The 112,146-nt window shown below is 65.6% G+C and carries 112 protein-coding genes, 5 tRNA genes and 1 pseudogene (1 of these 118 only partly in view); 94 read left to right on the top strand and 24 right to left on the bottom strand.

What is annotated here, in order from left to right:
• From AB6730_RS09645 to AB6730_RS09625, 5 genes are all read left to right on the top strand, one after another.
• Positions 1-70 carry the 3' portion of a TonB-dependent receptor gene (locus tag AB6730_RS09645; RefSeq protein ID WP_371023505.1) on the top strand. The gene continues 2,513 nt to the left of window position 1, outside the view, so only the last 70 of its 2,583 coding nucleotides appear in the window; the start codon falls outside the window, past its left edge; it ends in the stop codon at positions 68-70.
• The gene (locus AB6730_RS09640; protein ID WP_371023397.1) at positions 70-2,724 is read left to right on the top strand and encodes a glycoside hydrolase family 2 protein; all 2,655 of its coding nucleotides are present in this window, start codon (positions 70-72) and stop codon (positions 2,722-2,724) included. The genes AB6730_RS09645 and AB6730_RS09640 overlap by 1 nt, the downstream gene beginning before the upstream one ends.
• Positions 2,721-4,157: a glycoside hydrolase family 125 protein gene (locus AB6730_RS09635; RefSeq protein WP_371023396.1), complete on the top strand. Its 1,437-nt coding sequence runs from the start codon at positions 2,721-2,723 to the stop codon at positions 4,155-4,157. The genes AB6730_RS09640 and AB6730_RS09635 overlap by 4 nt, the downstream gene beginning before the upstream one ends.
• Positions 4,158-4,182: 25 nt before the next feature.
• A complete protein-coding gene (locus AB6730_RS09630; protein WP_371023395.1) occupies positions 4,183-6,618 on the top strand; it encodes a GH92 family glycosyl hydrolase in 2,436 nt (811 codons plus the stop codon).
• 81 nt (positions 6,619-6,699) lie between these two features.
• A complete protein-coding gene (locus AB6730_RS09625; RefSeq protein ID WP_371023394.1) occupies positions 6,700-7,131 on the top strand; it encodes a hypothetical protein in 432 nt (143 codons plus the stop codon).
• Here AB6730_RS09625 and AB6730_RS09620 read toward each other — a convergent pair.
• The 4 genes from AB6730_RS09620 to crcB form a co-directional block, all read right to left on the bottom strand.
• Positions 7,106-7,315: a hypothetical protein gene (locus tag AB6730_RS09620; protein ID WP_306849763.1), complete on the bottom strand. Its 210-nt coding sequence runs from the start codon at positions 7,313-7,315 to the stop codon at positions 7,106-7,108. The two genes, AB6730_RS09625 and AB6730_RS09620, sit on opposite strands and share 26 nt — an antisense overlap.
• A 132-nt stretch (positions 7,316-7,447) precedes the next feature.
• Entirely contained in the window at positions 7,448-8,887 is a 1,440-nt protein-coding gene (locus AB6730_RS09615) for an MFS transporter (protein ID WP_371023393.1), read from the bottom strand.
• 35 nt (positions 8,888-8,922) lie between these two features.
• Positions 8,923-10,047 carry a cyclopropane fatty acyl phospholipid synthase gene (gene cfa / locus AB6730_RS09610; RefSeq protein ID WP_371023392.1) on the bottom strand — a complete coding sequence of 375 codons (1,125 nt, stop codon included), beginning with the start codon at positions 10,045-10,047 and terminating at the stop codon, positions 8,923-8,925.
• Positions 10,048-10,097: 50 nt separating this feature from the next.
• Positions 10,098-10,487 (bottom strand): fluoride efflux transporter CrcB, encoded by a 390-nt coding sequence (crcB, locus tag AB6730_RS09605; RefSeq protein WP_371023391.1) that lies wholly within the window; start codon positions 10,485-10,487, stop codon positions 10,098-10,100.
• Positions 10,488-10,602: 115 nt separating this feature from the next.
• Here crcB and AB6730_RS09600 point away from each other — a divergent pair, with 115 nt between their 5' ends.
• Positions 10,603-11,835, top strand: a complete 1,233-nt coding sequence (locus AB6730_RS09600) for a multidrug effflux MFS transporter (RefSeq protein WP_371023390.1) — start codon at positions 10,603-10,605, stop codon at positions 11,833-11,835.
• 130 nt (positions 11,836-11,965) lie between these two features.
• Here AB6730_RS09600 and AB6730_RS09595 read toward each other — a convergent pair whose 3' ends face one another.
• Genes AB6730_RS09595 through AB6730_RS09575 form a run of 5 tightly spaced genes read right to left on the bottom strand, consistent with a single transcriptional unit; the run spans position 11,966 to position 14,986 of the window.
• The gene (locus AB6730_RS09595; RefSeq protein WP_371023389.1) at positions 11,966-12,475 is read right to left on the bottom strand and encodes a hypothetical protein; all 510 of its coding nucleotides are present in this window, start codon (positions 12,473-12,475) and stop codon (positions 11,966-11,968) included.
• Between the two features lie 7 nt (positions 12,476-12,482).
• The gene (gene minE, locus AB6730_RS09590; RefSeq protein WP_371023388.1) at positions 12,483-12,767 is read right to left on the bottom strand and encodes a cell division topological specificity factor MinE; all 285 of its coding nucleotides are present in this window, start codon (positions 12,765-12,767) and stop codon (positions 12,483-12,485) included.
• Between the two features lie 2 nt (positions 12,768-12,769).
• Entirely contained in the window at positions 12,770-13,582 is an 813-nt protein-coding gene (gene minD, locus AB6730_RS09585; RefSeq protein ID WP_371023387.1) for a septum site-determining protein MinD, read from the bottom strand.
• A 37-nt stretch (positions 13,583-13,619) separates the two neighbouring features.
• Entirely contained in the window at positions 13,620-14,393 is a 774-nt protein-coding gene (gene minC, locus AB6730_RS09580) for a septum site-determining protein MinC (RefSeq protein WP_371023386.1), read from the bottom strand.
• The gene (locus tag AB6730_RS09575; protein WP_371023385.1) at positions 14,390-14,986 is read right to left on the bottom strand and encodes a GNAT family N-acetyltransferase; all 597 of its coding nucleotides are present in this window, start codon (positions 14,984-14,986) and stop codon (positions 14,390-14,392) included. Before AB6730_RS09575 ends, minC begins: the two co-directional genes overlap by 4 nt.
• Before the next feature lie 191 nt (positions 14,987-15,177).
• Between AB6730_RS09575 and AB6730_RS09570 the strand changes: the two genes are divergently transcribed.
• The 7 genes from AB6730_RS09570 to AB6730_RS09540 all read left to right on the top strand — a co-directional run bounded on the left by AB6730_RS09570 (position 15,178) and on the right by AB6730_RS09540 (position 23,285).
• Positions 15,178-16,443 (top strand): sensor histidine kinase, encoded by a 1,266-nt coding sequence (locus AB6730_RS09570; protein ID WP_371023384.1) that lies wholly within the window; start codon positions 15,178-15,180, stop codon positions 16,441-16,443.
• Entirely contained in the window at positions 16,440-17,081 is a 642-nt protein-coding gene (locus AB6730_RS09565) for a response regulator transcription factor (protein ID WP_306849782.1), read from the top strand. Before AB6730_RS09570 ends, AB6730_RS09565 begins: the two co-directional genes overlap by 4 nt.
• Before the next feature lie 229 nt (positions 17,082-17,310).
• Entirely contained in the window at positions 17,311-18,693 is a 1,383-nt protein-coding gene (locus AB6730_RS09560) for a polyketide cyclase (protein ID WP_371023383.1), read from the top strand.
• 210 nt (positions 18,694-18,903) lie between these two features.
• Complete coding sequence (locus AB6730_RS09555) at positions 18,904-19,839, top strand: ABC transporter ATP-binding protein (RefSeq protein ID WP_371023382.1); 936 nt, start codon at positions 18,904-18,906, stop codon at positions 19,837-19,839.
• Complete coding sequence (locus tag AB6730_RS09550) at positions 19,836-20,570, top strand: ABC transporter permease subunit (RefSeq protein WP_371023381.1); 735 nt, start codon at positions 19,836-19,838, stop codon at positions 20,568-20,570. The genes AB6730_RS09555 and AB6730_RS09550 overlap by 4 nt, the downstream gene beginning before the upstream one ends.
• A 2-nt stretch (positions 20,571-20,572) precedes the next feature.
• Positions 20,573-22,426: a GldG family protein gene (locus AB6730_RS09545; RefSeq protein WP_371023380.1), complete on the top strand. Its 1,854-nt coding sequence runs from the start codon at positions 20,573-20,575 to the stop codon at positions 22,424-22,426.
• A gap of 4 nt (positions 22,427-22,430) precedes the next feature.
• Positions 22,431-23,285 (top strand): cytochrome c oxidase assembly protein, encoded by an 855-nt coding sequence (locus AB6730_RS09540; RefSeq protein ID WP_371023379.1) that lies wholly within the window; start codon positions 22,431-22,433, stop codon positions 23,283-23,285.
• Here AB6730_RS09540 and ppk2 read toward each other — a convergent pair.
• From ppk2 to hemA, 3 genes are read right to left on the bottom strand one after another with little or no spacing between them, the layout of a single operon-like run.
• Positions 23,279-24,052 (bottom strand): polyphosphate kinase 2, encoded by a 774-nt coding sequence (gene ppk2, locus AB6730_RS09535; RefSeq protein ID WP_371023378.1) that lies wholly within the window; start codon positions 24,050-24,052, stop codon positions 23,279-23,281. The two genes, AB6730_RS09540 and ppk2, sit on opposite strands and share 7 nt — an antisense overlap.
• A gap of 48 nt (positions 24,053-24,100) precedes the next feature.
• On the bottom strand, positions 24,101-25,183 hold the full coding sequence (prfA, locus tag AB6730_RS09530) for a peptide chain release factor 1 (RefSeq protein ID WP_371023377.1): 1,083 nt from the start codon (positions 25,181-25,183) through the stop codon (positions 24,101-24,103).
• Positions 25,184-25,214: 31 nt separating this feature from the next.
• Complete coding sequence (hemA, locus tag AB6730_RS09525; RefSeq protein ID WP_371023376.1) at positions 25,215-26,486, bottom strand: glutamyl-tRNA reductase; 1,272 nt, start codon at positions 26,484-26,486, stop codon at positions 25,215-25,217.
• A gap of 92 nt (positions 26,487-26,578) precedes the next feature.
• Here hemA and AB6730_RS09520 point away from each other — a divergent pair, with 92 nt between their 5' ends.
• The 3 genes from AB6730_RS09520 to AB6730_RS09510 all read left to right on the top strand — a co-directional run bounded on the left by AB6730_RS09520 (position 26,579) and on the right by AB6730_RS09510 (position 30,607).
• A complete protein-coding gene (locus AB6730_RS09520) occupies positions 26,579-28,333 on the top strand; it encodes a tetratricopeptide repeat protein (RefSeq protein ID WP_371023375.1) in 1,755 nt (584 codons plus the stop codon).
• 191 nt (positions 28,334-28,524) lie between these two features.
• Positions 28,525-29,133 (top strand): lipoprotein insertase outer membrane protein LolB, encoded by a 609-nt coding sequence (gene lolB / locus AB6730_RS09515; protein WP_371023374.1) that lies wholly within the window; start codon positions 28,525-28,527, stop codon positions 29,131-29,133.
• A 208-nt stretch (positions 29,134-29,341) separates the two neighbouring features.
• Positions 29,342-30,607 carry a retroviral-like aspartic protease family protein gene (locus AB6730_RS09510; RefSeq protein ID WP_371023373.1) on the top strand — a complete coding sequence of 422 codons (1,266 nt, stop codon included), beginning with the start codon at positions 29,342-29,344 and terminating at the stop codon, positions 30,605-30,607.
• A gap of 158 nt (positions 30,608-30,765) precedes the next feature.
• Here the strand turns inward: AB6730_RS09510 and AB6730_RS09505 are convergent, their stop codons facing one another.
• Complete coding sequence (locus AB6730_RS09505) at positions 30,766-31,101, bottom strand: hypothetical protein (protein WP_371023372.1); 336 nt, start codon at positions 31,099-31,101, stop codon at positions 30,766-30,768.
• A 131-nt stretch (positions 31,102-31,232) separates the two neighbouring features.
• Here AB6730_RS09505 and ispE point away from each other — a divergent pair, with 131 nt between their 5' ends.
• The 7 genes from ispE (at position 31,233) to AB6730_RS09470 (ending at position 36,982) form a co-directional block, all read left to right on the top strand.
• The gene (gene ispE, locus AB6730_RS09500; protein ID WP_371023371.1) at positions 31,233-32,621 is read left to right on the top strand and encodes a 4-(cytidine 5'-diphospho)-2-C-methyl-D-erythritol kinase; all 1,389 of its coding nucleotides are present in this window, start codon (positions 31,233-31,235) and stop codon (positions 32,619-32,621) included.
• Positions 32,622-32,687: 66 nt separating this feature from the next.
• Positions 32,688-32,764 (top strand) — tRNA-Gln (locus AB6730_RS09495).
• Positions 32,765-32,835: 71 nt separating this feature from the next.
• The gene (locus AB6730_RS09490; protein ID WP_306850676.1) at positions 32,836-33,774 is read left to right on the top strand and encodes a ribose-phosphate diphosphokinase; all 939 of its coding nucleotides are present in this window, start codon (positions 32,836-32,838) and stop codon (positions 33,772-33,774) included.
• Between the two features lie 79 nt (positions 33,775-33,853).
• The gene (locus AB6730_RS09485) at positions 33,854-34,495 is read left to right on the top strand and encodes a 50S ribosomal protein L25/general stress protein Ctc (protein ID WP_371023370.1); all 642 of its coding nucleotides are present in this window, start codon (positions 33,854-33,856) and stop codon (positions 34,493-34,495) included.
• A gap of 129 nt (positions 34,496-34,624) precedes the next feature.
• Entirely contained in the window at positions 34,625-35,203 is a 579-nt protein-coding gene (gene pth / locus AB6730_RS09480) for an aminoacyl-tRNA hydrolase (protein WP_371023369.1), read from the top strand.
• Between the two features lie 34 nt (positions 35,204-35,237).
• Positions 35,238-36,329 carry a redox-regulated ATPase YchF gene (gene ychF, locus AB6730_RS09475; RefSeq protein WP_371023368.1) on the top strand — a complete coding sequence of 364 codons (1,092 nt, stop codon included), beginning with the start codon at positions 35,238-35,240 and terminating at the stop codon, positions 36,327-36,329.
• Positions 36,330-36,514: 185 nt separating this feature from the next.
• Entirely contained in the window at positions 36,515-36,982 is a 468-nt protein-coding gene (locus AB6730_RS09470) for a MarR family winged helix-turn-helix transcriptional regulator (protein WP_371023367.1), read from the top strand.
• Between the two features lie 10 nt (positions 36,983-36,992).
• Here AB6730_RS09470 and AB6730_RS09465 read toward each other — a convergent pair whose 3' ends face one another.
• Genes AB6730_RS09465 through AB6730_RS09455 form a run of 3 tightly spaced genes read right to left on the bottom strand, consistent with a single transcriptional unit; the run spans position 36,993 to position 39,686 of the window.
• Positions 36,993-37,376, bottom strand: a complete 384-nt coding sequence (locus tag AB6730_RS09465) for an STAS domain-containing protein (protein ID WP_371023366.1) — start codon at positions 37,374-37,376, stop codon at positions 36,993-36,995.
• A complete protein-coding gene (locus tag AB6730_RS09460) occupies positions 37,373-37,792 on the bottom strand; it encodes an ATP-binding protein (RefSeq protein WP_371023365.1) in 420 nt (139 codons plus the stop codon). Before AB6730_RS09460 ends, AB6730_RS09465 begins: the two co-directional genes overlap by 4 nt.
• Complete coding sequence (locus AB6730_RS09455; RefSeq protein ID WP_371023364.1) at positions 37,773-39,686, bottom strand: SpoIIE family protein phosphatase; 1,914 nt, start codon at positions 39,684-39,686, stop codon at positions 37,773-37,775. The genes AB6730_RS09460 and AB6730_RS09455 overlap by 20 nt, the downstream gene beginning before the upstream one ends.
• 102 nt (positions 39,687-39,788) lie before the next feature.
• On the opposite strand from AB6730_RS09455, the gene AB6730_RS09450 reads away from it, so the two are divergent.
• The 50 genes from AB6730_RS09450 (at position 39,789) to AB6730_RS09205 (ending at position 77,944) form a co-directional block, all read left to right on the top strand.
• Complete coding sequence (locus AB6730_RS09450; RefSeq protein ID WP_371023363.1) at positions 39,789-40,274, top strand: acyl-CoA thioesterase; 486 nt, start codon at positions 39,789-39,791, stop codon at positions 40,272-40,274.
• A 261-nt stretch (positions 40,275-40,535) separates the two neighbouring features.
• A tRNA-Tyr gene (locus tag AB6730_RS09445) sits at positions 40,536-40,621 on the top strand.
• Positions 40,622-40,638: 17 nt separating this feature from the next.
• A tRNA-Gly gene (locus AB6730_RS09440) sits at positions 40,639-40,712 on the top strand.
• A gap of 26 nt (positions 40,713-40,738) precedes the next feature.
• Positions 40,739-40,814 (top strand) — tRNA-Thr (locus AB6730_RS09435).
• 63 nt (positions 40,815-40,877) lie between these two features.
• Positions 40,878-42,068, top strand: a complete 1,191-nt coding sequence (gene tuf / locus AB6730_RS09430; RefSeq protein WP_371023362.1) for an elongation factor Tu — start codon at positions 40,878-40,880, stop codon at positions 42,066-42,068.
• A gap of 96 nt (positions 42,069-42,164) precedes the next feature.
• Positions 42,165-42,240 (top strand) — tRNA-Trp (locus AB6730_RS09425).
• A 13-nt stretch (positions 42,241-42,253) separates the two neighbouring features.
• On the top strand, positions 42,254-42,649 hold the full coding sequence (gene secE / locus AB6730_RS09420; protein ID WP_371023361.1) for a preprotein translocase subunit SecE: 396 nt from the start codon (positions 42,254-42,256) through the stop codon (positions 42,647-42,649).
• Between the two features lie 8 nt (positions 42,650-42,657).
• Positions 42,658-43,218: a transcription termination/antitermination protein NusG gene (gene nusG, locus AB6730_RS09415; RefSeq protein ID WP_306849827.1), complete on the top strand. Its 561-nt coding sequence runs from the start codon at positions 42,658-42,660 to the stop codon at positions 43,216-43,218.
• 202 nt (positions 43,219-43,420) lie between these two features.
• On the top strand, positions 43,421-43,849 hold the full coding sequence (rplK, locus tag AB6730_RS09410) for a 50S ribosomal protein L11 (RefSeq protein ID WP_306849829.1): 429 nt from the start codon (positions 43,421-43,423) through the stop codon (positions 43,847-43,849).
• 3 nt (positions 43,850-43,852) lie between these two features.
• Complete coding sequence (gene rplA / locus AB6730_RS09405; protein WP_306849831.1) at positions 43,853-44,560, top strand: 50S ribosomal protein L1; 708 nt, start codon at positions 43,853-43,855, stop codon at positions 44,558-44,560.
• Between the two features lie 342 nt (positions 44,561-44,902).
• Positions 44,903-45,427 (top strand): 50S ribosomal protein L10, encoded by a 525-nt coding sequence (rplJ, locus tag AB6730_RS09400; RefSeq protein ID WP_306849834.1) that lies wholly within the window; start codon positions 44,903-44,905, stop codon positions 45,425-45,427.
• Between the two features lie 47 nt (positions 45,428-45,474).
• A complete protein-coding gene (gene rplL / locus AB6730_RS09395; protein ID WP_306849836.1) occupies positions 45,475-45,846 on the top strand; it encodes a 50S ribosomal protein L7/L12 in 372 nt (123 codons plus the stop codon).
• 245 nt (positions 45,847-46,091) lie between these two features.
• Positions 46,092-50,261 carry a DNA-directed RNA polymerase subunit beta gene (gene rpoB, locus AB6730_RS09390; protein WP_371023360.1) on the top strand — a complete coding sequence of 1,390 codons (4,170 nt, stop codon included), beginning with the start codon at positions 46,092-46,094 and terminating at the stop codon, positions 50,259-50,261.
• Positions 50,262-50,286: 25 nt separating this feature from the next.
• Entirely contained in the window at positions 50,287-54,501 is a 4,215-nt protein-coding gene (gene rpoC / locus AB6730_RS09385; protein WP_371023359.1) for a DNA-directed RNA polymerase subunit beta', read from the top strand.
• 173 nt (positions 54,502-54,674) lie between these two features.
• Positions 54,675-55,049, top strand: coding sequence for a 30S ribosomal protein S12 (gene rpsL, locus AB6730_RS09380; RefSeq protein ID WP_036115505.1), 375 nt, complete (start codon positions 54,675-54,677; stop codon positions 55,047-55,049).
• Positions 55,050-55,065: 16 nt separating this feature from the next.
• On the top strand, positions 55,066-55,533 hold the full coding sequence (rpsG, locus tag AB6730_RS09375; protein ID WP_090059100.1) for a 30S ribosomal protein S7: 468 nt from the start codon (positions 55,066-55,068) through the stop codon (positions 55,531-55,533).
• A 26-nt stretch (positions 55,534-55,559) separates the two neighbouring features.
• Positions 55,560-57,689, top strand: a complete 2,130-nt coding sequence (fusA, locus tag AB6730_RS09370) for an elongation factor G (RefSeq protein ID WP_371023358.1) — start codon at positions 55,560-55,562, stop codon at positions 57,687-57,689.
• 49 nt (positions 57,690-57,738) lie between these two features.
• Positions 57,739-58,929 carry an elongation factor Tu gene (gene tuf / locus AB6730_RS09365; RefSeq protein ID WP_371023357.1) on the top strand — a complete coding sequence of 397 codons (1,191 nt, stop codon included), beginning with the start codon at positions 57,739-57,741 and terminating at the stop codon, positions 58,927-58,929.
• A 327-nt stretch (positions 58,930-59,256) separates the two neighbouring features.
• Entirely contained in the window at positions 59,257-59,934 is a 678-nt protein-coding gene (locus AB6730_RS09360) for a hypothetical protein (RefSeq protein WP_371023356.1), read from the top strand.
• Positions 59,935-59,961: 27 nt separating this feature from the next.
• The gene (locus AB6730_RS09355) at positions 59,962-61,032 is read left to right on the top strand and encodes a hypothetical protein (RefSeq protein WP_371023355.1); all 1,071 of its coding nucleotides are present in this window, start codon (positions 59,962-59,964) and stop codon (positions 61,030-61,032) included.
• 9 nt (positions 61,033-61,041) lie between these two features.
• A complete protein-coding gene (locus AB6730_RS09350; RefSeq protein ID WP_371023354.1) occupies positions 61,042-61,599 on the top strand; it encodes a hypothetical protein in 558 nt (185 codons plus the stop codon).
• 443 nt (positions 61,600-62,042) lie between these two features.
• Positions 62,043-62,354 (top strand): 30S ribosomal protein S10, encoded by a 312-nt coding sequence (gene rpsJ, locus AB6730_RS09345; protein WP_014402136.1) that lies wholly within the window; start codon positions 62,043-62,045, stop codon positions 62,352-62,354.
• Positions 62,355-62,374: 20 nt separating this feature from the next.
• Complete coding sequence (gene rplC / locus AB6730_RS09340; protein ID WP_371023353.1) at positions 62,375-63,016, top strand: 50S ribosomal protein L3; 642 nt, start codon at positions 62,375-62,377, stop codon at positions 63,014-63,016.
• A gap of 11 nt (positions 63,017-63,027) precedes the next feature.
• A complete protein-coding gene (gene rplD, locus AB6730_RS09335; RefSeq protein WP_306849867.1) occupies positions 63,028-63,630 on the top strand; it encodes a 50S ribosomal protein L4 in 603 nt (200 codons plus the stop codon).
• Positions 63,627-63,920, top strand: a complete 294-nt coding sequence (rplW, locus tag AB6730_RS09330; RefSeq protein ID WP_046967254.1) for a 50S ribosomal protein L23 — start codon at positions 63,627-63,629, stop codon at positions 63,918-63,920. Before rplD ends, rplW begins: the two co-directional genes overlap by 4 nt.
• A gap of 18 nt (positions 63,921-63,938) precedes the next feature.
• The gene (gene rplB / locus AB6730_RS09325) at positions 63,939-64,760 is read left to right on the top strand and encodes a 50S ribosomal protein L2 (protein ID WP_306849874.1); all 822 of its coding nucleotides are present in this window, start codon (positions 63,939-63,941) and stop codon (positions 64,758-64,760) included.
• Positions 64,761-64,772: 12 nt separating this feature from the next.
• Complete coding sequence (gene rpsS / locus AB6730_RS09320; protein WP_029213892.1) at positions 64,773-65,045, top strand: 30S ribosomal protein S19; 273 nt, start codon at positions 64,773-64,775, stop codon at positions 65,043-65,045.
• Positions 65,045-65,380 carry a 50S ribosomal protein L22 gene (rplV, locus tag AB6730_RS09315; RefSeq protein WP_029213891.1) on the top strand — a complete coding sequence of 112 codons (336 nt, stop codon included), beginning with the start codon at positions 65,045-65,047 and terminating at the stop codon, positions 65,378-65,380. The genes rpsS and rplV overlap by 1 nt, the downstream gene beginning before the upstream one ends.
• A 15-nt stretch (positions 65,381-65,395) precedes the next feature.
• Positions 65,396-66,127, top strand: coding sequence for a 30S ribosomal protein S3 (gene rpsC, locus AB6730_RS09310; RefSeq protein WP_306849877.1), 732 nt, complete (start codon positions 65,396-65,398; stop codon positions 66,125-66,127).
• Between the two features lie 11 nt (positions 66,128-66,138).
• On the top strand, positions 66,139-66,552 hold the full coding sequence (rplP, locus tag AB6730_RS09305) for a 50S ribosomal protein L16 (protein ID WP_072322774.1): 414 nt from the start codon (positions 66,139-66,141) through the stop codon (positions 66,550-66,552).
• Entirely contained in the window at positions 66,552-66,737 is a 186-nt protein-coding gene (rpmC, locus tag AB6730_RS09300) for a 50S ribosomal protein L29 (protein WP_029213888.1), read from the top strand. The genes rplP and rpmC overlap by 1 nt, the downstream gene beginning before the upstream one ends.
• 11 nt (positions 66,738-66,748) lie before the next feature.
• A complete protein-coding gene (rpsQ, locus tag AB6730_RS09295) occupies positions 66,749-67,009 on the top strand; it encodes a 30S ribosomal protein S17 (protein ID WP_029213887.1) in 261 nt (86 codons plus the stop codon).
• Between the two features lie 11 nt (positions 67,010-67,020).
• Complete coding sequence (rplN, locus tag AB6730_RS09290) at positions 67,021-67,389, top strand: 50S ribosomal protein L14 (protein WP_306849882.1); 369 nt, start codon at positions 67,021-67,023, stop codon at positions 67,387-67,389.
• Between the two features lie 14 nt (positions 67,390-67,403).
• Positions 67,404-67,715, top strand: coding sequence for a 50S ribosomal protein L24 (gene rplX / locus AB6730_RS09285; RefSeq protein WP_090054986.1), 312 nt, complete (start codon positions 67,404-67,406; stop codon positions 67,713-67,715).
• A gap of 12 nt (positions 67,716-67,727) precedes the next feature.
• Positions 67,728-68,267, top strand: coding sequence for a 50S ribosomal protein L5 (gene rplE / locus AB6730_RS09280; RefSeq protein ID WP_306849886.1), 540 nt, complete (start codon positions 67,728-67,730; stop codon positions 68,265-68,267).
• A gap of 13 nt (positions 68,268-68,280) precedes the next feature.
• Positions 68,281-68,586 (top strand): 30S ribosomal protein S14, encoded by a 306-nt coding sequence (gene rpsN / locus AB6730_RS09275; RefSeq protein WP_306849888.1) that lies wholly within the window; start codon positions 68,281-68,283, stop codon positions 68,584-68,586.
• A gap of 127 nt (positions 68,587-68,713) precedes the next feature.
• A complete protein-coding gene (gene rpsH / locus AB6730_RS09270) occupies positions 68,714-69,109 on the top strand; it encodes a 30S ribosomal protein S8 (RefSeq protein WP_072322781.1) in 396 nt (131 codons plus the stop codon).
• 11 nt (positions 69,110-69,120) lie between these two features.
• Positions 69,121-69,648, top strand: a complete 528-nt coding sequence (gene rplF, locus AB6730_RS09265) for a 50S ribosomal protein L6 (protein ID WP_371023352.1) — start codon at positions 69,121-69,123, stop codon at positions 69,646-69,648.
• Between the two features lie 30 nt (positions 69,649-69,678).
• Complete coding sequence (gene rplR, locus AB6730_RS09260; protein ID WP_371023351.1) at positions 69,679-70,029, top strand: 50S ribosomal protein L18; 351 nt, start codon at positions 69,679-69,681, stop codon at positions 70,027-70,029.
• Between the two features lie 123 nt (positions 70,030-70,152).
• Positions 70,153-70,662: a 30S ribosomal protein S5 gene (gene rpsE / locus AB6730_RS09255; protein WP_029213879.1), complete on the top strand. Its 510-nt coding sequence runs from the start codon at positions 70,153-70,155 to the stop codon at positions 70,660-70,662.
• Complete coding sequence (gene rpmD / locus AB6730_RS09250; protein ID WP_371023350.1) at positions 70,655-70,852, top strand: 50S ribosomal protein L30; 198 nt, start codon at positions 70,655-70,657, stop codon at positions 70,850-70,852. The genes rpsE and rpmD overlap by 8 nt, the downstream gene beginning before the upstream one ends.
• A gap of 5 nt (positions 70,853-70,857) precedes the next feature.
• Positions 70,858-71,289, top strand: coding sequence for a 50S ribosomal protein L15 (gene rplO, locus AB6730_RS09245; RefSeq protein ID WP_306849898.1), 432 nt, complete (start codon positions 70,858-70,860; stop codon positions 71,287-71,289).
• Between the two features lie 4 nt (positions 71,290-71,293).
• Positions 71,294-72,616, top strand: coding sequence for a preprotein translocase subunit SecY (gene secY / locus AB6730_RS09240; RefSeq protein ID WP_306849899.1), 1,323 nt, complete (start codon positions 71,294-71,296; stop codon positions 72,614-72,616).
• Positions 72,617-72,740: 124 nt separating this feature from the next.
• On the top strand, positions 72,741-73,097 hold the full coding sequence (gene rpsM, locus AB6730_RS09235; protein ID WP_029213875.1) for a 30S ribosomal protein S13: 357 nt from the start codon (positions 72,741-72,743) through the stop codon (positions 73,095-73,097).
• Positions 73,098-73,109: 12 nt separating this feature from the next.
• On the top strand, positions 73,110-73,496 hold the full coding sequence (gene rpsK, locus AB6730_RS09230; protein WP_007513384.1) for a 30S ribosomal protein S11: 387 nt from the start codon (positions 73,110-73,112) through the stop codon (positions 73,494-73,496).
• An 11-nt stretch (positions 73,497-73,507) separates the two neighbouring features.
• The gene (rpsD, locus tag AB6730_RS09225; RefSeq protein ID WP_029213873.1) at positions 73,508-74,134 is read left to right on the top strand and encodes a 30S ribosomal protein S4; all 627 of its coding nucleotides are present in this window, start codon (positions 73,508-73,510) and stop codon (positions 74,132-74,134) included.
• A 16-nt stretch (positions 74,135-74,150) separates the two neighbouring features.
• Entirely contained in the window at positions 74,151-75,149 is a 999-nt protein-coding gene (gene rpoA / locus AB6730_RS09220) for a DNA-directed RNA polymerase subunit alpha (RefSeq protein ID WP_371023349.1), read from the top strand.
• Between the two features lie 210 nt (positions 75,150-75,359).
• On the top strand, positions 75,360-75,746 hold the full coding sequence (rplQ, locus tag AB6730_RS09215; protein WP_306849943.1) for a 50S ribosomal protein L17: 387 nt from the start codon (positions 75,360-75,362) through the stop codon (positions 75,744-75,746).
• 282 nt (positions 75,747-76,028) lie between these two features.
• Positions 76,029-76,529, top strand: a complete 501-nt coding sequence (locus AB6730_RS09210; RefSeq protein WP_371023348.1) for a disulfide bond formation protein B — start codon at positions 76,029-76,031, stop codon at positions 76,527-76,529.
• Positions 76,530-76,570: 41 nt separating this feature from the next.
• A complete protein-coding gene (locus tag AB6730_RS09205; protein ID WP_371023347.1) occupies positions 76,571-77,944 on the top strand; it encodes a class II 3-deoxy-7-phosphoheptulonate synthase in 1,374 nt (457 codons plus the stop codon).
• A gap of 4 nt (positions 77,945-77,948) precedes the next feature.
• Here AB6730_RS09205 and queG read toward each other — a convergent pair whose 3' ends face one another.
• Positions 77,949-79,013: a tRNA epoxyqueuosine(34) reductase QueG gene (gene queG, locus AB6730_RS09200; RefSeq protein ID WP_371023346.1), complete on the bottom strand. Its 1,065-nt coding sequence runs from the start codon at positions 79,011-79,013 to the stop codon at positions 77,949-77,951.
• 35 nt (positions 79,014-79,048) lie between these two features.
• Here queG and AB6730_RS09195 point away from each other — a divergent pair, with 35 nt between their 5' ends.
• From AB6730_RS09195 to AB6730_RS09175, 5 genes are all read left to right on the top strand, one after another.
• On the top strand, positions 79,049-80,521 hold the full coding sequence (locus AB6730_RS09195) for an NAD(P)H-hydrate dehydratase (RefSeq protein WP_371023345.1): 1,473 nt from the start codon (positions 79,049-79,051) through the stop codon (positions 80,519-80,521).
• Complete coding sequence (tsaE, locus tag AB6730_RS09190; protein WP_371023344.1) at positions 80,518-80,979, top strand: tRNA (adenosine(37)-N6)-threonylcarbamoyltransferase complex ATPase subunit type 1 TsaE; 462 nt, start codon at positions 80,518-80,520, stop codon at positions 80,977-80,979. Before AB6730_RS09195 ends, tsaE begins: the two co-directional genes overlap by 4 nt.
• Positions 80,980-81,164: 185 nt before the next feature.
• Positions 81,165-82,790 carry an N-acetylmuramoyl-L-alanine amidase gene (locus tag AB6730_RS09185; protein ID WP_371023343.1) on the top strand — a complete coding sequence of 542 codons (1,626 nt, stop codon included), beginning with the start codon at positions 81,165-81,167 and terminating at the stop codon, positions 82,788-82,790.
• Between the two features lie 60 nt (positions 82,791-82,850).
• A complete protein-coding gene (gene mutL / locus AB6730_RS09180) occupies positions 82,851-84,689 on the top strand; it encodes a DNA mismatch repair endonuclease MutL (RefSeq protein WP_371023342.1) in 1,839 nt (612 codons plus the stop codon).
• A gap of 45 nt (positions 84,690-84,734) precedes the next feature.
• Complete coding sequence (locus tag AB6730_RS09175; RefSeq protein WP_371023341.1) at positions 84,735-85,571, top strand: DUF1684 domain-containing protein; 837 nt, start codon at positions 84,735-84,737, stop codon at positions 85,569-85,571.
• Between the two features lie 9 nt (positions 85,572-85,580).
• On the opposite strand, the gene AB6730_RS09170 is transcribed toward AB6730_RS09175, so the two are convergent.
• Positions 85,581-86,363, bottom strand: coding sequence for an enoyl-CoA hydratase/isomerase family protein (locus AB6730_RS09170; protein WP_371023340.1), 783 nt, complete (start codon positions 86,361-86,363; stop codon positions 85,581-85,583).
• A 124-nt stretch (positions 86,364-86,487) separates the two neighbouring features.
• Between AB6730_RS09170 and AB6730_RS09165 the strand changes: the two genes are divergently transcribed.
• From AB6730_RS09165 to AB6730_RS09155, 3 genes and pseudogenes are all read left to right on the top strand, one after another.
• Positions 86,488-87,207 (top strand): FKBP-type peptidyl-prolyl cis-trans isomerase, encoded by a 720-nt coding sequence (locus AB6730_RS09165; RefSeq protein ID WP_371023339.1) that lies wholly within the window; start codon positions 86,488-86,490, stop codon positions 87,205-87,207.
• Positions 87,208-87,249: 42 nt separating this feature from the next.
• Positions 87,250-88,052: pseudogene (locus tag AB6730_RS09160) on the top strand (CoA pyrophosphatase).
• Positions 88,046-88,921, top strand: a complete 876-nt coding sequence (locus AB6730_RS09155; protein WP_371023338.1) for a sulfurtransferase — start codon at positions 88,046-88,048, stop codon at positions 88,919-88,921. The pseudogene AB6730_RS09160 and the gene AB6730_RS09155 overlap by 7 nt, the downstream one beginning before the upstream one ends.
• Before the next feature lie 7 nt (positions 88,922-88,928).
• On the opposite strand, the gene AB6730_RS09150 is transcribed toward AB6730_RS09155, so the two are convergent.
• Entirely contained in the window at positions 88,929-89,981 is a 1,053-nt protein-coding gene (locus tag AB6730_RS09150; RefSeq protein ID WP_371023337.1) for an oxidoreductase, read from the bottom strand.
• 75 nt (positions 89,982-90,056) lie between these two features.
• On the opposite strand from AB6730_RS09150, the gene AB6730_RS09145 reads away from it, so the two are divergent.
• A complete protein-coding gene (locus tag AB6730_RS09145; RefSeq protein ID WP_371023336.1) occupies positions 90,057-91,616 on the top strand; it encodes an oligopeptide:H+ symporter in 1,560 nt (519 codons plus the stop codon).
• A gap of 78 nt (positions 91,617-91,694) precedes the next feature.
• On the opposite strand, the gene AB6730_RS09140 is transcribed toward AB6730_RS09145, so the two are convergent.
• From AB6730_RS09140 to AB6730_RS09130, 3 genes are read right to left on the bottom strand one after another with little or no spacing between them, the layout of a single operon-like run.
• Positions 91,695-92,540 carry a metallophosphoesterase gene (locus AB6730_RS09140; RefSeq protein ID WP_371023335.1) on the bottom strand — a complete coding sequence of 282 codons (846 nt, stop codon included), beginning with the start codon at positions 92,538-92,540 and terminating at the stop codon, positions 91,695-91,697.
• On the bottom strand, positions 92,537-93,484 hold the full coding sequence (locus AB6730_RS09135; RefSeq protein WP_371023334.1) for a diacylglycerol kinase family protein: 948 nt from the start codon (positions 93,482-93,484) through the stop codon (positions 92,537-92,539). Before AB6730_RS09135 ends, AB6730_RS09140 begins: the two co-directional genes overlap by 4 nt.
• Positions 93,485-93,524: 40 nt before the next feature.
• Positions 93,525-94,304, bottom strand: coding sequence for a phosphatase PAP2 family protein (locus AB6730_RS09130; protein WP_371023333.1), 780 nt, complete (start codon positions 94,302-94,304; stop codon positions 93,525-93,527).
• Positions 94,305-94,382: 78 nt separating this feature from the next.
• On the opposite strand from AB6730_RS09130, the gene AB6730_RS09125 reads away from it, so the two are divergent.
• The 4 genes from AB6730_RS09125 to prpC all read left to right on the top strand — a co-directional run bounded on the left by AB6730_RS09125 (position 94,383) and on the right by prpC (position 100,368).
• On the top strand, positions 94,383-95,978 hold the full coding sequence (locus AB6730_RS09125; RefSeq protein ID WP_371023332.1) for an alpha/beta hydrolase: 1,596 nt from the start codon (positions 94,383-94,385) through the stop codon (positions 95,976-95,978).
• Between the two features lie 202 nt (positions 95,979-96,180).
• Positions 96,181-98,085: a propionate--CoA ligase gene (gene prpE, locus AB6730_RS09120; protein ID WP_371023331.1), complete on the top strand. Its 1,905-nt coding sequence runs from the start codon at positions 96,181-96,183 to the stop codon at positions 98,083-98,085.
• A gap of 235 nt (positions 98,086-98,320) precedes the next feature.
• On the top strand, positions 98,321-99,208 hold the full coding sequence (gene prpB, locus AB6730_RS09115) for a methylisocitrate lyase (RefSeq protein WP_306849969.1): 888 nt from the start codon (positions 98,321-98,323) through the stop codon (positions 99,206-99,208).
• 11 nt (positions 99,209-99,219) lie between these two features.
• Complete coding sequence (gene prpC / locus AB6730_RS09110) at positions 99,220-100,368, top strand: 2-methylcitrate synthase (protein WP_371023330.1); 1,149 nt, start codon at positions 99,220-99,222, stop codon at positions 100,366-100,368.
• 294 nt (positions 100,369-100,662) lie between these two features.
• On the opposite strand, the gene AB6730_RS09105 is transcribed toward prpC, so the two are convergent.
• Positions 100,663-102,681, bottom strand: coding sequence for an FAD-dependent oxidoreductase (locus AB6730_RS09105; RefSeq protein WP_371023329.1), 2,019 nt, complete (start codon positions 102,679-102,681; stop codon positions 100,663-100,665).
• Positions 102,682-102,978: 297 nt separating this feature from the next.
• Here AB6730_RS09105 and AB6730_RS09100 point away from each other — a divergent pair, with 297 nt between their 5' ends.
• The 6 genes from AB6730_RS09100 (at position 102,979) to AB6730_RS09075 (ending at position 108,025) form a co-directional block, all read left to right on the top strand.
• The gene (locus AB6730_RS09100) at positions 102,979-103,905 is read left to right on the top strand and encodes a hypothetical protein (RefSeq protein WP_371023328.1); all 927 of its coding nucleotides are present in this window, start codon (positions 102,979-102,981) and stop codon (positions 103,903-103,905) included.
• 90 nt (positions 103,906-103,995) lie between these two features.
• Complete coding sequence (locus AB6730_RS09095; RefSeq protein WP_371023327.1) at positions 103,996-104,361, top strand: hypothetical protein; 366 nt, start codon at positions 103,996-103,998, stop codon at positions 104,359-104,361.
• Positions 104,358-105,041, top strand: a complete 684-nt coding sequence (locus AB6730_RS09090) for a C39 family peptidase (RefSeq protein WP_371023326.1) — start codon at positions 104,358-104,360, stop codon at positions 105,039-105,041. The genes AB6730_RS09095 and AB6730_RS09090 overlap by 4 nt, the downstream gene beginning before the upstream one ends.
• Positions 105,038-105,640 carry a hypothetical protein gene (locus tag AB6730_RS09085; protein ID WP_371023325.1) on the top strand — a complete coding sequence of 201 codons (603 nt, stop codon included), beginning with the start codon at positions 105,038-105,040 and terminating at the stop codon, positions 105,638-105,640. The genes AB6730_RS09090 and AB6730_RS09085 overlap by 4 nt, the downstream gene beginning before the upstream one ends.
• A 3-nt stretch (positions 105,641-105,643) precedes the next feature.
• Positions 105,644-107,035, top strand: coding sequence for an acetate kinase (locus AB6730_RS09080; RefSeq protein ID WP_371023324.1), 1,392 nt, complete (start codon positions 105,644-105,646; stop codon positions 107,033-107,035).
• A 135-nt stretch (positions 107,036-107,170) separates the two neighbouring features.
• The gene (locus AB6730_RS09075) at positions 107,171-108,025 is read left to right on the top strand and encodes a hypothetical protein (RefSeq protein ID WP_371023323.1); all 855 of its coding nucleotides are present in this window, start codon (positions 107,171-107,173) and stop codon (positions 108,023-108,025) included.
• 151 nt (positions 108,026-108,176) lie between these two features.
• Here AB6730_RS09075 and AB6730_RS09070 read toward each other — a convergent pair whose 3' ends face one another.
• The gene (locus AB6730_RS09070) at positions 108,177-108,857 is read right to left on the bottom strand and encodes a TerC family protein (RefSeq protein ID WP_371023322.1); all 681 of its coding nucleotides are present in this window, start codon (positions 108,855-108,857) and stop codon (positions 108,177-108,179) included.
• 291 nt (positions 108,858-109,148) lie between these two features.
• On the opposite strand from AB6730_RS09070, the gene AB6730_RS09065 reads away from it, so the two are divergent.
• A complete protein-coding gene (locus AB6730_RS09065; RefSeq protein ID WP_371023321.1) occupies positions 109,149-110,600 on the top strand; it encodes a bifunctional 2-methylcitrate dehydratase/aconitate hydratase in 1,452 nt (483 codons plus the stop codon).
• Between the two features lie 196 nt (positions 110,601-110,796).
• A complete protein-coding gene (locus AB6730_RS09060; protein ID WP_306849990.1) occupies positions 110,797-111,894 on the top strand; it encodes an OmpA family protein in 1,098 nt (365 codons plus the stop codon).
• Positions 111,895-112,146: the final 252 nt, after the last annotated feature.

Here is a 112,146-nt window from a genome sequence, read left to right as displayed (position 1 = left end):
GCCCAGCCAGCCGCTCAATGCGTACAAGAACGGCCGTACGTACATGATGACGCTGGGCTTCAAGCTGTGATGCGCCGCGCGTCGCTGGCGCTGGCGGCCTGGCTCATCGCCGGCACCGCCGGCGCGGCCACGCCGGTGGAGAAAGACCTCTCCGCCGGCTGGCGGTTCCGCCTCGCACCCGGGGCGGAGGACCAGCACGCGCGAAGCATGTCCTGCAACGGATCATGCGAACGTTTCAGGGACTGGCAGCCGGCCGTCGTGCCGGGTGCCGTCCAGACGGACCTGCTCGCGCAAGGGCGGATCGGCGATCCGTTCTGGCGCGACAACGAGGCCGGCCTGCAATGGATCGGCCTCATCGACTGGGATTACCAGCTGGATTTCCAACTCGACGCGGCCGCGCTGAAGCGCGACCACGTCGATCTCGTTTTCGACGGCCTCGACACGTTCGCCGAGGTCAGCCTCAACGGCAAGAAGCTGCTCGCGGCGGACAACATGTTCCGCCGCTGGCGCCTGCCGGTGAAGGGCAGCCTGCACGCCGGCACCAACACGCTGCAGGTGCATTTTCAATCCCCGATCGCGCGGCTCCAGCCCTGGCTGATGAAGCAGCCATACTCGTTGCCGGGCGAATTCGACTCGGCGTTCGGTGACGAACCCAAGGGCAAGCAGACCTCCAACTACGTTCGCAAGGCGAACTACCAGTACGGCTGGGACTGGGGTCCGCGCTACGTCACCATGGGTATCTGGCGCCCGGTCCGGCTGGAAAGCTGGGACGGCTGGCGCGTGGCCGACCTGCATATCGCGCAGGCGAAGGTCGACGAAGCCTCGGCCGACCTGCAGGCACAGCTTGATGTCCGGGCGGACAAAGCCGGACGAGCCACGGTGAAGGTCGAGTGGACCGCGCCCGATGGCCGCCATGGTGAACAGACGCAGGACGTCGCGCTGAAGGCGGGCGAGAACCACGTCGCCGTGCCGGTGGTCATCGACCATCCGCAGCGCTGGTGGCCGGTGGGTTACGGCGCGCCGAACCTCTATCGTTTCCATGCCGCGGTCGCCGTCGACGGCGCGACCGTGGCCGAGGCGGAGCGGGAAACCGGACTGCGCAGCGTGGAACTGCGCCGCGAGAAAGACCAATGGGGCAGGGGTTTCGCCTTCGTGGTCAATGGCGTGCCGATCTTCGCCAAGGGCGCCAACCTCATCCCGTTCGACAGCTTTCCCTCCCGCGTGAAGCCCGAACGCATGCAGGCGATCCTGCAGTCGGCGCACGACGCCAACATGAACATGCTGCGCATGTGGGGCGGCGGCACGTACCAGGACGACGCCTTCTATGCGATGGCGGACCGGCTTGGCCTGATGATCTGGCAGGACTTCATGTTCGGCGGTGCGATCACGCCGTACGACGACGCCTTCCGCGAAAACACGCGCATCGAGGCCGTGGAGCAGGTCACGCGACTGCGCGACCATCCGTCGATCGTGCTGTGGGCGGGCAACAACGAAGTGCAGACCGGCTGGGACGACTGGCCGGATCGCCAGGACTTCCGCAAGTTCGTCAACGCCGACGAGGTCAAGCGGATCGACGACGGCATGCGCGAGCTCTTCGGCGGCACCTTGCGCAAGGTGGTGAACGAACTGTCGCCGGGCACGCCCTACTGGGCCAGCTCGCCGAGCACCGATTTCGAAGGCCCCGCCAACGTCGAGAACGATGGCGACGTACATTACTGGAAGGTCTGGTCCGGGTCCGAACCGATCTCCCACTATCTCGATATCACCCCTCGCTTCCAGTCCGAATACGGCCTGCAATCGTTCCCGGTGATGGCGACGATCAAGGCGTTCGCGGAACCGGACGACATGCAGCCCGAGTCGAAGGTGATGCGGGCGCACCAGAAGTTCGCGAACGGTGACGGCAACCAGCGCCTGCTGCTCTACATCCGCCAGGAATACGGTGAACCGAAGGATTTCCCCTCCTTCGTCTACCTGAGCCAGGTGATGCAGGCCGAAGGCATCGAGCTGGCCGCCGAGCACCTGCGCAGCGCGCGCCCGCGCAACATGGGCACGCTGTACTGGCAGCTCAACGACGTGTGGCCCGGCGCGTCCTGGGCCAGCGTCGACTACTTCAATCGCTGGAAGGCCTTGCAGTTCCACGCCAAGCGCTTCTACGCGCCGGTGGATGTCGTGCCGCTGCGCCGGGACGGCAAGACGGAGGTCTTCGCCGTGTCCGACCGCACCGAAGCGTTCGACGCCACGCTGCGCACCCGTGTCTACGACATGGGTGGCAAGCTGCTGCGTGAAGAGAGCAAACCCGTGAAGGCCGTCGCGCTGTCCAGCACGCCGGTCGCCAGCCTCGACGACGCCGCCCTGCTCAAGGGAGCCGATCCGCGGCACACCGTGGTGTCGTTCGACCTTCTGGAGCAGGGCAAGGTCGCCGCGCATCACCTGCTTTATTTCGGCGCCGCGCGCACGCTGGCCTTGCCGGCGCAACCGGGGCTCGAGATCGCGGTCCGCGCCGGAGGCAACGGCCCGTTGCTGAGCGTGAGCGCGAAGCGCCTCGCTCGTGCGGTATGGATCGATACCGGCGACCTCGACGTGCGCCTGTCGAACAACGCCTTCGACCTGCTGCCGGGCGAGAGCGTCGAGATCGCCGTCGACGGCAAGGTCGACATCGACGCGCTTCGCCGCGCGGTCACGATACGTTCGCTCGTGGATGCCCTGAAGGAGACCAAGCCGTGAATCCAAGCCGCCGTAACCTCATCAAGTGGCTGTCGCTCGTGCCTGGCGCGGCGGCGGTCGGTGGAGTAGGCACGGTCGCCTTCGCCGCCTCGCGCTTCCCGAGCAAGCGTCCGCCCGTGGGCAAGCGCAAGTTCACCAGCGAGGCGGTGGAAAGCCTGATCGCCTCGACGAAAAAGAAGATCGCCGATCCCGAACTGGCCTGGCTGTTCGAGAACTGCTTCCCGAACACGCTCGATACGACGGTGGAAGTCGGCCGCCTCGACGGTTACGAGGACACCTTCGTCGTCACCGGTGACATCGACGCGATGTGGTTGCGCGATTCCTCCGCCCAGGTCTGGCCTTATCTTCCGTTGGCGGCGAAGGATGAAGCCCTGCGGAAATTGTTCCGCGGACTGATCCGCCGCCAGTCGCGTTGCATCTCGATCGATCCCTATGCGAACGCCTTCCTGCCCGACCCCAAGGGCAAGAGCAAGCTGGAGTGGGCGCAGTCCGACCAGACCGACATGCGGCCGGGCGTGGCCGAGCGTAAGTGGGAGATCGACTCGCTGTGCTACCCCGTACGCCTGGCGCACGGTTACTGGCAGGCCACGGGCGAACGCGAGCCCTTCGACGAATCCTGGCGCGACGCGACGCGACTCATCGTCGCCACCTTCCGCGCACAGCAGCGCAAGGACGGCACGGGTCCTTACCAGTTCCAGCGGCCGTCGCCGAATCCGACCGAAAGCCAGTTCCTCCACGGCTACGGCCAGCCGACGCGGCCCGTGGGCATGATCCACGCGATGTTCCGTCCTTCGGACGACGCCACGCTGTATCCGTTCAACATCCCCGGCAACCTTTTCGCCGTGGTGACCTTGCGCCGCCTCGCGCAGATGCACGGTACCTTCTTCGGCGACCAGGCCTTCGCCGGCGAATGCCAGGCGCTGGCCGACGAGATCGCCGGCGCCGTGGAAAAGTACGGCACGATCCAGGGCGAGCATGGCGATTACTGGGCCTACGAAGTGGACGGCTATGGCAACCAGCTGTTCATGGACGACGCCAACGTGCCGAGCCTGCTCGCGCTGCCGTACCTCGAATGCACGAGCCGCGACGCACGCTACGAGCGCACGCGCGCGCAGGTCTGGAGCACGGCGAATCCGTACTTCTTCAAGGGCACGGCCGGTGAGGGCGTCGGTGGCCCGCACGAGGGCCTGCGCATGATCTGGCCGATGTCGATCATGATGAAAGCCTTCACCACCGACGACACGGCCGAGATCCGCCAGTGCCTGCACTGGCTGAAGACGACCCATGCCGGCACCGGCTTCATGCACGAAGCCTTCGACCAGGACGATCCGAAGCAATTCACCCGCTCGTGGTTCGCCTGGGCCAATACCTTGTTCGGCGAGCTGGTCGTCCACCTCGCCGATAAGCAACCCGATTCCCTGCGCCGCGTCTGACGCGACGCCCGAACTGGAGCGATTCATGGTTACCCGTCGACGTTTTCTGCAAGGAATGGCCGCCTTCACGGCACTGGGTCAGGTCGGTTCCCTCACCGCGCTGGCCAGCGGCGTGCAAGAAGGCCTGGACGCGTCCTCCGCCAGCGGCGGCACCGCTGCGGAGGGTGTCTTGCGTTACGTCGACGTCTTCGTCGGCACTGGCGGCCACGGTCACACCTTCCCCGGTGCGACGCGGCCGTTCGGCATGGTCCAGCTGAGCCCGGACACGTACAACGCGCAGTGGGACGCCTCGTCCGGCTACCACCAGGGCGATGGCTCGATCATGGGCTTCTCGCATACGCACCTGTCCGGCACCGGCGCCGCCGACATGCTCGACTTCCTGGTGATGCCCTCGATGGGCCCCGTGCGCCTGCAACCGGGCGACCGCGACTTCGACGGCGTGAACTACACGTCCCGTTTCGACGCGAAGCGCCAGGGCGATGGCAAATCGCAGAAGGGCTACAAGACGGGCGTGAAGGGCTACCGTTCGCATTACACGAACGAGGCCGCGCACCCGGGCTATTACCGGGTAAAGCTCACCCAGCACGACATCCTGGCCGAACTCACCGCCACGCTACGCACGGGCATGCACCGCTACACCTTCGGCAAGGAGGGCGACGCCCACCTGCTGCTGGACATGACGCACGGCTACCAGGACGACATGGACAAGCCGACCCGTCTGAGCGACGTGGAACTGAAGCTGGTCGGCAACGATACGATCGTCGGTGGCCGGCGGGTGTACCAGTGGGCGAGCGGCCGTGTCATCTATTTCGCGATGAAGGTCTCGCGCCCGATCGCCGGCGCCACGCTTTACGAGAACGACAAGCCGCTGCCGAAGGGCACGGCCTCCGCCAAGGGCGATCATCTCAAGGCGGCCCTGCATTTCGACAAGGCGTCGAGCGAGCCCCTGCTGGTGAAGGTCGGCATCTCCGGCGTGGACATCGACGGCGCCATGCGCAACCTCGAAGGCGAGATCCCGGGCTGGGATTTCGACGGCGTGCGCGCCTCGGCCGAGGCCGAATGGGAACACGAGCTGTCGAAGATCCGCATCGCCTCCACCTCGGACAAGGTGAAGCGCACGTTCTACAGCTCGCTGTACCACACGATGCTCGCGCCCACCGTGTTCAGCGACATCGACGGCCGTTACCGCGGCATGGACCGCGCGGTGCACACGTTGCCCGAGGGCCGGCACAACTACAGCACCTACTCGCTGTGGGACACCTATCGCGCCGAGCATCCGCTGTTCACCCTGTACCAGTCCGAGCGCGTGCCCGACCTGGTCGACGGACTCGTCCGGCTCGCCGTGGAAAGCCCCAGTGGCGCGCCGGTATGGCCGCTGCAAGGCGTGGAGACGGTCTGCATGATCGGTTACCACTCCGCCGTGGTGCTGGCCGAGGCGCAGGCCAAGGGCTTCACCGGCATCGACTACATGAAGGCGTGGCCGGTGTTCCGCCGCCGCGCCATGCAGGACGATTACTTCGGCCTGCCGTATTACCGCAAGCTCGGCTACATCCCCAGCGAGAAGGAAGGCGAGGCGGTCAGCAAGACGCTCGAATACGCCTATGACGACTGGGCGGTGGCGCACATGGCCGAGGCGCTCGGCCATGCCGACGACGCGTCGCTGCTGCGCAAGCGCTCGCAGAACTATCGCAACGTGTTCGACAAGGACACGCAGTTCATGCGTCCGCGCGCCGAGGACGGCACCTGGCTGCAGCCCTTCGACCCGATCGCCATCGGCCATTCGGACCGCTGGCGCGACTTCACCGAATCGAACGCGTGGCAGGCGACCTTCCTCAACCAGCACGACGTGTACAACTACATGGGCCTGTTCGGTGGCGAGGAAGGCTTCGAGAAGAAGCTCGACGCCTTGTTCAACGCCGACCCGACCCTGCCGGACAACGCGCCACCGGACATCGCCGGCATGGTCGGCCAGTACGCCTTCGGCAACGAGCCCGGGCATCACATGCCTTATCTCTACGCGTACACGGGCGCCCACCACAAGACGCAGGCGCGCGTGCGCATGCTGCTGGAGACCATGTACCTGCCCGAGCCCGATGGCCTGCCCGGCAACGAGGATTGCGGCCAGATGAGCGCCTGGTACGTGATGAGCGCCATGGGCCTGTACGCCGTCGATCCGGTCAGCACGAACTACGTTTTCGGCAGCCCGCTGCTCGACCGCGCGGAAGTGCAGGTCGGCGGTGGCCGTACCCTGGTGATCGAGACGAAGGACAACGGCCCCGGCCGTCCGTACATCCAGTCGGTGAGCTGGAACGGCAAGCCGTGGACGAAGAGCTGGATTCCACACGGGGAATTGGCCGCCGGCGGCACATTGAGCTTCGTCATGGGCGACACGCCGAACGAATCCTTCGGCAAGGCCATGGCCGACCGCCCGCCCTCGTTCGGCGAATCGGCGAAGGCCTGATGCCCGCCGTTCACGATCGGTAGACCCTCGTACCGACACTCTGACCCGGCCGGGAGGATCCGGCTGGGGAAGGGGAGTGCCATGTCGTACGCGGGACGCATGTATTTTCGGGCCTACCTGCCGGGCGTGTTCGCCCTGGCCGGTGGTGCGATCGCCGCCGCCGGCCTGAAGGCGGCGCAACAGTTACCGGGCGAATTCGGCACCCTTTCCCTCTATTCGAACCTGCCGGGCTGGACCTTCGCCGGGGGACTCGCCATCGCGCTGAGTGTCGCCACGGTGCAGACCGTGCGTCTTCGCCTGTGGGAGCGCGGCGCCATCGCCGGGTGCTATGTGTGCGGCTGCCTGCTCGGCGTGCCACGAGCGGCGCGACACGGGCTGGGCATGACCCGGCATTGCCTCGGTTGCGGCAAGGTGCACGGGGTGAACCATCGGCTATCGCCGAAGGCGGTTCCCCTGGCGGTGGCCGTGAAGGACACCGCCACGCCGGTCAGGAGCGTACGTTCGTCACCGTGATGCGGTGACCGATCCGCTCGAGCAGCGCGCGCAGCGCCTCGGCGTCTTCCAGGCTCGTATCGTCCTCGAGCGACAGCCACACGGTGTCGCCGGACAGGCCGTGCACCTTTTCGTTGAACTCGATCTCGATGGCGACCTTTCCGCCCGGCTGGACCACCGATACCTCGAAGTTACGCTGCTGCACGCCCTGTATTCCCCTGGTGGACCGACTGGATGGGTTAGGTGGGTATTTTACCGGTACGGCGGGGAAAGTGCTGTCCGCGTCGGGTGATGCGTGAACCGTGGCACGTTCAGGTCGCACCGGGTGGCCGCCGGATCAGTCCTCGGCACGTCCCAATGGCGCGGCCACATCCTCCAGCGAACGGCGTTCGGCCGCGATCCCGAGCAGGACCGCCGCGGCCGCGCCGACCAGCATGAGAAAGGCGCCGAGGGCATAGCCCCAGCCGATGGCGGTGCGTTCTCCCGTGCCGATCAGGCTGCCGAACAGCCATGGGCCGACGACGCCGCCCAGGGCCGTGCCGAAGGCGTAGAACAGGGCGATGGCCAAGGCCCGCAGTTCCAGCGGGAAACTCTCGCTTACCGTCAGGTAGGCGGAGCTGGCCGCCGCCGAGGCGAAGAAGAACACCACGCTCCAGGCGATCGTCTGGCTGCGCGCGTCGAGCATGCCGTGCACGAAAAGCCAGGCGGTGGCGAACAGCAACAGGCCGGAAAGCGCGTAGGTGATGGCGATCATCGGGCGGCGGCCCACGCTGTCGAACAACCTCCCGAGCAGCAGCGGCCCGAGGAAGTTGCCCGCCGCGAAGGGCAACAGGTAGAGCCCGACGTCCGCATCGGCGACACCATAGAAGCGGCCGAGCACCAACGCGTAGGTGAAGAAGATCGCGTTGTAGAAGAAGGCCTGGGTCGCCATCAGCACCAGGCCCAGCACGGTGCGTTTCGGGTACAGGCGGAACAGCGTGGACGCGACGTCGGCCATGGTCAGCCCGTGCGGCCGCAGCCGCAGCCTTGCCAGGGGGCGATCCGGCGGCGCGACGCCCATGCGCCGCTCGATGTCCGCGACGATCGCTTCCGCCTCGCCGATGCGGCCCCTCAGCATCAGCCAGCGTGGGCTCTCCGGTATCCAGTGGCGGAGCAGGAGGATGCCAAGCCCGAGCACGGCGCCCAGGCCGAAGGTCAGCCGCCAGCCGATCTCCGCGGATACCCAGCCCGAATCGAGCAGGACGACCGCGCCCAGGGCACCGGCGGCCGCGCCGAGCCAGAAGCTGCCGTTGATCACCAGGTCGGTATGACCGCGGTAACGCGCGGGAATCAGTTCCTGGATCGCCGAGTTGATCGCGGCGTACTCGCCGCCGATGCCGGCACCGGTGAGCAGGCGGAAGACAGCGAAGGTCAGGAAGTCCGGAGAGAGCGCGGTGGCCGCGGTGGCGGCGAGGTAAAGGCCCAGCGTCACGGTGAACAGCCTCTTCCGGCCCAGCCGGTCGGTAAGCCATCCGAAGAAAAGGGCACCGGCGACCGCTCCCACCAGGTACAGGCTGGCCGCGAGGCCCACCTGCATGTCGGTGAGACGGAGCACCGGGCTCGATTTCAGGGCGCCGGCGATCGAACCGGTGATGGTGACCTCGAGCCCGTCCAGCACCCAGGTGATCCCCAGCGCCACGACGACGAGGGTATGGAATCGCCCCCAGCGCAGCCGGTCGAGCCGCGCGGGGACATCGGTTTCCACGACCTCGTCGCGGGCGACGCTTTGTGGCTTCATGCCCCGACCCTAAGGGGCGGGAAGTCATGGAGACGTCAGCGCGGGACCCGGTACCCGCCCCGCACGCCCTGTGGCGACAGGGTGAGTTGCCATAGCTGGTCGCGGCGGCTGCGGAAGACCCCGGCCGAGCAGCCCAGGTAGAAACGCCACATGCGCCGGAAACGTTCGTCGTAACGGGCCGAAAGCCGCGGCCACGCCGCCTCGAAGTTCGCTGTCCAGGCCATGAGGGTGCGGTCGTAGTCGGCGCCGAAGTTATGCCAGTCCTCGACCACGAACAGGCCTTCCAGCGCGTTGGCGACCTGGCTCATCGCCGGGATCACCGAGTTGGGGAAGATGTATTTCTCGATCCACGGGTCGGGCCGCCCCGGGGCGCCGTTGCTGCCGATGCTGTGCAGCAGCGCGAGCCCATCCGGGTGCAGGCAGCGCCGGGCCACCTCGAACCAGGTCCTGTAGTTCTTGCCGCCGACGTGCTCGAACATGCCGACGGAAAGGATGGCGTCGAAGCGCTCGTCCAGCTCGCGGTAGTCCTGCAGGCGTATTTCCACGGGCAGCCCTTCGCACAGCGCGCGTGCGTATTCCGCTTGCTCCTTCGATATGGTGACGCCGACGCCGCTCACGCCGTAGCGCTCCGCCGCGAACTTCAGCGCCTCGCCCCAGCCGCAGCCGATGTCGAGGATGCGCTGGCCGGGTTTCAGCTGGAGCTTGCGGCAGATCAGGTCGAGCTTGGCTTCCTGCGCATCGTCGAGGTTGTCCGCCTGGGCCCAGTAGCCGCAGGAGTACACCAGCCGTTTGCCGAGCATGGCCTCGAACAGGTCGTTGCCCAGGTCGTAGTGCTGGCGACCGACCTCCCAGGCGTGCTCGCCGCGCTGGAGGTTGAGGAAGCGCGCCTTGAGGTGGGCGATTAGCGTGTCGAGCGTGCGCAACGAGTCGTCGAGGTGCGATGACAACACGCGCGTGAAGAAGCCGGACATGTCGGCGACGTCCCACCAGCCGTCCATGTACGACTCGCCGAGTCCGAGCGAGCCGTGGGCGAAGACGCGGGCGTAGGTGCGCTCGTCGTGGATCGCGATGTCGGTGGGGCGGTCGCCGCCGATGGTGACCCCCGCGTGTTCGAGGAGATCCTGTGCACGTGCCTTGAGAGAAGAAGAATCGTGGTTCATCGATTGATTCCCTGGTGACCCTCTCGCCGCCCCGCGCGGCGTGGCGCTGGTTAGAAGTGTTTCAATACTCCGCGTGCGATACCCAGGCCGGCGATCGTCATGAGGATCGAGCCGGCCAGGTTGAGTCCGACGTGCGCGGCGAACCAGCCGTACTGCTGGCGCAGCAGCAGGGCGGTAGTTTCGGCCGAGAACGTCGAAAAAGTCGTGAGGCCGCCGAGAAATCCGGTGGCGACCAGCAGGCGCGCCTCGACGGGCAGCGTCTGGAAATGATCGAACACGCCGAGGGTCAGGCCCATGAGGAAGCCGCCGAGCAGGTTGGCGGCCAGGGTCCCCAACGGAAGCGTGGGGAACAGGGGGTTGAATACGACGGCCAGCCACCAGCGCAGCCAGCAGCCCAGCATGCCGCCTATCCCGACGGCGAGGAAACCGGTGTAACCCACGTTACCCCCGATGGAGATCGATGGATCGATTATGGGCCTTCGCCCGCCCTACGGCGAGCGCCTTGCTTCTTGCCGCTATACTCGCAAGCCTTCCCCCGCACGGCCTTGCAGGACCATGTCCTCCGCGACCCGCGATCCGCGTCGCCACCTGCCGTTATTGCTCGCGGCCCTGTCGATGATCGGGCCGTTCTCGATCGACGCCATCTTTCCGGGCTTTCCGGACATCGGCCGCGACTTCGGCGTGGGCGACGTCGCCTTGCAGCAGTTGCTCAGCGTGTACCTGCTCGCCTATGCGGTGATGAGCCTGTTCCACGGCGCGTTGTCCGACGCCTATGGACGCAAGCCCGTGATCGTCACGGCCATGGCCATCTATACCGTCGCCTCGGTGGGTGCCGCGTTGGCCCCGAGCTTCACCTTCCTCCTGGGCTGCCGCGTGTTGCAGGGCATGTGCGGCGGCGCCGGCATCGTGGTGGGCCGCGCCGTGGTCCGCGACACGATGCATGGCGAGGAAGCGCAACGGATGATGTCGAAGGTGATGATGATCTTCGGCGTCGCGCCGGCCATCGCTCCGATCGTGGGTGCCTGGTTGCTCGGGATCGACGGCTGGCGCGGCATCTTCTGGGCCTTGTCGGCGTTTACCACGGCGCTGACCCTCGGCGTCGCGTATTTCCTGGTGGAATCGCACCCGGCCGGGCACCGCACGGTGTTTCGTCCGCGCCCGTTGCTTGCCGGCTACCTGCGGATCGCCCGCGACCTGCCGTTCTGGCCGCTGGCGTTGGCGAGTTCGGTCAATTTCGCCGGGCTGTTCCTCTATATCGCCTCCGCGCCGCACGTAATCCGCGACCTGCTCCACCTGGGCGCGGACGGATTTCCCTGGCTGTTCGTGCCCGTGGTGACGGGCATGGTCACGGGTGCCTTCATCTCGGGGCGGGTGGCGGGGCGGGTGAGCGCGGCCCGGACCGTCGCCTGGGGCTACACGGCGATGCTGTCTTCGTGCGCGATCAACCTGATCCTCGCGTTGACACTGGAAAGCCCGCGCGTGCCATGGTCGACGGTGCCGCTGGCGCTCTATGGCTGTGGCGTGCAACTGGCCTTCCCCACGCTGACCCTGCTGTTGCTCGACCGTTTCCCCGAGCAACGCGGTGGCGTGTCGTCGGTGCAGGCCTTCGGCAGCCTGATCCTCACGGCCCTGGTCGCGGGCGTGCTTTCGCCGGCGCTCTCGGGCGCCATGCTGACCCTGGCCATCGGCACCACGTCGCTCTGCCTGCTCGGGCTGGCCGCCTGGCTCGCCTATCTCCACCTCGAACGCCGCGGCCTCGCCCGCGCCGCCAGGATGGAAACCGCCTAGGTGGAAGTGGATCAGGTGGGAGTCGACCCTGTCGGCGATGGGTGCTTGCCGCACCCTGGCCCGCTGCCGCGGGATCGCCGCTGAAGCGGCTCCCACAGTCGGATCAGCCGACGGGCAGCCACCGTCGGGTTCAGCCGGCGGGCAGGCCGCGTGCGCGGAGGAAGGCCTGCGCTTCGGTGGCGTCGTGTTCGAACCAGGCGCGGGTGGAACCGAGGCGGTAGGTGTAGCCCCAGCGGTCCATGTCTTCCATGAGGCGTGCGGAACCTACCGACGGCAGCTGCCCGGCGAGGACGATCTGCAGGTAGCAGGTGGCGTCTTCTTCCTCGATGGAATCGGTGGCGTCCGTATGCACCAGCGCGCGTTTCTCCTCGGGAAGCACGAGGAGGTGGCAGGCTTCATGGAGCAACGAGTGCACCGGCGTATCGGCGCGGGCATAGACCGTCGTACCGATGATGCCGGCTTCGGTGTCGCCCCAGAAACTGCCGGGAATGGCTTCGCCCCCGGCGATGGCCACGAGTTCGAGGCCATACCGAGCCAGCAGGGCGCGTGGTTCGTCGAAACCGATCTCGCCGACGCGCAGGACGGCGTCGGCGGGATCGGTGCCGGGTGGCGTGGCGGCCCCGGCCGGATACTCGACCATCGGTGGATCAGCTGGCCGAGGCGGCCGGCTTGCCCATGACCTTGCCATCGGGCAGGGCGACGGAAAGTTCCAGCACCTCGTGGCCACTGTCGCGTTCGAGGCTGACGTTGACCGCCTCGACATCGACGTTCACGTACTTGCGGATGACTTCGAGCAGCTCGTTGCGCAGCAGCGGCAGGTAGTCGGGACCGCCGCGCGTCGAGCGCTCCTGGGCGACGATGATGCGCAGGCGTTCCTTGGCCACACCCGCGCTTGGCTCGGGCTTGCGCTTCAGGAAATCGAGGATACCCATGCTCAACCTCCGAATACGCGCTTGAGGAAGCCCTTCTTGACCGGCTCGAGGAAGCGAAGCGGACGCTCTTCGCCGAGAATGCGGGCGACGGTGTCCTTGTAGGCGGCGCCGGCGTTCGAGTTGTCGTCGAGGATCACCGGCACGCCGGCGTTGGACGCGGCGAGCACGTTCTCCGACTCCGGGATGACCCCGACCACGGAGATGCCGAGGATTTCCTCGACGTCCTTGACGCTGAGCATCTCGCCGGCTTCGACGCGATTGGGGTTGTAGCGGGTGAGCAGCAGGTGCTGCTTGATCGGCGCTTCACCCTTTTCGGCACGTCGGGTCTTGCTCGAGAGCAGGCCGAGGATACGGTCGGAGTCGCGCACGGAGGAGACTTCCGGATTGACCACGACCACGGCGTGATCGGCGAAGTACATCGCCAGGTGCGCGCCCTTCTCGATGCCTGCCGGGGAATCGCAGACGACGAAGTCGAAGTTTTCCTTGGTCAGTTCGTCGAGGACCTTCTCGACGCCTTCCTGGGTCAGGGCGTCCTTGTCGCGCGTCTGCGAAGCGGCGAGCACGAAGAGGTTCTCGTGGCGCTTGTCCTTGATCAGCGACTGCTTGAGGGTGGCTTCGCCGTGCACGACATTGACGAAGTCGTACACCACGCGGCGCTCGCAGCCCATGATGAGGTCGAGGTTGCGCAAGCCGACGTCGAAGTCGATGACGGCCACCTTCTTGCCCTGCATGGCGAGGCCGGTGGCGAGGGAGGCGCTGGTGGTGGTCTTGCCGACTCCGCCCTTGCCCGAGGTGACGACGATGATTTCAGTCAAGAGATGTCTCCGAGTGTTGCCAGCGACGGCGGCCGTGTCACAGCCGCGCGATCATGAGTTTTCCATTGTCGAGCCAGCATTGCACGGGCTGGCCTTCGAATTCCTTGGGCATGTCTTCGAACACGCGGTAGTGCCCGGCGATCGCCACCAGTTCGGCGCGGAAGTCGGAGCAATAGATACGTGCGGATTCGTCACCCTGTGCGCCGGCCATGGCGCGGCCACGCAGGCTGCCGTAGATGTGGATGGAGCCGTCGGCGATGACTTCGGCGCCGTTGGCGACGGTGGCGGTCACCACGAGGTCGCGGTCGCGGGCGTAGACCTGCTGGCCGGAGCGCACGGTGCTGCCACCGTGATGCTGCGCGGTGACCGTGCCGCCGCTTTCGACGGCGGGCTCGGCTTCCACCGCGCCGCGCTTGGCTTCCGCCCGGGCCTTGGCCGGTTCGGCCGGCGGCGTTTCGCCCTGGCCGGGCTCGTACTGCGCGCGGAACTTGGCGATCAGGGGCAGGCCCATGCGCTCGGCGAGGGCTTCGGTCTCGCTGGTGCCGTAGGCGATGCCGACGGGCAGCATGCCGGCGCTGCGGATGGCTTCGAGCAGGGCGTCGACCATGCCGTCGTCCGGCAGTTTCGAAAGATGCGAGAGATCGAGCACCACCGCGGCGCGGGAGAACATCTGCGGGGCGGCGCGCACGCGGCGCTCCAGTTCCTCCACCAGGGCGGCGGCGTCGACGCGGCGCAACCGTACGCAGGCGATGCCGACCTGGCCGAAACGCAGGTCGCAGGCCGCCTCGAGGGATTCGGCGCGGGCGTTCACGCGGCCACCCCCGCGCCGTCGATCGGACGGCGGCGTTCGGCCAGCCATTCCACGGCGGGCAGGCCGTCCTGCTCGAGGTAGCGCTCGCGCACGAAGGGGAAGCTGGGCAGCTCGCGGGCGAGCAGGCTCACCTTGGGCCCGGTGCGGCCCATTTTCTGCTGGCCGACTTCCTGGAAGCCCATGGTGCCGTGGAAAAGCACGGTCTGGTCGTTGCGTGGTTCGAGGAAGACCTCGCAGGTCAAAAGTGGCACACGTACCTCGGCATAGCTCTGCACATCGCAATAAAAGATCCGGCCCAGCCCATGACCGCGCGATTCGGACGCGATCACGATGCGATCGATGTACACGAAGCTTTCGTAATGGGCCTGGAACCAGCGGAAGTTCGGGCTGGCGTATTCGGCGTCGGGACGCATGGCGATCAGGAAACCGAGGATGCGGCCATTCTGTTCGGCGACACGGAAGTAGTGGGCGATTTCGTAAAGGTGGCGCAGGCGGGCGAGGTCCGTGGCGAGGATGCCGGTGCCTGCCTCGTTGTTGAGTGCCAGCACGGCATCCAGGTCGTGCTCGCACACGTCGCGGATGGCAAGGGCCATTCGTTGCTCCGCTTGAGTGTTCTGGAAAAAGACGACCCCCGGGCCGTCGAATGCGCGGCATTATGGCACGCTCCGGCCTCGCCGGGGAGCGTCGCGTGGATGTAAAACCGTTGTAAAGCCGGTGTTTGCCGTGGGCGCGCACGTGACTTCAGTCAGGTGGTGCGGACCGCGTGAAGCCCTATGATGCGGGCATGTCCAAGGTTCAGTTCAATCACGTCCGCCTGCTCAGGTACGCCACGTACTTCGTCTTCCTGTGCGTCGGGCTGCCGCTGTCGATGCAGCGCGCCGGCCGCGAGCCCGGGCAGATCGGCGACGTGGCGTTGTTGTCGTGGACGGCCTGCTACCTCGTCTTCGGGCTCGTGTACTGGCTGCTCACCCGCAACCTCGGTTCGCGCGTGGACGGCGCGACCCGGGTGGCCGTGCTGGTGATCCTCACCGGCACGGCGCTGGCGATCGGCGTGCTGAGCAAGAGCGGCGTGGCGGCCCTGCTGCTGATCATCGTGGCGACGGTGGTGCCGTGGCTGGTGAGCCTGCCGATGGGCATCGCCTGGATGGTCGTGGCCCACCTGGCCCTCGTTCCGGTGTTCCTGGAGGTGCCGGGCTTCTCGTTCATCCAGTCGTTGATGCAGGCCTGCCTGTATTTCGGTTTCTCGGCCCTGGTCTTCATCACCTCGATGGTGGCCAGCCAGCAGGCCGACGAGCGCGAGGAACTGCGCCGGTTGAACTCGGAACTGCGCGCCACCCGCGCCTTGCTGGCGGAATCCACGCGCATCGCGGAGCGGATGCGCATCGCCCGGGACCTGCACGACCTGGTCGGCCACCATCTCACGGCCCTCAGCCTGAACCTGGAAGTGGCCAGCCACCTGACCAACGACACCGCCCGCGAGCACGTGTTGAAGGCGCAGAGCACGGCCAAGCAATTGTTGGCGGACGTGCGCGAGGTGGTGAGCGAACTGCGCCAGGACGATGCCATCGATCTCACCCAGGCCTTGCGCAGCCTCACGGAAGGGGTGCCCGGCCTCGACGTGCGGCTGAGCGTGCCGCCGCGCTTCGGCGTCGAGGACCCGCGCCGGGCGCAGATGCTGCTGCGCTGCGTGCAGGAAATCCTCACCAATACCGTGCGCCACGCCAATGCGCGCCATTTGTGGCTCACCTTCCGCCATACCGGCCCGGATGAACTCTGTCTCGACGCCCGCGACGATGGTCGTGGCAGCGGCGAGTTCCGCCCGGGCAACGGCCTCACCGGCATGCGCGAACGCCTGGCCGAGTTCGGCGGCAGCGTCACCTTTCGTACCGACCCCGCCGGCGGCTTCGCGTTGACCGCGCGCCTGCCGCTGGGCGAGGAATCCACCCTGGCGCACGCGCCACCGAGGCCCGCCCTCGATCCCTTGCTCGACGACGAGCCCACTGACGCGTCGCGTGCCAAACTCTCCGTTCCTTCCGAGGATCTCCCATGATCTCCGTCTGCCTAGTCGACGATCAGAACCTGGTTCGCCAGGGCATTCGTTCCCTGCTCGACCTCGCTGGCGACATCCGTGTCGTCGCGGAATGCGCCGATGGCGCGCAGGCGGTGCAGACTATTCCCCAGGTGCGCCCGGACGTGGTCCTGCTCGACCTGCGCATGCCGAACATGAGCGGCCTGGAGGTGCTCCAGGCCCTGGGCGGGCGTAACGAACTGCCGCCGACCATCATCCTCACCACGTTCGACGACGACCAGCTGGTGCTGGCCGGCCTGAAGGCGGGTGCGCGCGGCTATCTCCTCAAGGACGTGTCGCTCGACCAGCTGGTGGAGGCGGTGCGCACGGTCGCGGCGGGTGGCTCGCTGGTGGCGCCGATGGTGACCCAGCGGCTCCTGGCTGGCGTGGGCCGGATACAGAACCAGTTCTCCAGCCTGGAGCAGCCCGACCCGCTCACCGAACGTGAGACCGAGATCCTGCGGCTGCTCTCGGGCGGCTACAGCAACAAGGAGATCGCCAATTCCCTGCGGGTGGCCGAGGGCACGGTGAAGAACCACGTCTCCAATATCCTTTCGAAGCTGGGCGTCCGCGACCGTACCCGCGCCGTCCTGAAGGCCCTGGAACTGGGGATCGTCTGAGTCCTCGCTGACTGTTGGGTACGAAAGCCCGCCACTCCGGCCGAAAATCCGCTTGTGCGCGCTTGCGAAAAAGGGCAGGGGACCCAATGGCGTTCGCCGCCGCGAGCAAGTACCATCGGCTCTTTCGGCGCGGGCGAACCCCTGCCACGGGCCGATTCTTCAGGGGTGAGCGCACGGCGTCCATGGCCGCGCGTGGAGCCTGTTCGTAAGACGTTCGGAGAACCGTGGAATGACGCGTCTGTTAGAATTTATTGTCGCCCTCGTCATCGTCGCCGTACTCGGTGTCGTGGTCGGCGTAGCTATGCCCTCGACCGGACATGTCGAGCGCGAAATGCTGATCAGCAAGGACTTGCGTCAGGTTTACGACGTTTTCAGCAACTTCCGCCGCTTCCCTGACTACACCGTACTGCGGTCGTTCGACCCCAAGGTGCAGTTCGAGTTGTCCGGCAAGGCCTATGGCCCGGGTGCCAAGATCGCCTGGAAGGCCGGCGACCCGAAGGTCGGTGACGGCTCGCTGGAAATCGCCTCGATCGATCCGGGCTTCGCCCAGATCTCCGACGCGGGCAAGGGCACCATCGTCTGGAACCTCGACAACGCCTGGCGTGGCGAGGACAAGAAGTTCACCATCAAGCTCGAGCGCTCCGGCCGCAGCCAGAAGCTCGTGAAGGTGAACTGGTCGTACGACGTCTCGTACGGCTTCAACCTGATCAGCCGCTTCTCCAACCTCTATATCCACGGCGATCCGGACGCGCTGATCCAGTTCAGCCTGTCGAACCTGCAGAACCTGATGGCGGCGATCCCGAACATCGACTACAGCAAGATGGTGCCGTCGATCGCGGACCAGCCGGCCAAGCCGATCCTGTTCGTCTCCACCACCGCCCCGCGCACGCTCGACGACGTCGACACGGCGTCGGACAAGGCGATGGCCGAGATCCAGGCCGCGGCGAAGAAGCTGGGCGTGAACATCGTCAGCCCGCGCATCACCTTCACCACGAACTGGGGTGACCAGAACTACACGTTCGACGTCGCCGCCGAGATCGATTCGACCACGCTGAAGCTCAACGGCCAGGACGTCGAGATCACCGCCGCCCAGCGTCCGTCGCTCGACGCCGCCGCCCCGGCCGAGGCTTCGACCGCCGCCGCGCCGGCCGCCGCCGACACGACCGCGCCGGGTAGCAAGGACAAGTACGGCCGCGTCGTCGTCGACGGCAACGTCAAGGCCGTGCTCGCCTTCGGTGGCAAGGCCCTCAAGGCCGAGTGGAACGGTACCGGTGCCGGCCTGCCGCAGACCCGCCAGATGCTCGCGGCCTATTCGCAGACCCACGGCTACAAGTACGACGACGTGACCTACCGCGCCTACGACATCCAGGTGAAGGCGCCGGTGAACAACAAGGGCACGATCGAGGGTTACGACGAGCAGAAGTTCGAGATCTACCTGCCGCTGCAGGGCGATGTGCCGGATCAGACCCCGGAACAGGAAGCCGGCATGAAGCAGCCGGGCCTGGAAGAAGCGGCCCCGGCCGGTTCGTCCACGGCTCCCGCCCCGGCAGGCAGCGCGCCCGCTCCGGCGGGTACCGCACCGGCCCCGGCCAGCACGGCCGCGGCGCAGTAAATCGCGCTGGTCCGATGTCCGAAAGCCCCGCCGGAAACGGCGGGGCTTTTTTGTGGTCTGTCGCCTATGAGCCCGCCATGTGGGAGCCGCTTCAGCGGCGATGGGTGCTTGCCACGACCTGGCCCGCTGCCGCGGGATCGCCGGCAAAGCCGGCTCCCACCATCGCCGACCCTGTCGGCGATTCCTTGGCTACAGCTACACTGCCAGCCGATGATCGAAACCGAACGACTTACCCGCTGCTATGGCCCGCTGACAGCGGTCGATTCCCTGACCCTGCGCGCCGAGCCGGGTCAGGTGCTCGGCTTGCTCGGACCGAACGGCGCGGGCAAGTCCACCGCGATGCGCATGATCGCGGGATTCCTCACGCCCACCTCGGGCACCGCGCGCGTGTGCGGCCACGACGTGCGCAAGGAACCCCTCGCCGCCAAGCGCGCCCTGGGCTACCTGCCCGAGGGCGCGCCCAGCTACGGTGAGATGACGATCCGCGAGTTCCTCGTCTTCATGATCCGTGTCCGCGGCCTGGAACGCGACGTCGCCTTTCGCCGCTTCGACGAAGTGGTGATGCGGCTGGAGTTGGAGGAAGTGCTCGACCAGACCATCGGCACGCTGTCGAAGGGTCTGCGCCGCCGTGTCGGCCTGGCGCAGGCGATCCTGCACGATCCGCCGGTGCTGATGCTCGACGAGCCGACCGACGGCCTCGATCCCAACCAGAAGCACTCGGTACGCATGTTGATCGACGCGATGGCGCGTGAGCGCACGATCCTCATTTCCACCCATCTGCTCGAGGAAGTGCACGCCCTGTGCAACCGCGTGGCGATCATCGCCAATGGCCGCTTGCTCGCCGATGCCACGCCGGCGGAACTGGAGGCACGCTCGCGCTATCACGGCGCGGTTTCCTTCAGCGCCGCGGGCAGCGCGGTGTCGCGCGAGATGCTGGCGCGCATTCCCAGCGTGGCGAACGTGGAAGTCGATCCGCTCGACGGCCGTGTCACGGTGTTCCCGCGCGCGGGGCAACCGATCCTCGACGAGGTACAGGCCTTGTTGCGCACGCAGAACCTGGAAATCTCCGAGATCCAGCTCGAACGGGGCCGCCTCGACGAGGTCTTCCGGCAGATCACCACGCAGCCACGCGGGGCGCAGGCATGAGCGCGGTGCTGGCGATCGCGCGACGCGAACTCTGGGGCTACTTCGTCACGCCGGTGGCCTATGTCTTCATGGTGATCTTCCTCGTGCTGGCCGGGCTTCTCACCTTCTACACCGGCGATTTCTACGACCGCGGCCTGGCCGACCTGCAGCCGTTCTTCGACATGCATCCCTGGTTGTACCTGGTGCTGGTCCCGGCGGTGACGATGTCCATGTGGGCGGAGGAGCGTGCGTCCGGAACACTCGAGTTGCTGTTCTCGCTGCCCGTGACGATCTCCCAGGCCGTGCTGGGCAAGTTCCTTGCCGCGTGGGCGTTCATCGGCATCTGCCTCGTGCTGACCTTTCCGATCTGGATCACGGTGAACTACCTCGGCGACCCGGACAACGGCGTCGTCATGGCCGGTTACGTGGGTAGCTGGCTCATGGCCGGCGCGTTCATCGCGATCGGTACCTGCATGTCCACCGCGACGCGCAGCCAGATCATCGCTTTCATCCTTACCGCCGCCGTCTGCTTCGTGCTGTTGCTCGTCGGCCAGCCACAGGTGCTGGATTTCTTCCAGGACTCGGTGCCACCGAAGCTGATCGGCGCGATGGGGCAGCTGAGCATCGCACGGCATGCCAACGCCATCGCGCGTGGCGTGCTCGACCTGCGCGACCTCGTCTACTTCTTCGCCACGATCACCGCGTGGCTGGCGGCCAGCGTGGTCGTGCTCGACCTGAAGCGGACGCGTTGACGATGCGCCATTTCCATCTCTCGCGTTCCTTCCTCCTGCGCCTGTCGCTCTTCGGCATCGCCGGTCTCTTCCTGGTGGCCATCGCGGTCAGTTCCATGTCGTTGCGCACGGCGCGCGTGGACCTCACGGCCGACCGCATCTATACGCTGACCCCGGGCACGCAGGACATCGTCGACAGCCTGCGCAAGCCGCTCACCCTCACCCTGTATTTTTCCGAGCACGCGACCCGCGACCTGCCGCAGTTGCGCAGCTACGAACAGCGCGTGCACGAGATGCTGCGCGAGATCGCGGTTCGCGCGCATGGCCGCATCCGGCTCAAGGTGATCGACCCGGTGCCTTATTCCGACGACGAGGACGCCGCCGAGAGCTATGGGCTCACGCCCGCCACCGGCGGGAGCAACGGCGAGCGCGTGTTCTTCGGCCTGGTCGGCACGGCCGGCACGGGTGACGTGCCGCCGCAGGCGATCCCGTTCTTCGATCCCGCACGCGAACCCTTCGTCGAGTACGACATCGCCAAGCTGCTGTACGAGCTGGGCATGCCGCAAAAGCCGCGGCTGGGCGTCATCAGTTCGCTTCCCGTCGAGGGCAACCTGGTGATCGGCGAACCCGCATGGGCGGTGGTGAGGCAACTCGACCAGCTGGCCGAGGTGACCAACATCGATCCGGACGGGCTGAAGCACATCGACCCAGCGCTGAAGGTGCTGCTGCTCATCCATCCCAAGCGCCTGTCCGACGACGCGCAGTACGCCATCGACCAGTACGTGCTGCACGGCGGCCACCTGGTCGTGTTCGTCGATCCCGATTCGGAAATGGACAACGCGCCGCTGGTGGATGCGCATGGTGTCGTCGACGATCACGATTCCGACCTGCGCCGGCTGTTCGAGGCCTGGGGCGTGGTCTACGACCCGGCCAAGGTCGTGCTCGACCGCTCGCAGGCGTTGACCATCGAACTCAACGGCAACAGCATCGGCCATCCGGCGATGCTGGGCCTGGGTACGCAGGACCTCAACCACGACGACGTGGTGACGGCCAGCCTGCAACGGGTGAATTTCTCCACCGCCGGTTTCTTCGAGCTCGCGACCGACACCAAGGCGCGGCTGATCCCGCTCGTCCAGACCTCGGACGAGGCCGCCGTGATGTCCGCGCAGCGCGTGCGCGACGCGGCGGGCGATCCCACCAGCCTGCTGGAGAACTACGAGCCGACGCACGAACGCTACGTGCTCGCCGCGCGGCTGCGGGATACCTTCCGCACCGCCTTCCCGGAGCGCCGCGACCGCGGCCACCTGGACCGTGCCGTGGCGCCGGGCGAGGTGGTACTGGTGGCCGATACCGACCTGTTGTCGGACCGCCTGTGGATCGACGTGCAACCACTGCTGGGCCAGCAGCAACTCACGCCGTTCGCGAACAATGGCGATTTCGTGGCCAACCTCGTCGACAACCTGGGTGGCTCGACGGCACTCCTTTCCATTCGTGGCAGGGTGAATTCGCAGCGGCCCTTCACCCGCGTACGCGCGCTGCAGGCAGCCGCCGATCGCAAGTTCCTGGTCAAGAAGCGCGAACTGGAGAACGAGCTCTACGAGACCCAGCGCCGCCTCGCGGAATTGCAGCCGGCCAAGAACGGCGCGACGGCCACGACCGCCACCGCCGAGCAGCGCCGCGAGGTGGAGCAATACCTGCAACGCAAGCTGGCCATCGGCAAGGAACTGCGCGATGTGCAGCACCAGCTCAACGCCGAGATCGATGCCCTGGGCTTGCGCCTGAAGTTCATCAATATCGTGCTGGTGCCGGGACTGGTCGCCCTGATCGGCCTCATCTACGGTTGGCGGCGCACGCGGCGCAGCCGGCGAGTGGTCTGAGCACGTGCTCGACGGCGTGCTGAAATGGATCGTTCCCTGGGAATTCTCCTGGGTCTTCCTTGCCGTCTTCGTCTCGGTGGCATGGCTGTACGTGCGAGGGTCGCGCCGCCTGCGGGTACCGATGGAGCGGCGCGCCGCGTTCTGGGCGGGGATGGCGATGGTCTACATCGCCCTGCATACGTATTTCGATTATTTCGCGGAGCATGAGTTCTTCATGCATCGCATCCAGCAGGTGCTGCTGCACCACCTGGCGCCGCTGCTGCTCATCGCCGCTTATCCGGGTACCGCGTTGCGCGCGGGGCTGCCGCTCGCATGGCGCGTACGGTTGCGCCGGGCGCAGCGGTCCTCGCCGTGGCGCGTATTCGCCGCGTTGGCGTTCAACCCCGCCTTCGTCACGGTCTTCTTCGTCGCCCTGATCCTCGTCTGGCTGATTCCGGACATGCAGACCCTGGCGATGCTGGACTGGCGCATCTATCGCGCGATGAACTGGTCGATGGTGCTGTCGGGCCTGTCCTATTGGTGGCTCGTGCTCGATCACCGGCCCAAGCCACCCGGCCGGATGGCGCCGGGCTGGCGGGTGTTGTCGCCGGGGATCACGATGACGCCACAGATCGTGGCCGGCGCGATCGTCACCTTCTCGAAGACCGACCTCTATCCCATCTTCGAGATCTGCGGCCGGGCGTTCACGCTCAACGTGCTCACCGGCCAGCTGATCGGCGGCGTGATCATGTGGGTACCGGCGGCGATGATCGAATCGGCCGGTGGCCTGTTGGCCTTGCGTCAGTGGTTGCGGTTGTCGCGCAACGGGCGCCTGCCACGCAGGGCGCCCGTGCGGCGGCGAGCCACGGCGGGTCAGTAGGCTTTCGGTACGCGTGTGGCCTTGCGGGTGACCTTGTCCTTCTTCGGCTTCCCCTTCAGCGGAGGAAGGACGAACTCCTTGTCGGGGCACATCTTGTCGGGCACCTGGTCGAGCAGGTGGCGGATGAGGTCGAGGCGCCCGGTCTTCTGGTCGTTGAAGTCGGCCACGAACCAGGGGGCGTCCCGCGTGTCCGTGCGTTGGATCATCGCGTCGCGCAGGTCGCCCATCTCGGCGTACTTTTCCCTCGCCTTCAGGTCCACCGGCGACAGCTTCCAGCGCTTCAGCGGATCGGCCGCGCGCTCGGCGAAGCGTTCCTCCTGCTGGTCCTGGTCCACGGAAAGCCAGTACTTGAAGAGCAGGATGCCGTCATCGGTGAGTTGCTTCTCGAAGGTGGGGCAGGCCTTCATGAAGGCATCGTATTGCTCGTCGGTGCAGAAGCCCATGGCGGGTTCCACCACGGCGCGGTTGTACCAGCTGCGGTCGAACAGCACGAGTTCACCCGCCTGGGGCAGATGGGCGACGTAGCGCTGGAAATACCACTGCGTGTCTTCGCCGGGGGAAGGCTTGCCGAGCGCCACGACCCGCGCGGCGCGTGTGTCGAGCTTGTCGGTGATCGCCTTGATCGTTCCGCCCTTGCCCGCGGCGTCACGGCCTTCGAAGATCACGACCATGCGCTTGCCGGTGGCGCGCAGCCAGCGGGTGAGGCCGACCAGCTCGACTTGCAGGTCTTCGAGCGCTTTTTCGTAAGCCTTGTTTTTCTTGCCCATCGATGCGTTCCGCGGGGGAGGTGAGGGGCATTGTGCGGCAAGACGCCCTCAGCCGCCCGCCGTCAGCGTCTGCAACTCGTCCGCCTGGTGTTCGCGGGTGAGGGTGTCGATCAACTCGTCGAGATCGCCCTGCATCACTTCCGTCAGCCGGTACAGCGTGAGGTTGATGCGGTGGTCGGTGATCCGGCCCTGCGGATAGTTATAGGTGCGGATACGCTGGCTGCGATCGCCGGAGCCCACCTGCAAGCGGCGTGATTCCGCCTGTGCCGCGCTCTGCTTGCTGCGCTCGGCGTCCAGCAGGCGGGCCTTCAACAGGCTCATCGCGCGGGCGCGGTTCTTGTGCTGGCTGCGCTCGTCCTGGCACTCGACCACGGTGCCGGTGGGCAGGTGGGTGATGCGGATGGCCGAATCGGTCTTGTTGACGTGCTGTCCACCGGCCCCGGACGCGCGGAAGGTATCCACCTTGAGGTCGGCGTCGCGCAATTCGATGTCGTCCACCTCGTCCTGCTCGGGCAGGATCGCGACGGTGGCCGCGGAAGTATGGATACGGCCTTGCGATTCCGTTTCCGGCACGCGTTGCACGCGATGCGTGCCCGATTCGAACTTCAGCTTCGAATAGGCGCCACGGCCTTCGATGCGGGCGACGATCTCCTTGTATCCGCCGTGTTCGCCTTCGTTGGCGTTGAGGATTTCCACGTGCCAGCGCTGGCGTTCGGCGTAGCGCGCGTACATGCGGAAGAGGTCGCCGGCGAAGATCGCCGCCTCGTCGCCGCCGGTGCCGGCGCGGACTTCGAGGAACAGGTTGCCTTCGTCGCGCGGGTCCTTGGGCAGCAACAGGATCTGCAACTCGCTGTCGAGCCGGGCCAGGTGCGATTCGATGCGTTCGATATCGTCGGACGCCATGTCGCGCATCTCGGGATCGTCGAGCATGGCCCGGGATTCCGCGAGTTCGCGCTCGGCCCGGTCGTGGTCCTTCAGGGACAAGGCGACGGGTTCGAGCTGGGCGTATTCACGCGAGAGGTCGCGGAAGCGCTGGCCGTCGGCGAGGACGTCCGGCTGCGCGAGCAGCAGGCCAATCTCCTCGTGGCGTTCGGCGAGGGCTTCGAGTTTGCGGCGGATCGAGGGAGTCATTCGGGGCACGAGGTCCGGCTGTAGCCGTACATCATGCGGAAACGTCGTCGTCCGGGTCCAGTCCGTAGAGCCGCCCGGCGGCATGAAGCAGGTCGAGGTCGCCGGACATGGCCGCATCGCGCAGGCGTGCGCTGGGCGTATGCAGGAGCTTGTTGGTCAGGGTGTTGGCGAGGAAGGCGAGGGCTTCGTCGGCGGGACGGCCCCGGGCCAGCATCGCCTGCGCCTTGGCCAGGACCTCGTCGCGCTGGGCCTCGGCGGCGACGCGCATGTCCACGGCGGGATTGCGCAGGCTCAGGGCGCGGCGCCAGGCCATGTAGCGCTCGACCTGGAGGTCGATGATGGCGTCGGCCTCGCGGGCCGCGAGTTCGCGCGAGCGGCGGTTCTCGTCGATCACCTGCTTGAGGTCGTCGATGCCGTAGAGGTAGACGTCGTCGAGCTGGGCGACCTCGGCCTCGATGTCGCGCGGCACTGCGATGTCGACCATGAACATCGGCCGGCGCCGGCGCGCGGCGATCGCGTCGGCGACCATGCGGCGGGTCACCACCGGCTGTCGCGCGGCGGTGGAGGTGATGACGATATCGGCCTCGGCGAGGTGGCGGGGCAGGTCGGCCAGCGAGATGGCGTAGGCACCATACCGGCCGGCCAGTTCCTGTGCGTTCTCCAGGGTGCGATTGGCGACGATCAGCCGGCGTACGTTCTTGTCGGCGAGGTGGCGCGCGGCCAGCTCGATCGTCTCGCCAGCGCCGATCAGCAGCACGCAAGCCTGGCGGAGGTCGGTGAACACCTGCTCGGCCAGCCGCACGGCGGTATAGGCGACGGACACCGTGTGCGCGCCGATCCGGGTATCCGTGCGCACGCGCTTGGCCACGGCGAAGGTGTGCTGGAGCAACCGTTCCATGGGCGCGCGCAGGCTCTGCGCCGACCGCGCCTGCTGGTAGGCGTCCTTCACCTGGCCGAGGATCTGCGGTTCGCCCAGCACCATGGAATCGAGCCCGGTGGCCACGCGGAACATGTGGCGCACGGCGTCGTGTTCGTCGTGCCGGTAGAGGAACTCGTCGAGGCGTTGCGGGGTCAATCGGTGTTGCCGGGACAGCCACTGGCTGGGTACCGACTCGAAACCCTCCGCCACGCTGCAATAGAGCTCGGTCCGGTTGCAGGTGGAGAGGATCATCGCCTCCTCGATCCCGGGTTGCCGGGTGAGGTCGCCCAGCGCCTCCGGTGCCACCGTGGCGTCGAATGCCACCTGCTCGCGCAGGCTGACCGGCGCGGTGAGGTGATTGAGCCCGAGGGCGATGAGTGGCATGACGGGCTTGGGTCGGCTTGGGTGGCGTCGGCTAAGCTAAGGGCGCATTGTGCGCTCACAAGGCGTCGGGCGCTTGCAGACGCCTATCGGGAATGACGGAGAGTAGTGTGCTGAGCGGTCGGTCCAAGTTCAAGCAAGTGCGGCATTTTGTGGTCCTGGCCGCGCTGGCGGCGGCGCTGGGCGGTTGCGTCACGGCTCCCGTGGAGGCGCCGAAGGCCGTCCGCACGGGCGTGCAGCCGCTGGACCGCCTGCAGGTGGCCATCGTCCCGCCCGAGCGCGATCTCCAGGCCCAGCTGATGGCCGGCGACTTCGCCCTCGCCGCCAGCGATCTCAACGGCGCCTCGGAAGCCTACGGACGGGCCGCCGCGCTCAGCGACGACCCCAAGGTGGCCGCGCGGGCCACCGAACTGGCCCTGGCCGTGCACGACCAGGCGGCCGCGGGCAAGGCGCTCGACCGCTGGGCGGCGCTGGGCGCCAAGCCCGCCGAACTGGCCGCCGGGCGCGCGCGCATGGCCTTGGACCGGGGCGACACCGCCGACGCCCAGCGCCAGCTGGAGGCCCTGGTCGCCACGGGCGATCCGGATGCCTGGCGCGAATTCGGGCGGATATTGGTGAACGCGCGCGATGCCGCCCAGGCCGGTATCCTGCTCGAGCGCATCGCCACGCCGCAGCGCCTGCCGAACGATTCCACCGCCTGGCTGGCGATGAGCGAACTGGGCGAGAACCTGGGTCGCCACGACTACGCCAAGACCGTCGGCGACGCGGCGCTGACCCGTTTTCACGATGGCACCACCTATGCCTGGGCGGGGCAGCAGAAGTTCCGTGCCGGCGACAAGGAAGGCGCGAAGAAGCTGTTCGCCAAGGCCGTGGCGAAGGACCCGAAGAATCCCCGGTTGCGCCTCGCCTACGCCACCTTGCTGATCCAGGGCGGGGACGAGAAATCCGCGACGAAACTCCTCGCCGGTGGTCCGCAGAACGGCGATACCTACGCCATGCGCATGACGCTGGCCGCGCGTGCCAGCGACAAGGCGGCGATCCGCCGCCTCTACGACGAGATCCGCAAGCAGCCGGACGACGTGCAGGCCGATAACGCCTTCACGCTCGGCCAACTGGCGGAACTGCTCGGCAAGCAGGAGGACGCGCTCGACTGGTACGCCGCCGTGGGCGACGACGATCCGCGCATCTTCGATGCCTCCGTGCGCAGCGCCGTGATCCTGCACCTGCAAGGCAAGGACGACGACGCCCATGAGATCGTGGCCGAACTGCAGACCACCTACGCCGATCGCCCCGAGCAACTGCGCAAGGCGTTCGCGGTGGACGGCGAGTTGTACATGGACGCGCGCCGCTTCGATGCCGCCGTCGACGCTTACGACAAGGCGCTTCGCGTGAAGCCCGACGACACGGAGATGCTCTACGGCCGAGGCCTGGCCTACGCCGAGGCCGGGCGGATCGATCAGGCCGTGGCCGATTTCCGCAAGGTGCTCGAACTGAAGCCCGGCGATGTCGAGGCCAGCAATGCGCTGGGCTATACGCTGGCCGACAACGACCGTGATCTCGGTGAAGCGCAGAGCCTCATCCAGGCCGCCCGCGCGGCGCGGCCGGACGATCCGTCCGTGGCCGACTCGTGGGGTTGGCTGAAGTTTCGCCAGGGCCAGCTGGACCAGGCCGAAAGCACCCTGCGCGGCGCCTGGGCCCAGCGCAAGGATGCCGATATCGGCGTGCATCTGGCCGAGGTGCTATGGAGCCGTGGCCAGCATGACGAAGCGCGCAAGCTGCTGAACGAGGTGCGCCGCATCGATCCGAAGAACGCCACGTTGCAGAAGACCGAGCGGAAGCTCAATCCTTGATGCTCGTTCGCAAGCACCCATCGCCGCTGAAGCGGCTCCCACACGACATCACGAGGCGCGCGCGAATCCCTGTGGGAGCCGCTTCAGCGGCGATCCCCCCGCGAAGCGCGATCGAGGCCCTTGTGGGAGCCGCTTCAGCGGCGATTCCTACGCAGCGCGTCCTCCGCCCCACCCCCGAGCTTCCCCCACCGATGACCCGGCACCTACTCCTCGCGGCGATCGTCCTCCTGCTCGCCGCCTGCGCCACGACTCGTCCGCCCGTCCACCAGGCCGGCGACGCCGTCACCCTCGGCATGCAGGAACAACGCGAACGCAGCCTCGCCGACAGCGATCACTGGACCCTGCAAGGCCGGCTCTCCGTCTCCGACGGCAAGGACTCCGGTTCCGGCGGACTCACCTGGCGCCAGGACGGCGAACGCTATGAATTCACCGTGCGCGCACCCGTCACCGGCCGCAGCTTCCGCCTCACCGGCGGCCCCGAAGGTGCCGAGCTGGAAGGCCTGGACGGCGGCACGCGCCGCGGTCCCGACGCGGAATCGCTCATGGCCAGCGCCGTGGGCTGGCAGATCCCGATGACCGAACTCAAGCGCTGGGTGCTCGGCCTGCGCGCCGACACCGGCCCCGCGGACATCGTCTTCGGGGCGGACCGCCTGCCGTCGCGCCTGGTGCAGGACGGCTGGACGGTCGACTACCGGCAGTGGGACGCCGGGAAGCAACCGCCGATGCCCGTGCGCGTGTTCGCCGAGAAGGCGCCGTACAAGGTGCGGCTGTCGATCGAGGACTGGTCCTTCGGGAAATAGGCGCTAGCAGCCGTTGGATGCCCTGTGAACGGGGTCACTTTTTTTGCGCGTAAGAACATGCGAATGTTTTGCACTCGGGGGAGTAAAGCAGAGCAGGGAGGCCATGGAGCTTTTCCGGCAAGAAGCACTGAAGGCACGGGCCGTGCCGACATGTGGGACCATTCAGGTTGCCAGTCCACCGAGGCATGCCGTCGCGGTGCGTCCAGCCATGGTCATCGCCCTGCTGCTTATGAGCGGATGGGTGCACGCCGACAAGGTCGTCTACATCAAGCTGGGTAGCGAGTCACCCTTGATGCAGATGGCTGTTCAAGGCAACTCCGAGGCCTTGGACGCTTACGCCCTTCGGTCCCCAGGCCCGATACCGCGCCTATTCGCCGAAGCCGCAGCGGCACGGGCACGGTTCGATATTGCCGGCTCCGACAAGAACGCAGCCGAATGTTATGCGAAAGCCCAGGCGCTGCATCCGCCTGCTGTCGACTTCATGATTGCTTGCGGCGAGTTGCGCGTGGGCAATGCCGTGCTCGCTGGGCGCTTTGCCGATTGGTCGGCCGAGGCGGCCCGCGTACGCCGGGAGGCGTACCCGCAATTGCCAAAGAACCCCGGTATTGAACTTCGTGTCGCGTCATTGGAAGCGCCCGACGTCTCGGTGTTCGCCGGCATGCCAGCGCCGACCTCGTCCCGTAGCGTTGACACCGGGATCATCCCATCGGGCAATGGAGATCCGGGGGCGCTGCATGGAGTGCTCTCGGTGAAGACCAAGGCGAACGGGATGCCTCTGGCGATGGCGGTGGATACCGGAACGCAGATCACTGTCCTTTCCCGCGTGGATGCCGAGCAAGTGAAGGCGAAGCAAGTGCCCGCGACGGTGATGCAGGTTGCATCCACGCAGGCTGCCAAAGGGGTCGAGGTCAAGGCTGCCCAGCTTGAGAGTCTGGAGTTGGGTGGGTTCAGATTGAATCACGCCAACGTTGGGGTATGGGATCTACCGTTTTCAGTGCTCGGGTTAGACGTGCTCGCACAACTCCCGGATCCCATCCGCATCAGCGATCGGGGCGTGGCGTTCGGAGGAGGCAAGCTGCCTGGGGCGTGTTCGGGCCGCCTGTTCTTGCGGTCGGAATTGGGAGCGCGTCCCGCGTACCTGTTGATCACAGGCACTGTGGATGGCGCGCCGAAGGAGTTCATGGTCGATACCGGTAGCAATTCGGCCGTGTCGCGTCGCGCACAGGCAGGCGATGCGCCGGGCAAGCTGATCGATGTCATGACGATTTCAGGTCCTTCCAAACTACATTCGTCTTTCGCGTCCCAGTCCGTTGGCATAGGCGCGGCGCCTACCAGGGTCGACGTGCGGGTCGTGTCCGGCGAAGCCGCCCAGGACCTGACAGTTGGAAATGGATTTTTCAGCTTCGGTAGAACGCTATGGCTGTCTTTCGCGCAGCAAAAGGGCTGCGTGCTGCCAAATGGAGAAGGGCAGTGATCCTGCGGTCGCAGCGAGTGCACCAGTTTCGAAAAAGCCCCAGCCAGGTCTAGACCGTGCGTCTTTCACCATGGACGTGCAGTGTGCATGGTGACGCGGCGACGCTGGACACACCTGAAATTCGGCCACGAATCCCCGGTCGAGGAAACGCCCTGATCTTATTGCGAAAGGTTCAGGTAAACACCAGCCACAAACAGCACGAGTGCGGCGATGGTCACGAGTTTTGCCGCCATGGATGTGCGATATGTCCCAGCCAGAGCCTGCCCATAGACTTCTCGAATCGTGTTGCGCAAAGGCGGTCCGGGCGTAAACGCCATATTGCATGCGAGCAGCAGCATCGATGCCATGATCACAAAATTGGCTGGCGTCGGTCGCCATAAGGCATAGGCGACACCGCCCACGATGTAAACGACGGCCAGGGCATTGGCGCTTCTTGATCCGGTAGTATTCATTGCGTCCTCCCCATCACCAACCGCAACCGCCGTCAGCGTCATGGTACTCCCGCATGGACGTACCGTTCGTGTCCGGCGTTACCGTCTCGTTGGCAGGGCCGTTGGGTCGTGATTAAAAGTGCACTGTCGCGGCACGGGTATACTCCGCGCCTTCGACCGGGCTCCTCCCTTCCATGCATTTCACCATCACCCGCGCCCACGACGACGATGCCGAGCACTTGTGCGCGATCGAGCGCGCGGCGGTCGAGCTGTTCCGCGGGCACGAAGCATGGCCGTCGTATTCGCAGATGGCCTTGCCGCCGGACATCGTCCGCCAGCTGACCGCGCGTGGCCTGGTCTGGGTCGCTTCGGTGGAAGACGAGGTCATCGGTTTCGTCTGCCTCGACACCGACGGTGCGGCCGATGCCATCGGCGTCGCCGAGATCGACGTGCTGCCCGCCTTCGGTGGCAAGGGCGTCGGTGCCGCGCTGCTCGAACACGCCTGCGCCTGGGCTCGCGAGGCCGGTTATTCGCGCGTGGACCTCGGCACCCTCGCCGACGTGCCCTGGAACGCGCCGTTCTACGCGAAGCACGGGTTCCGGGTGGTCGACAAGCATGCCCCGGTGTTCGCGCGGGCCCTGGCGCGCGACCGCGAGAACGGCTTCCCCGACCACCTGCGCGTGTTCATGAGCCGCGAACTGGAGCCGCTGGCCGAGGGCGACTGGACGGTTTGGCCGGCGCCCGCGAAGCTCAACCTGTTCTTGCGCATCGTCGGGCGCCGTGAGGACGGCTACCACGAGTTGCAGACCGTCTTCCGCCTGCTGGACTGGGGCGACGAGGTACGCCTGCGCGTCCGCGCCGATGGGGCGATCACCCGCCCCACGCCCGTGGCGGGCGTCCCCGAGGATGCCGACCTCACGATCCGCGCCGCCCGCCTTCTGGCGGCGGAGACCGGTACGGCGCTGGGCGCCGAGATCGCGGTGTCCAAGCGCATCCCGATGGGCGGTGGCCTGGGCGGCGGAAGTTCGGATGCGGCAAGCGTCCTGGTGGGGCTGAACACGCTCTGGGGCACCGGCCTGGACGAGGACACCCTGGCGGCGTTGGGGCTGAGGCTGGGTGCCGACGTGCCGGTCTTCGTCCGCGGCCGCTCGGCCTGGGCCGAGGGCGTGGGCGAACGGCTCGTTCCCACGCCGCTGCCGCGGCGCTGGTACGTGGTGGTCGATCCGCACGAACACGTGCCCACGGCGGCCTTGTTCGCCGCTTCCGAATTGACACGTAACGCCCCGCGGGCGACAATTTCATCCTTTGTTTCCGGGGATTCGGCGGAAAACGCCTTCGAACCGGTGGTCCGTGCGCGCCATCCGCGGGTGGCCGCGGCGCTCGACTGGCTGGCAGGCTTCGGCCATGCACGCCTGTCCGGCAGCGGCGGCTGCGTTTTCCTGGAAACGAGAACCCACGAGGCGGCGCTTGGCGTCGCCTCGCGCTGTCCCGGGGGCTTCACCGCCCATGTGGCGGCGGGCGTCGATCCTTCACCGCTGCTCATGGCGCGGAGCCGGGTCGAGGCGAGGGGAATCGTGTCGTAAGGACGGGTAGGGCCGCGGGCTGCGGCAAAACCATGGCGAGCGGATCGGCTCGCTGGAACGAATTGTTGGGGCGTCGCCAAGCTGGTTAAGGCACGGGATTTTGATTCCCGCATGCGCAGGTTCGAATCCTGCCGCCCCAGCCACCGTTCGCGGTGGCAAAGACGAGCCAACCCACTCTCACGCCAGGAGTTCCTCCGTGGATACGTCCACCCCGATGCTGTTCAGCGGCAATGCGCACCGCGCGCTTGCCGACGATGTCGCCGCCCGTCTCGGCATTCCGCTGGGCAAGGCCCTCGTCGGCCGGTTCAGCGATGGCGAGGCGCAGGTCGAGATCGAAGAGAACGTGCGCAAGCAGGAAGTCTTCGTCATCCAGCCGACGGGTGCGCCCAGCGCGGAGAACCTGTTCGACCTGCTGGTCCTGGTGGACGCGCTCAAGCGCGCCTCGGCCGGCAGTGTCACCGCGGTGATGCCGTATTTCGGCTATGCCCGCCAGGATCGCCGCCCGCGTTCGGCGCGCGTGCCGATCACGGCGAAGCTGGCCGCCAAGATGATCGCCACGGCCGGGGCGGATCGCGTGCTCACGATCGACCTGCACGCGGACCAGATCCAGGGATTCTTCGATATCCCGGTCGACAACGTGTACGCCTCGCCGGTGCTCCTGGCCGACATCTGGCGTCACCACAGCATGGACGACCTGATCGTGGTCAGCCCCGACGTCGGTGGCGTGGTGCGCGCGCGTGCGCTCGCCAAGCGCCTCGACGACGCCGACCTCGCGATCATCGACAAGCGCCGCCCGAAGGCGAACGTGGCCACGGTCATGAACATCATCGGCGACGTGGAAGGCAAGACCTGCGTGCTGGTGGACGACATCGTCGATACCGCCGGCACGCTCTGCGCCGCCGCGGCGGCGTTGAAGGAAAAGGGCGCCCGAAAGGTCGTCGCCTACTGCGTGCACCCGGTGCTCTCGGGTGCCGCCATCGACAACCTGGAGCACTCCCAGCTCGACCAGCTGGTGGTGACCAATACGTTGCCGTTGCGCGACAACGCCCGTAACTGTGCGAAAATCCGCCAGTTGTCGGTCGCGGAACTGCTCGCGGAGACGATCCGCCGCATCGCCTTCGGCGAATCGGTGAGCTCGCTCTACATCGACTGATCCACCGTTTTTCGGGCTCCCCTGGTCGCGGGGGAGCCCTTTACCCACCGCCGCGAGGCGGTTTACTTGAGGCAACACCATGGCTACCAATCATCAGCTCACGGCCACGAGCCGCAGTGTGGAAGGGAAGGGTGCGAGCCGCCGCCTTCGCATCGCGGGCTACGTGCCGGCGATCGTGTACGGCGCGGGCGAAGCCCCGCAGGCGATCCAGGTCCTTCACAACGACGTGCTGCTCGGCTCGCGTTTCGAGTCGTTCTACTCGTCGGTGATCGAACTGACCGTCGACGGCAAGAAGCAGAAGGTCCTGATCAAGGACTGGCAGAAGCATCCGTTCAAGCAGCTCATGCTGCACATGGACTTCCAGCGCGTGAACGAGAACGAGGCCATCAAGGTCGCCGTTCCGGTGCACTTCCTGAACCAGGAGAAGTCCCCGGCCGGCAAGACCGCCGGTCTGGTGATCTCGCACAACCTGACGGAAGTGACCGTCTCGTGCCTGCCGAAGAACCTGCCGGAGTTCATCGAACTCGACCTGGGCAACCTGAAGGCCGGCGACATCATCCACCTGTCCGACCTCAAGCTGCCGGCCGGCGTGGAAATCCCGGAACTGGGCCTCGGCAAGGAGCACGACGTCGCCGTCGTCACCGTGGCTTCGATCCAGGAAGAAGTCGACCCGGCAGCCGCCGAGGGTGGCGAAACCCCGCCGGCCGACGAAAAGAAGTAATCAGCACCCTGTGGGAGCCGCTTCAGCGGCGATGGGCGTCACGGCATCACGGCGTCATCGCTCCACGGCGTCACCGCTTCGTTGGCTTTTCGCCGATGAATCGGCTCCCACATGTTTCTGATGAAAGCAATGGCGACACTTCGTCTTATCGTCGGCCTCGGTAACCCCGGGGCCGAATACGTCAGGACCCGGCACAACGCCGGGTTCTGGTGTGTCGACGCCCTGGCCATGGACCAGGGGGAGCGTTGGGCCTTCGACGGCAAGTTGCATGGCGAGACCTGCAAGCTGCGCATCGGGGGCGACACCGTCTGGCTGCTCAAGCCCGCGACGTTCATGAACAAGAGTGGCATCGCCGTCGCCTCGGCGCTGCGCTACTACAAGATCGCGCCGGAGGAGTGCCTCGTCGCTCACGACGAACTGGACCTCCCGCCCGGCACCGTCCGCATGAAGTTCGATGGCGGCCACGGCGGCCAGAACGGATTGCGCGACATCGTGGCCCACCTGGGCCACGGCAAGTTCCATCGCCTGCGGATCGGCATCGGCCATCCGGGGCACAAGGACAAGGTCACCCCGTGGGTGCTCGGCCGCCCCAACGCGGCCGACGAGGACGCCATCATGCACGGCATCGGGCGCGCGTTCGACGTGCTGCCGCTGGCGCTCGACGGCAAGTTCGACGAGGCGATGAAACGCCTGCACACGGTCGCCTGACCGCCCCCAACACCAACCGGACACAAGATTCGCCATGGGCATCAAATGCGGCATCGTCGGCCTTCCCAACGTCGGCAAGTCCACCCTGTTCAACGCGCTGACCAAGGCCGGCATCGCCGCGGCCAACTTCCCGTTCTGCACGATCGAGCCGAATACCGGCATCGTCCCCGTGCCCGATCCGCGCCTGGACGAGCTGGCCACCATCGTGAAGCCGCAGCGCGTGATCCCGACCACGATGGAGTTCGTCGACATCGCGGGCCTTGTCGCCGGCGCGTCGAAGGGTGAGGGCCTGGGCAACAAGTTCCTCGCGCATATCCGCGAGACCGATGCCATCGCGCACGTGGTGCGCTGCTTCGAAGACGGCAACGTGATCCACGTGGCGAACAAGGTCGACCCGATCGCCGACATCGAGACCATCGACACGGAACTGGCGCTGGCCGATCTCGAGGCCGTGCTGAAGGCCCTCGACCGCGCCACCCGCTCGGCCAAGGCGAACGACAAGGACGCCCTGGCGAGGAAGCCGGTGCTCGAGAAGCTCGCCAAGGTGCTCGACCAGGGCAGGTCGGCGCGTTCGGCCGGCCTCGATGCCGAAGAGAAGGCCCTCGTCCGCGACATGTTCCTGATCACGATGAAGCCGCTGATGTACATCGCGAACGTGGCGGAGGACGGGTTCGAGAACAATCCGCATCTTGATGCCGTGCGCGCGCACGCCGTCGCGGAGGGCGCCGAGGTGGTCCCCGTCTGCGCCGCCATCGAAGAAGAGTTGGCGCAGCTCGAGGACGCGGACCGCGACGAGTTCCTGAAGGACCTCGGCCTCGACGAACCAGGTCTCAACCGCGTGATCCGCGCAGGCTACAAGCTGCTCGGCCTGCAGACCTATTTCACCGCCGGCGAAAAGGAAGTCCGCGCCTGGCAGGTCCGCGCCGGCTCCACCGCGCCGCAGGCCGCCGCGGTCATCCATACCGACTTCGAACGCGGTTTCATCCGTGCCGAAACGGTCGCCTACGACGACTTCATCAAGTTCAAGGGCGAGCAGGGCGCGAAGGAAGCCGGCCGCCTGCGCCTGGAAGGCAAGGAATACCTCGTCAAGGAAGGCGACATCCTGCACTTCCGCTTCAACGTCTGACCGAAATTCCCCCGGGCCCCCTGTGGAAGAAAGGCCCTAAAAAGCTCCGTGGGCTCATTGGCCCAGGGAGCCCCGAGGAGCCCTGTGGGAGCCGCTTCAGCGGCGATCCCGCGGCAGCGGGCCCGGGCTCATCAGGCACAATTGAATCGCTTGCAATCCAATCTCGGCGACCCTACCTTGGCCTCATGAGCAAGAAGTCCCTGCCAGTCGGCCTCGAGCCCCCGCGCACCCTCGACGGGCAACTGTGCTTCGCCCTGTATTCGGCGAACCTGGCCATGGGCAAGCTCTACCGCCAGTTGCTGGCGAAGCTGGATCTCACCTACCCGCAGTACCTGGTCATGCTGGTGCTGTGGGAGGGCGACGGGATCACCGTCTCCGAACTGGGTGAGCGCCTGTACCTCGACTCCGCCACGCTCACTCCCTTGCTCAAGCGCCTGCAATCGGCGGGGCTTGTGCAGCGTACGCGCGGCACGCAGGACGAGCGGCAGGTCATCGTCACCCTGACGGACGAAGGCAAGGCGCTTCGCGCAAAGGCGGGCCACGTGCCGGAAGAGGTTTTCTGCGCGACCGGCTGCGAAGTCGATGAGTTGATCGGACTCAAGCGCCAACTGGAGACGTTGCGGTCGAGCCTGATCGACGGCAACAGGAACTGAAGCGGCGCCTTCAACCTTCCGGCGCGGTCATCTGCCGCTGCATGTGGTCGAGGTACTGATCGAGTTCCGCCACGTTGGCGAACACCTCGGCGACGGGCACCGCCTTCACGATGTCGAAAACCTTCTTGACCTGCGGTTGCGGGTTGAGCAGCAGCGTGCGGCCCTCGCGATCGTGCATCTGCTTGCGCAGTTGCGCGAGGCTGCGCAGCCCGGCGCTGCTGATGTATTCCAGCGCCGACAGGTCGATGACCAGGGTGCCGCCGTTGTCGACCAGTGGCGTGATGTCGTGCATCGCCTCGTCGAACGCGGCGAACGTCGCGGCGTCGAGGCGGCCTTCCAGCCACACCGTGCTGCGGTCGGTGGTCGGGCTTTCGCTGCGGACGATGAGGGTCATGTGGCGGGCTCGTCGAAAGGGTCGAAGCGGATGACGACACGATTGCCGTGTGCGTCGCGTGCATAGTGGAAGTCGCTGGCGATGCTGCGAGCCAGGTGCAGCCCGAGGCCGCCGATATCTCGGCGCGCGATGTCCCCGGGGAGGTGTGGGGGCTCGTGCTGGAGCGGGTCGAACGCCATGGCATCGTCGCGCAATTCCAGGTGGACCGCATCGGGCTCGATCCGGAGCGTGATCTCGATGCTGCCGTCGCGCCCGTCCGGGTAGCCGTGGCGCACCGTGTTCACCAGCAGTTCCTCGAGCACGAGGCGTACGTCCGCGCGGCAGGCGGGATCGACCTCGGCACGGTCCAGCGTGCCTTCGGCCCGGTCCAGCGCGAGGAAGACGTCCTCGAGCCGGTTAGGAATGCGCAGCCGCATCGAGGCGGACTCCCTCGGCGCCGCTGTCGTGCCAGGTGAGCGCGAGCAGTGCGATGTCGTCGTAGGCGGGGGCCCCGTCCACATAGGCGTCGACGTCGCCGAGGATACGTTCCACGTAGGCGTCCGGCGCGGCGCCATCCTCGATGCGCGCGACGCTGTCCAGGATCGCGTGGGTGCCGTAAAGGCGCTGGTTTCCCGCATGCGCCTCGCTGACGCCATCGGTGTACATGAGCAAGGTATCGCCCCCAAGCAGCGTAAGTACGCGTACAGGGTAGCGCGCTTCGCGGTCCAGGCCGAGCGCCGGCCCGGTTTCGACGTCCACCAGGATGGCGCTGCCCCCCGCATGCAGCACCGGTTGCTCGTGCCCGGCGCTGGCCAGCGTGAGTAGTCCGGTCTCGGTTTCGACGACACCGCAAAGCAGGGTGACGAACATGCAGGTGTCGTTGCCCTTGCAAAGCTCCCGGTTCAGCGCACCCAGGATGTCGCTGGGTGAGCGGGCGTGGGTGGCGAGGGTGCGCGCGAGGGTGATCGTGCGCGCCATGAATAGCGCGGCGGGGATGCCCTTGTCCGAGACATCGCCCACCATGACGCAGACATGCCGCGCGCCCAGGGTGAAATAGGTGTACAGGTCGCCACCCACCGCGCTCGCCGGGCGTAGCGCGGCATGCAGTTCGATGCGGCCGTCCGCCGCCAGCCAGTGCGGCTCGGGGATCAGGGCCAGCTGGATCTGCCGGGCGATCTCCAGTTCGCTGGTCATGCGCTCCTGCTCGCGGGCGATGCGCTTGGCGGAGTCGATATGGCCGGCCAGCTGATGGCGCATCTGGTCGAAGGCCCGCGTGAGGCGACCCACCTCGTCGTTGCGCTTCAGCTGGGGCAGGGCGAAGTCGAGTTCGCCGCGCGCGACGTCCTCGACGCGATCGGAAAGCACCACGAGCGGGGCCATCAGGCGCCGTGTGATGACCAGCGCGATCAGGGACACGCCGGCCAGTGCGAGGACGCCGAGGAGAAGGTCGACTGAGTACGTCTGGCGAAGGTCCGCCAGGACTTGCCGCTCGGGCATGGTCAGGCCGAAGGTCCAGCTCGTGCCGGGGATCGGCACGAAATAGACCCATACCGGCTCGCTCACGCGGCCGCCCATCTCGGGCGTGATCCTGGCGGGATTGCGCCGCTCGGCGATGGCCGCGAGCAGTGGCTTGCTGCCGCGCGTGCCGATGTACGAGGTCCAGTCATGGGCGAGGAATTCGCCGCTGGCGTCGATCACGAAGGCCGAGGCGTGGTCCGGCTTGTTCAGCTCCCCCAGCAACTGCTGCAACCAGCCGAGGCTGATGGTGGCGTCGGCCACGCCGATGACGGACCCGGCCTTGCCGGGAATGGCGACGGAATAACCCACCAGCGGGTCGCTGCGGTCCACGGAGTGGAACGGCGCCTGCCAGCAACCACGCTCGCAGTTCAATCCGCGGACGAACCAGGGCGCTCGCCAGTACAACTCCGGATCGCCGAGGCGGCTGCCCATGCTCAGCTTGCCGTTCGCCGCGCGGCGGGCCACCGGGGCGTCCTCGTCGCGTGGCGCGTCGCTGTTGTGCGGAATGAAGGCGGCGGTGATGTCGACCAGTTCCGGATTGACCACGAGGGTGTCCCGGATCAGGGCGGGTGCTTCATCCCGGCGCGTGCCCAGGATGCCGGCGAGAACCTGGGACACCTTGGCGACGCCGTCGATGCGGCCTTTTATCCGCGTCGCAGCCCAGCCTGAGACGGCTGCGGCCTCGCGTTCCGTCTGCTTGAGGATCTGTTCCCGGGTATGCGACAGCATCAGCCCGCCCGTGACGATCAGCACGATCGCCGACCCCAGGAGAACGCCCAGGGCGAGCCGCGAGGCGACGCTGCGAAGGACCATAGAGGGCTCCAGTGGGCTATGCCTCGGAATCTATGCTGCCCCGGGCGGCCCCACAAGCTGCCGGAGCGTCATAATGTGATCTTTTCCCAAACAGGTAAGGGCATGTCCGGCACCCAGCGCGAGGTCGAGTTCCGCTTCCTGGCCCAACCGACCGATGTGAACTTCGGCGGCAAGGTCCATGGCGGTATGGCGATGAAGTGGCTCGACCAGGCAGGCTACGCCTGTGCGGTGGGCTGGAGCGGCGCCTATTGCGTCACCGCGTCGGTCAGCGGCATCCAGTTCCTCGCCCCCATCCTGATCGGCGACCTGGTCACGGTGCGGGCACGGCTGATCCACACCGGCACCTCGAGCATGCACCTCTCGGTGGATGTGCTCGCGCGCGACCTGCGCAGCGGTGAAGAGCGCCTGGCCACCAGTTGCGTGATGGTCTTCGTGGCGCTGGACAAACCGGATGGCGGCAAGCCCACGCCGGTACCACCGTGGACGCCCGTCGAAGAGAGGGACCGGCGTCTGCAGGAATACGCGCTCAAGCTGATGGAAATGTCGCGCGCGATGGAGCCCCTGGTCCGCGCCACCCGCGAGGCCTGAATCGCCGATAGGGTCGGCTCCCACCGGGGCTCCGTGAACCGCCGGGCTGCTGTGATCTGGTGGAAGCCGACCCTGTCGGCGATTCATTCCGCACAAACACTTCACTTCCCCCGACCCCGCCGCTACACTGCGCGGCCCCCTCGCCAGGCACCCGTCCCGGCGGGGTGTCACGGCGTTCGGAAGCCGCTGCCGCATGTGATTTCAGCGTGCGGAAGTTGTTGACAGTTTCCGGGACGCTCGCGACAATAGGCGTTCTTTGTTGGAGGAATACCCAAGCGGCCAACGGGGGCAGACTGTAAATCTGCTGGCTTACGCCTTCGGTGGTTCGAATCCACCTTCCTCCACCAGACGAGTTCCGCGTAGTGCGGGAGTAGTTCAATGGTAGAACTTCAGTCTTCCAAGCTGATTGTGCGGGTTCGATTCCCGTCTCCCGCTCCATTGTTCTCACGCGCGCTGCGTCACGTGCTCATGTAGCTCAGTCGGTAGAGCACTTCCTTGGTAAGGAAGAGGTCGCTGGTTCGATTCCAGTCATGAGCACCATCTTCGTCGTCCGCGGCGGTTCCTTTTTTACTATCTCATTGGCTCCAGCGGAGTTTAGCGCTCATGGCAAAGGGTAAGTTCGAACGTAAGAAGCCGCACGTCAACGTCGGCACCATCGGTCACGTCGATCACGGCAAGACCACGCTGACGGCTGCGCTGACGAAGATTGGCGCCGAGCGTTTTGGCGGCGAATTCAAGGACTACGGTTCGATCGACGCGGCGCCGGAAGAGAAGGCGCGCGGTATCACGATCTCGACCGCGCACGTGGAATACGAATCGCCGAAGCGCCACTACGGCCACGTCGATTGCCCGGGCCACGCGGATTATGTGAAGAACATGATCACGGGTGCGGCGCAGATGGACGGCGCGATCCTGGTGTGCTCGGCCGCGGACGGCCCGATGCCGCAGACGCGCGAGCACATCCTGCTGTCGCGCCAGGTGGGCGTGCCGTACATCGTCGTGTTCCTGAACAAGGCCGACATGGTGGACGACGCCGAGCTGCTCGAGCTGGTCGAGATGGAAGTGCGCGAGCTGCTGTCGAAGTACGAGTTCCCGGGCGACGACACGCCGATCATCCACGGTTCGGCGCGTCTGGCGCTGGACGGTGACCAGTCGGAGATCGGCGTGCCGTCGATCATCAAGCTGGTGGATGCGCTGGACAGCTGGATTCCGGAGCCGGAGCGCGACATCGACAAGCCGTTCCTGCTGCCGGTGGAAGACGTGTTCTCGATCTCGGGTCGTGGCACGGTGCTGACCGGTCGCGTCGAGCGCGGCATCGTCAAGGTGGGTGACCCGGCCGAAGTGGTCGGTCTGAAGGACACCCAGACCACGACGGTGACGGGCGTGGAAATGTTCCGCAAGCTGCTGGACCAGGGTCAGGCCGGTGACAACGTCGGCGTGCTGGTTCGCGGCCTGAAGCGTGAAGACGTCGAGCGTGGCCAGGTGCTGGCCAAGCCGGGTTCGGTGACGCCGCACACGGAGTTCGAAGGTGAGGTGTACATCCTGTCGAAGGACGAGGGTGGCCGTCACACGCCGTTCTTCAGCAACTATCGTCCGCAGTTCTACTTCCGTACCACGGACGTGACCGGTTCGATCAAGCTGCCGGAAGGCGTGGAGATGGTGATGCCGGGCGACAACGTGAAGATCAGCGTCACGCTGGGCTTCCCGATCGCGATGGACGAAGGCCTGCGCTTCGCGATCCGCGAAGGCGGTCGTACCGTCGGCGCCGGTGTCGTCTCCAAGATCAACAAGTAAGAAGACAAGCGATGCCGGTCCTTCGGGGCCGGCACCCGGTCGCGGGGCGGGTGGGTCGTTGACCGCCCGCTTTCGCGGTTCCACTGTTTTACCTGTACGCCAGTAGCTCAATTGGCAGAGCAGCGGTCTCCAAAACCGCAGGTTGGGGGTTCGAGTCCCTCCTGGCGTGCCACTCTTGAGTGCGCATGAATACGAAGGCACAAGAAGCCAAGGGTTTGGGCCCGGCCGACATCGGCAAGCTGGCGCTTGCGCTGGTCGTGCTCGCCGCAGGCATCGTCGGTTTCTACTATTTTAGCGATAACCCGAACGTGCCGTCGTTTGCGCGCGTCGTCGGTGTGCTCGTCGCTGTCGCGGCCGCCCTGGCGATCGGTGCCTTCACGGCCCCGGGTCGCAAGCTGCGCGGCTTTGTCGCCGAATCGCAGTTCGAGTTGCGCAAGGTCGTCTGGCCGTCGCGCGACGAAACGCTGAAGACCACCGGTATCATCATGGTGGTCGTCGTCATTCTTTCGCTGTTGATGGGGCTGATCGACTGGTTGCTGAAGTCGCTCGTGCTCGATTGGCTGTTGAAACTCGGACATTGAGGTAAGGCATGAGCAAGCGCTGGTACGTGGTTCACGCCTATTCGGGGTTCGAGCAGCAGGTTCGCAAGGCCCTCGATGAGCGCGTCAAGCGCGAGGGCATGGAAGAGAAGTTCGGTGAGATCCTGGTTCCGACCGAGGAAGTCATCGAGATGCGCGGCGGCCAGAAGCGTCGCAGCGAGCGCAAGTTCTTCCCTGGTTACGTCCTGGTCCAGATCGAGACCGATACCAGCGGCAAGACGCCGCGTATCGACGACGAATGCTGGCACCTGGTCAAGGAAACCCCGAAGGTCATGGGTTTCATCGGCGGCACCGCCGACCGTCCGCACCCGATCCGCGACAGCGAGGCCGAGGCCATCCTGAGCCGCGTCCGCGAAGGTGTCGAAAAGCCCCGCCCGAAGGTCCTCTTCGAGCCAGGCGAGATGGTTCGCGTCACCGACGGTCCGTTCAACGACTTCAACGGCGTGGTCGAGGAAGTCAATTACGAAAAGAGCCGCCTGCGCGTCGCGGTGCTCATTTTCGGTCGTTCTACCCCGGTCGAGCTCGAGTTCGGCCAGGTGGAGAAGGCCTGACGGTCTTCTGGCTGGCCCTGGCCAGCCCATTCGGCATGGGGTTTGCTTAACCCGAGCCGGACGCCTATAATGCCCGGTTCACGCTGGAGCCTTGTGCTCCGGCGTGTCCGTGTTTCAGGGGTTCGCAGGCGCGGCCCTACCACCTCCACGGACGGTCTACAGCGAGGAGCCGCAAGGCGCCAGCACTCGCGAGGAAAGATAAATGGCAAAGAAAGTCATTGGTTACATCAAGTTGCAGGTGAAGGCCGGCCAGGCGAACCCGTCGCCGCCGGTCGGTCCGGCGCTCGGTCAGCGCGGCCTGAACATCATGGAGTTCTGCAAGGCGTTCAATGCCGCCACGCAGAAGCTCGAGCCGGGTCTCCCGATCCCGGTCGTGATCACGGCTTATTCGGATCGTACCTTCACCTTCATCACGAAGACCCCGCCGGCCTCGATCCTCCTCAAGAAGATCACGGGCGTGGCGAAGGGTTCTCCGAAGCCGAACACCGACAAGGTGGGCAAGGTCACCCGTGCCCAGCTCGAGGACATCGCGAAGCAGAAGGAGCCGGATCTCACGGCTGCCGATCTGGATGCCGCCGTGCGTACGATCGCCGGCAGCGCGCGTTCCATGGGTCTGGTGGTGGAGGGTTAAGACATGGCAAAGCTCACTAAGCGTATGAAGGCCGCCACGGCCGCCGTTCAGCCCGGCAAGACCTACGGTCTCGACGAGGCGCTGAAGATCGTCAAGGACAACGCCAAGGCGAAGTTCGCCGAGTCGGTCGACGTCTCGGTCCGCCTGGGCATCGATGCGAAGAAGTCGGACCAGGGCGTGCGCGGTTCGTCGCTGCTGCCGCACGGCACCGGCAAGACCGTTCGCGTCGCCGTGTTCGTCCCGGCCGGTGAGAAGGCCGACGCCGCCCTCGCGGCTGGCGCCGATGCCGTCGGCATGGACGACCTCGCCGAGAAGATGCAGGCGGGCGACCTCAACTACGGTCGCGTCATCGCCACGCCGGACGCGATGCGCGTCGTCGGTAAGCTCGGCCAGGTGCTCGGTCCCCGGGGCCTGATGCCGAACCCGAAGGACGGCTCGGTCACCGCCGACGTCGCCACGGCCGTCAAGAACGCCAAGGCCGGCCAGGTCAAGTTCCGCAACGACAAGGGCGGCATCATCCACGCCACCATCGGCAAGGCGAGCTTCGAAGCCGCCCAGCTGGCGGACAACCTGAATGCGCTGATCGCCGATCTGCTGAAGGCCAAGCCGGCCGCGGCGAAGGGCCAGTACATCCAGAAGGTGTCGCTGTCGAGCACCATGGGCGTGGGCGTGCCGGTCGATACCTCGACCGTGAACACCTCGACCAAGTAAGCAAGAGTTACGACCCTCGCCGGCCCGGCCGGCGGGGGCACGTTTTTGAGGGCGACCCCGGTTTCGTGCCGGGGCAGCCGTCAAAGACCGTAGGCGCGAGCAGCGCGCGACGGCGACGAGCAGGGAGCTCGTGTTGGCAAGGAAACGCCGTCGTCGGCAGCGGGTTCGCTTAATCGGATGCCTCTTCGGGTCCGGCCTGCGTAGATGGTGCAGCCCCTTCTGGCATTCGTTTCGAATCTGGAAAGGCCACCACCCGGGACCCCGCGTCCCCGACGTCAGGACGATGTCGCCCAGGACCGCAAGCGGCAGGAGTCGTGAGCGGAGTTCAATTGGAGGAGTGCAATGGCTCTCAATCTGTCTCAGAAGCAAGAAGTAGTCGCCGAGCTGGCAGAAGTCGCCGCGAAGGCTCACTCCTTGGTCGCCGCCGAATACGCGGGCACCACGGTCTCCCAGATGACCGAGATGCGCAAGAAGGCTCGTGAAACGGGCGTGTTCCTGAAAGTTGTCAAGAACACCCTCGCTGCACGCGCCGTGGCTGGTACCGAATTCGAGGTCGTCAAGGACGCTCTCGTCGGTCCGCTGCTCTATGCGTTCTCCACTGAGGAACCGGGCGCCGCAGGCCGCCTGATCAAGGAATTCGCGAAGACCAACGACAAGCTCAAGACGAAGGTCGTGTCCGTGGAAGGCAAGCTCCTTCCCGCCGCCCACGTCGACGTGCTTGCCTCGTTGCCGACCCGTCAGGAAGCGCTGGCCATGCTGGCTCGCGTCCTCAACGAGCCGGTCACGATGTTCGCGCGCGCCGTCAAGGCCGTTGGCGAGAAGCAGGGTGGTGGCGAAGTCGCCGCCGAAGCCCCGGCCGAAGCCTGATTCGTCGACTTATTTCCATAAGACCCCATTTCAGAAGGTAAGAAACAATGTCCACCCTGACCACCGAACAGATCGTCGAAGCCATCAAGGCCAAGTCCCTGATGGAAATCATGGAGCTGGTGAAGTCGATCGAAGACACCTTCGGCGTCTCGGCTGCCGCCCCGGTTGCCGTTGCTGGCCCGGCCGCTGCCGGCCCGGCTGCCGAAGCGCAGACCGAGTTCGACGTGATCCTGAAGTCCGCCGGCGAGAAGAAGGTTGACGTGATCAAGGCCGTCCGCGCCATCACCGGCCTCGGCCTGAAGGAAGCCAAGGACCTCACCGAGGCCGGCGGCGTCGTGAAGGAAGCGGCTTCGAAGGAAGATGCCGAGAAGTTCAAGAAGGACCTCGAAGCTGCCGGCGCCACGGTCGAACTCAAGTAATCGGCGCCTTGCGCGCCAGCTGTTCGACATAGCGTCAAGTGAGCCTGGGGGCGTAAGCCCCCGGGCTTTGGCCGTTCCAGGCCATGTTCCACGTTCCATGTCCGTTGTTGATCCGTCGGAAATGGGACATCGGGAGTCGAGGGCAGCGATGCCCTGCGGTACGAATCTCGATCTCCGATTTTCGATTCACTAACTGTTAGCTGGCGCTCTCTGGCCGGCATCATGAAACCGAGGCGGTACCCACCATGACCTACTCGTTTACCGAGAAGAAGCGCATCCGTAAGGATTTCGGCAAGCGTCCGCCCGTGCTGGGCGTGCCCAACCTGCTGACGATCCAGACCGACTCGTACAAGGAATTCCTGCAGGAGCAGGTCAGCCCCAAGCAGCGTGAAGACAAGGGCCTGCACGCCGCGCTGAAGTCGGTGTTCCCGATTTCCAGCTATTCCGGCAACGCCGCCCTCGAATACGTGGACTACCGGCTCGGCGAGCCGGCGTTCGACGAGCGCGAGTGCCGCAACCGCGGCATGACGTTCGGCGCGCCGCTGCGCACGACCGTCCGCCTGGTCATCTACGACAAGGACAGCCCGGCCTCGAAGAAGGCCGTGAAGTACGTGAAGGAGCAGGAGGTCTACATGGGCGAGATTCCGCTCATGACCGAGACCGGCACCTTCATCATCAACGGCACCGAGCGCGTCATCGTCTCGCAGCTGCACCGTTCGCCGGGCGTGTTCTTCGACCACGACCGCGGCAAGACGCACAGCTCGGGCAAGTTGCTGTTCTCCGCCCGCGTGATTCCTTACCGTGGCTCGTGGCTCGACTTCGAGTTCGACCCGAAGGACGCGCTGTTCACCCGTATCGATCGTCGCCGCAAGCTGCCGGTGACCGTGCTGCTGCGCGCGCTCGGCTACACGAACGAAGAGATGCTGCAGATCTTCTTCGAGCACAACGTGTTCCACCTGGGCAAGAAGGGTGGCGTCACCCTCGACCTCGTCGCCGAGCGCCTGCGTGGTGAAACGCTTTCCTTCGACCTCGTGATCGACGGCAAGGTGCTGGTCGAAGCCGGCAAGCGCATCACCGCGCGCCACGTTCGCCAGCTCGCCAGCGAGAAGATCACCACGCTCGAAGTGCCGGACGACTACCCGGTCGGCCGTATCGTCGCGATCGACATGGTCGACAAGGACACCGGCGAGATCATCGCCGCGGCCAACGACGAACTGACCGCCGAGCACCTGGAGCGCTTCCGCAAGGCTGGCATCGAGACGGTGCCGACGTTGTACGTGAACGATCTCGATCGTGGCGCGTACATCTCGAACACGCTGCGCATCGACAACACGCGCACGCAGCTCGAGGCCCTGGTCGAAATCTACCGGATGATGCGTCCGGGCGAGCCGCCGACCAAGGACGCCGCGCAGAACCTGTTCTTCAACCTGTTCTTCACCTTCGACCGCTACGACCTGTCGGCCGTGGGCCGCATGAAGTTCAACCGTCGTGTCGGCCGCAAGGACGTCATCGGCCCGGGCGTGCTGTACGACCACAAGTACTTCGCCGAGCGCAAGGAAGACGAATGCCAGCGCCTGGTCGCGGAGCAGGGCGAGACGTCCGACATCCTCGACGTGCTGCGCGTGCTGATCGACATCCGCAACGGTACGGGCACGGTCGACGATATCGATCACCTGGGTAACCGCCGCGTGCGTTCGGTCGGCGAAATGGCGGAGAACACCTTCCGCATCGGTCTCGTCCGCGTCGAGCGCGCGGTTCGCGAGCGCCTGTCGCTGGCCGAGTCCGAGGGCCTGACCCCGCAGGAACTGATCAACGCCAAGCCGGTCGCGGCGGCGGTGAAGGAGTTCTTCGGCTCGTCGCAGCTCTCGCAGTTCATGGACCAGAACAACCCGCTGTCCGAAGTGACCCACAAGCGCCGCGTGTCGGCGCTCGGACCGGGCGGCCTGACCCGTGAGCGCGCCGGCTTCGAAGTGCGCGACGTGCATCCGACCCATTACGGCCGCGTCTGCACCATCGAAACGCCGGAAGGCCCGAACATCGGCCTGATCAACTCGCTGGCCGTGTATGCCCGCACCAATGCCTACGGCTTCCTCGAGACGCCGTACCGCAAGGTCGAGAACGGCAAGGTCACCGACAAGGTCGACTACCTTTCCGCGATCGAGGAGGGCGACCACGTGATCGCGCAGGCGAACTCGCCGCTGACCAAGGAAGGCAAGTTCATCGAGGACTTCGTCTCCTGCCGTTTCCGTGGTGAGTCCGAGCTGCGTCCGTCGGCCGAGATCAACTACATGGACGTCTCGCCGATGCAGACCGTGTCGGTCGCCGCGGCGCTCGTCCCGTTCCTCGAGCACGACGACGCCAACCGCGCACTGATGGGCGCGAACATGCAGCGCCAGGCCGTTCCGACCCTGCGCAGCCAGAAGCCGCTCGTCGGCACGGGCATCGAGCGCGCCGTGGCGCGTGACTCGGGCGTGACCGTGTCGGCCCGTCGTGGCGGCGTGATCGACCAGGTCGACGCGGCCCGTATCGTCGTGCGCGTCAACGAAGCCGAAGTCGGCGACGACGATGCCGGCGTCGATATCTACACGCTGACCAAGTACACCCGCTCCAACCAGAACACCAACCTCAACCAGCGTCCGCTGGTGAACGTGGGTGACGTGGTGGCGGTGGGCGACACGCTGGCGGACGGTTCCTCGACCGACCTGGGCGAGCTCGCGCTTGGCCAGAACATGCTCGTCGCGTTCATGCCGTGGAACGGCTACAACTTCGAAGACTCGATCCTCATCTCCGAGCGCGTGGTGCAGGAAGACCGTTACACCTCGATCCACATCGAGGAACTGACGTGTATCGCCCGCGACACCAAGCTCGGCGCCGAGGAAATCACCGCGGACATCCCGAACGTCGGTGAGCAGGCGCTCGCGCGCCTCGACGAATCCGGCATCGTGTACATCGGTGCGGAAGTGAAGGCGGGCGACATCCTCGTCGGCAAGGTCACGCCGAAGGGCGAAAGCCAGCTCACGCCGGAAGAGAAGCTGCTTCGCGCGATCTTCGGCGAGAAGGCCTCGGACGTGAAGGACAGCTCGCTGCGCGTGCCCCCGGGCATGGACGGCAACGTCATCGACGTGCAGGTCTTCACCCGCGACGGTATCGAGAAGGACAAGCGCGCCAAGCAGATCGAAGAGACCGAACTGAAGCGGATCCGCAAGGATCTCGACGACCAGTTCCGCATCCTCGAGGGCGCGATCTATGCCCGCATGCGCTCGCAGCTGGTCGGCAAGACCGCGATGAGCGGCCCGGGTGGCCTCAAGCGTGGCACCACGATCGACGACGCCTACCTGGACGGCCTGAAGAAGGACGACTGGTTCAAGATCAACGTCAAGGAAGAGGAAGTGTCCGAGTTCCTCGAGCGCGCGGCCGAACAGGTCAAGCGCCACAAGGAGAACTTCGACAAGCGCTTCAAGGAGAAGCAGGGCAAGATCACCCAGGGCGACGACCTCGCGCCGGGCGTGCTCAAGATGGTCAAGGTCTACCTGGCCGTCAAGCGCCGCATCCAGCCGGGCGACAAGATGGCCGGCCGTCACGGTAACAAGGGTGTCGTGTCGATGATCGTTCCGGTCGAGGACATGCCGTTCTCCGCCGACGGCCGTCCGGTCGACATCGTGCTGAACCCGCTGGGCGTGCCTTCGCGTATGAACATCGGCCAGATCCTCGAGGTTCACCTCGGCTGGGCGGCGAAGGGTCTCGGCCACAAGATCGAGGCGATGATCCAGGCCAACGAGAAGCCCGCCAAGCTGCGCGAGTTCCTCGACGAGGTCTACAACCACGGCAACGCCGGTGCGGAAGGCGCGGTGCGTCACGTCGACCTAAAGTCGATGTCCGACCACGAGATCGTCTCCCTGGCGAACAACCTCTGCGACGGCGTGCCGATGGCGACGCCGGTGTTCGACGGTGCCGAGGAGTCCGAGATCAAGCACATGCTCAAGCTCGCCGACCTGCCGGAATCCGGACAGACGGTGCTCTTCGACGGCCGTACCGGCGAGGCGTTCGATCGCCCGGTCACCGTCGGCTACATGCACATGCTGAAGCTGAACCACCTCGTCGACGACAAGATGCACGCGCGTTCGACGGGACCGTACTCGCTCGTCACCCAGCAGCCGCTGGGCGGCAAGGCGCAGTTCGGTGGCCAGCGCTTCGGCGAAATGGAAGTCTGGGCGCTGGAAGCGTATGGCGCCGCGTACACCCTGCAGGAAATGCTGACCGTCAAGTCGGACGACGTCCAGGGCCGCAACCAGATGTACAAGAACATTGTGGACGGCAACCACGAAATGGCCGCGGGCATGCCGGAATCCTTCAACGTACTCGTGAAGGAAATCCGCTCGCTCGGCATCGACATCGAACTCGAAGAGATCAAGTGATCGTCGCGGCTACCGGAGATTACGCATGAAAGACCTGCTCAATCTGTTCAACCAGCAGCGACAGACGCTGGATTTCGACGCGATCAAGATCGCTCTGGCTTCGCCGGAGCTGATCCGCTCGTGGTCGTACGGCGAAGTGAAGAAGCCGGAAACCATCAACTACCGCACGTTCAAGCCTGAGCGTGACGGTCTGTTCTGCGCGGCCATTTTCGGTCCCATCAAGGACTACGAATGCCTGTGCGGCAAATACAAGCGCATGAAGCATCGCGGCGTGGTCTGCGAGAAGTGCGGCACCGAGGTCACCCTGGCCAAGGTCCGTCGCGAGCGCATGGGCCACATCGAACTGGCCAGCCCGACCGCGCACATCTGGTTCCTGAAGTCGCTGCCTTCGCGCATCGGCCTCATGCTGGACATGACCCTGCGTGACATCGAGCGCATCCTGTACTTCGAAGCCTTCGTGGTGATCGATCCGGGCTTGACCGCGCTCGAGCGCGGTCAGCTGCTCAGCGAAGACCAGTACCTGGAAGCCACCGAAGAGCACGGTGACGAATTCGACGCCCGCATGGGTGCCGAGGCCGTCTACGAGCTGCTGAAGAGCCTCGACCTGCCGGGCGAAGTCATCCGCCTCAAGGAAGAGATCTCGTCGACGAATTCCGAGACCAAGCTGAAGCGCCTCACCAAGCGCGTGAAGCTGATCGAGGCGTTCCTCGAGTCGGGCAACAAGCCGGAATGGATGGTCATGACCGTCCTGCCGGTGCTGCCGCCCGACCTGCGTCCGCTCGTTCCGCTGGATGGCGGCCGCTTCGCGACCTCCGACCTCAACGACCTGTACCGCCGCGTCATCAACCGCAACAACCGCCTGAAGCGTCTGCTCGAGCTCGCCGCGCCCGACATCATCGTGCGCAACGAGAAGCGCATGCTGCAGGAATCGGTCGATGCGCTGCTCGACAACGGCCGCCGTGGCCGTGCCATCACCGGCACGAACAAGCGCGCGCTGAAGTCGCTCGCGGACATGATCAAGGGCAAGCAGGGCCGCTTCCGCCAGAACCTGCTCGGCAAGCGCGTCGACTACTCGGGCCGTTCGGTCATCGTGGTCGGCCCGACGCTGCGCCTGCACCAGTGCGGCCTGCCGAAGAAGATGGCGCTCGAGCTGTTCAAGCCCTTCATCTTCGCCAAGCTGCAGGCCCGTGGCGAAGCCACCACGATCAAGGCCGCGAAGAAGCTCGTCGAGCGCGAGGAAGCGCAGGTCTGGGACATCCTCGAGGACGTGATCCGCGAGCACCCGGTCATGCTCAACCGTGCGCCGACCCTGCATCGCCTGGGTATCCAGGCGTTCGAGCCGGTCCTCATCGAAGGCAAGGCGATCCAGCTGCATCCGCTCGTGTGTACGGCGTTCAACGCCGACTTCGACGGTGACCAGATGGCCGTGCACGTGCCGCTGTCGATCGAGGCGCAGCTCGAAGCCCGCGCCCTGATGATGTCGTCGAACAACATCCTGTCGCCGGCGAACGGCGAGCCGATCATCGTACCGTCGCAGGACGTCGTGCTCGGCCTGTACTACATGACCCGCGAGCTGATCAACGCGAAGGGCACCGGCATGGTGTTCGCGAACGTCGGCGAAGTGCGTCGTGCGTACGACAACCGCGCCGTCGAGCTGCACGCCAAGGTGAAGGTGCGCGTGCGCAGCGTGGAAACCGTCGATGGCGAGCGCGTCGAGCGCCTCGTCCTGGTCGACACCACGGTGGGTCGCGCCCTGCTCGCCGAGATCATCCCGGAGGGCTTGCCCTTCGCGCTGGTCAACACCGAGCTGACCAAGAAGAACATCTCGCGCCTGATCAACCAGAGCTACCGTCTGCTCGGCCTGAAGGAATCGGTCGTGTTCGCCGACAAGCTGATGTACACCGGCTTCCGTTTCGCGACGCGCGCCGGTATCTCCATCGGCATCGACGACATGAAGATCCCGGCCGAGAAGAAGGGCATCCTCGAGGAAGCCGAGAAGGAAGTCGTCGAGATCCAGGAGCAGTACCAGTCGGGCCTGGTGACCGCCGGCGAGCGCTACAACAAGGTGGTCGACATCTGGTCGCGTACCAACGAACTCGTCGCCAAGGCGATGATCGACGGTATCGGCACCGAGAAGGTGCAGGACGCCGACGGCAACACGGTCAACCAGAAGTCGATGAACTCGCTGTACATCATGGCGGACTCCGGCGCGCGTGGTAGCGCGGCGCAGATTCGTCAGCTGGCAGGCATGCGCGGCCTGATGGCCCGCCCGGACGGCTCGATCATCGAGACGCCCATCAAGGCGAACTTCCGCGAAGGCCTGAACGTCCTGCAGTACTTCAACTCGACCCACGGTGCCCGTAAGGGTCTCGCGGATACCGCGCTGAAGACCGCGAACTCCGGTTACCTGACCCGTCGCCTCGTCGACGTGGCCCAGGACGTCGTCATCACCGAGCACGATTGCGGCACGGAAGATGGCGTGCTGATGTCGCCGATCGTCGAAGGCGGTGACGTGGTCGAGCCGTTGCGCGAGCGCGTGCTCGGTCGCGTCGTGGTCGAGGACGTCTACGCCCCGGGCGATGACGACCAGCCGATCGTGACCCGCGACACGTTGCTCGACGAGTACCTGGTCGACCAGCTCGACAAGGCCGGCGTGCAGCTGATCAAGGTCCGTTCGCCGATCACCTGCCGTGCCAGCCACGGCGTGTGTGCCCTGTGCTACGGCCGCGACCTCGCTCGCGGTCACCTGGTCAACATGGGCGAGGCCGTGGGTGTGGTCGCCGCGCAGTCGATCGGTGAGCCGGGTACCCAGCTGACGATGCGTACGTTCCACATCGGTGGTGCGGCGTCCCGTGCGGCTGCGGTGGACAACGTGACGGTCCGCACGACCGGCGCGCTGAAGTTCAACAACCTGAAGTCGGTCGAGCATTCGCAGGGTCACCTGGTCGCCGTCTCGCGTTCGGGCGAAGTGAGCGTCATCGACGCCAACGGTCGCGAACGTGAGCGTTACAAGGTGCCTTACGGCGCGACCATCGCGGTGAAGGACGGCGACCCGGTCAAGGCCGGCCAGACCGTCGCGAACTGGGATCCGCATACCCACCCGATCGTCACGGAAGTGGCCGGCGTGGTCCGCTTCATCGACTTCATCGATGGCGTGACCGTGCAGTCGCAGACCGACGAACTGACCGGCCTCGAGTCGGCGGTGGTGACGGATCCGAAGCGTCGCGGCACGCAGGCGAAGGACCTGCGCCCGATCGTCCGCCTGGAAGACAGCAAGGGCCGTGAGCTCAAGCTGCCGGGTACGGACATCGCGGCCCAGTACTTCCTGCCGGCGGGTGCGATCGTCTCGATCCAGAACGGTGCCGAAGTGGGCGTGGGTGACGTCGTCGCCCGTATCCCGCAGGAAACCTCGAAGACCCGCGACATCACGGGTGGTCTGCCGCGCGTCGCCGACCTGTTCGAAGCCCGCAAGCCGAAGGAGCCGGCGATCCTCGCGGAGCGTTCGGGTATCGTCAGCTTCGGCAAGGACACCAAGGGCAAGCAGCGCCTCATCATCAAGGACGTGGACGGCAACGAGCACGAAGAGCTGATTCCCAAGTGGCGCCAGGTCATCGTGTTCGAGGGCGAGCACGTGGAGAAGGGCGAAACCGTCGTCGACGGCGAGCCGAATCCGCACGACATCCTGCGCCTGCTGGGTGTCGAGCCGCTGGCCTCGTACCTGGTCAAGGAGATCCAGGACGTCTACCGCTTGCAGGGCGTGAAGATCAACGACAAGCACATCGAAGCGATCATTCGCCAGATGCTGCGCAAGGTCGAGATCACCGAGCCGGGTGACAGCACTTACCTGCGCGGTGAGCAGGTCGAGCGCGTCCGGATCAACGAGGAAAACGAGCGCGCCGAGAAGCGGGGCGAGCGTCGGGCCGAGTTCGAGTCGGTCCTGTTGGGCATCACCAAGGCCTCGCTGGCCACCGAGTCGTTCATCTCGGCGGCTTCGTTCCAGGAAACCACCCGCGTCCTCACCGAGGCGGCGGTCCGTGGCACCCGGGATACGTTGCGTGGCCTGAAGGAAAATGTTATTGTTGGGCGGCTAATCCCTGCGGGTACGGGTCTGGCATACCACGCTTCGCGTCGTAGCCAGGGCGGACTGACGGCCTCGGAGCTGGAAACCCTCTCGGGTTCTTCGGCACCGGCTGTCACGTTCGAAGAGGCTCCCGCCGGGTCCAACGATAGCGCCGAGTAAGGCCCGTACCCGGGTTTTGCTCGTACATACGAAATGAGGCGCAAGGATGCGCCTCGTGTTCGGAATCAGGGACGATGGGCGCTGGCCCGCTTCGCGGGCGGCGCACGTCAACAACGCTTCTCTGGCGGGCCGATCTATCGGTCTGCCTTTATGTTTCTCAGGAATAGCTTCGCATGACGACAGTCAACCAGTTGGTGCGCAAATCCCGCAGCCCGAAGGCGTACAAGAGCGCCTCGCCGGCCCTGCAGAGCAGCCCGCAGCGCCGCGGGGTGTGCACGCGCGTTTATACGACCACTCCGAAGAAGCCGAACTCGGCGCTGCGTAAGGTTGCCAAGGTGCGCCTGACCAACGGTTTCGAAGTCATCAGCTACATCGGTGGCGAAGGTCACAATCTGCAGGAGCACTCGGTGGTCCTGATCCGCGGCGGTCGCGTCAAGGATCTCCCCGGTGTGCGTTACCACACGGTTCGCGGCAGTCTCGACTGCGCCGGCGTGACCAAGCGTCGCAAGTCGCGCTCGAAGTACGGCGCCAAGCGCCCGAAGAGCTGAGTAGAGGACAAGAATTATGTCGCGTAAAGGTTCCCATCCCGCCCGTGTGGTCCTCCCGGACCCGAAGCACGGAAGCCAGCTGATTGCCCGTTTCATCAATATGGTGATGAAGTCCGGCAAGAAGTCCGTCGCTGAAGCCATCGTCTACGGCGCCCTGCAGCACATCGGCGAAAAGAACGCCGAGCCGGTGCAGCTCGTCGAGAAGGCCCTGGGCAATATCGCCCCGGCCGTCGAGGTGAAGTCCCGCCGAGTCGGTGGTGCCACGTACCAGGTGCCGGTCGAGGTCCGTCCGGGCCGTCGTATGGCTCTCGCCATGCGTTGGGTGATCGACGCGGCGCGCAAGCGCGGCGAAACGTCCATGCCGCGCAAGCTGGCCGCCGAACTGCTCGAAGCCTCGGAATCCCGTGGCGGCGCCGTCAAGAAGCGCGAAGAGACGCATCGCATGGCGGAGGCCAACAAGGCCTTCTCGCATTACCGCTGGTAATTACAGCTCCAGATTGAGGAAAGACCGTGGCACGCACTACGCCCATCGAGCGCTACCGCAACTTCGGCATCATGGCTCACATCGATGCCGGCAAGACCACGACCACGGAGCGCATCCTGTTCTACACCGGTGTCAGTCATAAGATTGGCGAGGTGCACGACGGTGCCGCTACGATGGACTGGATGGAGCAGGAGCAGGAGCGCGGCATCACCATCACTTCCGCCGCCACCACGGCGTTCTGGAAGGGCATGGATCGTTCGCTGCCCGAGCACCGCTTCAACATCATCGACACCCCGGGACACGTCGACTTCACCATCGAAGTGGAGCGCTCGCTCCGCGTTCTCGACGGTGCGGTGTTCGTTCTCTGTGCCGTGGGTGGCGTGCAGCCGCAGTCGGAAACCGTGTGGCGCCAGGCCAACCGGTACAAGGTGCCGCGCCTCGCGTTCGTCAACAAGATGGACCGCACCGGCGCGAACTTCTACAAGGTCGTCGACCAGCTGAAGAGCCGCCTTGCCGCCAACCCGGTGCCGATGCAGGTGCCGATCGGTGCCGAGGACAACTTCGAGGGCGTCGTCGACCTCCTCAAGATGAAGGCCATCAAGTGGGACATGGAGTCCCAGGGCATGAAGTTCGAATACGTCGAGATTCCTGCCGAGCTCCAGGCCAAGGCCGAGGCCGATCGTACGGCCATGATCGAAGCCGCGGCGGAAGCCACGGAAGAGATGATGGACAAGTACCTCGGTGGCGAAGAGCTGACCGAAGCCGAGATCATCGAAGGCCTGCGCCTGCGCACGCTGAAGAGCGAGATCATCCCGGTCTTCTGCGGCACGGCGTTCAAGAACAAGGGCGTCCAGGCGATGCTCGACGCGGTCGTCAATCTGCTGCCGTCGCCGCTCGACCGTCCGCCGGTCGAAGGCATCGACGAAGACGAGAAGCCGGACACCCGCGAAGCCAAGGACGATGCACCGTTCTCCGCGCTCGCGTTCAAGATCATGACCGATCCGTTCGTCGGCGCGCTGACGTTCTTCCGTGTCTATTCGGGCACGCTGAACGCCGGCGACCAGGTGTACAACCCGGTCAAGTCGAAGAAGGAGCGCATCGGCCGCATCCTGCAGATGCACGCCAACGAGCGTCACGAACTGAAGGAAGTCCGCGCCGGCGATATCGCCGCGGCGGTCGGCCTGAAGGACGTCACGACCGGTGACACGCTGTGCGCGCAGGATCACATCATCACGCTCGAGCGCATGTCGTTCCCCGAGCCGGTGATCTCGATGGCGGTCGAGCCGAAGACCAAGTCGGACCAGGAAAAGATGGGCATCGCCCTCGGCCGCCTGGCCGCGGAAGATCCGTCGTTCCGCGTCCGTACGGACGAAGAGTCGGGCCAGACGATCATCTCGGGCATGGGCGAGCTTCACCTGGACATCCTGGTGGACCGCATGCGTCGCGAGTTCAACGTCGAAGCCAACGTCGGCAAGCCCCAGGTGGCTTACCGCGAAACGATCCAGGCATCGGACGTCAAGTCGGACTACAAGCACGCCAAGCAGTCGGGTGGTAAGGGTCAGTACGGTCACGTCGTGATCGAACTGTCGCCGATCACCGCCGCCGACCGCGCGGATGAGAAGCTGGCCGCCCAGATCAAGGACGACTTCCTCTTCATCAACGACATCACGGGTGGTGTGATTCCGAAGGAATTCATCCCGTCGGTCGAGAAGGGCCTGCGCGAGACGATCACCTCGGGTCCGCTGGCCGGCTTCCCGGTCGTGAACACGAAGGTCAAGCTCGTCTTCGGTTCCTACCATGACGTCGACTCGTCCGAAATGGCGTTCAAGCTCGCCGCGTCCATGGCGTTCAAGCAGGGCTTCGCCAAGGCGCAGCCGGTTCTGCTCGAGCCGATCATGAAGGTCGAGGTCGTGACGCCGGAAGATTACGTCGGTGACATCATGGGCGATCTGAGCCGCCGTCGCGGCATGCTGACCGGCCAGGACGATACGCCGTCGGGCAAGACCATCAACGCGATGGTTCCGCTCGGTGAGATGTTCGGCTACGCCACCACGATCCGCTCGTTGAGCCAGGGCCGTGCGATGTTCACGATGGAGTTCGATCATTACGATCCGGCGCCGAAGAATGTCGCCGACGAGGTCATGAAGAAGTCCTGATAAGGGCTTCTTCTTTAAACATATAACGTTCTTTTAGAGGTTTAGAGTCATGGCAAAGGGTAAGTTCGAGCGCAAGAAGCCGCACGTCAACGTCGGCACCATCGGTCACGTCGATCACGGCAAGACCACGCTGACGGCTGCGCTGACGAAGATTGGCGCCGAGCGTTTTGGCGGCGAATTCAAGGACTACGGTTCGATCGACGCGGCGCCGGAAGAGAAGGCGCGCGGTATCACGATCTCGACCGCGCACGTGGAATACGAATCGCCGAAGCGCCACTACGGCCACGTCGATTGCCCGGGCCACGCGGATTATGTGAAGAACATGATCACGGGTGCGGCGCAGATGGACGGCGCGATCCTGGTGTGCTCGGCCGCGGACGGCCCGATGCCGCAGACGCGCGAACACATCCTGCTGTCGCGCCAGGTGGGCGTGCCGTACATCGTCGTGTTCCTGAACAAGGCCGACATGGTGGACGACGCCGAGCTGCTCGAGCTGGTCGAGATGGAAGTGCGCGAGCTGCTGTCGAAGTACGAGTTCCCGGGCGACGACACGCCGATCATCCACGGTTCGGCGCGTCTGGCGCTGGACGGTGACCAGTCGGACATCGGCGTGCCGTCGATCATCAAGCTGGTGGATGCGCTGGACAGCTGGATTCCGGAGCCGGAGCGCGACATCGACAAGCCGTTCCTGCTGCCGGTGGAAGACGTGTTCTCGATCTCGGGTCGTGGCACGGTGCTGACCGGTCGCGTCGAGCGCGGCATCGTCAAGGTGGGTGACCCGGCCGAAGTGGTCGGTCTGAAGGACACCCAGACCACGACGGTGACGGGCGTGGAAATGTTCCGCAAGCTGCTGGACCAGGGTCAGGCCGGTGACAACGTCGGCGTGCTGGTTCGCGGTCTGAAGCGTGAAGACGTCGAGCGTGGCCAGGTGCTGGCCAAGCCGGGTTCGGTGACGCCGCACACGGAGTTCGAGGGTGAGGTGTACATCCTGTCGAAGGACGAGGGTGGCCGTCACACGCCGTTCTTCAGCAACTATCGTCCGCAGTTCTACTTCCGTACCACGGACGTGACCGGTTCGATCAAGCTGCCGGAAGGCGTGGAGATGGTGATGCCGGGCGACAACGTGAAGATCAGCGTCACGCTGGGCTTCCCGATCGCGATGGACGAAGGCCTGCGCTTCGCGATCCGCGAAGGCGGTCGTACCGTCGGCGCCGGTGTCGTCTCCAAGATCAACAAGTAAGAAGGATCACTGCGGCGGGGTGACCCGTCCGGTTATCGAAAAGCGGAGGCGAAAGCCTCCGCTTTTTTTTGTTCTTGTAGCGGTAAGGCGAACTCGCCTTCGGCATCGCGGGGACGCACGGTTGCGGCAAGAGCCGGCGAGTGCCGCCCTCGGGGCCACGCCTCCGGCGACCCCTCAAGGAAGGGCCGCTGGCGCGGCCGTTTATCAATGGCCTGCGGCCGGGTCTTAAACCAGCCGGGGTTGTCTCGATTGGCGTGCATGAAAAAAGCATGGGTTTTTGAGGATTCTTCTAAAGATGTCCTCATGCGGTATCGCTAAGCTGTCCTCATGAATCTTCGTGCATGGACACTGCTTCCGCTGCTGTTGTTTCCCACCTTGGCTACGTGCGCCGGGAAAAAAGACCTCAGTCCGCCGCCTCTGAATCCGCACCCGAAGGAGGCACTGCACGTCACCGTGACGTTCGATCATCCCGAGGATGCGAAGCGCTACGTCGTCATCATGAGAGCGCTCTATCAGAACCAGCAGCGCGAATGCGGCTACTTCGATCCGCAGCGGGGCGGCGGCAGCTTTGTCTATCCCGAAGGGACGTTCGACATTCCGAATGAAAGTCGCGATCCAAAGCATGCTCATTACAACGTCTACTTGGATCGGTACAACGAAGCCGCCTGCAACTGGGAGCTTGCCGCTCCTTACTTCCTGGTTCGTGACACTCTCACGGGAAGGGACGCGCTAGGGCACTGGGGTCTTCGCGGGGACTTGGCTCCGGGCACCGAATACAAAGCCATTTGCCAGTTCCAGGCTGATGATGATCCGCAAAGCTGCTACGGCAGATGGCCGATGCCGGAAGTGTCCCATTACAGTCGCGTCCCCATCACGGTTCATGTGTCCGAGGACTCGGCGTTGCTGCGTCCGCGCGTGCGGGGCGTCTTCAGCCAGAGCAATTTCGTCAAGCCCGTGCCGACAGATACCGCACCAAGCCCGCCTGCTGCTTCTAGCGGCGACTAGCATTAACTTCTATCCAGGGAAATGGATATGTCTCTTCCTTCCGAACAATATGCATTTCTCTCTTATGCGATTTATACGCCGCTGACGGCAAAGACCGATATTGAGAGTGATAGCCGTCTCTACACTGTGCTCTACGTTTCCCCACCATCACCGACCAACTACCGCGGCGCCGTGTTGCAAGACGAGGCGACCGGCCAGCTTATCGTCACGAACAAGGGCACCGACCCTTCCAGTATTCATGACGTCACCGCCGATCTGGGCATGGGTATGATGGGTGCACCCACTCAATGGCCTGAAGCGGCCGCGACGATGCGCTGGGCTTTGCAGCACGCAGAGAAGAGCCATATCCCCGTAAGCGACATCAGCATCACCGGTCACTCCCTCGGCGGTGCCCTCGCACAACTGCAAGCCGCCATGCCCGAATCGGTGGGCATACACGCGGAAACCTTCAACACCTACGGCGCCCGGTCCATGGCCGAGGGGTTGGGCCTGGATGCCCTGGCTGCGGAGGATCGCGTCGTCAACCACCGCATGTATCACGATCCGGTGTCGACTCTCGCCGACTCGATCGGTCGCAGTGTGGACTACATGGATCACGCCGATTACCAGCGCCACCAGCAGGGTGGCCTGTCGCCGGTCGGCGAGGTCGGCGCCGTGGGCCGTGCACATGGCATCGGCAACTTCTGGGTCAACGAAAGCAATCAACCGGCGGCGGTGTTCGCGCACAACTACATGCGCGACCTGCATCATCGCCCGTTGGACGACTTGCCCCGAGGTGTGCCCATGGATCTGTCGGCACCGTGGCACATGTTGGGTGAGGAGCAGGAACGCTCCCGCGTGCCACCACTGGCGGCGACCGCCGGCACGGACGAGATGTTCGAGTATCTGTGCAAGGCCATGGAGCAGGACGACGAGGGTTTCATGGAGGCGCTTCGCCAGGTCGGCCAGACCGATGCCGCCCAGGAATTCCATATGGAAGCGGCGCGGCAGGTGGACATGGAGGACCGCATCGCGTCCCTGGAAGCGCAGGTGCAGCAGGCACAGGAGCAGCAGGTTTCGCAGGTCCGGGAGATCAGCGGCCCGGTGATGCGCCTGTAAGGAGTGGCGATGCGCGAGGAAGGTACGAGGAGCGCCACCGTGCAGGTGGCGATGATGGTGGAGCGGCTGTCGCGCATGAGCGAGTCGATGGACACGCGCCACCGTCAGGCCACCGAGCAACAAGAGCGGACCGTGCAGGCTCTACCCGGCATCATGCGCCAGGCCGCGGACGTGAGCCTGGGTGCGATTTCGGCGGATGCTACGCGAACCATGCGAACGGGCTTGAACGGCCCGCTCTCGGAAGTGGCCCGGGAAGCGGCCGAGCATCAGCGCCTCATGCAGGCGAGCACGGATGCGATGGTTCGGATACAGCGCAAGCTGGCAGGTTTCGTGAACAAGGCGACCTGGTTGGTGGTGGGGGTGCTGGCGACTCTTCTGATCGTGCTCGTGGTGGGAAGTTACCTCGGATGGCACTACAAGCAGGTCATCGCGCAGCAGCAGATCGAGGCCGATCTGCTCCGGGCCTACAACCAGGCCGATGTTCGATTGTGCGGCAGGCAGCTCTGCGCTCGCGTGGGGCGCGCGGACAAGCGCTATGGAGACTACGTTCCCCTCAGGCAACGATAGAGCGCAGGAGCAGGTCGTGAATGATCCAGCTGGGGAAGGGGCGCGGCCCATCCGACGTCGTTCCTCCCGAGGGCTTCCCATCGGCTCGGCGATAGGTTATAGTCGCTGGGCTATACCTCCCGGCCACCATCATTAGGCGACCGGACACCGCGAAATGAGGCGCACGGAATGTGCTTCGAGTTCGCAGGCAAGGATGCCGAGTAGGGTGCCAACGGGCCACGGGGCGCAAGCTCTGTTGACCTATCTCGTTGCGTATTCTATACTTTTCTGTCTAGGCAGGCCGATAACTCGGCCTGCCTGACTTTTTCGGGTCGTTCCGGACGGTTCTTAGCCGTTCCAGGGCGGCCCGTTGCGGTACCCGTAAGCAGTACCAGGGTTGTGCGGGGTGGCGAGAAGCCCCTCCGAATCACAAGAACGTTCTTTCGATAACAGGACACGGTTTTATGGCGAACCAAAAGATTCGCATTCGGCTCAAGGCGTTCGATCATCGTCTGATCGACCGTTCGGCCAGCGAAATCGTCGAGACGGCCAAGCGCACCGGCGCTACGGTCCTCGGCCCGATCCCGCTGCCGACCAAGATTGAGCGCTACACCATTCTGGTGTCGCCGCACGTCGACAAAGATGCCCGCGACCAGTACGAGACCCGTACTCACAAGCGCGTTCTGGACATCGTCGACCCCAACGACAAGACCGTGGACGCGCTCATGAAGCTCGATCTCGCGGCTGGCGTTGACGTGCAGATCAAGCTCGGCTGAGCGGATAAAAGGATACGAAGATGAGTATCGGACTGGTTGGCCGCAAGTGCGGCATGAGCCGGCTCTTCACCGAAGACGGCCGCTCGATTCCGGTGACGCTGATTGAAGCGACCCCGAATCGTGTGACGCAGGTGAAGACCGAAGAAAACGACGGCTACAGCGCCGTGCAGGTCACGACGGGTGCCAAGCGCGCCTCGCTCCTGACGGCTCCGCTGAAGGGCCATTACGCCAATGCCAAGGTCGAGCCGGGCCGCGGTCTGTGGGAATTCCGCGTGAGCGCGGAAGACGCAGGCAAGTACGCGATCGGCACCGAGATCTCGGCGGGCGACGTCTTCACCGTCGGTCAGACGGTCGACGTCTCCGGCGTGTCGAAGGGTAAGGGTTTCCAGGGCACGATCAAGCGTCACCACTTCAAGATGGGCGACGCCACGCACGGTAACTCGCTGTCGCATCGCGCCCCGGGCTCGATCGGCCAGCGCCAGACGCCGGGCCGCGTGTTCCCTGGCAAGAAGATGTCGGGCCACATGGGCGCGGTCAACCGCACCCAGCAGGGTCTCGAAGTTGTCACGGTCGATTCCGAGCGTCACCTGATCGCGGTCAAGGGCGCAGTCCCCGGCGCGCCGGGCGGTGACGTCGTGATCCGTCCGACGACCAAGGGCTGAGGAGAGACGCCATGGAACTCAACGTTATTGGCGCCAAGGCGCTCACCGTGTCGGACGACGTGTTCGGCGGCGAGTACAAGAAGGCCCTCGTCCACCAGGTCGTCACCGCCTATCAGGCGGCTGGCCGTGCCGGTACGAAGGCCCAGCTGTCTCGCGGCCAGATGTCCGGTACGACCAAGAAGTTCAAGAAGCAGAAGGGTGGCGGCGCTCGCCACGGCGACTACCGCGCTCCGATCTTCGTCGGTGGTGGTGTGACGTTCGCGGCCAAGCCGCGCAGCTTCGAGCAGAAGGTCAACCGCAAGGCTTACCGTGTCGCGATCCGTTCGATCGTCGCCGAGCTGAACCGTCAGGGTCGCCTGAAGGTCGTCTCCGAGCTGTCGATGGAAGCCCCGAGCACCAAGGGCATGATCGCGAAGCTGGCCGAGCTCGAAGTCAAGGGTCGCGTGCTGCTGGTGTCGGAAGACGCCACCGAGGCGCTGTACCTGTCCGCCCGCAACATTCCGTACATCCACGTCGTCGACGTGTTGGCCCTTAATCCGGTCAGCCTGGTCGGCAGCGACTTCGTCGTCATGACGGTGGACGCGGTCAAGAAGGTCGAGGAGTGGCTCGCATGAGCACCGAACGCACGCTCAACACGCTTCGCGCGCCGCACATCTCCGAGAAGTCGGCTCGCCTTGCTGAGAACAACCAGTACGTTTTCGTCGTGGCGCCCGAGGCGACCAAGGCCGATGTCCGTGCAGCCGTGGAACATCTCTTCGACGTCAAGGTCGTGGACGTGAACCTCGTGAACACCAAGGGCAAGGTCAAGTCGTTCCGCTTCCGCACTGGCAACCGCCAGGGCAAGCGTAAGGCCTACGTGCGCCTCGCCGACGGTCACACGATCGACGTGTCGGCCAAGGCCTGAGCCAGGAGTTGAATTGAGATGGCACTGATCACTCACAAGCCGACCTCCCCGGGCCGCCGCGACGCAGTCAGCGTGCGGACCGAAGGTCTGCACAAGGGCGCACCCTACGCGCCCCTGACCGAATCGCAGTCGAAGACGGGTGGACGCAACCACTACGGTCGCATCACCACGCGTCATCGCGGCGGCGGTCACAAGCAGGCTTACCGCATCATCGATTTCAAGCGTGACAAGGAAGGCATCGCCGCCGTTGTCGAACGTCTGGAATACGATCCGAACCGCACCGCGCACATCGCGCTGCTGTGCTACGCCGATGGCGAGCGCCGCTACATCATCGCGCCGAAGGGCGTGGCGGTGGGCGACCGTCTCGTGTCGGGTTCCGACTCGCCGATCAAGCCGGGCAACTGCCTGCCGCTTCGTTCGATCCCGGTCGGTTCCACCGTCCATTGCATCGAGATGAAGCCGGGCAAGGGTGCGCAGATCGCGCGTTCCGCCGGCGCCTCGGTCCAGCTGGTCGCTCGCGAGCAGGGTTACGCCACGCTGCGTCTTCGCTCCGGCGAAATGCGCCGCGTGCCGGTCGAATGCCGCGCCACCATCGGTGAAGTCGGCAACTCCGAGCACAGCCTGCGCAAGCTTGGCAAGGCCGGTAAGAAGCGCTGGGCGGGTATCCGTCCGACCGTTCGCGGTGTCGTGATGAACCCGGTCGACCATCCGCACGGCGGTGGTGAAGGCAAGACCTCCGGCGGCCGTCATCCGGTCAGCCCATGGGGTACGCCGACCAAGGGTTACAAGACGCGCAACAACAAGCGCACCCAGCAGTTCATCGTGCGTCGTCGCAAGTAATAGGAAACGATCATGCCGCGCTCTCTAAAGAAAGGTCCGTTCGTTGACCTGCACCTCGTAAAGAAGGTGGAAGCCGCCGTTTCCGCCAACAACAAGCGTCCGATCAAGACCTGGTCGCGTCGTTCGATGATTCTGCCGGAGATGGTCGGTCTGACCATCGCCATCCACAACGGCCGCCAGCACGTGCCCGTCCTGATCAACGAGAACATGGTCGGGCACAAGCTCGGCGAGTTCGCGGTGACCCGTACGTACAAGGGCCACGCAGGCGATAAGAAGGGCAAGTGATGAGCACCGAAGCCAAAGCGATCCTGCGCAGCGCCCGCATCTCGGCGCAGAAGGCACGCCTGGTGGCTGACCTGGTCCGCGGCATGCCCGTGGGCCGAGCCAGCGACGTGCTCGCCTTCACCAACAAGAAAGCCGCCCACCTTGTTCGCAAGGTGCTGCTGTCCGCCGTCGCCAACGCCGAAAACAACCTCGGCGCCGACGTGGACGAGCTCAAGGTGGCCCGCATCTTCGTCGACGAAGGTCCGGCGATGAAGCGTATGTACGCCCGCGCCAAAGGTCGCGGTTCGCGCATCCTGAAGCGCACCAGCCACATCACTGTGGTTGTCGGCAACTGACTGGGGTAAGACACGATGGGTCATAAAGTTCATCCCACCGGTATCCGCCTCGGCATTGCCAAGGACTGGAACTCGAAGTGGTACGCAAACAAGGGTGAATACGCCCAGTACCTCGCGGCCGACCTCAAGGTCCGCGAGATGCTGCGCAAGAAGCTCGCCGCCGCCGGTATCTCGAAGATCCAGATCGAGCGCCCGGCCAAGACCGCCCGCGTGACGATCTTCACCGCCCGTCCGGGCGTGGTGATCGGCAAGAAGGGCGAGGACATCGAGAAGCTGCGCAAGGAAGTCACGGACATGATGGGCGTTCCGACGCACATCAACGTCAGTGAAGTCCGCAAGCCGGAACTCGATGCCCAGCTCGTCGCTGAATCGATCGCCCAGCAGCTCGAGCGTCGCATCATGTTCCGCCGGGCGATGAAGCGCTCGGTCGGCAACGCGATGCGCCTCGGTGCCCTCGGCATCAAGATCAACGTCTCCGGCCGTTTGAACGGTGCCGAGATCGCGCGCTCCGAGTGGGCCCGCGAAGGTCGCGTTCCGCTGCATACCCTGCGCGCGGACATCGACTACGGCACCGCCGAGGCCAAGACCCAGTACGGCATCATCGGTGTCAAGGTTTGGGTCTACAAGGGCGAGATCTTCGATCTGGCGGCCGCTACGGCCGAGTCGAAGGAAGAACAGCAGCCTCAGCAGTCGTCGCGCCGCGAGGGTGGTGAAAACCGCCGCGAGCGTGAGCGCGCTGCCAAGTAAGGAGCGTTGCCATGTTGCAACCGAAGCGTACCAAGTACCGCAAGATGCATAAGGGCCGTAATGACGGCCTGGCATTCAATTCCAACCTCGTGAGCTTTGGCGAGTACGGCCTCAAGGCGACGACGCACGGTCAGCTGACCGCGCGTCAGATCGAAGCGGCCCGTCGTTGCATCACGCGCTACGTGAAGCGTGGCGGCAAGCTCTGGATCCGCGTGTTCCCGGACAAGCCGATCACCCGTAAGCCCATCGAAGTCCGAATGGGTGCAGGTAAGGGTGGCGTCGAGTTCTGGGTCGCTCTGATCCAGCCGGGTCGCATGCTTTATGAAATCGAAGGTGTCGACGAGGCGACGGCACGCGAAGCGTTCCGTCTGGCGGCAGCCAAGCTCTCCGTCCAGACCCAGTTCGTCTCCAGGGCGGTGATGTAATGGCCAGCAAAGAAATCAAAGAGAAGTCGGCGGAAGAGCTGAAGCAGCACCTGCTGGACCTTCGCAAGGAGCAGTTCAACCTGCGCATGCAGAAGGGCTCCGGACAGCTCACCCAGCCGCACCAGCTGCGCCGCGTTCGGCGTGACATCGCCCGCACGAAGTTCGTGCTCGGCGTGAAGAAGTAAGGACGGCGGACATGAGCGATAACACGAAGACGGCGCGCACCCTCACGGGTCGTGTCATCAGCAACAAGATGGCCAACACGGTGACGGTGCTGATCGAGCGCCAGGTGCAGCACCCGCTGCTCGGCAAGATCATCCGCCGTTCCACGAAGCTACATGCGCACGACGAAACCGGCGCGAACGAGGGTGACCTCGTCCGCATCGCGGAATGCCGTCCGCTGTCGAAGACCAAACATCACCGCGTGGTCGAAATCGTCACGCGCGCTGAAGTCTAAGGAGAGCTGCCATGATTCAGGTACAGAGCATGCTTTCCGCGGCCGATAACAGCGGCGCGAAGGAACTGATGTGCATCAAGGTGCTGGGCGGCTCGAAGCGCCGTTATGCCAGCGTCGGTGATGTCATCAAGGTGACCGTCAAGGACGCCATTCCCCGCGGCAAGGTCAAGAAGGGTGAGGTGTACAACGCCGTGGTGGTTCGTACCGCCAAGGGTGTGCGCCGCGCTGATGGTTCCGTGATCCGTTTCGACGGCAACGCGGCCGTCATCCTCAACAACAAGCTCGAGCCGATCGGAACCCGTATCTTCGGGCCGGTTACCCGCGAGCTGCGCAGCGAGAAGTTCATGAAGATCGTCTCGCTCGCGCCCGAAGTGCTCTGAGCGGAGGCCAGACCATGAACCGTATCCGCAAGGGTGATAACGTCGTCGTCATCACCGGCAAGAACAAGGGACAGCGCGGCGACGTGCTGCGCGTCGATGGCGACCGCGTGGTCGTCTCGAACGTGAACCTGGTCAAGCGCCACACCAAGCCGAACCCGCAGGCCAACCAGCCGGGTGGAATCGTCGAACGTGAGGCCTCGATCCATATCTCCAACGTACAGCTCTTCAACTCCGCCACGAACAAGGGCGAGCGCGTGGGCACCAAGACGCTCGAGGACGGGCGCAAGGTGCGCGTGTTCCGTTCGGGCGAAGTGGTCGACGCGTAAGGAATCGAAGTCATGACCCGCCTTGAATCGTTTTACAAAGAGTCGGTAATGCAGAAGCTCACTGAGCGCTTCGGTTACCAGAACGTCATGGAAGTGCCCCGCATCACGAAGATCACGCTCAACATGGGCGTCGGCGAAGCCGCCGGTAACAAGAAGATCCTCGAGAACGCCGTGGCCGATATGACCAAGATCGCCGGCCAGAAGCCGATCACGACGAAGGCCCGCGTGTCGGTCGCTTCGTTCAAGATCCGCGATGGTTGGCCGATCGGCTGCAAGGTCACGCTTCGTCGTGCCCAGATGTGGGAATTCCTGGACCGCCTGATCAACATCTCGCTGCCGCGTACGCGCGACTTCCGTGGTGTCTCGGGCCGTGCCTTCGATGGCCGTGGTAACTACAACTTCGGCATCAAGGAACAGATCATTTTCCCGGAAATCGACTTCGATCAGGTCGACGCGCTGCGTGGCATGGATATCTCCATCACCACCACCGCCAAGACCGACGAAGAAGCCAAGGCGCTGCTGGAAGCCTTCAGCTTCCCGTTCCGCAACTGATCACAGGTAGAACATGGCCAAGACCTCGATGGTCGAGCGCGACCTCAAGCGCACCAAGATCGTGAAGAAGTTCGCCGCCAAGCGCGCCGAGCTGAAGGCGATCGTCCTGAGCGCCACTGCGTCGTACGACGAAAAGATGGAAGCCCAGACCAAGCTGCAGAAGCTTCCGCGCGATGCCAGCCCGGTGCGCCAGCGTAATCGCTGCGCCCTGACCGGCCGCCCGCGTGGCGTCTACAGCAAGTTCGGCCTGGGCCGCAACAAGCTCCGCGAAGCCACCATGCGTGGCGACGTGCCGGGCTTGCGCAAGGCTAGCTGGTAAAAAACTCGCCAACGGCGGGGCAAGCTGTTATAGTCGTCGGTCTGCGCAACGCAGACCGACGATTGTCGGCTTTACAATTTAAGATTTCCGGTAATTCGGATATCGGTGCACTCTCAAGGGTTTTCTTATGAGCATGACTGATCCCATCGCCGATCTGTTTACGCGCATCCGTAATGGCCAGGCCTCTGGCAAGTCGGTTGTCCGTATGCCGTCGTCGAAGATGAAGCTGGCCCTGGCCAAGCTTCTGCAGAACGAAGGCTATATTCTCGACGCCCGTGCCGCTGACGAAGCTGGCAAGCCGGTCCTCGAGATCAAGCTGAAGTACTTTGAAGGCCGTCCGGCCATCGAAACCATCTCCCGTGTCAGCCGTTCCGGTCTCCGCGTCTACCGCGGCAAGGACGAGCTGCCGAAGGTCCTCGGTGGCCTGGGTATCTCGATCATCTCGACTTCCGCCGGTCTCCTGACCGACGCGCAGGCCCGTGCGAAGGGTCTGGGCGGCGAAGTCATCGGCCAGGTGGCGTAAGGAGTCCCGACATGTCACGTGTAGCCAAGCAGCCCATCACCCTGCCGAAGGGCGTCGAACTCTCGATCGCCAACGGCACCGTCACCGTCAAGGGCCCGAAGGGCACCCTGACCACCCACGAACTGCCGGGTGTTTCGTTCCAGCAGGAGAATGGCGTCGCGAACGTCGTTCTCGCCGAGGGTGCCGACGACAAGTTCGGCGGTACCGCCCGCGCGATCGTCGCCAACATGATCCACGGCGTGGCCAACGGCTTCGAGAAGAAGCTCGAGCTCGTCGGCGTGGGTTACCGCGCCCAGCTCACCGGTAAGTCGGTCAACCTCTCGCTGGGTTATTCGCACCCGGTGGTCTTCGAGGCACCGGAAGGCATCACCATCGAAGTTCCGTCGCAGACGGAAGTCCTGGTCAAGGGTGCCGACAAGCAGCTCGTGGGCCAGGTGGCCGCGAAGATCCGCGCGTTCCGTTCGCCGGAGCCCTACAAGGGCAAGGGTGTCCGCTACGCCGGCGAGACGATCATCCTGAAGGAAGCCAAGAAGGCCTAATCGGCCTATCCGCTTTCTGGAGTCAAAACGATGAACAAGAACGTATCCCGCCTGCGCCGCGCCAAGTCGACCCGCGCCCACATCCGTGAGCTCGCCGTCGCCCGCCTGAGCGTGCACCGCACCGGTCAGCACATTTACGCCCAGGTCTTCGCGCCGAACGGCACCGTCGTGGCAGCCGCCTCGACCGTGCAGAAGTCGGTCGCCGAGGGTCTCAAGAGCAAGAAGAACATCGAGGCCGCCGTCACGGTGGGCCGCGTCGTTGCCGAGCGCGCCAAGGCCGCCGGTATCGAAGCCGTTGCCTTCGATCGCTCGGGTTTCCGTTATCACGGTCGCATCAAGGCTCTTGCCGACGCGGCGCGTGAGGCCGGCCTCAAGTTCTAAGAGGCGTCAGGCCACGGCATCGGTCCCCCGGGACCGGTGCCGCCCGCTGTAACTACAACTCCAAGCGGCGACCAAGCCGTAAACAGAAGTCCCGGTAAACATCCGGGCAGACAGGAAAGAGAGATGTCCTCGACAGATCGCGAAAATTCGGACGGCATGCTTGAAAAGCTGATCGCCGTCAACCGCGTGGCCAAGACCGTCAAGGGTGGCCGCCAGATGAGCTTCACCGCGCTGACCGTGGTCGGCGATGGCGAGGGTCGCGTCGGCTTTGGTTATGGCAAGGCGCGTGAAGTGCCGGTCGCCATTTCCAAGGCTATGGAGCGCGCCCGCCGCAACATGGTGTCGATCGAACTGAACAACGGCACGCTCTGGTACGCCATCAAGGCGAACCACGGTGCGGCCCGCGTCTACATGCAGCCCGCCTCGCAGGGTACCGGCGTCATCGCCGGCGGTGCCATGCGCGCCGTCCTCGAAGTGGTCGGCGTGAAGGACGTGCTTGCGAAGGCCGTCGGCTCGCGCAACCCGATCAACCTCGTCCGCGCCACGATCAAGGGCCTCCAGGCCGTTGCATCGCCGAAGCGCATTGCCGCCAAGCGTGGCAAGACGATCGAAGAGGTCCTCGGCAATGGCTAAGAACAACGAAAACACCGGCACCGTCCGCGTCCGCCTCGTCAAGGGCCTTCGCGGTGTACAGGGTCGTCATCGTCTGAGCGTGAAGGCCCTCGGCCTGAACAAGCTCAACGATGTGCGCGAACTGAAGGATAGCCCCCAGGTCCGTGGCCTTATCAACACGGTCTACTACCTGGTCCGGGTCGAGGAGTAAACGTCATGCGTCTTAATGAACTCAGGCCCGGCAAGGGCGCCCGCAAGACCCGTACCCGCGTCGCGCGCGGTATCGGCTCCGGCCTCGGCAAGACCGCCGGCCGTGGTCACAAGGGTCAGCACGCCCGTGCCGGTAATACGCACCGCGTCGGTTTCGAAGGCGGCCAGATGCCGCTGCAGCGTCGTTTGCCGAAGGTCGGCTTCCGTTCGCTGAAGAAGGCCGATACGGAACAGGTCATGCTGTACCAGCTGGCGTCGGTCAAGTCCGACACCATCGATCTGATCGCCCTGCACGCCGCCGGTCTCGTGACCAGCCGCGCGAAGAAGGTCAAGATCGTCCTGAAGGGCGAAATCACCCGTGCGGTGAAGCTCTCCGGTGTGCTTGCGACGGCCGGCGCCAAGGCGGCCATCGAAGCCGCCGGCGGCAGCGTGGAGTAATCAGGTGGCTGCAGCGCAGGGCACAACGCTCGGCTCGCTGGGCAAACTGACGGAACTGCGTCAGCGCATCTTTTTCCTTATCGGTGCGCTGATCGTCTTCCGCCTCGGCTCGTTCATTCCCGTTCCGGGCGTGAACCCCGAGGCGATGACGAGCCTGGTCGAGGGTGGTGGCGGCCTGTTGAACATGGTCAACATGTTCTCGGGTGGTTCGCTGTCCCGCTTCTCGGTGTTCGCTCTCGGTGTGGTGCCGTATATCTCGGCGTCGATCGTGGTGCAGATGATGGGCTCGGTCGTTCCGTCGCTCATGGCACTGCGCAAGGAAGGCGAGGCGGGTCGTCGCAAGATGACCACCTATACGCGCTTTGGCACGGTGGGCCTCGCGGCCTTCCAGGCGTTCGGCATCGCGGTGGCCCTGCAGAAGCAGGTCGCCACGGGCGGCGCACCGGTGGTCTACATGCCGGGTGCCGGCTTCGTCATGGCGTCGGTCGTCGGCCTCACCGCCGGCACGATGTTCCTGATGTGGCTGGGCGAGCAGATCACGGAGCGCGGTATCGGCAACGGTATCTCGATGCTGATCTTCGCCGGTATCGTCGCGGGCTTGCCGGGTGCCATCGTGCACACGCTGTCCATGGCGAACAACGGCGAGCTGTCGGTCCTGAAGCTGCTGATGGTCACCGTGGTGATCCTGGCGGTCACGGCCTTCGTGGTGTTCATGGAGCGCGCCCAGCGGCGTATCACCGTGAACTACGCGAAGCAGGGCAGCCAGCGTCAGTTCCAGCGCCAGACCTCGCACTTGCCGCTGAAGATCAACATGGCGGGCGTCATTCCGCCGATCTTCGCGACCAGCCTGCTGCTTTTCCCCGCGACCGCGGCGACCTGGTTCGGCTCTGCCCACCAGTCCCGTTGGCTGCAATGGCTGACCACGGCGCTGAGCCCGGGTGAGCCGGTCCACGACATCGTGTTCGCGGTGCTGGTGATCGGTTTCGCCTTCTTCTATACGGCGATCGTGTTCAATTCGCAGGAAACGGCCGATAACCTCAAGCGTTCGGGCGCGTTGATTCCGGGCATCCGCCCGGGTCGTGCCACGGCGGACTACATCGATGGCGTCATGACCCGGCTTACCGGCGTTGGCGCGCTCTACATCGTACTGGTCTGCCTGGTGCCCACGTTCATGCAGAACGCCTGGCACGTCCCGTTCTATTTCGGCGGCACTTCGCTGCTGATCGTGGTGGTGGTGGTGATGGACTTCACGGCTCAGGTCCAGGCCCATCTCGTCAGCCACCAGTACGAGAGTCTGCTTAAGAAGTCCAATCTCCGTCGCAGCTGAGACGCGACGGAGGCCCCAAGTAGGGGAGGCCTTGGCGCCCAGCGCCGCAGGACTTCCCGTTTAGGTTAATTACGGTTAGAATTGCGCGTTTACCGCGCACGAAACGCATCGGAGACAGTACATCATGGCGCGCATCGCGGGTGTCAATTTGCCGGTCCAGAAGCATGTCTGGGTTGGTTTGCAGAGCATTTACGGAATCGGCCGTTCGCGGGCGAAGCAGGTTTGCGTCGACGCGGGCGTGGTTGCGACCACTCCCATCAAGTCGCTCAGCGAAGGCGAGGTCGAGAAGATCCGCGCTGAGATCGCCAAGTACACGGTCGAGGGCGACCTTCGTCGCGAAATCGGCATGGCGGTCAAGCGCCTCATGGATCTTGGTTGCTACCGTGGCCTGCGCCACCGTCGCGGCCTGCCGGTGCGCGGCCAGCGCACGCGTACCAACGCCCGTACCCGCAAGGGTCCGCGTCGTCCGATCAAGAAGTAACGGATACCGATCATGGCTAAGCCGGTTAAAACCAAGAAGAAGATCAAGCGCGTCGTCACGGATGCCGTGGCCCACGTGCAGGCTTCTTTCAACAACACCATCGTCACGATCACCGATCGCCAGGGCAACGCCCTGTCGTGGGCGACGGCGGGCGGCGCGGGTTTCCGCGGCTCCCGTAAGTCGACCCCGTTCGCAGCGCAGGTCGCCGCCGAAAAGGCTGGCCGCGCCGCGGGCGACTACGGTGTGAAGACCGTGGAAGTGCGCATCAAGGGCCCCGGCCCGGGCCGCGAGTCGGCCGTGCGCTCTCTGAACGCGTTGGGCTACAAGGTGCTCAACATCATCGACGTCACGCCGATTCCGCATAACGGCTGCCGTCCCCCCAAGAAGCGTCGCGTCTAAGGAGCATACCCATGGCCCGTTATCGTGGAGCTACCTGCAAACTTGCGCGTCGTGAGGGTGCCGACCTCGGTCTGAAGAGCCCCGCCCGCGCGCTCGATTCCAAGTGCAAGCTCGAAAACAAGCCCGGCCAGCATGGCGCAAACAAGCGCGCCCGCCTGTCCGATTACGCTGTTCAGTTGCGTGAGAAGCAGAAGGTCAAGCGCATCTACGGCGTGCTTGAGCGTCAGTTCAGCAACTACTACACCAAGGCTTCGACCCAGAAGGGCAATACGGGTGAAAACCTGCTTCGCCTCCTGGAAAGCCGTCTCGACAATGTCGTCTACCGCATGGGTTTCGCGGTCACCCGCGCCCAGGCTCGCCAGCTCGTGGCCCACAAGTCCGTCACGGTCAACGGTAAGAAGGTCAACGTGCCTTCCTATCATGTCCGCCCGGGCGATGAGGTCTCGCTGACGGAGAAGGCCCGCACGCAGTTGCGCGTGCAGGAAGCGGCGACGATCTACGACACGATGGATCTTCGTCCGTCGTGGGTCGAGGTCGACAGCAAGAAGTTCGCAGGCACGTTCAAGGCCGTTCCGGATCGCGGTGATCTGCCGGCCGATATCAACGAAGCCCTGATCGTCGAGCTTTACTCGAAGTAATCCACCGGAGCCTTGCATGGCAGTTTCGTCAACTAGTGTGCTGCGGCCTCGTGGCCTCAGCGTCGAGCAGCTTGGAGCGAACCGCGCTAAGGTGGTGGTCGAGCCGCTCGAGCGTGGCTTTGGTCACACCCTGGGCAACGCGCTGCGTCGCGTGCTGCTCTCTTCGATTCCGGGCAGCGCGATCGTCGAGGTCGAAATCGACGGCGTGCTGCACGAGTACACCACCCTGGAAGGCCTGCAGGAGGACGTGATCGAAGTCCTGCTGAACCTCAAGGATGTCGCCATCCGTCAGCACAGCGGTGATGAAGTCACCCTGACGCTGTCGAAGAAGGGCAAGGGCGTGGTCACCGCAGGCGATATCGCGGTCGATCATTCCGTTGAAATCGTCAACCCGGAGCACGTGATCTGCCACCTCACCAAGGATGTGGCACTGAACATGCGTCTGAAGGTGCGTCGTGGCGTCGGCTACCAGCCGGCCAGCTCGCGCCAGCACCCGGATGACGAGACGCGGCCGATCGGCCGTCTGCAGCTTGACGCGTCGTTCGCGCCGGTCCTGCGCGTGGCTTACGAAGTGGACGCGGCTCGTGTCGAGCAGCGCACCAACCTCGACAAGCTCGTGCTCGACATCGAGACGAACGGCACGATCGGTGCTGAAGACGCGGTCCGCAAGGCTGCTGAAATCATCAACGATCAGCTGTCGGTTTTCGGCGATTTCTCGCGCCGCGAGAGCGATTCGACCAAGGCGGAGAAGGGCGGGTTCGATCCGCTCCTGCTGCGTCCGATCGACGATCTCGAACTGACGGTCCGTTCGGCGAACTGCCTCAAGGCCGAGAGCATCTACTACATCGGCGACCTGGTCCAGAAGACCGAAGTCGAGCTGTTGAAGACGCCGAACCTGGGCAAGAAGTCGCTGACGGAAATCAAGGATGTGCTGGGCGGGCGTGGTCTCGCTCTCGGCATGAAGCTCGAAAACTGGCCGCCGCCGGGTCTTTCCCACGGCATGCAGTTGGGCTGATGTTTCACGGGGCGATCGGTATTCGATCGCCCCGATCCTTTGCACCACCCGGCGGATGCCTCGCGCACTTCCACCGGGATTCCAAAGCGGTCCAAAGAGGCCGTGCTCTTATAGCGGGGCGTTCTTATAGCCTTGCATCAGCGGGTAACCGCGGGAAGTCGGCTCATCCTGACCGGCTTTTCATAACAATAGACTCAGAGAGTAAACGCCATGCGCCACCAGAAATCCGGTCGCAAGCTCAACCGCACGAGCAGCCACCGCGAAGCGATGTTCAAGAACATGGCTTCGTCGCTGATCAAGCACGAGCTTATCCGCACCACCCTTCCCAAGGCGAAGGAACTCCGTCGCGTCGCCGAGCCGCTCATCACGCTCGCCAAGACCGATGGCGTCGCCAACCGCCGCCTCGCTTTCTCGCGCCTGCGCGACAAGCAGGCTGTCGGTAAGCTCTTCGTCGAGCTGGGTCCTCGCTACCGCGAGCGTCCCGGCGGCTACCTGCGCATCCTCAAGTGCGGCTTCCGCCCGGGCGACAACGCCCCGATGGCGTATGTCGAGCTGGTGGACCGCCCGACCGCGGGCGAAGCAGTCGACGCCGACTAAGCTTCCAGGCTTGATCGAAGAAACCCCGGCCGGGAAACCTGCCGGGGTTTTTTTTGCTTTTGTTGGGCGGCTAGCACTAGCTTCTTGCCGGTTGCCACACCCGGGTGAGGGAGGCTCGCAGGAGGCGGCTTGCACGTGCGGTGTCCATCACGGTGGTGCCTACGGCTCCGCCGTGCACCTCGCACAAGTGATTGACATGGTTACCAATGAAACTGCGTACGCCTACTGACAAGTACCTACACAAAGGGTTAACGTGGGTGTCCCGCATCGCACCATCCCCACATGAACCCTCGTAACTGGTCGTTCCGCACACGTTATCTCGCTGCTTTCGTCGTCTGCGCGGCCCTCATGGGCTTCGCGTTGTACTCGCAGTACGTGATGCATCTGGACCCGTGTCCGCTGTGCATCTTCCAGCGTATCGCCGTGTGCTTCATGGGCCTGTTCTTCCTCATCGGCGGCTTGCACGCGCCGGTGAAACGCGGCGGTCGCGCCACCTACGCGGTCCTCATTACGCTCGGCGGACTGTGGGGCATCGCCACGGCGGGGCGCCACCTGTGGCTGCAGTCCCTTCCTGCCAGCGAGGTTCCCGCTTGCGGCCCTGGACTGGGCTATCTGTTCGATGCTTTCCCGTTCATGAAGATGCTGAAGCTGGCATTCACTGGCTCGGGCGAGTGCGCGAAGATCGAGCCCATCCTCGGCGTGCCGATGCCGGGATGGACCCTGTTCTGGTTCGTCGTTCTCGTCGTCTGGGCTCTCCTGTCCCTGCGCCGCGGCGTTCGTTGACTTTCCGCGCCTCCCGGGGCGCTTCCACGTAGGCATTACCCATGCAGCACTCCCTCAAAGCCGTAGTTCCCCCGTCCATCGACTGGACGCCGGGCTCGTGGCGGTCGAGGACCGCCCTTCAGCAGCCGACTTACGAAGACCTCGACGAGCTCAACCGCGCGTTGGCCCAGCTCGGTGAATTGCCGCCGCTGGTTACCTCGTGGGAAATCCTGGCGCTGAAGGAACGTATCGCCGAAGCGCAGGACGGTGAGCGCTTCCTGCTCCAGGGCGGCGATTGCGCGGAGAGCTTCGCGGACTGCAACAGCCCGATCATTTCCAATCGGCTCAAGGTGCTGCTGCAGATGAGCCTCGTGCTCGTGCACGGCTTGAAGAAGCCCGTGTTGCGCGTCGGCCGTTTCGCCGGCCAGTACGCCAAGCCGCGGTCGGCCGATACGGAGACCCGTGACGGCGTGACGCTGCCCGCATTCCGTGGCGACCTGGTCAACAGTCCCGAGTTCACGCCCGAGGCGCGTCGCGCCGATCCGCAGCGTTTCATCAAGGCACATGCCCGTTCGGCGATGACGATGAACTTCGTCCGCGCGTTGATCGACGGTGGCTTCGCTGACCTGCACCATCCCGAATACTGGGATCTGGCCTGGGTGGAGCATTCGCCGCTCGCGGCGGAATACAAGCGCATGGTCGCCAGCATCGGCGATTCGTTGCGTTTCATGGAGACCCTCGCGGGGCAGTCGATCTCCAGCTACTCGCGCGTGGATTTCTACACCTCGCACGAAGCGCTCCTGCTGCACTACGAGGAAGCGCTCACGCGCAGGGTTCCGCGACAGGACGGCTGGTTCAACCTGTCCACGCATTTCCCCTGGATCGGCATGCGCACCGCCGCGCTCGACGGCGCGCACACGGAATACTTCCGCGGCATCCGCAACCCCATCGCGGTGAAGGTTGGCCCGACGGTCCAGGCGGACGATCTGCTGCGCCTGATCGATGTCCTGAACCCGAACGAGGAGCCGGGCCGCCTGACCCTCATCCATCGCATGGGCAACGACAAGATCGGTACGCACCTGCAGCCGCTGCTCGAGGCGGTGAAGCGCGAAGGGCGTCGCGTGCTGTGGGTAGCCGACCCAATGCATGGCAACACGGAAAGCACCAGCAACGGTTACAAGACCCGGCGCTTCGCCAACATCGCCGGCGAGCTCGATCAGGCGTTCGACATCCACGCCGCGGCCGGTACGCGTCTCGGCGGCGTGCATCTCGAACTCACGGGCGAAGATGTTACGGAATGCCTGGGTGGTGCCCGTGACCTCGTCGAAGGCGACCTCGATCGCGCCTACCGCTCCATGGTCGATCCGCGGCTCAACTACGAGCAGTCGCTCGAAATGGCGATGCTGATCGTGCGTAAGTCAGGCGGCATGGTCTGACACGTCAGCGGCCATGCCGTTCCCTTGCCCACGCCACATGTTCGCGCACGACCGGTGACGGATCGCCGGCGCGCGCTTCGAGCGCGGCGATGACTTCGTCGCTCGTGGGGGCATTGCCCAGGCCCACGGCGATATTGCGCAGCCAGCCTTCGTAACCGGCGCGGCGTATCGCCATGCCTTCCGTGCGCGAGAGGAACTCTTGCTCGCTCCAGGCGAACAGATCGACCAGCCTGGGTCCGTCGAGGCTATGGCGTGGTGCGAAGTCGGGTTCGGTCGCCTCTTGGGCGAACTTGTTCCATGGGCAGACCAACTGGCAGTCATCGCAACCGAAGACACGGTTACCCATCGGCTCGCGCAACTCGACAGGAATGCTGCCCTTGAGTTCGATGGTCAGGTAGGAAATGCACTTGCGCGCGTCCAGGCGATACGGACCCGCGATCGCCTGCGTCGGGCAGACGTCGATGCAGCGGCGGCAACTGCCGCAGTGGGCACTGGCCGGTTCGTCCACCGGTAGCGGCAGGTCGGTATAAAGTTCGCCGAGGAAGAAGTAGGAACCCGCGCGCTTGTTGATCAGTACGGTGTGCTTGCCGATCCAGCCAAGCCCGGCATTGCGCGCGATCGCCTTTTCCAGCACCGGTGCTGAATCGACGTACGCGCGATAGCGAAAGTCGCCGACACGATCTTCGATCTTCGCGGCGAGCTTCTGCAGGCGGTTGCGCATCACCTTGTGGTAATCGCGGCCGAGGGCGTAGCGGGCGATATAGGCCTGCTCGCGGTCGTGGATGACGTCCCAGGCGTTCGGCGTGCCCGGCGGCACATAGTCCATGCGAACGGAGATCACGCGAAGCGTGCCCGGCTCCAGTTCCGCGGGACGGCTGCGCCGCGTGCCGTGGCGTGCCATGTAGTCCATTTCGCCGTGGTGGCCCTCGGCCAGCCAGCGCTCCAGGTATGCCTCGTCGTCGCCCAGCTCGATGCCCGCGACGCCCACGTCCGCGAAGCCGAGCTCGCGCGCCCATTGCTTGATCTGGGTGGCGAGGCTGGCGTAGTCGGTGGATGGGGAGACGGACATGCGTCCATTCTACCGGGGGCTCCTATAATCGTCCGATGACCGCACCCCATCTCGGTATCGCCCTCTTCACATCCGGGCAGTCCCGCGCGATCGATCGTCGCGCGATCGACGAGCTCGGCATTCCCGGCTTCGAGCTGATGACGCGAGCGGCGGCTGCCGCCTTCACCATGCTGCGGCGGCGCTGGCCTGCCGCGCGGCGGCTGCGTGTAGTGTGCGGCGCGGGAAACAACGGTGGCGACGGCTATCTCGTCGCCCGGGACGCGCTGGCCTCGGGACTATCCGTGGATCTCGTGGCGCTCGATCCGCCCAGGGCAGGGGACGCCGCCCGTGCCAGCGAGGCCTTCGAAGCGCTGGGTGGCGTCGCCCATCCACTCGCCGACTGGAACGCGCTTTCGCCTGCCGACGTGATCGTGGATGCCATCTACGGTACGGGCCTGAATCGCGCTCCCGAAGGCCGGGCGGCCAGCGCCATCGAAGCGATCAATGCATCCGGCCCGCCGGTGCTCGCACTGGACGTACCCTCGGGCCTCTCGGCGGATACGGGCGCATGCCCGGGCGTCGCCGTCCATGCCACCGCCACCGCGAGCTTCATCGTGCACAAGCGCGGCCTGCATACCTATCGCGCTGAGGTGGCTGGCGACGTGGAACTCTTCGACCTCGGCTTGCCGCGGAGCATCCTCGATGCGCCGGATGCGCGCCTGCTCGAACCGGCCGGGCTGCCCCGGCGTCCACGCGACTCGCACAAGGGTGGGAACGGCCACGTCCTCGCGATCGGTGGCGACCATGGCACGGGCGGTGCCGTGCGGATGGCCGCGGAGGCGGCGTTGCGTACCGGCGCCGGCCTCGTCAGCGTGGCGACCCGCGAAGAAAACGTGCAGGCGATGAATGCGGCACGCCCGGAACTGATGGCGCACGGCGTCAATGGACCACAGGCCTTGCAGCCGATGCTGGAAAAAGCTTCCGTGATCGCACTCGGCCCGGGCCTCGGCCAAGCCGCCTGGGGTCACGCCTTGTGGACGACGGCGCTCGACGCGGGCCTGCCTACGGTCCTCGATGCCGATGGCCTCAACCTGCTGCATGCCGAGCCGCGCCCGCTGCCGGCGCGCGTCGTGCTGACTCCTCACCCGGGTGAGGCGGGGCGCCTGCTCGGTGTGGCGACAGCGGACGTGCAAGCGGATCGCTTCGCCGCCGGGCGCGAGATAGCGAAGCGTTATCGCGCGGTGGTCGTCCTCAAGGGCAACGGCAGCCTGATCGTTTCAACCGAAGGGGAGGTGGCGGTGTGCCCTTGGGGCAATCCGGGCATGGCCAGCGGCGGCATGGGCGACACCCTCACCGGCATCGTCGCCGGCCTCATGGGTCAAGGCTGCGAACCTTACGAGGCGGCCTGCCTTGGCGTCGGGCTGCACGCGCGGGCGGCCGACGTCGCGGCACGGGCAGGCGAGCGCGGGCTCCTGGCCGGCGACCTGCTCGACCCGCTCCGTCGACTCGTCAACGGACTCGACGCATGAGCGCCCTGGAATGGAACCTCGCCGACGAGGAGGCCACCATGGCGTTGGGACGCCGCCTTGCGCAGCACGTGCCCGCCGGCCTCGTCGCCTACCTTCACGGCGACCTCGGCGCGGGAAAGACCACGTTCGCACGGGCTTTCCTCCGGGCCCTGGGCGTCGGCGAACGGGTGAAGAGCCCCACGTACAGCCTCGTGGAAGGCTACGACATCGGCGAGCGCCGAGCCTTCCATCTGGACCTCTATCGCATCGCCGATCCGGGTGAACTGGAGTGGCTCGGCCTGGATAGCCTCGCCGAACCGGGAGCCATCGTGCTGGTGGAGTGGCCCGAGCGCGGTACCGGCGCCTTGCCATCCGCCGACCTCGAATTGAGCTTCCGCCATGAAGGGCAGGGGCGCGCCGTTCTCATCGAGGCGCGATCCCCCGCGGGACAGCGAATTCTGCGCTCGCTCGGCACCTGACGCGCGCACAAAGCCTTGTGTTTCAACAAGTTCCGTATCGACACACAAGGCGGTTCCCGCCAGCATCTCCGGTCGTCGGTTGCACCGCATTCCTGTACGCCCGTTGACGAAGGTTTCGCAGGTCATGGATTAACAAGGGAAAACGTCTTGCATTCAGCGGGCGCTTGCAGTTCAATCCTGGCCGTATGAGGGGAATCACTATCAAACTTGGCCTTCTTGCGTGCGTGACCGCCGTCGCGACGCTGGCCCCTGCCGTCTCGACAGCGGCCGACATCAAGGCCGCGCGGGTCTGGGCTGGTCCGGAATACACCCGGGTGGTATTCGATTTGTCCGGTCCGGCGACCTACAAGATGTCCCAGGGCGATACCCCGGGCAGTGTCGTCCTCGACATCGCCGGGAGCGCCGTGGCGGGTAACTTCGCCGCACCGGGCGGGCAGGGCCTGTTCAAGTCGATGACGGCCGGCAAGCAGGGCGGCAGCGCACGCATGGTCGCCACGGTCGATCCGAAGGCCAAGCCGAAGAGTTTCCTGCTCAAGCCCGCCGGTGACTACGGCTATCGCCTCGTGCTGGATCTCTATCCCGGCGGGCAGAGCGATCCTGGCGACAACCCGGTCAGCGACGACACCGCTTCCGTGGCGGATGCGCCGGCCGAGGCGGCTGTCGCAACCGCACCGCGCGGCTCACGCGGCAAGACGGTTCCCGCGGGCAAGCCGCCGATGCTGGCCGCCGAGCGCAAGGTGGTGGTCGCCATCGACGCCGGCCACGGTGGCGAGGACCCGGGCGCGCGCGGCGCGACCGGCCTGCGCGAGAAGGATGTCACCTTGCAGGTGGCGCGCGAACTCGCCGACCAGATCAATCGCCAGCCCGGAATGCAGGCGGTCCTCACGCGTAACGGCGACTACTTCATTCCACTGAAGCGGCGCTACCAGATCGCGCGCGAGCACAACGCGGACATGTTCGTCTCGATCCACGCGGACGCGTTCAAGAACAGCGACGCGAAAGGCTCGTCGGTCTGGGTGCTCTCCCCCCGCGGCAAGACGTCCGAAGCCGCGCGCTGGCTGGCCGATCGCGAAAACCGCGCCGACCTGGTCGGCGGCGTGTCGCTCGACGACAAGGACGACACGCTCGCCGCGGTGCTACTCGACTTGCAGCAGGGCTACGCGATGCAGGCCAGCGAATCGATCGCGGGCAACGTCCTGAAAGCGTTGGGCCGCCTCGGTCCCACCCATCGAGGCTACGTGGAGCGGGCCAACTTCGTGGTGCTGCGTTCGCCGGACGTGCCCTCGATCCTGGTCGAAACCGCCTTCATCACCAATCCATCCGAGGAACGGCGCCTGCGCGACGACGGCCACCGCCGTGAACTCGCCACCGCCGTCCTGGGCGGCGTGCGCAACTACTTCGAGTCGATGCCCCCGCCGGGTACCTGGTTCGCCGCCCAGGCGGCGCGCCGGAACGGCACGTCGGTCGCCTCGACGGCGGCTTCGGCCCCGGCCACGCCGGCGGCAGGCCCCGACGCCGATGCCATCGCCTCCAGCGCGGTGAAGTCGGCGACGCGCACGCCGGCGCCGAAGAAACCGGCCGCCAAGGCGGACGACAAGCAGCTCGCGGCGGCCGATACGCCCGCGCCGGCGAAGAAATCCACCGCACGCGCCGATGAAAACGTCCGCGACGTGCACCGCGTCAACCGTGGCGAGACGCTGACCGGCATCGCCCAGCAGTACGGGGTATCGGTGGGCGCGCTGAAGCTCGCCAACAAGATGACGGACAACAACGTGCGCATCGGCACGGTGATGGTGATTCCGTCGGGCTGAAGCGGGCCTGCACCCGCTTGGGCTATCCTTTCGACCTGAATGCCCGTCAGGTCGTGCCCCATGCCCATTCGTCCCCTTCCGCCTGAACTGATCAACCAGATCGCGGCCGGTGAAGTGATCGAGCGTCCCGCTTCGGTGGTGAAGGAGCTCGTCGAAAACAGCATCGACGCAGGTGCGCGCCGCATCGAGGTCGACATCGAGCAGGGCGGGGTCCGGCTCATCCGCGTGCGCGACGACGGCGGCGGCATCCCGCGCGACGAACTGGCGCTGGCGGTGGCATCGCATGCGACCAGCAAGATCGGCAGCTTCGACGATCTCGAGCGCGTGGCCAGCATGGGCTTCCGCGGTGAAGCGTTGGCGTCGGTATCTTCGGTGGCGCGTTTCTCCCTGACCTCCCGCCAGCAGGGCGAAGACTCCGCCTGGCGCATCGACGTCGACGGCGGCCGCCTGCAAGAGGCGCGTCCCGCCCAGCATCCACCCGGCACGACCATCGAAGTGCGCGACCTCTTCTACAACGTACCCGCGCGGCGCAAGTTTCTCCGCGCCGAGCGCACGGAGTTCGCGCACATCGACGATTTGCTGAAATCGTTGGCGCTGGCGCGCGAAGGCGTCGACATCCGCCTGAGTCATAACGGCAAGCCGGTACGCCTGCTCAAGCCCGCGCGCGACGAAAACGCCGCGCTGGCCCGCGTGGCCGAAGTGCTCGGTCCGGAATTCCCGGGACAGGCGCTGCGCGTGGAACACGAAGCCGCCGGCATGCGCCTGTCCGGTTGGGTCGGCCTGCCGACCGCTTCCCGCTCGCAGGCCGACCAGCAGTATTTCTACGTGAACGGTCGCCTCGTGCGCGATCGTGTCGTGGCCCACGCCGTGCGCCAAGCCTATGCGGACGTGCTGTTCCACGGGCGCCATCCCGTGTTCGTGCTGTTCCTGGAACTCGATCCCGCCGGTGTCGACGTCAACGTGCATCCCGCCAAGAACGAGGTTCGCTTTCGCGAGCAGCGCCTGATCCACGATTTCCTCTTCCGTACCTTGCACGAAGCCTTGGCACAGACCCGTGCCGGCGTCTCAGCGCCGGTGGCCGAGCAGTCCGTCCCACTCATGGCGGCAGCCGGCGCCACGGTCTACGACAACCGCCTGTCGTCGTCGCCGGCGATGCCGGCATGGCCGCAGGCATCGAGCCAGTCGCGATTGAGTCTTGGCGTGCGCGACGAGCCGCTGGCCGACTACGCCACGCTGTTCGGATCGATCGCACCGCCACGACCCTCGACCTCATGGACCCCGCCCTCCGGCAACGAGGCCGAGCAGGGTGGGGAGGTCCCGCCGCTGGGTTACGCCATCGCGCAGTTGAAGAACATCTACGTACTGGCCGAGAACGAGCACGGCCTCGTGCTGGTCGACATGCATGCCGCGCACGAACGCATCACCTACGAAAAGCTCAAGAACGGGCGGGTCACCGCCAACCTGCGTTCGCAGATGTTGCTCGTGCCGCTGTCGATCGCGGTCAGCGCGAAGGAAGCGGCGGCGGCCGAGGAACACGCCGACGCGCTCGGCGAGTGGGGCCTGGAGTTGTCGCGCAGTGGCCCGACGGGCGTGGTGGTGCGCCGCATTCCGTCGTTGCTGGAAGGCGCCGACGTCAGCCAGCTCACCCGCGACGTGCTGGCCGAGCTTGCCCAGCACGGCAGTTCACGACGCCTCGAAGAGTTGGAGAACGAACTGCTTTCCACCATGGCCTGCCACGGCTCCGTGCGCGCGGGACGCCGTCTCGGCATTCCTGAAATGAACGCGCTGCTGCGTGAGATGGAAGCCACCGAGCGTTCCGGCCAGTGCAATCACGGTCGCCCGACCTGGGTGCAGTTGTCGCTGGGCGAGTTGGATCGGCTCTTCCTGCGCGGCCGATAAATTCAAAGATCGGACGGCTAGCCGTCCATACGCCGAGGTTCCTCCATGCTTTCCCCTTCCGAAACCGCATCCGTCGAACGAGTGCGTGCCGAACGCCTGGCCTTGCTCACGGCGCCAGGCGGATGGCTCAGCCTTGTCGGGCTCGAATGGCTGCAACCCGGGCCGAACCGCATCGGCAGCGGGCCGGACAACGACATCGTGCTGAACGTCGGCCCGGAACGGCTGGGCGTCGTCACGCTCGACGAGCAGGGCACCACCGTGTTCGAGCCGGCCGAGGGCAGCGGTGTCCTCGTCGACGGCAGCGACGTGGAGCGCGCGGTCCTGGTGGACGATGCGTCGCCGGGCAAGGCCGCCACCGAGGTGCGTTTTGGTTCCGCGCATTTCTTCGTGATCGCGCGTGACGGCCGGAAAGCCTTGCGCGTGAAGGACGAGAACGCGAAAACGCGCACGGGCTTCGAGGGACTGGACTATTTCCCCATCGATCCGACGTGGCGGGTCGTCGCCGACTGGGTGCCTTTCGATCCGCCGATGGAACTGGAGATGGGCACGGTGCTGGGCACGATCGAGAAGGAGAAGGTGCCGGGCAAGGCCGTGTTCGTGCGTGAGGGCAAGACGTTCGAGTTGTATCCGGTCCAGGAAACGCCGGACGCGCTGTTCTTCGTCTTCGCCGACCTGACCAGCGGCAAGGAGACCTACGGCGCCGCACGCTTCATCGACACCCCTCTGGCAAGGGACGGCAAGCTGGTGATCGATTTCAACGAGGCGCGCAACCCGCCGTGCGTGTTCACGCCGTATGCCACCTGCCAGTTGGCTCCGCCGGAGAATCGTCTCGATGTGCGCGTGACGGCCGGGGAGCTGAACTACCGCGGCGCGTCGCATTGAGGCCGGTGGTTACACGCCCTTGAACGAAGCCTTGCGCCGTTCGAGGAAGGCCGACGTGCCCTCGCGCATGTCCTCGGTGGAGAAGGCGATGGCGAAGCCCTGCGTTTCAAACGCCAGGCCCTGGTCGATGGCGCATTCGCCACCTTCGATCACGGCATCGAGGATGCCCTTCAGTGCCAGCGGCGCCGCGATCGCCAACTGATCGGCCATCGCATCCACCGTCGCGTCCAACTCTTCGGCGGCGACGACACGGGTGACGATGCCCAGTCGTTCGGCTCGCGCCGCGTCCACCTGCTGGCCGAGCAGGCACAGTTCCAACGCCGCGCCACGCCCTGCGAGGCGGGTCAGCCGCTGCGTGCCGCCGAAACCGGGGATCAGGCCGAGGCCGATTTCGGGCTGGCCGAAACGGGCCTTCTCGCTGGCCACGCGCAGATGGCAAGCCATGGCCAGCTCCATGCCGCCGCCCAACGCATAGCCCTGGATGCGGGCGATCACGGGCTTGCCGAGGCGCTCGATCGTGAGCATCAGGTCCTGTCCCGCGCGGGACGCGGCCTGCGCCTTCACGGGCGACCAGGCGGTCATCTCGGAAATGTCCGCGCCGGCCACGAAGGCCTTCTCACCGGCCCCCGACAACACCACTACGCGCACCGCGTCGTCCTGGGCCGCCTGACGGAAGGCCAGGGTCAGTTCGCCGATGGTTTCGCGGTTCAACGCGTTGAGCTTGTCGGGGCGATTGACGATGATCGTGCGGACGGCGCCGCGGTCGGCGGTGGTGAGCGTGCGGAAGGCCATGTCGGGTTCCAGGCGGCGGGACGAGGAGGCGGATGGTAGCAGGCAGGGGAACCTTTGCCCCCGCTCGGCGTCTCATGGACTATCCTCCACGCACGCCCACGGTTCCGGGTTCACGGAGAACGGGATGTCACCCTTGCGTTTCCTGGTCATGTTCGTCGCGCTGTCATTGTCCGCCGGAGCGGCATGCGCGCAGTCGGCGCCCACGGCACCGGTCTCGGGTGCCCCGGCGATAGACAAGACCAAACTGTCGTACGCCATCGGCTACCAGATCGGTACCCAGTTCGCGAACAGCGCGCAGCCCGATGTCGATATCGCCGTCCTCGTGAAAGCCCTGCAGGACGGCTACGCGAAGCGGCCGCCGGGCGTGCCGATCGACGTGATGCAGCAGCAACTGGTGAATTTCGACGCCAAGGTGCAGCGCGATTCGGCGGTGGAATTCCGCCGCGTGGCCCTGGCCAACGCGAAACGCAGCGCCGACTTCCTCGCCCGCAACCGCACGCGCCCCGGCGTGGTCACCTTGCCATCGGGCATCCAGTACGCCGTGCTCGCCAAGGGGCGCGGTCCGCAGGCCCAGGTCACCAGTACGGTGGTGGTCAACTACCGCGGTGCCCTGATCGACGGCACGGAATTCGACAGTTCCTACGCGCACGGCAAGCCGGTGACGTTCACGGTGAACCGCGTCATCCCCGGCTGGCAGGACGTGATCCCGCGCATGCGGGTGGGCGACAAGTGGAAGGTCGTGATCCCGCCGGCGCTGGCCTACGGTGAACGCGGTGAGCTGCCGCGCATCGGTCCCAACGAGGCGCTGGTGTTCGAGATCGAACTGGTCGACATCCGCCAGTAGGCCCGGGGCCGGCGCCGCCGCGTCGCCTCCGCTCGCGCTAGAATGGCCGACGGTATGGCCATCGCTACTTCCTCCACGCTTCCCTTGACGCCCTGTACGGGCGTCTGTCGGCTCGATGCGCGCGGCCTGTGCATGGGTTGCCTGCGCACGGGCGACGAGATCGCACGCTGGTCGACCCTGAACGACGCGCAGAAGCGGTGGATCATGGATGAGATCCTGCCTCGCCGGCAGGGCGGCTGATGGACGACATGCTGGCGAGGCTTCGTGGCGCGCTGCTTCCTCTGGAGGCGCCTCCCGGTCCGCGCGGGTGGAACCACGACGACATGGCCGAATTGATCGGCGATGCACCGAGACGTCCGGCCGCGGTGCTGATCGGCATCCGCGACGACCGTGAGCAGAACGTGCTGCTCACGGTACGCACCGATACCTTGCAACAACATGCGGGACAAGTGGCTTTCCCCGGCGGCCGTGTCGAACCCGACGATGCCGGCGTGGTGGCTGCCGCGCTGCGCGAGAGCCGGGAGGAAATCGGCCTCGACGCGGCCATGGTGACGCCGCTGGGTTTCCTCGAATCGTTCGAGACCATCAGTGGCTACTCGGTCACGCCCGTGGTCGCGCGTGTCGCCGCCAACGCGGAACTCAAGCCGGACCCGGGCGAGGTGGCCGAAGTGTTCGAAGTGCCGTTCGCGTTCTTCCTCGAACCGGCGAACCTGCGCCGCTATACGATGGAATTCCGTGGCCACCGCCGCGACATGGTCGAGTTCCTCCACGCGGGTTACCGCATCTGGGGCGTGACGGCGGCCATCCTGCTCAACCTGCTGAAACGGATGGGTCACCCATGCTGATCTCGCGCACGCTGATCGACGCGGCCACGGCCGCCCACCTGCCGGCGCACGACGTACTCTTCGTCGACGCGCGCTTCGACCTCAACCAGCCGGGTGGACGCGATCCCGGCAAGGGCGACCAGGACTATGCGTTGTCGCATGTGCCGGGAGCGGTGCGTGCCGACCTCGACCGCGACCTCGCCGACATGGCCACGCCTTCACAGGGGCGCGGGCGCCATCCGTTGCCATCGGCCGCATCGTTCTCGGCGTGGCTTTCCCGTGCCGGATGGCGACCCGACGTGCAGGTGGTCGTCTATGACGCCGCCGGCGGATCGCTCGCCGCCGCGCGCTTCTGGTGGTTGGCCCGGTTGTCCGGCATCGACAACGTGGCGGTGCTGGATGGGGGCTGGCCGGCGTGGCTGGCGGAGGGGCTGCCCACGGACAATGTGCTGCCGCTGCGCGAGCCGACGACGGTGCATGCCGTCTTCGACGAGGCCGGCACCGTGAACGCGGACGAGTTGGCCGAAGGCGTCGCCAGCGGTCGTCTGCTGTTGCTCGATGCTCGCGCCGCGCCGCGTTACCGGGGCGAGGTGGAGCCGCTGGACCCGGTGGCGGGCCATGTGCCCGGTGCGCGCAACCGCCCCTTCTCCGAAAACCTGGACGCGGAAGGCCGGTTCCGTTCACCGGAGGAACTGGCGCGGGCCTTCAAGGCAACGATCGCCCCCCACCCGGCGGAGGACGTCGTGCACATGTGTGGGTCCGGGGTCACGGCTTGCCACAACCTGTTGGCGATGGAGTACGCGGGCCTGTGCGGCTCGCGCCTGTATGCGCCGTCGTGGAGTGGCTGGGTCAGCGATCCCTCGCGCGCCGTGGCGACGGGCGAGGGCTGAAAGCCGTTCAGAGCGGAACCGTACGCCGCTCCCGCGCACTCACCTGCGCGGCCTCGATCAGGCGGATCACGTCGCGCGCCTCGCGTGCTTCCACCGGCAGCGCCGTGCCGTCGCGGATGGCGGCGGCCACACCGTCGTAGAAGGCGGTGTACCGGCCGGGCAGGGTCTCGATCGTGGTCGCGCTGCCGTCGGCATCGGTGAATCGGCCGAACAGGGCCGCGTCGTCTTCGCCCCAGCCTTCGCCGCCGGGACGTCGTCCTTCGCGAAGCGCCGCCTCCTGTCCGTCGATGCCGTACTTGACGAAGCTGCCGCCGTCGCCGTGCACGAGATAGCGCGGGCCGGGATCGCGCACGAGCACCGAGGCGTGCAGCACCGCGCGGCGGCGGCCGTAATCGAGCACGAGGTGGAAGTAATCGTCGGCCCGCGCGGCGGCTCGTTGCCGGGTCACGTCCGCCGTGACCGCCAATGGCCAGCCGAACAGCACCAGGGCCTGATCGATAAGGTGCGCGCCCAGGTCGTAGAGCAGGCCGGAACCCGGCGCCTCCGTTTCACGCCACCCTTGCTTGATCTCCGGCCGGAACCGGTCGAAATGCGCTTCGTAGTAGGCGACCTCGCCCAACCGGCCGTCCTCGACGAGACGGCGCACGGTGAGGAAATCGTTGTCCCAACGCCGGTTCTGGAATACCGAGAGCTTGCGATCGCGTTCCGACGCCAGGGCGATCAGGGCCTCGGCCTCGGCGGCGTTCAAGGTGAACGGTTTATCGACGACCACGTGCTTTCCCGCCTCCAGCGCGGCGCGGGCGAGCGACGCGTGGCTCTCGTTGGGCGTGGCGATCACCACCAGCTCGATCGCCGGGTCGGCGAGCAGGTCTTGAGGGTTTTCGTATGCCTTGGCCTCGGGGAAGTCGCGCAGGATGTCGTCGCAACGCCGGCTGCCGATGGCCGCCAGGCGCAGGCCCGCGGCGGCGGCGATCAAGGGGGCGTGGAAGAAGGCGCCCGCCGTGCCATAGCCGATGAGGCCGGTGGGGATCGGTTGGGTGAGGGTTCGGGTAGCGGTCATGGGGCAAGGTTAGCGCGAGTGGCCTGATCGTTTCGTTTAGGATTCCACCGTTTTTTACTGCTTTCGGGCCAGGCCATGACCACGTTAGACATCGACGCCGCCCAGCGCGCGCGCCTGCCCCGGCAGATTCCGTACATCGTCGGCAACGAAGGCTGCGAGCGCTTCAGCTTCTACGGGATGCGCAACATCCTCACCCCGTTCCTCGTCACCTCGCTGCTCATGTACCTGCCGGAAGCGGAGCGGCCGGGTGCGGCGAAGGACGTGTTCCACACCTTCGTGATCGGCGTGTACTTCTTTCCGCTGCTCGGCGGCTGGCTGGCCGACCGCTGGTTCGGCAAGTACCGCACCGTGTTGTGGCTCAGCCTCGTGTATTGCGTGGGCCACTTGTGCCTGGCGCTGTTCGAGCACAGCGTCGCCGGGTTCTACACGGGGCTGGCCCTGATCGCCCTGGGTGCGGGGGGAATCAAGCCGTGCGTGGCGGCCTTCGTCGGCGACCAGTTCGACGAGAGCAACCGGCACATGGCCAAAGTGGTGTTCGACGCCTTCTACTGGATGATCAACGTCGGGTCTTTCCTGGCTTCGCTGCTGATGCCCTTCTTCCTGCACCGGTACGGCGCCGCGGTGGCGTTCGGCATTCCCGGCGCCTTGATGTTCGTCGCCACACTGGTGTTCTGGCGTGGCCGCCGGCACTACGTGATGCTGCCGCCGACCGGCAACGATCCCCACGGATTCACCAAGGTCGTTCTTACCGCCTTGCTGGCGCGTGCACCGGGGCAGGGAAGGCCGGGATTGACGGTGGCGGTCGTTGCCGCCGGTCTCGCACTCGCGTCGCTGGCGCTCGCGCCGACGCTGGGCATCGTCGCCGCCGTGTGCCTCGCCTTCGTCTGCCTGCTCGGTGGCGTCGGCATCGGCACGCGAATGCAATTGGAGCGCGCGCGTGGTGCGCATCCGGACGAAGCGATCGACGGTGTCGGCGCGGTGTTGCGTGTCCTCCTGGTGTTCGCGCTGGTCACGCCGTTCTGGTCGCTGTTCGACCAGAAGGCCTCCACCTGGGTGCTCCAGGCGAACGCGATGACCATGCCGGAATGGCTGCATCCCGCGCAGATGCAGGCGATCAATCCCGCCCTGGTCTTGCTGCTGATCCCGTTCAACAATCTCGTCCTGTTCCCCTTGCTGCGGCGCGCCGGCATCGAACCGACCGCCTTGCGCCGCATGACGACCGGCATCGCGCTCTCGGCCGTCGCATGGGTGATCGTCGGCGCGATCCAGCTCGCGATCGACGGTGGCGATCCGGTCTTCGTGGCCTGGCAGATCCTCCCCTACGTGTTCCTCACGATGGGCGAAGTGCTCGTGTCCGCGACAGGACTGGAATTCGCCTATAGCCAGGCGCCACCTTCGATGAAGGGCACGCTGATGAGTTTCTGGACGCTCAGCGTCACGGTGGGCAACCTCTGGGTGCTGCTGGCCACCGCGGGTGTGCGCAACGAGGCGGTGCTCGCCGGCATCGCGGGCACCGGCATCGGCACCACCGCGTTCCAGATGTTCTTCTTCGCCGGATTCGCCGCCGTGGCCGCGTTCGCGTTCGGCCTGTATGCGCGGCGCTACCGTGAGGTGGATTACTACCGTTCGGCGTGAAGCCGTGCAGAGCATCGCCGACAGGGTCGGCTCCCACCAGGCACGGCAAGAACAGGCTCTCGCCGTGCCGATGGAAGGTCAGGTGGGAGCCGACCTTGTCGGCGATGGGTGCTGGCCAAAACGCCCCAATGGAATACGCGTCCCCACCCCAGCGATGAACCGTCGCCCACCCTCGTCATAATCCCACTGCTCCACCACGCAGGCACCGCGATCCCGCGACGCCTCATGGCGAATCACATGGAAGGAATTGCTGATCCCTTCACGGATGCGCCGTGACACCGCGGTACCTGCCTGTACCGACCACAATTCACGGGCCAGGCGACGTGCTTCCGTATCGAGCGGACGCACGTACGGAAGATGGATATGACCGCCCAGGATCAGATCGGCACCGGCGGCGGCCCAGGCGGCGATCGCCTGTTCGTGGTTGATGAGCAGGTTGGCGATGTCCTTCTCGCGGATCACATGCACAGGCTGGTGCGTGACCACGATACGGAGTTGCTCGTCGCGGGCCTGCGCGAGGCGCCGGCACACACGTTCGACCTGTTCGTCGGACACGACGCCGTTCTTATGCCGCGACGGACGAACGGTGTTCACGCCGACGGCCAGCACATCGCCGTTCTCGAACGCCGGTTCGAGGTTGTCGCCGAAGGCACGGCGAAACGCTCCGAACGGGTCGACGATGCGCGCGAAGAGATTGAACAAGGGCACGTCGTGGTTGCCGGGGATCGCCAGCGTGGGACGGGCGTAGCCATCGACGAAGCGCTTCGCCGCCGCGAACTGTGCGCGACGCGCCCGTTGGGTCACGTCGCCCGAGAGGATCACCAGGTCCGGCCGCAATGCGACGATGGCCTCATGGAGTGCCGCTACCGCCTCCGGCCGCTCCGTGCCGAAGTGCGGGTCGGATATCTGGACGATCACGCTCATCCCGGGTCCTCGCCGGGGTTGCGCACGCGGTCGGTGAGCAGGGACAGCGGTCGTGGCGCGGCGCGGAAGACCAGTGGCGGCATGAGCCTGACGATCTCGCCGTCGACGGCCACCTTGATCGCATGGCGATGATGTTTCGGCGTCACGGTGATTTCGCGGAAGCCGAAACTCACCGCGTTCTCCGCTTCACCGAGCTTGCCCAGCGCGCCATGCAGGATCAGGCCGAGCATGGTGAGCCTGCCGATCGGTTTCAATACGAGGCCCGCAAGCGTGCCATCGTTGCGCAGCACGTCCACCGCTTCGGGCAGACCGATTTTTTCGAGTTGCAGCGCGTTATTGCCCACGAACAGCGTGGGCGTGCGCAGATGGCGCGTGCGCTCACCATCACTGACCTCGATGCGCAGCGGGCGGTAGCCGCGCATCATCGTCGCCAGTCCCGACCACAACGCCACGATGCGATGTCTCCCGAAGCGCTGCTTCCACGTCTCCCGGTCTTCCAGCACCTGCGGATAGAGGCCGAGGCTGGCATTCACCAGGAACATGCGGTCGTTGACCATTCCGATCTGCGTATCGGCTGGCGTCGCCCTGAGCAGTGCTTCCGTGGCACCGCGGGTATCGGTGGGAATGCCGTGCGTACGGCCGACGAAGTTGAACGTGCCCTGTGGCAGGACACCCATGGGCAGCGATTCGGCCCAGGCCGTTCCCGCCACGCAGTTGATCGTTCCGTCGCCGCCAGCGGCCACGATGGCTCCGCCTTCCCGCTTCGCGTGAGCGGCGGCATCACGGACGATGTCCTTGATGTCGCGCGTCCCATCGATGAGGAAGAAGCGATGCGGGCGCCCGGCGGCGTCGAGTATCGAGGCGATCTCGGCGCGCGCGGCCTCGGCGTCCTGCTTGCCCGATCCGGCGTTCATGACGATGGCGAAGTAGGGGCAAGGGTTCATGCGTCAAAACAACCATTCGCGCCGTCACGACCGCATGAAATCACGCCAGGCTCTTGCGCCCGTCGCGCAGCCGGAAATATTCCGCGCTGCCGGCGCACAGCGTCACCCACGCCAGGCCGGTCGCGTACCCCGCCATCACGTCGCTGAAGTAGTGCACCTGCAGGAGGATGCGGCTGATCCCCACGATGGTGATCATGCTCACCGCGGCCACCACGATGGTCCGGTGCCAGCGTGGCGGGCAGAGTACGAGCGCCACGTAGGCGAGCATGCCGTAGAACACCATCGACCCCGAGGCATGGCCGCTCGGGAAGCTATAGCTGTGTTCGACGATGAAGCCGTGGTCGTGCAGCGGCCGTTCGCGCTGGAACCAGGCCTTCAGCGCGCTGTTGATCACGGCGGTTCCCACCAGCGTGGTGATCCAGCTGGCCGCGAGGCGGAAATGACGGCGCCACAGCAGCGCGAGGAAGACGACGAGGGTGGCGATACCCACCACGATGGGATCGCCGGCGTGCGTGACGAGGGCTACTGCGCGCAGCACGGCCAGGGGCATGTTATCGCGCAGGGCGGTCGCGAGTTCCGCATCGAACACGGTCAGGCCGGCGGCCTCACGCACCTCGACCGCGATCGCGGTGGCGATCACCAGCATCGCCACCACCACGGCCACGACAGTGGCGGGCCGCAGGAAGGCACGGGCGGCCGCGTCCTGGCCTTCGCGGCGGCGCATGGCGCGCCGCCACGCCATGTCCGCGCCGCCCAGCGCGAGAACGAGCAGGGCGGCCCAAAGCGACAGGGCATGCCGGCTGATCCACTCGGTATCCATTCCGTTCGCTCCTCATCTCGTGTCAGGATCGGCGATGTTGCCACGCCGCGCGCCCGCGGCTCGAGAAGGGGTCGTTCGATGAAAGTTCTATCCGCCCGCGCCATCCTCGCCCTGGCGCTCGCCACGGCGGGTTTCGCCGCCCATGCCGATGACGCGCCGTTGGCGCACCGCATCGTCCGCGTCACGCTCGACGGTGCCAGCGACAAGGGCACCTCGGGACGCCTGATCCTGTTTGCAGCGCCCGCCTCGGCGGCGAAAGACGGCAAGCTCGAGGCCGTCGATACCAATCCGTTCCAACCCAAGGCCGTGTCCGTCGCCGCACGGGAGGTGACCTGGATCGCGCCGGGCCAGTCGGTCGACCTGGACACCGATGGCGAAGCGTTCCCGGCGGGATTCTCGACGCTGCCGCCGGGGGATTATTTCTTCCAGGCGGTGCTCGACGTGGATAACGACTACAACTACGGTGGCCGCCATGCCGGCGACCTGATCAGCGATGTGACGCCGGTGAAGCTCACGCCGGGGGGCAGCCTGCCGGTGCTGAAGTTGAGCAAGACCGTGCCGCCGCGCGATCCCTGGGTCCTGCCGCCGATGGCGCCACAGGAGGTTCGCGATGCCTTGCCGGAAGCACGCCAGCATGCCCACGCGGAGATATTGCAAAGCCCGCTGTTGACGGCCTTCGCGGGCCACCCCGTGTCGGTCCGCGCCTGGGTGGTCACGCCGCCGGGCTACGATCCCAAGGGCACGACGCGCTATCCGACCGTCTTCCTCACCCACGGCTTCACGGGCGGCTTCGACCGTTACGCGGGGACGATCGCCTACCTGTGGCTGGCGATGTCCAAGAAAGAGATGCCGCCGATGATCTGGGTGCTGCTCGACGAATCGGGCCCCACCGGCACGCATGAGTTCGCCGACTCGGTGAACAACGGGCCGTGGGGCCAGGCACTCACCACCGAATACATTCCGTGGCTCGAAGGCCGCTACCGCATGGACGGCAAGCCCGGCGGACGCTTCCTCACCGGCCACTCGTCCGGCGGCTGGGCGACGTTGTGGTTGCAGACGCGTTACCCCAAGGAGTTCGGCGGCACGTGGTCGACCTCGCCCGATGCCAGCGACTTCCGTGATTTCACCGGCATCGACATCTATGCCGTGAATGGCAACGCCTACAAGAAGCCGGATGGCACGCCCATTCCGTTGGTGCGCGACAAGGGCCAGGTGATCGCCACCCTCGAGACCTTCGTCAAGCTGGAAGACGTGCTTGGAGCCTACGGCGGCCAGTTCGCCTCGTTCGAATGGGTGTTCTCGCCACGCGGCAAGGACGGCCGGCCCCAGCAGCTGTTCAACCGCGTCACCGGTGCCGTGGACCCTGGTGTCGCCGCGTACTGGCGTGACCACTACGACATCGCCCAGCGCCTGCGCACGCAGTGGCCCGCGTTGAAGCCCGACCTCGACGGCAAGATCCACGTCATCGTCGGGACGGCCGATACCTTCTATCTCGACGGGGCTGCGAAATTGCTCAAGGAAACCCTCGATGGCCTGCACGCGAGGAGCGATATCCGCTTCCTTCCCGGCAAGACGCATTTCGACCTCTACACCGAGGGTGACGACCGGCAGGCGTTGTTGAAGAAGATCGCCTGGGAGATGTACGGCGTGGCGCGGCCGGGGCAGGGGAAGTAGGCGGTTCCTCGCGAGGTTGAATCGCCGACAAGGTCGGCTCCCACCGAGCATCGCCGACAGGGTCGGCTCCCACCAGAGCATGCATGGCTTTCAGCTCTGGTGTGGGAGCCGACCTTGTCGGCGATGCTCTTCGACCAAGGTCCAGAGGCGCCCCCGCACCCACTGTCCTACCCTCGGACGATCCAATCCCGGAGGTACATCCATGGGCTACGAGGCATCCTGGCGACGCTCGGTCGACGAACCGGAGGCGTTCTGGGGCGAGCAGGCGCGGTTGATCGATTGGCAGACGCCGCCGCAACGCATCCTCGACCAGTCCAACCCGCCGTTCCGTCGCTGGTTCGTCGGTGGAACCACCAACCTCTGCCATAACGCGGTCGATCGACACCTCGATGCGCGCGGCGACCAGCTCGCCATCGTCGCGGTTTCCACCGAAACCGGCATCACCCGCGAAATCAGCTATCGCGAATTGCATCGCGAAGTGAATGCCTTCGCGGCCATCCTCGTCGAACTCGGCGTGGTCAAGGGCGACCGTGTCGTCATCTATATGCCCAACATCGCCGAGGCGGTGTTCGCCATGCTCGCCTGCGCGCGCATCGGTGCGATCCATTCCGTCGTCTTCGGCGGCTTCGCCGCCCACAACCTGGCCCTGCGCATCGACGATGCGGAGCCGAAGCTGCTGGTCTGCGCCGATGCGGGCATGCGCGGCGGCAAGATCATTCCGTACAAACCCCTGGTGGACGCGGCGCTGCGCGAAGCGAAGGCGCCGCCGGCGCATGTGCTTGTGGTCCGGCGCGGCCTCGATCCCGGCATGGCATGGGTCGTGGATCGCGACCTCGACCACGCGCCGCTGCGCGAGAAGCATCTCGATACGAAGGTTCCCGTGGAGTGGCTGGAATCGAACGAGCCCAGTTACCTGCTCTACACCTCGGGCACCACGGGCCGGCCGAAGGGTGTGCAGCGCGATGTGGGCGGCTACGCGGTGGCGCTCGCGGTCTCGATGACGGCGATCTTCGACCTGCAACCGGGACAGACCATCCTGTGCACGTCGGACGTCGGCTGGGCCGTGGGGCATTCGTACAACGTGTACGGCCCGCTCATCGGTGGCTGCACCGCGATCCTGTACGAAGGGCTACCCACCGGTCCCGACCCCGGCATCTGGTGGCGTCTTTGCGAAAAGTACAAGGCACGCACCATGTTTTCCTCGCCCACCGGCATCCGCGTGCTGAAGAAGCAGGATGCGGCATGGTTGGGGAAATACGACCTCTCGTCGTTGAAATGGATCTTCCTCGCGGGCGAGCCGCTCGACCAGCCCACCTACGACTGGCTCACCACCGGCACCGGCAAAACCGTGGTGGACAATTACTGGCAGACCGAAACGGGCTGGCCGGCCTTGTCCCTGATGCCGGGACTGGATCTCAAGCCGGTGAAGCCCGGTTCGCCCGGCTTTCCGACGTTCGGATATCGCATGCGCGTGATCGACGAGGCCACCGGCGAAGAAAAGCCGGCAGGCGAAAAAGGCGTGCTGGTGATCGAACCGCCCTTGCCACCGGGTTGCCTCACGACGATATGGCGAGACGACGAGCGCTACCGGCGCAGCTACTTCGGCCATTTCAAGGAGCTGCTGTATAGCTCGCTGGATTGGGCGGTGCGTGATGCCGAGGGCTATTTCTTCATCCTCGGCCGCACGGACGACGTGATCAACGTGGCCGGACACCGCCTCGGCACGCGCGAGATCGAGGAATCGGTGGCGACCCTCGGCGCGGTGGCCGAGGTGGCGGTGGTGGGCATCGCCGACGAACTGAAAGGGCAGGTGCCCGCCGTTTTCGCCACGCTGAAGCAAGGCGTCACGGACGATCCTCGCGATGTGGCGCAGGCCATGGAGCGGCGCGTGGTCGAATTGCTGGGTGGCGTGGCGCGCCCCGCCTGTGTCTACGTCGTGGGAGCACTGCCTAAGACCCGCTCGGGCAAGCTCCTGCGCCGCGCGCTGCAGGCGCTGATGCAGGACACCGACCCCGGCGACCTCTCCACCCTGGACGACCCGGGCGCCCTGGAGGAAATCCGCCAGGCCATCGCTCGTGGCCCGCATTGCGGGCAGAAGCGGGCTTGAGGCTGCGAGCCGCATCCCCCCTACCCGTGGGCCGCTTCCCTGTGGGAGCCGCTTCAGCGGCGATCCCGCGGCAGCGGGCAGGCTGAGGCAAGCACCCATCGCCGCTGAAGCGGCTCCCACAGCGGCTAGGCTCCCGCGAAGTAGCTCCCCTCAGTGAGAGGGCATTCTCCCGCGACGCAGCAAGGCCTCGCCTCGGCGGTGCGCTAAAATGGCTCTCTTTGCTTCGGAGAGTTCCATGGCACAGCAACCCTCGGCCGGCGCCCGTTTCCGCGCCGCGCTCGCGGCCGAACAGCCGCTGCAGGTGATCGGTGCGATCAATGCCAATCATGCGCTGCTGGCCAAGCGTGCCGGGTTCCGTGCCATCTACCTGTCCGGCGGCGGTGTCGCCGCGGGTTCGCTGGGCCTGCCGGACCTGGGCATCAACACGCTCGACGACGTGCTCACCGACGTCCGCCGCATCACCGACGTCTGCGACCTGCCCTTGATGGTCGACATCGATACCGGCTTCGGCCCCAGCGCGTTCAACATCGCCCGCACGGTGAAAAGCCTGGTCAAGTTCGGCGCCGCCGCTTGCCATATCGAGGACCAGGTAGGCGCCAAGCGCTGCGGTCACCGGCCGGGCAAGGAAATCGTCACCACCGAGGAAATGGCCGATCGCGTCAAGGCCGCGGCCGACGCCAGGACCGATCCGGATTTCTTCCTGATCGCCCGCACCGACGCTATCGCCGTGCTCGGCGTGGATGCCGCCATCGAGCGCGCCATCGCCTGTGTCGAGGCCGGCGCCGATGCGATCTTCGCCGAGGCCGCCTACGATCTGCCGACGTACAAGCGTTTCGTCGAGGCGGTGAAGGTGCCCATCCTCGCCAACATCACCGAGTTCGGCCAGACGCCGCTGTTCAGTACCCAGGAGCTGGGCAGCGTCGGCGTGGGCATCGTGCTCTATCCGCTATCCGCGTTCCGCGCCATGAACAAGGCCGCCGAGAACGTCTACAACGCCATCCGCCGCGACGGTCACCAGCGCAACGTCATCGACACGATGCAGACGCGCGAAGAACTCTACGACCGCATCGGTTACCACGCTTACGAACGTCACCTCGACGAACTGTTCTCCAAGAAGGGTTAAGGAGTTACGCAATGAGCGACACCACCACCCAGCCCAAGGCGAAGAAATCGGTCGCCCTCTCCGGCGTGCCGGCCGGCAACACCGCGCTGTGCACGGTCGGCCGCAGTGGCAACGACCTGCATTACCGCGGCTACGACATCCACGACCTCGCGGCGAAGGGCTCGTTCGAGGAAGTCGCCTACCTGCTGGTGCACGGCGTGCTGCCGAACTGGATGGAGTTGAATGCCTACCGCGCCAAGCTCAAGCGGCTGCGGGGCTTGCCCGCACCGGTCAAGAGCGCGCTCGAACTCCTGCCCGCCTCGACGCACCCGATGGACGTCATGCGCACCGGTGCCTCGGTGCTCGGCACGGTGTTGCCGGAGAAGGACGACCATAACCTCACCGGCGCACGCGACATCGCCGATCGGCTGATGGCGAGCTTCGGCTCGATGCTGCTGTACTGGTACCACTTCAGCCATAACGGCAAGCGTATCGAGACCGAGACCGAGGACGAATCGATCGCGGCGCACTTCCTGCACCTGCTGCACGGACGCAAGCCGAGCGACCTGCACTCGCATGCGCTCGATCGCTCGCTGGTCCTTTACGCCGAGCATGAGTTCAACGCCAGCACGTTCGCCGCACGCGTCATCGCCGGCACCGGATCGGACATCTACTCGGCGATCACCGGTGCGATCGGTGCGCTGCGCGGTCCGAAGCATGGCGGCGCCAATGAAGTGGCGATGGAGATCATCGCGCGTTATCGCGACGCGGCCGAGGCGGAAGCGGATATCCGCGCTCGCGTCGAGCGCAAGGAGATCATCATCGGCTTCGGGCACCCGGTGTATACCGTGTCCGATCCGCGCAACGAGATCATCAAGGAAGTGGCGCGCAAGCTCTGCACCGATGGTGGCAATCCGCGCCTGTTCGAGGTATCGGAGAAGATCGAGAAGCTGATGTGGGAACTGAAGAAGATGTTCCCCAACCTCGATTGGTACTCCGCCTCGGCGTACCACATGATGGGCGTGCCGACGGCGATGTTCACGCCGCTGTTCGTCATCGCGCGCACCTCCGGTTGGAGCGCGCATGTGATCGAGCAACGGCAGGACGGCAAGATCATCCGTCCGAGCGCGAACTACACGGGTCCGGAAGACCTGGCGTATACGCCGATCGAGAAGCGATAAGCCCGAGAGCCCCGGGGTCCGGGAGCCCTGGGGTCCTAGGGTGTATCGAAGTCTAGGGGTCTAGAGACCTGGTGGGAGAGACCTGGTGGGAGCCGACTTCGTCGGCGATCCCGCGGCAGCGGGCCAGGTCGAGGCAAGCACCCATCGCCGACAAGTCGGCTCCCACAGGGTGGTTAGGCAAGCACCCATCGCCGACGAAGTCGGCTCCCACAGGGGGTTGAGGCAAGCAGCCGATCGCCGACAGGGTCGGCTCCCACCAAAGGCGGCTCTCACCAGAGCCGGCTTCCGCAAGGGTTACAGCGCCGCGGCCAGGCGGGTGGCCTTGTCGATGGCCCGCTTCGCGTCCAGTTCGGCGGCGACATCCGCGCCGCCGACCAGGCGCACGTCCACGCCGCGCGCAACCAGTTCGTCATGCAACTCGCGATTCGGTTCCTGCCCCGCGCAGACGATCACGTTGTCCACGTCCAGCACCTGCGGTTGCCCGTCGATCACGACATGCAACCCATGGTCGTCGATGCGTTCGTAGGCGACGCCACCGATCATCTGCACCCGCTTGTTCTTCAGCGTCGCGCGATGCACCCAGCCGGACGTCTTGTTGAGCCGGCCGCCCGGGCGGCCAGCGCTTCGCTGTAGCAGCCAGATCTGGCGCTCGGGCTTTTCCGGCTGTGCGGGCATCAGGCCGCCCGGTGTCGCCATGCTCATGTCGACGCCCCATGCCTTCGTCCATCGGCCGATATCGGTGGTGGGGGAGGGCGCCGCTTCGCTGAGGAATTCCGCCACGTCGAAACCGATGCCGCCGGCGCCGATGATCGCCACCTTCTTGCCGACGGGCGCATCGGCCTGCAGGACATCGAGGTAGCTCAATACTTTTTCATGGCCGGCTCCGGGAAGATCCAGCGCACGCGGCAGCACGCCCGTGGCGAGGACGACGGTATCGAACCCGCCATCGGCAAGGACCTCCACGGTCGCCGGCGTGCCCAGCCGGCGCTGCACGCCGGTGGCGTCGAGACGATGGTCGAAGTAGCGCAGCGTCTCGCTGAATTCCTCCTTGCCGGGAATGCGCTTGGCCATGTTGAACTGTCCACCGATTTCCGTGGCGCGATCGAACAGGGTCACCGCATGGCCACGTTCGGCGAGCGTCGTCGCGGCGGCGAGGCCGGCCGGGCCCGCGCCGACGACAGCCACGCGCTTCTTCGTCGTGGCGGGCAGGATCGTCAGTTCGGTCTCGTGGCATGCGCGTGGATTCACCAGGCACGACGCGCGGCGGTTCTCGAATACATGGTCGAGGCATGCCTGGTTGCAGGCGATGCAGGTGTTGATCGCTTCGGGCCGCGCCGCGCTGGCCTTGTTCACCCATTCCGGATCGGCCAGCAGCGGCCGCGCCATCGAGACCATGTCGGCATCCCCCTGGGCGAGGATGCGCTCGGCGACGTCCGGCATGTTGATCCGGTTGGTGGTCACCAGGGGGATGCCCACCTCGCCCTTCATGCGCCGCGTCACCCAGGTGAACGCGCCGCGTGGGACGCTGGTCACGATGGTGGGGACGCGCGCCTCATGCCAGCCGATACCCGTGTTGATGATGGTCGCGCCCGCCGCTTCGATGGCCTTGCCGAGCGTGACGATATCGGTCCAGGACTGCGATTCGTCGACGAGGTCGAGCATGGACAGCCGGTAGACGATGATGAAATCCCTGCCTACCGCCTCACGCATGCGGCGCACGATCTCGATGGGAAAACGCATGCGGTTTTCGGCGGAGCCACCCCAGCGGTCCGTGCGCTTGTTGGTGCGCGGCGTGAGGAACTGGTTGATCAGGTAACCTTCCGAACCCATGACCTCCACGCCGTCGTACCCGGCATCACGCGCCAGCTTCGCACTGCGCACGAAGGCATCGATGCTGCGCTCCACGCCTCGCGCGGAAAGCGCGCGTGGCGTGAAAGGGGTGATCGGCGACTTGATCCGCGACGGCGCCACGGAAAGCGGCTGATAGGCGTAGCGCCCCGCATGCAGGATCTGCATGCAGATCTTCCCGCCCTCGGCATGCACCGCACGGGTGACCTTGCGATGCCGGCCGACATGCCAGGGCATCGACATCGTCCCCGACATCGGCTTCAGCCACCCCTCGATGTTCGGCGCGATGCCACCGGTGACGATCAGGCCCACGCCGCCGCGCGCACGCTCGGCGAAGAACGCGGCGAGCTTGTCGTAATCCGCGGCCTTGTCTTCCAGTCCCGTATGCATCGAGCCCATGAGGACACGATTGCGCAAGGTGGTGAAACCCAGGTCGAGCGGGGCTAGCAGGTGCGGATAGGCCACGGGAGGCTCCGGTTCAAACGATCGTTCGAATGATCGTCGTAACCGGCGTCCACGGCAAGGGCGGGCGCAGCAGCGGACCAGGGCGCCCCAGTGGCGTTACGGCGTGTATCGCCGCGTTTACACGCGGGGGCCTTCGGGCGACCCACGAAAAACGCTAAATCCGCATGGCAGCACGTTCTTGCGAGCCAGATTGCCGAAGGCACGCAACTTGCTCCGTTCTTTCACCCGGTGCGTTGGCAGGACGTCCGGTCATCCCGAAAAAACAGGGGTTCCGCGTCGCTCACAGGAGACTCTCCCATGCGTAAGACTCTTATTGCCACGGCGATCTGCCTCGCCATCGGATTTGCCTTGCCGGCCATGGCCGACGACACCCAGACCGGATCTTCGGGTGCCAGCGCGCAGCGCAGATCGATTGCCGTGCAGTACTCCGATAGCTCCACTTATACGGACAGCTCGACCCACAGCCGGACCGACACCACGTCCGGATCGTTCAACACCACCAACGCCATCTCGTACACCGTGCTCAACGGAAGCGTCAGCAACGTGGGCGTGAGCGGCATCGGCAATATCGCCCGCAACCTCGGCAACGCCAACGGCGGACGCGGCGGTAGCGGCGGCGACGGCTACGGCGCGGTCGGTTACGGCGGATCGGGCGGATCGGGCGGTGACGGCGGCAACGCGCGTGCGCGCGGTGCGGTCGGTGGCGACGGTTCCGCTTCGAGTGGTGACGCGGGTGCATTGACCGCCTCCGCGGGCGGCGACGGCTCCGGCGATGGCGGCAACGCCAACGGCGACGGTGGCCGGGCCAACGCGCGCGGTGCGGGTGCCGATACGGCGACCGGCGGGTCCACGGCCAGCACCGGTGGCGCGAGCGCCAGCACGGGCGGCGCGGGAACCTCCGGCGACGCGACCGGAACGGCCACGGGCGGAACCGGCACGGGCGGTGCCGGTGGCACGGCGATGGCGGCCGGTGGCGAAGGCGGTGCCGGTGGCGCGGGCGCGTCGGGCACGGGTGGCGCCGGCTCGGGTGCCGATGGTGGCGCCGGTGGCGCGGGTGGCACGGCCTACGCCGATGCGGGTGCGTTCGACATGTCCAACAACATGGGCAGCGCGGGCGCGGCGGCCGCCGGTATCTCCAACTTCGCGCAGAACAGCGGCGCGGCGTCGTTGATCCAGCAGGGCGTGAATGTCCAGGCCAACCTCAGCGTGGGCTCGGCTCCGTAACGGCTGGACCGGTAGCAAAGGGAACCACGGGGCGCCCCGGCGCTCCGTGGTCATCCGAAGGGAAGCCCCAGGACCTTCAGGAGAACACCCATGCGGCAGCAACACGAACATCGGGCGCGCCGGGCACTGGCCCTGGTGGCCCTGGTTTGCGTCGGCGGCACCGCGTTCGCCACGCCCCCCGCCAACGAACCGCCACCGGCCTCGTTCGGCCAGGCCACTCCCGTCGAACAGCTGCAGGCCATGACCGGCGGCAGCGGGACCACGAACAACGTCAACCAGCAGACGCTCAACGGCACGATGAGCGACACCGAGGCGAAGAACACGATCAGTGGCGGCAACGTCGTCTCGGGCAGCGCGTTCGACAACTCGGCCGGCTTGCCGACGGTGATCCAGAACTCCGGCAACAACGTGCTGATCCAGAACTCCACCATCGTCAACGTGCGGATGAATCCATGAAGGCCGCCTGTGCCCTCGCACTCTTGTTCGTCGTCGTGGCACCTGCCGCGCCGGCGATGAAGGCGGAGGTGCAGACCAGCCCGGGTACCTCGTACCCGGTGCGGATGACGAGCCTGAAAGAGGCGCGCTTCCGCAACACGATCCGGCAGAAATACGACTTCAGTTGCGGCTCCGCCGCCGTCGCCACGCTGTTGACCTACCAATACGGCTACCCGGTCGACGAGCAGTCCGCCTTCGACGTGATGTTCACCCACGGCGATCGCGCGAAGATCGGCAAGGAAGGGTTCTCGCTGCTGGATATCAAGCGGTTCCTCGCCTCTCGTGGCTTCGAGGCCGATGGTTTCGAGGTGCCGCTGGAGAAGCTCGACAACGAAGGGGTGCCCGCGATCGTGCTCATCAACGAACGCGGTTATCACCACTTCGTCGTGGTGAAGGGTTACAAGAACGGCCGCGTGCTGGTGGGCGATCCGGCCCGAGGCACACGCGCCATGTCCAAACGGCGATTCGACGCCATGTGGAACAACGGTGTCGTCTTCGTCATCCACAACCAGCGCGACCGCGCCATCTTCAACAGTCCACGCGACTGGGCGGTCGCTCCCGCGGCACCTATCGGAGACGGCATCCAGCGCAACGGGCTAGAGCCACTGGTGATGCCCAAGCGCGGACCGGGGGACATATGAAAACCCGAACACTCATCGTCGCCGCCATCCTTGGCGGTGCCTGCACCACCGTTTGCGCCGCGGAGTTTCCAGCGAACCGAAGCGTGCCCGACGCGCGGCTGGACCGTATCCGTGGCGGGTTCGATCTTGGTGACAACCTGCGCGCTTCCTTCGCGCTGCAGCGCACCGTGCTGATCAACGGCATGGAAACGATGCGCACGACCATCACCGTTCCCGACATCGCGAACATCACCCGCGACCAGGCGGCCGCCCTGCAGGATGCCTTGCGCACCACGGTCGTCACCAACGGCGCAGGAGGCGTGGCGGGCGCGGTACCGACGGCAGCGACGCAGAATTCGGGAGCCGCCGCATCCATGGCCGCCGCGACGCCGGCCGCCACGTCCGCGACCTCGGGCGCCGCGGCGACCACCCTGGCGACCGTCTCGGCCGCGCTGCCGAATTCGGCGCTGCCGGGACTCATCGTGCAGAACTCGCTCGACAACCAGGCCATCACGGCCACCACCACCATCGACGCGTCGGTCAACAGTGCGCGGATGCTCGAAAACATCCGCATGGCGGAGTCGGTCCAAGACGCGGTGATCCAGTTCCGGGGGAATTGACGCATGTATCGCAATGGCAGGGTGATGCAGGCAAAAACGTGCGCGGGTGCCCTGGCATTCGCGGTGCTTCCGATGTGGATCGGCGCATGCCTGGCGCAAGAGGCCACCATCGATCCGGCCCTGCGCGAGAAGATCGACGCGCAAGGAAGGCGCATCGATGCGATGCGTAGCCGCATGGCGGAGCAGCTCGCCGAACTCGAGCAGATGAAGCGCGAGCTGGCCATGCAGGAAATGAACTACAACGACCTGCGCAAGGCGGTCGGCCTCAACGCGTTGGAAGAGGCGCGCGGCGGCTCCGCCGCACTCGCCGATCCGCGCGCGCAGGCCACGCCGGGGCAGGAGACACCGGGAGCGCCACCGCCTGGCGCTCCTCCGGCGGGAACGTCCGGACAGGTGGTCGCCACGCAGCCCGTGGGCCGCCGGCCGGAAACGGACGAGCGACCGCCCGAGGTCGCTCCGATCTTCGACCAGCCGGGCGTGCTCACGCCCAAGGGCAAGCTGATCGTCGAACCTTCCTACCAGTACGGCTACTCGTCGAGCGACCGTGTCGCGCTGGTCGGCTACACCGTGATTCCGGCCATTCTGATCGGTCTGGTGGACGTGCGCCAGGTGAAGACAACCACGCAGACAGGCGCGGTGGCGTTCCGCTACGGCCTCACCAATCGCATGGAAGTCGAAATACGCATTCCCTACGTCGACACGCATACGGACACGATCAGCCGCGAGATCTTCACCGGTACGGCACAGGACCGCCTGTTCACCACGAGCGGCAAAGGGCTTGGCGACATCGAGGCCACGTTGCGTTACCAGATCAACGACGGCGGTGCGGACAAGCCGTATTACGTCGGCTGGTTCCGCGCCAAGTCGCGAACGGGTCGCGATCCCTTCGAAGTCACCAGCGATTGCGTAACGCGCTGCGTGGAAAACTTCACCGGCACGGGGCTGCCACTGCGCAACCCGACGGGGTCGGGCTTCTATTCGGCGCAACTGGGCGTCACCTGGCTGTATCCCTCCGATCCGGTGGTGTTCTTCGGCAACCTCAGCTACCTGCACAACTTCGAGCGGAAGAACGTCAGCCGTAACGTACTCCTCGCCGGCAAGCAGTTCCTGGGCGACGTGAAAGCTGGCGACATCGCCGATATCAGCATCGGCATGGGCCTGTCGTTGAACGAGAAGGCGTCCATCAGCATCGGCTACGACCAGGCCTTCGTCGCGCGGACCACGCAAAACGACCATCCGTTGCCGGGTTCCGCGCGAGTGACCCTCGGCTCCCTGTTGGTCGGCGGCTCCTACCGTTTCAACGACAAGGAGACGTTGAACGTGACACTCGGCGTAGGTGTGACGGGCGACACACCGGACACGACGATTACCGTGCGTGTCCCCATCACCCTGTAGCTTCACATCCGTTTCACTCATTTCGACCTGAACGCGTTTCGAACGCGTTCGGGTTCCCGTGCACGCGCCGCACACATCATGGATCGTTAAGATTTCACGGGGGTTAGAACACACAAACATTGCAGGGAGTTCTACATGCGCACACGTCCACATCGTTACGCCAAGGCCACCGCGGGCTTGGCCATCGCTTCGCTAGCCGTCCTGGGTGCCGCCGCGCATGCGCAGGACAGCAACAAGAAGTCGCAGTCGCCGGCGCTGGACAACATCAGTGTGTGGGTGGGCGGCTACTACACCAACAACGACACGACGATCGGTGCGAACACGGGCATCTTCAACACCAGCGGCGACGTGAACCTCGAGGACGACCTCGATTTCAAGAAGCACAAGACCGTGCCTCGTGTCCGCCTGGACTTCCTGATCGGCGAGCACCAGGGCTTCTCCTTCGATTATTACGAAGTCGACCGCTCGCACTCCAAGACGCTGTCCGAGCAGATCAACTTCCTCGGCAATCCCATCGCCGCGAGCGCGCGCGTGAAGGGCGACCTCAAGTTCACCTTCGGCAGCGCCGCGTACAAGTGGTGGTTCGGTACAGGCGACGACGTCTTCGGCGTGGGCCTGGGCGCCGCGTACTACAAGGTCCAGGCGAGCATCTACGGCACGGCCACGGTAGCCGGCCAGACCTTCACGGACGGCTCGGCCAGCGACACCAATGCGTGGGCGCCCAACCTGCAGCTTGGCTGGCGGCATGCGTTCAACGACCAGTGGCGCATGTATTTCAACGCGTCCGGGGTGAAGCGGAACGGCGGTTCGCTCAATGGCCATATCTGGGACGCGGCGCTCGGCGTGGAATGGTTCCCGTGGCAGAACGTCGGCTTCGGCGCGGAGTACGCCTACACGAAGATCAAGCTGCACCAGGACAAGCGCAATTACGACCTCGATCTCGACATGAAGCTCAATGGACCTGCCGCATACGTCCGTTTCCGCTTCTGACCATCCGGATGGCGAACCGGCCCCGTGCCGGTCGCCTCGCCGGGGGGAATCCAAGGCCGCCGCGAGGCGGCCTGTTTTCTTGGTGACCGAGCGGGCCGCCACTTGCCGCACCCAGGTGGGAAGCGGGCTGGCCCGCGAGGCCATCACTCGCTCAGGCAAGCGCCTTGCGCTGTGCGCGGCGCGCCCACAGCCATCCGCCGCCGCAGATGCCCGCCACCAGGATCACGTCGAGCAGCCACGGTGCCCAGGGGCGGGCGTCGAACCACGGCGCCACCAGGTGGTCGTGGGCGATCATGCGCGCGGCTGTCCAGGCGATGGCACCCGCGCCGATGTAGACGACGACCGGGAAGCGCTCGATCAGCTTCAGGATCAACGTGGAACCCCAGACGACGAGCGGCACGCTGATGGCGAGGCCGAGCACCACCAGGCCCATGTGGCCCTTGGCCGCGCCAGCGATCGCCAGCACGTTGTCCAGGCCCATCAAGGCGTCGGCGATGACGATGGTGCGTATCGCGGCCCAGAAACTGGAGGCCGGGGTGATGTCCGGATCGTGCTCCTCGTGCTTGAGCAGCTTCCACGCGATGGGCAACAGCAGGATGCCGCCCGCCAGCATCAGGCCCGGGAGCTTCAGCAGCCAGATCACCGCGAAGGTGAGGGCGATGCGCAAGGCGATGGCGCCGAACGTGCCCCAGAACACGGCTTTCTTCTGCAGGTGGCGGGGCAGGTTGCGCGCGGCCAGCGCGATCACGATCGCGTTGTCGCCGGCCAGCACCAGGTCGAGCAGGATGATGGCGGCAAGGCCGGAAAAGAATTCGGGAGTGAGGAAATCCATGCGGTGAGACCCTTCGCGCGCTGTGTGGACCAATGCGGCAGCGACGGGTACGCGCGCCCGTCGTCACCGCAAAAGTCTCGTTCCCGGCGCGAAGCCGCCGCGATGACCGGGGCGCATGGGGCGCCCGTACTGACGATCGTCGCGCACGGGGGCGATGTCGCCCCCGCGGAACTACTCCCCTTTGGGTTGTAGTGGGGCGCATTGTGGCGGTTGGGATGCAGCGCGGCAAGACATGCATGGGGGCTCACCGGTTAAAATCGCCGGCTATCCCAAACCCTCGCGAGTGAAGTCATGAGCGCACACGATATCCGTTCCGCCACGCGTCCCGATCCGGACCAGCCGCTGGTGGACATCGCCAACTACGTGGCCGACTACAAGGTCGACTCGCAGGAGGCCTACGACACCGCGCGCTACATGCTCCTGGACTCGCTGGCCTGTTCGGCGCTGGCGATGAAGTTCCCGGACTGCGTCAAGCACCTCGGTCCGGTCGTCCCGGGCGCCGTCCTGCCCGGTGGTACCCGCGTGCCGTTCACCTCGCACGAACTCGACCCGGTCCAGGCGGCCTTCGCCATCGGTACCCAGATCCGCTACCTGGACTTCAACGACACCTGGCTGGCGGCGGAGTGGGGTCACCCGTCGGACAACCTCGGCGCGATCCTGGCTGTCGCCGACTACCTTTCGCGCAAGGCGGTGAAGGAAGGCGGCAAGCCGCTCACCGTGCGCGACGTGCTCGGCTACGCGATCAAGGCCCATGAAATCCAGGGCTGCTATGCGCTCAAGAACAGCTTCAACCGCGTCGGCCAGGACCACGTGATCCTGGTCCGCCTCGCCTCCACCGCGGTCGCCACGGCGATGCTGGGTGGCGACAAGGAACAGATCACCACGGCCGTCTCGCACAGCTGGATCGACAACGGCGCCCTGCGTACCTACCGCCACGCCCCCAACACGGGCCCGCGCAAGAGCTGGGCCGCCGGCGACGCCTGCCGCCGCGCCGTCACCCATGCCATCAACGCCGTCTATCGGAACGTGGTGGGCTATCCCTCGGCGCTCACGGCGAAGACCTGGGGCTTCTACGACGTGGCCTTCAAGGGCAATGCCTTCGAGTTCGAACGCCCCTTCGGCAGCTACGTGATGGAGAACGTGCTGTTCAAGATCAGCTTTCCGGCCGAGTTCCACGCGCAGACCGCCGTGGAGTGCGCCATGGCCCTGCACGCCCAGGTGGCCGGCCGTCTCGGTGAGGTCGAGAAGGTGGTCATCGAGACCCAGGAGGCCGGCTGCCGGATCATCGACAAGACCGGCCCGCTGGCCAACTACGCCGACCGCGACCACTGCATCCAGTACATGGTGGCCGTGCCGCTCATTTTCGGCCGTCTCACCGCCGACGATTACAACGATTCCGTGGCCGCCGATCCGCGTATCGACGCCCTGCGCGACAAAATGACCGTGGTGGAAAACCCGCAATTCACCAGGGATTACTTCGACCCCGAAAAGCGTTACATCGGCAATTCGGTCCAGGTGTTCTTCAAGGACGGCTCGCATACCGAAAAAGTCTCCATCGATTTCCCGATCGGGCACCGCAAGCGCCGGGCCGAAGGCATCCCCGTGCTGTTGAAGAAGTTCGAGGCCGCGCTGCGGGCCGAGCTCCCCGCGGAGCGCGTCGAGAAGGTCCTGGCGGTCACCCGTTCGGCCGAAACACTCGATTCCATGCCCATTCACGAATTCATGACACTCTTCACGGCTTGATAATGGCCGTGACTCAAGTATGAACGGCGGTTTTTGGCAGGTGCTCAATTGTTTGATTTTTGCTAAACTGCCGCCGCCCGTTGAAGGGGTATCAAAGCGAGGGACGGCTGAAGTCCCCGGATTCGATAAGAGTTCTACGCGCGATTTCCGTCTGGGGTGGAGCGCGGACGCGAATACCAATAATGAGGAGACACCGATGAAACGTAAGGGCTTGTTTTTGCTGATCGGCTTGGCCCTGGGCGGCGTGGGTGCCGTTCACGCGCAGGAGTCCGCCGATACGGCGGGTAACGGCTATGACGGCCGCTGGTACATCGCCCCGACGGTTGGCGGTTACTACAACGACACCGATCGCAACACCAACAGCCGCCAGGTCTACTACGGCCTGGGTTTCGGCAAGTTCATCTCGAACAACGCGTCGATCGACATCTTCGCCGATCGCACCAAGCGCGATAACGATGGCGTTGGCCATTGGTCGAACAACAGCTACGGCGTTGCCGCCCGCTTCTACGCTGGTGCGTGGGACAGCTGGCGTCCGTACCTGCTGGCCGGCGTGATGGGCTCGTACCACCACAACCCGTCGGACAACGGCTGGTCCCCGGCCGCCGAGCTCGGCGTCGGCGTGTCCAAGACCATCACCGACAGCTCCGACTTCCGCGTGGAAGCCGGCTATCGCTACGACTGGGACGACAAGACCACCGACAGCGAGAACGGCTACGGTGACTGGTTCCTCGGCTTCTCGATCGTCTCGCGCTTCGGCGAGCCGCCGGCTGCCCCGGCTCCGGCCGCTGCTCCGGCTCCGGCCGCTCCGGATTGCTCGACCCTCGACAGCGATGGCGACGGCGTGAACGATTGCGACGACAAGTGCCCGGCCACCCCGGCTGGCACGATCGTCGGTCCGGATGGTTGCCCGCAGAAGGTCGTCATCGACCTGCGCGGTGTCAACTTCAAGTTCGACCGCCCGAAGAAGGGCGAGACGAACATCGGCCCCACCCTGCAGGAGCCGACCAGCGAATCGCTGGGCGTCCTCGACCAGGCTGTCGACACCCTGCAGCGTTACCCGCAGGTCAAGGTCACGGTTGCCGGTTACACGGATAGCGTCGGTAAGGACGCGTACAACCAGGGCCTGTCCGAGCGTCGCGCGAAGATCGTGTTCGACTACCTGACCTCGCACGGCATCGGTGCGGATCGTCTGGAAGGCCCGATCGGCCACGGCGAGAACAACCCGATCGACACGAACGACACGGCCGAAGGCCGCGCTCGCAACCGTCGCACGGAACTGCAGGTTCAGCAGTAATCCTTGCAAGATCGGTAGTAGCAGTAAAAAAGGAGCCCGGCGAAAGCCGGGCTCTTTTTTTGTCCCTCCGGTGGAAACCGACCCTGGTGGGAGCCGCTTCAGCGGCGATCCCGCGGCAGCGGGCCAGTACTTCGTGATTCTGAGGGCTCGGCTTCGCCCTCGCGTTGGGGTGTGTGCGTGGCGGGGGAGCTGCCGGGCGCCACCCTCGGCGCGACAGGCGGTGCCGTCCCTTGGGAAGGGAAGCCGCTGCGC

It is taken from the genome of Luteibacter sp. RCC_6_2, assembly GCF_041360655.1.
In the GTDB taxonomy this organism is placed as follows: domain Bacteria; phylum Pseudomonadota; class Gammaproteobacteria; order Xanthomonadales; family Rhodanobacteraceae; genus Luteibacter.
Note: the sequence above shows the minus strand (reverse complement) of the source record. Positions and strands in the feature narration are given on the sequence as shown.

Bases quoted from the DNA above. Each gene is read 5' to 3' on its own strand.
- AB6730_RS09640 (WP_371023397.1), top strand. From the start codon at position 70: ATGCGCCGCGCGTCGCTGGCGCTGGCGGCCTGGCTCATCGCCGGCACC.
- AB6730_RS09630 (WP_371023395.1), top strand. From the start codon at position 4,183: ATGGTTACCCGTCGACGTTTTCTGCAAGGAATGGCCGCCTTCACGGCA.
- AB6730_RS09625 (WP_371023394.1), top strand. From the start codon at position 6,700: ATGTCGTACGCGGGACGCATGTATTTTCGGGCCTACCTGCCGGGCGTG.
- AB6730_RS09615 (WP_371023393.1), bottom strand. From the start codon at position 8,887: ATGAAGCCACAAAGCGTCGCCCGCGACGAGGTCGTGGAAACCGATGTC.
- cfa (WP_371023392.1), bottom strand. From the start codon at position 10,047: ATGAACCACGATTCTTCTTCTCTCAAGGCACGTGCACAGGATCTCCTC.
- AB6730_RS09600 (WP_371023390.1), top strand. From the start codon at position 10,603: ATGTCCTCCGCGACCCGCGATCCGCGTCGCCACCTGCCGTTATTGCTC.
- AB6730_RS09595 (WP_371023389.1), bottom strand. From the start codon at position 12,475: ATGGTCGAGTATCCGGCCGGGGCCGCCACGCCACCCGGCACCGATCCC.
- minE (WP_371023388.1), bottom strand. From the start codon at position 12,767: ATGGGTATCCTCGATTTCCTGAAGCGCAAGCCCGAGCCAAGCGCGGGT.
- AB6730_RS09575 (WP_371023385.1), bottom strand. From the start codon at position 14,986: ATGGCCCTTGCCATCCGCGACGTGTGCGAGCACGACCTGGATGCCGTG.
- AB6730_RS09570 (WP_371023384.1), top strand. From the start codon at position 15,178: ATGTCCAAGGTTCAGTTCAATCACGTCCGCCTGCTCAGGTACGCCACG.
- AB6730_RS09565 (WP_306849782.1), top strand. From the start codon at position 16,440: ATGATCTCCGTCTGCCTAGTCGACGATCAGAACCTGGTTCGCCAGGGC.
- AB6730_RS09560 (WP_371023383.1), top strand. From the start codon at position 17,311: ATGACGCGTCTGTTAGAATTTATTGTCGCCCTCGTCATCGTCGCCGTA.
- AB6730_RS09555 (WP_371023382.1), top strand. From the start codon at position 18,904: ATGATCGAAACCGAACGACTTACCCGCTGCTATGGCCCGCTGACAGCG.
- AB6730_RS09550 (WP_371023381.1), top strand. From the start codon at position 19,836: ATGAGCGCGGTGCTGGCGATCGCGCGACGCGAACTCTGGGGCTACTTC.
- AB6730_RS09545 (WP_371023380.1), top strand. From the start codon at position 20,573: ATGCGCCATTTCCATCTCTCGCGTTCCTTCCTCCTGCGCCTGTCGCTC.
- ppk2 (WP_371023378.1), bottom strand. From the start codon at position 24,052: ATGGGCAAGAAAAACAAGGCTTACGAAAAAGCGCTCGAAGACCTGCAA.
- prfA (WP_371023377.1), bottom strand. From the start codon at position 25,183: ATGACTCCCTCGATCCGCCGCAAACTCGAAGCCCTCGCCGAACGCCAC.
- hemA (WP_371023376.1), bottom strand. From the start codon at position 26,486: ATGCCACTCATCGCCCTCGGGCTCAATCACCTCACCGCGCCGGTCAGC.
- AB6730_RS09520 (WP_371023375.1), top strand. From the start codon at position 26,579: ATGACGGAGAGTAGTGTGCTGAGCGGTCGGTCCAAGTTCAAGCAAGTG.
- lolB (WP_371023374.1), top strand. From the start codon at position 28,525: ATGACCCGGCACCTACTCCTCGCGGCGATCGTCCTCCTGCTCGCCGCC.
- AB6730_RS09510 (WP_371023373.1), top strand. From the start codon at position 29,342: ATGGTCATCGCCCTGCTGCTTATGAGCGGATGGGTGCACGCCGACAAG.
- AB6730_RS09505 (WP_371023372.1), bottom strand. From the start codon at position 31,101: ATGACGCTGACGGCGGTTGCGGTTGGTGATGGGGAGGACGCAATGAAT.
- ispE (WP_371023371.1), top strand. From the start codon at position 31,233: ATGCATTTCACCATCACCCGCGCCCACGACGACGATGCCGAGCACTTG.
- AB6730_RS09490 (WP_306850676.1), top strand. From the start codon at position 32,836: ATGCTGTTCAGCGGCAATGCGCACCGCGCGCTTGCCGACGATGTCGCC.
- AB6730_RS09485 (WP_371023370.1), top strand. From the start codon at position 33,854: ATGGCTACCAATCATCAGCTCACGGCCACGAGCCGCAGTGTGGAAGGG.
- pth (WP_371023369.1), top strand. From the start codon at position 34,625: ATGGCGACACTTCGTCTTATCGTCGGCCTCGGTAACCCCGGGGCCGAA.
- ychF (WP_371023368.1), top strand. From the start codon at position 35,238: ATGGGCATCAAATGCGGCATCGTCGGCCTTCCCAACGTCGGCAAGTCC.
- AB6730_RS09470 (WP_371023367.1), top strand. From the start codon at position 36,515: ATGAGCAAGAAGTCCCTGCCAGTCGGCCTCGAGCCCCCGCGCACCCTC.
- AB6730_RS09465 (WP_371023366.1), bottom strand. From the start codon at position 37,376: ATGACCCTCATCGTCCGCAGCGAAAGCCCGACCACCGACCGCAGCACG.
- AB6730_RS09460 (WP_371023365.1), bottom strand. From the start codon at position 37,792: ATGCGGCTGCGCATTCCTAACCGGCTCGAGGACGTCTTCCTCGCGCTG.
- AB6730_RS09455 (WP_371023364.1), bottom strand. From the start codon at position 39,686: ATGGTCCTTCGCAGCGTCGCCTCGCGGCTCGCCCTGGGCGTTCTCCTG.
- AB6730_RS09450 (WP_371023363.1), top strand. From the start codon at position 39,789: ATGTCCGGCACCCAGCGCGAGGTCGAGTTCCGCTTCCTGGCCCAACCG.
- tuf (WP_371023362.1), top strand. From the start codon at position 40,878: ATGGCAAAGGGTAAGTTCGAACGTAAGAAGCCGCACGTCAACGTCGGC.
- secE (WP_371023361.1), top strand. From the start codon at position 42,254: ATGAATACGAAGGCACAAGAAGCCAAGGGTTTGGGCCCGGCCGACATC.
- nusG (WP_306849827.1), top strand. From the start codon at position 42,658: ATGAGCAAGCGCTGGTACGTGGTTCACGCCTATTCGGGGTTCGAGCAG.
- rplK (WP_306849829.1), top strand. From the start codon at position 43,421: ATGGCAAAGAAAGTCATTGGTTACATCAAGTTGCAGGTGAAGGCCGGC.
- rplA (WP_306849831.1), top strand. From the start codon at position 43,853: ATGGCAAAGCTCACTAAGCGTATGAAGGCCGCCACGGCCGCCGTTCAG.
- rplJ (WP_306849834.1), top strand. From the start codon at position 44,903: ATGGCTCTCAATCTGTCTCAGAAGCAAGAAGTAGTCGCCGAGCTGGCA.
- rplL (WP_306849836.1), top strand. From the start codon at position 45,475: ATGTCCACCCTGACCACCGAACAGATCGTCGAAGCCATCAAGGCCAAG.
- rpoB (WP_371023360.1), top strand. From the start codon at position 46,092: ATGACCTACTCGTTTACCGAGAAGAAGCGCATCCGTAAGGATTTCGGC.
- rpoC (WP_371023359.1), top strand. From the start codon at position 50,287: ATGAAAGACCTGCTCAATCTGTTCAACCAGCAGCGACAGACGCTGGAT.
- rpsL (WP_036115505.1), top strand. From the start codon at position 54,675: ATGACGACAGTCAACCAGTTGGTGCGCAAATCCCGCAGCCCGAAGGCG.
- rpsG (WP_090059100.1), top strand. From the start codon at position 55,066: ATGTCGCGTAAAGGTTCCCATCCCGCCCGTGTGGTCCTCCCGGACCCG.
- tuf (WP_371023357.1), top strand. From the start codon at position 57,739: ATGGCAAAGGGTAAGTTCGAGCGCAAGAAGCCGCACGTCAACGTCGGC.
- AB6730_RS09360 (WP_371023356.1), top strand. From the start codon at position 59,257: ATGAATCTTCGTGCATGGACACTGCTTCCGCTGCTGTTGTTTCCCACC.
- AB6730_RS09355 (WP_371023355.1), top strand. From the start codon at position 59,962: ATGTCTCTTCCTTCCGAACAATATGCATTTCTCTCTTATGCGATTTAT.
- AB6730_RS09350 (WP_371023354.1), top strand. From the start codon at position 61,042: ATGCGCGAGGAAGGTACGAGGAGCGCCACCGTGCAGGTGGCGATGATG.
- rpsJ (WP_014402136.1), top strand. From the start codon at position 62,043: ATGGCGAACCAAAAGATTCGCATTCGGCTCAAGGCGTTCGATCATCGT.
- rplC (WP_371023353.1), top strand. From the start codon at position 62,375: ATGAGTATCGGACTGGTTGGCCGCAAGTGCGGCATGAGCCGGCTCTTC.
- rplD (WP_306849867.1), top strand. From the start codon at position 63,028: ATGGAACTCAACGTTATTGGCGCCAAGGCGCTCACCGTGTCGGACGAC.
- rplW (WP_046967254.1), top strand. From the start codon at position 63,627: ATGAGCACCGAACGCACGCTCAACACGCTTCGCGCGCCGCACATCTCC.
- rplB (WP_306849874.1), top strand. From the start codon at position 63,939: ATGGCACTGATCACTCACAAGCCGACCTCCCCGGGCCGCCGCGACGCA.
- rpsS (WP_029213892.1), top strand. From the start codon at position 64,773: ATGCCGCGCTCTCTAAAGAAAGGTCCGTTCGTTGACCTGCACCTCGTA.
- rplV (WP_029213891.1), top strand. From the start codon at position 65,045: ATGAGCACCGAAGCCAAAGCGATCCTGCGCAGCGCCCGCATCTCGGCG.
- rpsC (WP_306849877.1), top strand. From the start codon at position 65,396: ATGGGTCATAAAGTTCATCCCACCGGTATCCGCCTCGGCATTGCCAAG.
- rplP (WP_072322774.1), top strand. From the start codon at position 66,139: ATGTTGCAACCGAAGCGTACCAAGTACCGCAAGATGCATAAGGGCCGT.
- rpmC (WP_029213888.1), top strand. From the start codon at position 66,552: ATGGCCAGCAAAGAAATCAAAGAGAAGTCGGCGGAAGAGCTGAAGCAG.
- rpsQ (WP_029213887.1), top strand. From the start codon at position 66,749: ATGAGCGATAACACGAAGACGGCGCGCACCCTCACGGGTCGTGTCATC.
- rplN (WP_306849882.1), top strand. From the start codon at position 67,021: ATGATTCAGGTACAGAGCATGCTTTCCGCGGCCGATAACAGCGGCGCG.
- rplX (WP_090054986.1), top strand. From the start codon at position 67,404: ATGAACCGTATCCGCAAGGGTGATAACGTCGTCGTCATCACCGGCAAG.
- rplE (WP_306849886.1), top strand. From the start codon at position 67,728: ATGACCCGCCTTGAATCGTTTTACAAAGAGTCGGTAATGCAGAAGCTC.
- rpsN (WP_306849888.1), top strand. From the start codon at position 68,281: ATGGCCAAGACCTCGATGGTCGAGCGCGACCTCAAGCGCACCAAGATC.
- rpsH (WP_072322781.1), top strand. From the start codon at position 68,714: ATGAGCATGACTGATCCCATCGCCGATCTGTTTACGCGCATCCGTAAT.
- rplF (WP_371023352.1), top strand. From the start codon at position 69,121: ATGTCACGTGTAGCCAAGCAGCCCATCACCCTGCCGAAGGGCGTCGAA.
- rplR (WP_371023351.1), top strand. From the start codon at position 69,679: ATGAACAAGAACGTATCCCGCCTGCGCCGCGCCAAGTCGACCCGCGCC.
- rpsE (WP_029213879.1), top strand. From the start codon at position 70,153: ATGTCCTCGACAGATCGCGAAAATTCGGACGGCATGCTTGAAAAGCTG.
- rpmD (WP_371023350.1), top strand. From the start codon at position 70,655: ATGGCTAAGAACAACGAAAACACCGGCACCGTCCGCGTCCGCCTCGTC.
- rplO (WP_306849898.1), top strand. From the start codon at position 70,858: ATGCGTCTTAATGAACTCAGGCCCGGCAAGGGCGCCCGCAAGACCCGT.
- rpsM (WP_029213875.1), top strand. From the start codon at position 72,741: ATGGCGCGCATCGCGGGTGTCAATTTGCCGGTCCAGAAGCATGTCTGG.
- rpsK (WP_007513384.1), top strand. From the start codon at position 73,110: ATGGCTAAGCCGGTTAAAACCAAGAAGAAGATCAAGCGCGTCGTCACG.
- rpsD (WP_029213873.1), top strand. From the start codon at position 73,508: ATGGCCCGTTATCGTGGAGCTACCTGCAAACTTGCGCGTCGTGAGGGT.
- rpoA (WP_371023349.1), top strand. From the start codon at position 74,151: ATGGCAGTTTCGTCAACTAGTGTGCTGCGGCCTCGTGGCCTCAGCGTC.
- rplQ (WP_306849943.1), top strand. From the start codon at position 75,360: ATGCGCCACCAGAAATCCGGTCGCAAGCTCAACCGCACGAGCAGCCAC.
- AB6730_RS09210 (WP_371023348.1), top strand. From the start codon at position 76,029: ATGAACCCTCGTAACTGGTCGTTCCGCACACGTTATCTCGCTGCTTTC.
- AB6730_RS09205 (WP_371023347.1), top strand. From the start codon at position 76,571: ATGCAGCACTCCCTCAAAGCCGTAGTTCCCCCGTCCATCGACTGGACG.
- queG (WP_371023346.1), bottom strand. From the start codon at position 79,013: ATGTCCGTCTCCCCATCCACCGACTACGCCAGCCTCGCCACCCAGATC.
- AB6730_RS09195 (WP_371023345.1), top strand. From the start codon at position 79,049: ATGACCGCACCCCATCTCGGTATCGCCCTCTTCACATCCGGGCAGTCC.
- tsaE (WP_371023344.1), top strand. From the start codon at position 80,518: ATGAGCGCCCTGGAATGGAACCTCGCCGACGAGGAGGCCACCATGGCG.
- AB6730_RS09185 (WP_371023343.1), top strand. From the start codon at position 81,165: ATGAGGGGAATCACTATCAAACTTGGCCTTCTTGCGTGCGTGACCGCC.
- mutL (WP_371023342.1), top strand. From the start codon at position 82,851: ATGCCCATTCGTCCCCTTCCGCCTGAACTGATCAACCAGATCGCGGCC.
- AB6730_RS09175 (WP_371023341.1), top strand. From the start codon at position 84,735: ATGCTTTCCCCTTCCGAAACCGCATCCGTCGAACGAGTGCGTGCCGAA.
- AB6730_RS09170 (WP_371023340.1), bottom strand. From the start codon at position 86,363: ATGGCCTTCCGCACGCTCACCACCGCCGACCGCGGCGCCGTCCGCACG.
- AB6730_RS09165 (WP_371023339.1), top strand. From the start codon at position 86,488: ATGTCACCCTTGCGTTTCCTGGTCATGTTCGTCGCGCTGTCATTGTCC.
- AB6730_RS09155 (WP_371023338.1), top strand. From the start codon at position 88,046: ATGCTGATCTCGCGCACGCTGATCGACGCGGCCACGGCCGCCCACCTG.
- AB6730_RS09150 (WP_371023337.1), bottom strand. From the start codon at position 89,981: ATGACCGCTACCCGAACCCTCACCCAACCGATCCCCACCGGCCTCATC.
- AB6730_RS09145 (WP_371023336.1), top strand. From the start codon at position 90,057: ATGACCACGTTAGACATCGACGCCGCCCAGCGCGCGCGCCTGCCCCGG.
- AB6730_RS09140 (WP_371023335.1), bottom strand. From the start codon at position 92,540: ATGAGCGTGATCGTCCAGATATCCGACCCGCACTTCGGCACGGAGCGG.
- AB6730_RS09135 (WP_371023334.1), bottom strand. From the start codon at position 93,484: ATGAACCCTTGCCCCTACTTCGCCATCGTCATGAACGCCGGATCGGGC.
- AB6730_RS09130 (WP_371023333.1), bottom strand. From the start codon at position 94,304: ATGGATACCGAGTGGATCAGCCGGCATGCCCTGTCGCTTTGGGCCGCC.
- AB6730_RS09125 (WP_371023332.1), top strand. From the start codon at position 94,383: ATGAAAGTTCTATCCGCCCGCGCCATCCTCGCCCTGGCGCTCGCCACG.
- prpE (WP_371023331.1), top strand. From the start codon at position 96,181: ATGGGCTACGAGGCATCCTGGCGACGCTCGGTCGACGAACCGGAGGCG.
- prpB (WP_306849969.1), top strand. From the start codon at position 98,321: ATGGCACAGCAACCCTCGGCCGGCGCCCGTTTCCGCGCCGCGCTCGCG.
- prpC (WP_371023330.1), top strand. From the start codon at position 99,220: ATGAGCGACACCACCACCCAGCCCAAGGCGAAGAAATCGGTCGCCCTC.
- AB6730_RS09100 (WP_371023328.1), top strand. From the start codon at position 102,979: ATGCGTAAGACTCTTATTGCCACGGCGATCTGCCTCGCCATCGGATTT.
- AB6730_RS09095 (WP_371023327.1), top strand. From the start codon at position 103,996: ATGCGGCAGCAACACGAACATCGGGCGCGCCGGGCACTGGCCCTGGTG.
- AB6730_RS09090 (WP_371023326.1), top strand. From the start codon at position 104,358: ATGAAGGCCGCCTGTGCCCTCGCACTCTTGTTCGTCGTCGTGGCACCT.
- AB6730_RS09085 (WP_371023325.1), top strand. From the start codon at position 105,038: ATGAAAACCCGAACACTCATCGTCGCCGCCATCCTTGGCGGTGCCTGC.
- AB6730_RS09080 (WP_371023324.1), top strand. From the start codon at position 105,644: ATGTATCGCAATGGCAGGGTGATGCAGGCAAAAACGTGCGCGGGTGCC.
- AB6730_RS09075 (WP_371023323.1), top strand. From the start codon at position 107,171: ATGCGCACACGTCCACATCGTTACGCCAAGGCCACCGCGGGCTTGGCC.
- AB6730_RS09070 (WP_371023322.1), bottom strand. From the start codon at position 108,857: ATGGATTTCCTCACTCCCGAATTCTTTTCCGGCCTTGCCGCCATCATC.
- AB6730_RS09065 (WP_371023321.1), top strand. From the start codon at position 109,149: ATGAGCGCACACGATATCCGTTCCGCCACGCGTCCCGATCCGGACCAG.
- AB6730_RS09060 (WP_306849990.1), top strand. From the start codon at position 110,797: ATGAAACGTAAGGGCTTGTTTTTGCTGATCGGCTTGGCCCTGGGCGGC.